The organism is Caballeronia sp. GACF4, from assembly GCF_023631025.1.
Classification (GTDB): Bacteria; Pseudomonadota; Gammaproteobacteria; order Burkholderiales; family Burkholderiaceae; genus Caballeronia.
On record NZ_JALQDW010000007.1, the window covers coordinates 1 to 114361 of the forward strand.

Annotated in this window: 108 protein-coding genes and 2 tRNA genes (1 of these 110 cut by a window edge); 38 read left to right on the forward strand and 72 right to left on the reverse strand. The window is 61.3% G+C overall.

The window, feature by feature from the left end; translation table 11 throughout:
* Window positions 1-518 precede the first annotated feature (518 nt).
* From NCR40_RS08180 to NCR40_RS08195, 4 genes are all read left to right on the forward strand, one after another.
* Window positions 519-1733, forward strand: coding sequence for a DUF2863 family protein (locus NCR40_RS08180; RefSeq protein WP_250509187.1), 1215 nt, complete (start codon window positions 519-521; stop codon window positions 1731-1733).
* A 194-nt stretch (window positions 1734-1927) separates the two neighbouring features.
* The gene (locus NCR40_RS08185) at window positions 1928-2740 is read left to right on the forward strand and encodes a LuxR family transcriptional regulator (protein WP_250492514.1); all 813 of its coding nucleotides are present in this window, start codon (window positions 1928-1930) and stop codon (window positions 2738-2740) included.
* Window positions 2741-2808: 68 nt separating this feature from the next.
* Window positions 2809-3483, forward strand: a complete 675-nt coding sequence (locus NCR40_RS08190; protein ID WP_250465107.1) for an energy-coupling factor ABC transporter permease — start codon at window positions 2809-2811, stop codon at window positions 3481-3483.
* Window positions 3484-3599: 116 nt separating this feature from the next.
* Window positions 3600-4178: a BspC domain-containing protein gene (locus tag NCR40_RS08195; RefSeq protein WP_250465109.1), complete on the forward strand. Its 579-nt coding sequence runs from the start codon at window positions 3600-3602 to the stop codon at window positions 4176-4178.
* A 90-nt stretch (window positions 4179-4268) separates the two neighbouring features.
* Here NCR40_RS08195 and NCR40_RS08200 read toward each other — a convergent pair whose 3' ends face one another.
* Window positions 4269-5429, reverse strand: coding sequence for a M14 family metallopeptidase (locus NCR40_RS08200; RefSeq protein WP_250509188.1), 1161 nt, complete (start codon window positions 5427-5429; stop codon window positions 4269-4271).
* A gap of 24 nt (window positions 5430-5453) precedes the next feature.
* Window positions 5454-6233: a peroxide stress protein YaaA gene (yaaA, locus tag NCR40_RS08205; protein ID WP_250509189.1), complete on the reverse strand. Its 780-nt coding sequence runs from the start codon at window positions 6231-6233 to the stop codon at window positions 5454-5456.
* 56 nt (window positions 6234-6289) lie between these two features.
* Between yaaA and NCR40_RS08210 the strand changes: the two genes are divergently transcribed.
* From NCR40_RS08210 to NCR40_RS08240, 7 genes are read left to right on the forward strand one after another with little or no spacing between them, the layout of a single operon-like run.
* On the forward strand, window positions 6290-6820 hold the full coding sequence (locus NCR40_RS08210) for a putative toxin-antitoxin system toxin component, PIN family (RefSeq protein ID WP_250509190.1): 531 nt from the start codon (window positions 6290-6292) through the stop codon (window positions 6818-6820).
* A 35-nt stretch (window positions 6821-6855) separates the two neighbouring features.
* Window positions 6856-8037, forward strand: a complete 1182-nt coding sequence (locus NCR40_RS08215) for a pyridoxal phosphate-dependent aminotransferase (RefSeq protein ID WP_244825453.1) — start codon at window positions 6856-6858, stop codon at window positions 8035-8037.
* 44 nt (window positions 8038-8081) lie between these two features.
* Window positions 8082-9614: a 3-hydroxyacyl-CoA dehydrogenase gene (locus tag NCR40_RS08220; RefSeq protein ID WP_250509191.1), complete on the forward strand. Its 1533-nt coding sequence runs from the start codon at window positions 8082-8084 to the stop codon at window positions 9612-9614.
* Window positions 9611-10399 (forward strand): oxepin-CoA hydrolase, alternative type, encoded by a 789-nt coding sequence (locus NCR40_RS08225; RefSeq protein WP_244825456.1) that lies wholly within the window; start codon window positions 9611-9613, stop codon window positions 10397-10399. Before NCR40_RS08220 ends, NCR40_RS08225 begins: the two co-directional genes overlap by 4 nt.
* Window position 10400: 1 nt before the next feature.
* Entirely contained in the window at window positions 10401-11126 is a 726-nt protein-coding gene (locus NCR40_RS08230; protein ID WP_250509192.1) for a histidine phosphatase family protein, read from the forward strand.
* Window positions 11127-11168: 42 nt separating this feature from the next.
* Entirely contained in the window at window positions 11169-12251 is a 1083-nt protein-coding gene (locus NCR40_RS08235) for a phosphotransferase (RefSeq protein ID WP_250509193.1), read from the forward strand.
* Window positions 12252-12274: 23 nt separating this feature from the next.
* A complete protein-coding gene (locus NCR40_RS08240) occupies window positions 12275-13501 on the forward strand; it encodes an acyl-CoA dehydrogenase family protein (protein ID WP_250509194.1) in 1227 nt (408 codons plus the stop codon).
* 27 nt (window positions 13502-13528) lie between these two features.
* Here NCR40_RS08240 and NCR40_RS08245 read toward each other — a convergent pair whose 3' ends face one another.
* The 27 genes from NCR40_RS08245 to NCR40_RS08375 form a co-directional block, all read right to left on the reverse strand.
* On the reverse strand, window positions 13529-13990 hold the full coding sequence (locus NCR40_RS08245) for a MaoC family dehydratase (RefSeq protein WP_244825464.1): 462 nt from the start codon (window positions 13988-13990) through the stop codon (window positions 13529-13531).
* Window positions 13991-15106, reverse strand: a complete 1116-nt coding sequence (locus NCR40_RS08250; RefSeq protein WP_250509195.1) for an acyl-CoA dehydrogenase family protein — start codon at window positions 15104-15106, stop codon at window positions 13991-13993.
* A 9-nt stretch (window positions 15107-15115) separates the two neighbouring features.
* The gene (locus NCR40_RS08255; RefSeq protein ID WP_250465129.1) at window positions 15116-16312 is read right to left on the reverse strand and encodes an acyl-CoA dehydrogenase family protein; all 1197 of its coding nucleotides are present in this window, start codon (window positions 16310-16312) and stop codon (window positions 15116-15118) included.
* 44 nt (window positions 16313-16356) lie between these two features.
* Window positions 16357-16797, reverse strand: a complete 441-nt coding sequence (locus NCR40_RS08260; RefSeq protein WP_244825468.1) for a DUF1178 family protein — start codon at window positions 16795-16797, stop codon at window positions 16357-16359.
* A 238-nt stretch (window positions 16798-17035) separates the two neighbouring features.
* Window positions 17036-17644 (reverse strand): NUDIX domain-containing protein, encoded by a 609-nt coding sequence (locus tag NCR40_RS08265; RefSeq protein ID WP_244825469.1) that lies wholly within the window; start codon window positions 17642-17644, stop codon window positions 17036-17038.
* Window positions 17645-17692: 48 nt separating this feature from the next.
* The gene (locus NCR40_RS08270; RefSeq protein WP_250465130.1) at window positions 17693-18010 is read right to left on the reverse strand and encodes a DUF2818 family protein; all 318 of its coding nucleotides are present in this window, start codon (window positions 18008-18010) and stop codon (window positions 17693-17695) included.
* Window positions 18010-19482, reverse strand: a complete 1473-nt coding sequence (gene nuoN / locus NCR40_RS08275) for an NADH-quinone oxidoreductase subunit NuoN (protein ID WP_250465131.1) — start codon at window positions 19480-19482, stop codon at window positions 18010-18012. Before nuoN ends, NCR40_RS08270 begins: the two co-directional genes overlap by 1 nt.
* 25 nt (window positions 19483-19507) lie before the next feature.
* A complete protein-coding gene (locus NCR40_RS08280; protein WP_244825472.1) occupies window positions 19508-20998 on the reverse strand; it encodes an NADH-quinone oxidoreductase subunit M in 1491 nt (496 codons plus the stop codon).
* Between the two features lie 13 nt (window positions 20999-21011).
* On the reverse strand, window positions 21012-23099 hold the full coding sequence (nuoL, locus tag NCR40_RS08285) for an NADH-quinone oxidoreductase subunit L (protein WP_244825474.1): 2088 nt from the start codon (window positions 23097-23099) through the stop codon (window positions 21012-21014).
* 17 nt (window positions 23100-23116) lie between these two features.
* Window positions 23117-23422, reverse strand: a complete 306-nt coding sequence (nuoK, locus tag NCR40_RS08290; protein WP_031360677.1) for an NADH-quinone oxidoreductase subunit NuoK — start codon at window positions 23420-23422, stop codon at window positions 23117-23119.
* A gap of 20 nt (window positions 23423-23442) precedes the next feature.
* A complete protein-coding gene (locus tag NCR40_RS08295) occupies window positions 23443-24120 on the reverse strand; it encodes an NADH-quinone oxidoreductase subunit J (protein ID WP_244825476.1) in 678 nt (225 codons plus the stop codon).
* Window positions 24121-24353: 233 nt separating this feature from the next.
* Window positions 24354-24842: an NADH-quinone oxidoreductase subunit NuoI gene (nuoI, locus tag NCR40_RS08300; protein WP_244825478.1), complete on the reverse strand. Its 489-nt coding sequence runs from the start codon at window positions 24840-24842 to the stop codon at window positions 24354-24356.
* Window positions 24843-24875: 33 nt separating this feature from the next.
* Complete coding sequence (gene nuoH, locus NCR40_RS08305; protein WP_244825480.1) at window positions 24876-25940, reverse strand: NADH-quinone oxidoreductase subunit NuoH; 1065 nt, start codon at window positions 25938-25940, stop codon at window positions 24876-24878.
* The gene (nuoG, locus tag NCR40_RS08310) at window positions 25941-28277 is read right to left on the reverse strand and encodes an NADH-quinone oxidoreductase subunit NuoG (protein ID WP_250465135.1); all 2337 of its coding nucleotides are present in this window, start codon (window positions 28275-28277) and stop codon (window positions 25941-25943) included.
* Between the two features lie 49 nt (window positions 28278-28326).
* Window positions 28327-29649, reverse strand: coding sequence for an NADH-quinone oxidoreductase subunit NuoF (nuoF, locus tag NCR40_RS08315; RefSeq protein ID WP_244825483.1), 1323 nt, complete (start codon window positions 29647-29649; stop codon window positions 28327-28329).
* Complete coding sequence (gene nuoE / locus NCR40_RS08320) at window positions 29646-30131, reverse strand: NADH-quinone oxidoreductase subunit NuoE (RefSeq protein ID WP_244825485.1); 486 nt, start codon at window positions 30129-30131, stop codon at window positions 29646-29648. Before nuoE ends, nuoF begins: the two co-directional genes overlap by 4 nt.
* Before the next feature lie 144 nt (window positions 30132-30275).
* Window positions 30276-31529: an NADH-quinone oxidoreductase subunit D gene (locus NCR40_RS08325; protein WP_250465136.1), complete on the reverse strand. Its 1254-nt coding sequence runs from the start codon at window positions 31527-31529 to the stop codon at window positions 30276-30278.
* Window positions 31530-31538: 9 nt separating this feature from the next.
* A complete protein-coding gene (locus NCR40_RS08330) occupies window positions 31539-32138 on the reverse strand; it encodes an NADH-quinone oxidoreductase subunit C (protein ID WP_244825489.1) in 600 nt (199 codons plus the stop codon).
* 20 nt (window positions 32139-32158) lie between these two features.
* Window positions 32159-32638, reverse strand: a complete 480-nt coding sequence (locus NCR40_RS08335) for a NuoB/complex I 20 kDa subunit family protein (protein WP_006052903.1) — start codon at window positions 32636-32638, stop codon at window positions 32159-32161.
* A 61-nt stretch (window positions 32639-32699) separates the two neighbouring features.
* Window positions 32700-33059, reverse strand: a complete 360-nt coding sequence (locus NCR40_RS08340) for an NADH-quinone oxidoreductase subunit A (protein WP_244825491.1) — start codon at window positions 33057-33059, stop codon at window positions 32700-32702.
* Window positions 33060-33268: 209 nt separating this feature from the next.
* Window positions 33269-33353, reverse strand: a tRNA-Leu gene (locus tag NCR40_RS08345).
* Window positions 33354-33514: 161 nt separating this feature from the next.
* A complete protein-coding gene (secG, locus tag NCR40_RS08350) occupies window positions 33515-33910 on the reverse strand; it encodes a preprotein translocase subunit SecG (RefSeq protein WP_250509196.1) in 396 nt (131 codons plus the stop codon).
* A gap of 81 nt (window positions 33911-33991) precedes the next feature.
* Complete coding sequence (gene tpiA / locus NCR40_RS08355; RefSeq protein WP_250509197.1) at window positions 33992-34765, reverse strand: triose-phosphate isomerase; 774 nt, start codon at window positions 34763-34765, stop codon at window positions 33992-33994.
* A gap of 253 nt (window positions 34766-35018) precedes the next feature.
* Window positions 35019-36035: an NAD(P)H-quinone oxidoreductase gene (locus tag NCR40_RS08360; RefSeq protein ID WP_250465138.1), complete on the reverse strand. Its 1017-nt coding sequence runs from the start codon at window positions 36033-36035 to the stop codon at window positions 35019-35021.
* A 194-nt stretch (window positions 36036-36229) separates the two neighbouring features.
* Entirely contained in the window at window positions 36230-38368 is a 2139-nt protein-coding gene (gene pnp, locus NCR40_RS08365) for a polyribonucleotide nucleotidyltransferase (RefSeq protein WP_250509198.1), read from the reverse strand.
* A gap of 387 nt (window positions 38369-38755) precedes the next feature.
* The gene (rpsO, locus tag NCR40_RS08370) at window positions 38756-39025 is read right to left on the reverse strand and encodes a 30S ribosomal protein S15 (RefSeq protein WP_244825500.1); all 270 of its coding nucleotides are present in this window, start codon (window positions 39023-39025) and stop codon (window positions 38756-38758) included.
* Between the two features lie 174 nt (window positions 39026-39199).
* A complete protein-coding gene (locus NCR40_RS08375) occupies window positions 39200-40432 on the reverse strand; it encodes a branched-chain amino acid ABC transporter substrate-binding protein (RefSeq protein WP_244828062.1) in 1233 nt (410 codons plus the stop codon).
* A gap of 328 nt (window positions 40433-40760) precedes the next feature.
* Between NCR40_RS08375 and NCR40_RS08380 the strand changes: the two genes are divergently transcribed.
* Window positions 40761-41276, forward strand: coding sequence for a hypothetical protein (locus NCR40_RS08380; protein WP_250509199.1), 516 nt, complete (start codon window positions 40761-40763; stop codon window positions 41274-41276).
* 67 nt (window positions 41277-41343) lie between these two features.
* On the opposite strand, the gene NCR40_RS08385 is transcribed toward NCR40_RS08380, so the two are convergent.
* The 6 genes from NCR40_RS08385 to NCR40_RS08410 form a co-directional block, all read right to left on the reverse strand.
* On the reverse strand, window positions 41344-42888 hold the full coding sequence (locus NCR40_RS08385) for a 2-isopropylmalate synthase (RefSeq protein ID WP_244825503.1): 1545 nt from the start codon (window positions 42886-42888) through the stop codon (window positions 41344-41346).
* A gap of 385 nt (window positions 42889-43273) precedes the next feature.
* Window positions 43274-43948 carry a C40 family peptidase gene (locus tag NCR40_RS08390; protein WP_250509200.1) on the reverse strand — a complete coding sequence of 225 codons (675 nt, stop codon included), beginning with the start codon at window positions 43946-43948 and terminating at the stop codon, window positions 43274-43276.
* Window positions 43949-44095: 147 nt separating this feature from the next.
* Window positions 44096-45694: an ABC transporter ATP-binding protein gene (locus tag NCR40_RS08395; RefSeq protein ID WP_250509201.1), complete on the reverse strand. Its 1599-nt coding sequence runs from the start codon at window positions 45692-45694 to the stop codon at window positions 44096-44098.
* Window positions 45695-45702: 8 nt separating this feature from the next.
* On the reverse strand, window positions 45703-46815 hold the full coding sequence (locus NCR40_RS08400; protein WP_250465141.1) for an ABC transporter permease: 1113 nt from the start codon (window positions 46813-46815) through the stop codon (window positions 45703-45705).
* A complete protein-coding gene (locus NCR40_RS08405; protein WP_250509202.1) occupies window positions 46815-47855 on the reverse strand; it encodes a microcin C ABC transporter permease YejB in 1041 nt (346 codons plus the stop codon). The genes NCR40_RS08400 and NCR40_RS08405 overlap by 1 nt, the downstream gene beginning before the upstream one ends.
* A gap of 14 nt (window positions 47856-47869) precedes the next feature.
* Entirely contained in the window at window positions 47870-49693 is a 1824-nt protein-coding gene (locus tag NCR40_RS08410) for an extracellular solute-binding protein (RefSeq protein WP_250509336.1), read from the reverse strand.
* A gap of 236 nt (window positions 49694-49929) precedes the next feature.
* Between NCR40_RS08410 and fabI the strand changes: the two genes are divergently transcribed.
* Window positions 49930-50721, forward strand: coding sequence for an enoyl-ACP reductase FabI (gene fabI, locus NCR40_RS08415; RefSeq protein ID WP_244825511.1), 792 nt, complete (start codon window positions 49930-49932; stop codon window positions 50719-50721).
* 243 nt (window positions 50722-50964) lie between these two features.
* Here fabI and NCR40_RS08420 read toward each other — a convergent pair whose 3' ends face one another.
* From NCR40_RS08420 to NCR40_RS08430, 3 genes are all read right to left on the reverse strand, one after another.
* Window positions 50965-51360 (reverse strand): hypothetical protein, encoded by a 396-nt coding sequence (locus NCR40_RS08420; protein ID WP_244825513.1) that lies wholly within the window; start codon window positions 51358-51360, stop codon window positions 50965-50967.
* Between the two features lie 200 nt (window positions 51361-51560).
* On the reverse strand, window positions 51561-51911 hold the full coding sequence (locus NCR40_RS08425; RefSeq protein ID WP_370652022.1) for a hypothetical protein: 351 nt from the start codon (window positions 51909-51911) through the stop codon (window positions 51561-51563).
* Between the two features lie 200 nt (window positions 51912-52111).
* The gene (locus tag NCR40_RS08430) at window positions 52112-53428 is read right to left on the reverse strand and encodes an MFS transporter (protein WP_250509203.1); all 1317 of its coding nucleotides are present in this window, start codon (window positions 53426-53428) and stop codon (window positions 52112-52114) included.
* A gap of 156 nt (window positions 53429-53584) precedes the next feature.
* Between NCR40_RS08430 and NCR40_RS08435 the strand changes: the two genes are divergently transcribed.
* The 9 genes from NCR40_RS08435 (at window position 53585) to loiP (ending at window position 61866) form a co-directional block, all read left to right on the forward strand.
* Window positions 53585-54379: a GntR family transcriptional regulator gene (locus NCR40_RS08435; protein ID WP_244825517.1), complete on the forward strand. Its 795-nt coding sequence runs from the start codon at window positions 53585-53587 to the stop codon at window positions 54377-54379.
* On the forward strand, window positions 54376-56070 hold the full coding sequence (gene mdcA / locus NCR40_RS08440) for a malonate decarboxylase subunit alpha (RefSeq protein ID WP_250465146.1): 1695 nt from the start codon (window positions 54376-54378) through the stop codon (window positions 56068-56070). Before NCR40_RS08435 ends, mdcA begins: the two co-directional genes overlap by 4 nt.
* Window positions 56071-56270: 200 nt before the next feature.
* Window positions 56271-57146 (forward strand): triphosphoribosyl-dephospho-CoA synthase, encoded by an 876-nt coding sequence (locus NCR40_RS08445; RefSeq protein WP_250509337.1) that lies wholly within the window; start codon window positions 56271-56273, stop codon window positions 57144-57146.
* Between the two features lie 31 nt (window positions 57147-57177).
* The gene (locus NCR40_RS08450) at window positions 57178-57477 is read left to right on the forward strand and encodes a malonate decarboxylase subunit delta (RefSeq protein ID WP_244828068.1); all 300 of its coding nucleotides are present in this window, start codon (window positions 57178-57180) and stop codon (window positions 57475-57477) included.
* The gene (locus NCR40_RS08455) at window positions 57474-58319 is read left to right on the forward strand and encodes a biotin-independent malonate decarboxylase subunit beta (RefSeq protein WP_250509204.1); all 846 of its coding nucleotides are present in this window, start codon (window positions 57474-57476) and stop codon (window positions 58317-58319) included. The genes NCR40_RS08450 and NCR40_RS08455 overlap by 4 nt, the downstream gene beginning before the upstream one ends.
* Window positions 58316-59137 (forward strand): biotin-independent malonate decarboxylase subunit gamma, encoded by an 822-nt coding sequence (mdcE, locus tag NCR40_RS08460; RefSeq protein WP_250465148.1) that lies wholly within the window; start codon window positions 58316-58318, stop codon window positions 59135-59137. The genes NCR40_RS08455 and mdcE overlap by 4 nt, the downstream gene beginning before the upstream one ends.
* A 197-nt stretch (window positions 59138-59334) precedes the next feature.
* A complete protein-coding gene (locus NCR40_RS08465) occupies window positions 59335-60015 on the forward strand; it encodes a malonate decarboxylase holo-ACP synthase (RefSeq protein ID WP_250509205.1) in 681 nt (226 codons plus the stop codon).
* Window positions 60012-60947: a malonate decarboxylase subunit epsilon gene (mdcH, locus tag NCR40_RS08470; protein WP_250509206.1), complete on the forward strand. Its 936-nt coding sequence runs from the start codon at window positions 60012-60014 to the stop codon at window positions 60945-60947. Before NCR40_RS08465 ends, mdcH begins: the two co-directional genes overlap by 4 nt.
* A 160-nt stretch (window positions 60948-61107) precedes the next feature.
* A complete protein-coding gene (gene loiP, locus NCR40_RS08475) occupies window positions 61108-61866 on the forward strand; it encodes a metalloprotease LoiP (RefSeq protein WP_244825525.1) in 759 nt (252 codons plus the stop codon).
* Between the two features lie 62 nt (window positions 61867-61928).
* Here the strand turns inward: loiP and NCR40_RS08480 are convergent, their stop codons facing one another.
* Entirely contained in the window at window positions 61929-62429 is a 501-nt protein-coding gene (locus NCR40_RS08480; protein ID WP_250509207.1) for a porin family protein, read from the reverse strand.
* Between the two features lie 1008 nt (window positions 62430-63437).
* Between NCR40_RS08480 and NCR40_RS08485 the strand changes: the two genes are divergently transcribed.
* Entirely contained in the window at window positions 63438-64640 is a 1203-nt protein-coding gene (locus NCR40_RS08485) for a glycosyltransferase family 4 protein (RefSeq protein ID WP_250509208.1), read from the forward strand.
* 6 nt (window positions 64641-64646) lie between these two features.
* Here NCR40_RS08485 and NCR40_RS08490 read toward each other — a convergent pair whose 3' ends face one another.
* The 18 genes from NCR40_RS08490 to cysS all read right to left on the reverse strand — a co-directional run bounded on the left by NCR40_RS08490 (window position 64647) and on the right by cysS (window position 87100).
* On the reverse strand, window positions 64647-65720 hold the full coding sequence (locus tag NCR40_RS08490; protein ID WP_250509209.1) for an EpsG family protein: 1074 nt from the start codon (window positions 65718-65720) through the stop codon (window positions 64647-64649).
* A 78-nt stretch (window positions 65721-65798) separates the two neighbouring features.
* On the reverse strand, window positions 65799-66830 hold the full coding sequence (locus tag NCR40_RS08495) for a right-handed parallel beta-helix repeat-containing protein (protein WP_250509210.1): 1032 nt from the start codon (window positions 66828-66830) through the stop codon (window positions 65799-65801).
* Window positions 66827-67966 (reverse strand): glycosyltransferase family 4 protein, encoded by a 1140-nt coding sequence (locus NCR40_RS08500; protein ID WP_250509211.1) that lies wholly within the window; start codon window positions 67964-67966, stop codon window positions 66827-66829. The genes NCR40_RS08495 and NCR40_RS08500 overlap by 4 nt, the downstream gene beginning before the upstream one ends.
* A 3-nt stretch (window positions 67967-67969) precedes the next feature.
* Window positions 67970-68869, reverse strand: coding sequence for a glycosyltransferase family 2 protein (locus tag NCR40_RS08505; protein WP_250509212.1), 900 nt, complete (start codon window positions 68867-68869; stop codon window positions 67970-67972).
* An 81-nt stretch (window positions 68870-68950) separates the two neighbouring features.
* Window positions 68951-70321 (reverse strand): murein biosynthesis integral membrane protein MurJ, encoded by a 1371-nt coding sequence (murJ, locus tag NCR40_RS08510; protein ID WP_250509213.1) that lies wholly within the window; start codon window positions 70319-70321, stop codon window positions 68951-68953.
* Complete coding sequence (locus tag NCR40_RS08515; protein ID WP_250509214.1) at window positions 70318-71493, reverse strand: glycosyltransferase family 4 protein; 1176 nt, start codon at window positions 71491-71493, stop codon at window positions 70318-70320. The genes murJ and NCR40_RS08515 overlap by 4 nt, the downstream gene beginning before the upstream one ends.
* Window positions 71490-72566: an SDR family oxidoreductase gene (locus NCR40_RS08520; protein ID WP_250509215.1), complete on the reverse strand. Its 1077-nt coding sequence runs from the start codon at window positions 72564-72566 to the stop codon at window positions 71490-71492. The genes NCR40_RS08515 and NCR40_RS08520 overlap by 4 nt, the downstream gene beginning before the upstream one ends.
* Before the next feature lie 11 nt (window positions 72567-72577).
* Complete coding sequence (gene tviB / locus NCR40_RS08525) at window positions 72578-73846, reverse strand: Vi polysaccharide biosynthesis UDP-N-acetylglucosamine C-6 dehydrogenase TviB (RefSeq protein WP_250509216.1); 1269 nt, start codon at window positions 73844-73846, stop codon at window positions 72578-72580.
* Between the two features lie 89 nt (window positions 73847-73935).
* Complete coding sequence (locus NCR40_RS08530) at window positions 73936-76173, reverse strand: polysaccharide biosynthesis tyrosine autokinase (RefSeq protein ID WP_250509217.1); 2238 nt, start codon at window positions 76171-76173, stop codon at window positions 73936-73938.
* A gap of 5 nt (window positions 76174-76178) precedes the next feature.
* Complete coding sequence (locus tag NCR40_RS08535; RefSeq protein ID WP_250509218.1) at window positions 76179-76616, reverse strand: low molecular weight protein-tyrosine-phosphatase; 438 nt, start codon at window positions 76614-76616, stop codon at window positions 76179-76181.
* A 49-nt stretch (window positions 76617-76665) separates the two neighbouring features.
* Window positions 76666-77772 carry a polysaccharide biosynthesis/export family protein gene (locus tag NCR40_RS08540; protein WP_250509219.1) on the reverse strand — a complete coding sequence of 369 codons (1107 nt, stop codon included), beginning with the start codon at window positions 77770-77772 and terminating at the stop codon, window positions 76666-76668.
* Window positions 77773-77934: 162 nt separating this feature from the next.
* Complete coding sequence (locus NCR40_RS08545) at window positions 77935-79077, reverse strand: MraY family glycosyltransferase (RefSeq protein WP_250509338.1); 1143 nt, start codon at window positions 79075-79077, stop codon at window positions 77935-77937.
* Between the two features lie 998 nt (window positions 79078-80075).
* Window positions 80076-80168 (reverse strand) — tRNA-Ser (locus tag NCR40_RS08550).
* Window positions 80169-80367: 199 nt separating this feature from the next.
* Window positions 80368-81618 (reverse strand): aspartate kinase, encoded by a 1251-nt coding sequence (locus tag NCR40_RS08555; RefSeq protein ID WP_244825543.1) that lies wholly within the window; start codon window positions 81616-81618, stop codon window positions 80368-80370.
* A 446-nt stretch (window positions 81619-82064) separates the two neighbouring features.
* Window positions 82065-83489: a tRNA lysidine(34) synthetase TilS gene (tilS, locus tag NCR40_RS08560; RefSeq protein ID WP_250465164.1), complete on the reverse strand. Its 1425-nt coding sequence runs from the start codon at window positions 83487-83489 to the stop codon at window positions 82065-82067.
* 12 nt (window positions 83490-83501) lie between these two features.
* Window positions 83502-84473: an acetyl-CoA carboxylase carboxyltransferase subunit alpha gene (locus NCR40_RS08565; RefSeq protein ID WP_244825547.1), complete on the reverse strand. Its 972-nt coding sequence runs from the start codon at window positions 84471-84473 to the stop codon at window positions 83502-83504.
* A gap of 117 nt (window positions 84474-84590) precedes the next feature.
* Window positions 84591-85655 carry a DNA-3-methyladenine glycosylase family protein gene (locus NCR40_RS08570; protein ID WP_250509220.1) on the reverse strand — a complete coding sequence of 355 codons (1065 nt, stop codon included), beginning with the start codon at window positions 85653-85655 and terminating at the stop codon, window positions 84591-84593.
* Between the two features lie 47 nt (window positions 85656-85702).
* Complete coding sequence (gene cysS / locus NCR40_RS08575; protein WP_250509221.1) at window positions 85703-87100, reverse strand: cysteine--tRNA ligase; 1398 nt, start codon at window positions 87098-87100, stop codon at window positions 85703-85705.
* Between the two features lie 544 nt (window positions 87101-87644).
* Here cysS and NCR40_RS08580 point away from each other — a divergent pair.
* The 4 genes from NCR40_RS08580 to NCR40_RS08595 all read left to right on the forward strand — a co-directional run bounded on the left by NCR40_RS08580 (window position 87645) and on the right by NCR40_RS08595 (window position 90554).
* The gene (locus tag NCR40_RS08580) at window positions 87645-88445 is read left to right on the forward strand and encodes a tetratricopeptide repeat protein (protein ID WP_502799735.1); all 801 of its coding nucleotides are present in this window, start codon (window positions 87645-87647) and stop codon (window positions 88443-88445) included.
* A gap of 136 nt (window positions 88446-88581) precedes the next feature.
* On the forward strand, window positions 88582-89169 hold the full coding sequence (locus tag NCR40_RS08585; RefSeq protein ID WP_244825554.1) for a peptidylprolyl isomerase: 588 nt from the start codon (window positions 88582-88584) through the stop codon (window positions 89167-89169).
* A gap of 72 nt (window positions 89170-89241) precedes the next feature.
* Entirely contained in the window at window positions 89242-89733 is a 492-nt protein-coding gene (locus tag NCR40_RS08590; RefSeq protein ID WP_250509222.1) for a peptidylprolyl isomerase, read from the forward strand.
* Between the two features lie 11 nt (window positions 89734-89744).
* The gene (locus NCR40_RS08595) at window positions 89745-90554 is read left to right on the forward strand and encodes a UDP-2,3-diacylglucosamine diphosphatase (protein ID WP_250465168.1); all 810 of its coding nucleotides are present in this window, start codon (window positions 89745-89747) and stop codon (window positions 90552-90554) included.
* Between the two features lie 100 nt (window positions 90555-90654).
* Here NCR40_RS08595 and cysE read toward each other — a convergent pair whose 3' ends face one another.
* Both cysE and NCR40_RS08605 read right to left on the reverse strand, forming a co-directional pair.
* Window positions 90655-91440, reverse strand: coding sequence for a serine O-acetyltransferase (cysE, locus tag NCR40_RS08600; protein ID WP_250509223.1), 786 nt, complete (start codon window positions 91438-91440; stop codon window positions 90655-90657).
* A gap of 143 nt (window positions 91441-91583) precedes the next feature.
* Window positions 91584-92360 (reverse strand): RNA methyltransferase, encoded by a 777-nt coding sequence (locus NCR40_RS08605; RefSeq protein WP_250509224.1) that lies wholly within the window; start codon window positions 92358-92360, stop codon window positions 91584-91586.
* Between the two features lie 317 nt (window positions 92361-92677).
* Here NCR40_RS08605 and NCR40_RS08610 point away from each other — a divergent pair, with 317 nt between their 5' ends.
* From NCR40_RS08610 to NCR40_RS08630, 5 genes are all read left to right on the forward strand, one after another.
* Window positions 92678-93481 carry an inositol monophosphatase family protein gene (locus NCR40_RS08610; RefSeq protein WP_244825561.1) on the forward strand — a complete coding sequence of 268 codons (804 nt, stop codon included), beginning with the start codon at window positions 92678-92680 and terminating at the stop codon, window positions 93479-93481.
* Window positions 93482-93708: 227 nt separating this feature from the next.
* Window positions 93709-95007, forward strand: coding sequence for a lysophospholipid transporter LplT (lplT, locus tag NCR40_RS08615; RefSeq protein ID WP_250509225.1), 1299 nt, complete (start codon window positions 93709-93711; stop codon window positions 95005-95007).
* Window positions 95008-95184: 177 nt separating this feature from the next.
* A complete protein-coding gene (locus NCR40_RS08620; RefSeq protein WP_244825565.1) occupies window positions 95185-95553 on the forward strand; it encodes an ElaB/YgaM/YqjD family protein in 369 nt (122 codons plus the stop codon).
* Between the two features lie 212 nt (window positions 95554-95765).
* Entirely contained in the window at window positions 95766-98468 is a 2703-nt protein-coding gene (mutS, locus tag NCR40_RS08625; protein ID WP_250509226.1) for a DNA mismatch repair protein MutS, read from the forward strand.
* Window positions 98455-99789 (forward strand): hypothetical protein, encoded by a 1335-nt coding sequence (locus NCR40_RS08630; protein ID WP_250509227.1) that lies wholly within the window; start codon window positions 98455-98457, stop codon window positions 99787-99789. The genes mutS and NCR40_RS08630 overlap by 14 nt, the downstream gene beginning before the upstream one ends.
* A gap of 49 nt (window positions 99790-99838) precedes the next feature.
* Here the strand turns inward: NCR40_RS08630 and NCR40_RS08635 are convergent, their stop codons facing one another.
* Window positions 99839-100384: an FKBP-type peptidyl-prolyl cis-trans isomerase gene (locus NCR40_RS08635; protein ID WP_244825571.1), complete on the reverse strand. Its 546-nt coding sequence runs from the start codon at window positions 100382-100384 to the stop codon at window positions 99839-99841.
* 33 nt (window positions 100385-100417) lie between these two features.
* On the opposite strand from NCR40_RS08635, the gene NCR40_RS08640 reads away from it, so the two are divergent.
* Together NCR40_RS08640 and NCR40_RS08645 are read left to right on the forward strand one after the other, a co-directional pair.
* Entirely contained in the window at window positions 100418-101665 is a 1248-nt protein-coding gene (locus NCR40_RS08640; RefSeq protein ID WP_250509228.1) for a cupin domain-containing protein, read from the forward strand.
* Window positions 101666-101934: 269 nt separating this feature from the next.
* The gene (locus NCR40_RS08645) at window positions 101935-102189 is read left to right on the forward strand and encodes a hypothetical protein (protein WP_244825575.1); all 255 of its coding nucleotides are present in this window, start codon (window positions 101935-101937) and stop codon (window positions 102187-102189) included.
* A 111-nt stretch (window positions 102190-102300) separates the two neighbouring features.
* Here NCR40_RS08645 and NCR40_RS08650 read toward each other — a convergent pair whose 3' ends face one another.
* Both NCR40_RS08650 and bamC read right to left on the reverse strand, forming a co-directional pair.
* On the reverse strand, window positions 102301-103074 hold the full coding sequence (locus NCR40_RS08650) for an MBL fold metallo-hydrolase (RefSeq protein ID WP_250509229.1): 774 nt from the start codon (window positions 103072-103074) through the stop codon (window positions 102301-102303).
* A 27-nt stretch (window positions 103075-103101) separates the two neighbouring features.
* Entirely contained in the window at window positions 103102-104244 is a 1143-nt protein-coding gene (gene bamC / locus NCR40_RS08655) for an NlpB/DapX family lipoprotein (RefSeq protein WP_250509230.1), read from the reverse strand.
* Between bamC and NCR40_RS08660 the strand changes: the two genes are divergently transcribed.
* Window positions 104243-104416, forward strand: coding sequence for a hypothetical protein (locus tag NCR40_RS08660; RefSeq protein WP_250509231.1), 174 nt, complete (start codon window positions 104243-104245; stop codon window positions 104414-104416). The genes bamC and NCR40_RS08660 overlap by 2 nt on opposite strands.
* On the opposite strand, the gene dapA is transcribed toward NCR40_RS08660, so the two are convergent.
* From dapA to NCR40_RS08700, 8 genes are all read right to left on the reverse strand, one after another.
* Window positions 104417-105322, reverse strand: a complete 906-nt coding sequence (gene dapA / locus NCR40_RS08665) for a 4-hydroxy-tetrahydrodipicolinate synthase (protein ID WP_250509232.1) — start codon at window positions 105320-105322, stop codon at window positions 104417-104419. It lies immediately after the preceding gene.
* 63 nt (window positions 105323-105385) lie between these two features.
* Entirely contained in the window at window positions 105386-105982 is a 597-nt protein-coding gene (locus tag NCR40_RS08670) for a class I SAM-dependent methyltransferase (protein WP_250509233.1), read from the reverse strand.
* Window positions 105982-107184 (reverse strand): tryptophan--tRNA ligase, encoded by a 1203-nt coding sequence (locus NCR40_RS08675; protein ID WP_244825581.1) that lies wholly within the window; start codon window positions 107182-107184, stop codon window positions 105982-105984. Before NCR40_RS08675 ends, NCR40_RS08670 begins: the two co-directional genes overlap by 1 nt.
* Window positions 107185-107188: 4 nt before the next feature.
* Window positions 107189-107854, reverse strand: a complete 666-nt coding sequence (locus tag NCR40_RS08680) for a site-2 protease family protein (RefSeq protein WP_250509234.1) — start codon at window positions 107852-107854, stop codon at window positions 107189-107191.
* A 105-nt stretch (window positions 107855-107959) separates the two neighbouring features.
* Window positions 107960-108589 carry an L-threonylcarbamoyladenylate synthase gene (locus NCR40_RS08685; protein WP_244825584.1) on the reverse strand — a complete coding sequence of 210 codons (630 nt, stop codon included), beginning with the start codon at window positions 108587-108589 and terminating at the stop codon, window positions 107960-107962.
* Window positions 108590-108697: 108 nt separating this feature from the next.
* The gene (locus NCR40_RS08690; protein ID WP_244825586.1) at window positions 108698-109540 is read right to left on the reverse strand and encodes a 3',5'-nucleoside bisphosphate phosphatase; all 843 of its coding nucleotides are present in this window, start codon (window positions 109538-109540) and stop codon (window positions 108698-108700) included.
* A 76-nt stretch (window positions 109541-109616) separates the two neighbouring features.
* Window positions 109617-110501, reverse strand: a complete 885-nt coding sequence (locus tag NCR40_RS08695; protein WP_250509235.1) for an alpha/beta fold hydrolase — start codon at window positions 110499-110501, stop codon at window positions 109617-109619.
* Between the two features lie 35 nt (window positions 110502-110536).
* Window positions 110537-111382, reverse strand: a complete 846-nt coding sequence (locus tag NCR40_RS08700; RefSeq protein WP_250509236.1) for a ferritin-like domain-containing protein — start codon at window positions 111380-111382, stop codon at window positions 110537-110539.
* 244 nt (window positions 111383-111626) lie between these two features.
* On the opposite strand from NCR40_RS08700, the gene NCR40_RS08705 reads away from it, so the two are divergent.
* The 3 genes from NCR40_RS08705 (at window position 111627) to NCR40_RS08715 (ending at window position 113663) form a co-directional block, all read left to right on the forward strand.
* On the forward strand, window positions 111627-112151 hold the full coding sequence (locus NCR40_RS08705) for a gamma carbonic anhydrase family protein (protein ID WP_244825592.1): 525 nt from the start codon (window positions 111627-111629) through the stop codon (window positions 112149-112151).
* Between the two features lie 57 nt (window positions 112152-112208).
* Window positions 112209-113162 (forward strand): Hsp33 family molecular chaperone HslO, encoded by a 954-nt coding sequence (gene hslO / locus NCR40_RS08710; RefSeq protein WP_244825594.1) that lies wholly within the window; start codon window positions 112209-112211, stop codon window positions 113160-113162.
* Window positions 113163-113306: 144 nt separating this feature from the next.
* Window positions 113307-113663 (forward strand): hypothetical protein, encoded by a 357-nt coding sequence (locus NCR40_RS08715; protein WP_250509237.1) that lies wholly within the window; start codon window positions 113307-113309, stop codon window positions 113661-113663.
* 97 nt (window positions 113664-113760) lie between these two features.
* On the opposite strand, the gene ftsB is transcribed toward NCR40_RS08715, so the two are convergent.
* Together ftsB and eno are read right to left on the reverse strand one after the other, a co-directional pair.
* Entirely contained in the window at window positions 113761-114225 is a 465-nt protein-coding gene (gene ftsB / locus NCR40_RS08720; protein ID WP_250509238.1) for a cell division protein FtsB, read from the reverse strand.
* A gap of 108 nt (window positions 114226-114333) precedes the next feature.
* Window positions 114334-114361: the final stretch of a phosphopyruvate hydratase gene (gene eno, locus NCR40_RS08725; protein ID WP_244825600.1), read on the reverse strand. The gene runs 1256 nt beyond the window's last position; only the last 28 of its 1284 coding nucleotides appear in the window; its start codon lies beyond the right edge, outside the window; its stop codon occupies window positions 114334-114336.

The window sequence follows — 114361 nt, forward strand, 5'->3', positions numbered from 1 at the left end:
CGTCCCAACCCCGAAAGGTCAGAACCGCTCGCGCCATCAAGTGCCCACACTTATCGGCTGTTAGTTTTTAAAGAGCACATTCGCTAAGACTTCCTGCCAAGCGCACCAAGCATTTTGCTCAGCACCGCTTCGTCTTGCGTCGCTGCATCTGCAGCAGAGAAACGAGATTATGTACGTCGTTTCAGTTACTGTCAACAAGAATTTGAAGCTTTCTTTTCTTGCCCACCGCGCTTCGGAGCGAATACCACCTTTGTCCGCCTCGCCTACTGAAACCACCTCCCGCTTCCTTCGCGTTCATCGAATCGCGAAGGAACGGAATTCTAGTTGCGCGGCGTGCAATCCGCAAGTAGCCGAAACGAAAAAATTGACGGGCGAAGATCCACCGCCCAAACGATCCACTTCAAAGCCCGTGTTCAACGTTTCGAACGTCACTCTAGCTACCATTCAGATGAGCAGTAACGGCGCCACCTAAGCGACTACAATTAAAGGTTTTCTGCCCCAACTAAACTCGTATCCCTATGCGCTCGCGAATTGCAAAACGTATTCCTCCGGACGCTGACAAGCTCGTCAGTCTCTCGCTCGCGCTGTTCGCGTCGGGCAGCCGCGTCGAAGACCGCTTCTGGGAAGCGCGTCTCGATGCCCTTATCGCCAAACTCGTGCGTAACGGCAATCAAACAACGCTCGACGCTGCCTTGGATCATCTCCAACAGAATCATCCCGATGCCTACGGTGCGCTTGCCGATATGGCCGAGACGCATAGCGAGTCTTTTGCCATCGACATTGACGGCGTCGCGCACGAAGCGCTCCTGATTGCCGCGCCGGTGCTTGCCTGGACGCGCTATTCCATCCCGTCGGGTACGCTCAAGTCCGAGACGATCGACGCCATGCGTACGCAGCTGCAGGCGCACGTGCTCGCGGCGGGTGCGCGCGTCGCATTTGCGCCGTATCTGTACAGCATCGATCAATTGCCGCGTCATCACGTGGATACGGCTCGGCTAGCCCAGCAATTGACGCAGACCGCCTTGGGCGCGGCGGCAGTCCGGCTCAATCTAGCTGATCTGCCGGAGACCTCGCCAATTCTCGCCGACCCGCGCTTCCTGTTGGCCATCGCGATTGTTCCAGCAGGCGCGGCTTTCTTCCGCTGGCAAGAAGACGAAACGGGCGGTCGTACTGAACGCGGTCAGTGCCTGGAGCAATGGATGGCGCAAGGTGGGCCAAACTTCGCTGCCATCCTGCCGGGTTGTGAGATCGAATGCCTGCTTCCAGACGCCTATTACTCAGCCTGCCGCGATGCAGACGAGCAAGTCCGCCCTCACACGGTGCGCACGGCGGTGCGTTATCTGTTCGATACGCTCGGCACCGCGCCGCAGGAATTGCGCGCAGTCATCGCGGGCTTTGGCGAGCGCCGAATCGACGAGTATCGAGTCGGCTTCACGCGTCGCGGCAGTAACGATGTGATCTACGGTGTCGTATGGCCGTTATACGGCCGCGAGAACGGCGAGCTGGACATGGAAGAGGACATCGTCGAACTGGAAGGCGCAAATGGTCCGGTCGAAGAAATCGTCGAGCTATTGAAGAAAGCTGGAGTGTCCGACGTGCGCCGCCACGCAGGCCGCTTCGAACCCGAATTTTGCGACGACTGCGGCGTGCCGCTTTACGCAGATCCGCTCGGTGAGATCGTACATGCCGAGATGCCTGAAGACGCCGAGCCTGCGCAACCTCACTTTCATTGACTGGCGTCATAAGACTAAGTGCCTAAGGCAATTAAAAAACCCCGCTTTTGCGGGGTTTTTTGTGCAATTCTGCCTATGCCGTTTGGCTAGGGGGAAAAATCGGCCGAAGTTTGTCAATATGGACCCGTGCCGACGCGCTTGTCGGCAGCAAGTCCCGACGCGCAGGCGTCGGCGTATTGATTCGAGGTATAAGCATGAAAATTACGATCATGGGTGCTGACGGCGAACGTCGTGCAGGCCTTAAAACATTGCTGCGCCGTATCGCGCGTCACGCGCAGTTCAACGAAGTAATCGACTGGCGACAGGCCGGGGTGGCCTTGAGACAAGCCAGATCCAGCCTGATTGTCGTCGACTGGGAGCCTCATCTGCGAGCGGGCGATCTACAGACGCTGCTCGAAGAGGCACGAGGCATCCCCACCGCCGTAGTAGTCGACCGACCCACGGTCGCTCAGGTTTATATGCTGATGGGCATCGGCGCGATGGGCGTCATTCCACGCACGCTCGATCCCGTTCTCATCGTCAGGGCGCTCGACATGGTGCTCATCGGCGGTCATTACGTGCCGCCCGATGTGATCGATCCGGCGCTGAGTCAGGAGTCGCTCATCATTCGTACGCCGCTCAGCGCGGCCATTCGGCGGCGGCTGCGTCATCTGCCTGCCCTGTCGCCGCGGCAGCAGCAGATCATGCGTTGCGTGCACATGGGCAGCACCAACAAGATGATCGCGAAGACGCTGGGTATCAGCGAAGGCACTGTCAAGATCCACCTTGCGAGCATCTTTCAGCAGCTAGGCGCCACGAACCGTGCCGCTGCCGTTGCCATCTATAACGGCGTGCAAACCGCGCATCTCGAGATTCTTCGCAGCAGCGAATGCGAAGCGCCGGAGCGCGCAGTGCCGGGACAAGCGAACGTGGTGCCATTGCGCCGAAGACGCGCGCTGTATCCGTCACTCACGGAAAGCGACGCGTCGTCGCTGCCAATGGCCGCCCAGCCCGAGGCGACGTTCTAGCAACAAAGGACGCGTTTGGGTTCGTCGTTTGCACGCACGAATCACGCGCAACGAGTAATATGCAAGGCATGGGGTTCTTTTACACACCGCTCCCGCTTTGGCTTACCGTCGGCGGCTGGATAGTCGCCGCGGGATTGCTCGCGCTCGTACTGTTGCAGCGTCCTTTCAGCAGATTGCAGGACGCCACGCTACAGCACGTGTGGCTTGGCATCATCGTCGCGGTGACGGTGTTGTGGGCGTGCAATGCATGGTTCGACGACGGACCCGTCATCCACTTGCTGGGCGCGACCTTGATGGTCACCTTGTTCGACTGGCGGCTGGCGCTCATCGGCACGGCTGCCACCACCGGTCTCGCGGCCGTCGTGCTCGACGCATCCTGGCTCTCGGTCGCGGTCACCTATATGTTGTTCGGCGCGCTGCCTGTTGCGGTATCAACGTTCCTGCAACGGCTATCCAATGCGTGGCTGCCGCGCAATCTGTTTACGTTCATCATCGGGCACGGCTTCGTGAGTTCCGCGGCAGCGGTTGCCGCGGCATGCGGTGCGACGGTGCTCTTCGAGATGGCGCTCATCGGCGGACCGGTCACCGTGCCCGCTGCATTCATGCGCGGCTCGCTATTGCTGGTTGTTGGCGAAGCGCTCTTTACCGGCCTGCTCACCATTTTGATCTCGGTGTATAAGCCAGCCTGGATCACCACTTACGACGTGCGCCGCTATCGCCTTGATCGCGGACCTCGCGTCTGAGGCACACCGCAAGCCGAATTGCACGCGAGCAAAAACGCAATCAAAGTGCGATAAGATGGAACTCCTTCCCCGCACGCGGCATCTTACTTGCCCGTGTCTTCTTAGCACCAGACTTGATGGAAAGTAACCACGCACCGCGCCGGCTTTTGCGGCTCGTCGGCCGGTTGGCGGTATGCGCATCGATTGCATGCGCGGCAGTATCCGCCTTAGCCGACTCGCTCGACGAGCGCAACGAATTGATTCACCACTTCGTCACCGACTTCCACGCCAATCCGCTCGTCGCGGATTGCGCGGCACACGGCAACTTCATCGCCAGCACTTCGGCGGCGTTCGATCACGTAGAGTTTCCGCCTGCTGTCTTCGACCCATCGCGCTCGACCATCGAACCGTGGAACGATTCGTTCGACGAGAAGAAGCAGCGTATCAAGGTGGACAACGTCGTGACAGTCGAGGGCGAAGGCGTCTCGAAGAGCGGTGAGAGCGATGTCACGCCGCTCAAGTTTCGTTGTGGCTACGTAGGCAGTCAAATGCTCGCCTTCGGCTGGAACGATCCGGTTCCGCCACTACGCCCCCGCGCCGAACCGTCGTCCGCACGCGGCACGAAGGGCAAGCATGGCGCGAAAACAAAAGGTGCGTCTGCGGGCAAAAGCAAGAGCTCGGGCAAGTCGACGAAGAAGTCGGCCAAGAAGCACTAGCTAGCCAGCCAGGAAGCACGGCAAACAAAAAAGGCGCGGCACCTGAAGGTGTCGCGCCTTTTTGCGTCATCGGAAAGGCTGTCGGATAGATCAGGCCGGATACGTCTGCAACTGCCAAAGAATCGCCTGCAACATCGCCGCACCAAGCGCCGAACTCCGCTCGCCACTCCAGCCCACCCGCTCATCCGGCAAATTCGCGTTGTCCTTGAACGGCATCTCCAGCGTCAGCGAGAGACACTTGTACTCGTTGCCGATGTACTTCGACGCGAGCTTGAGCGCATCCGTCTGATACTTGCTCGACTCGTAGCCGTGCACGTCCTGAAAGTCCGGGCTTGCCTGCTTGAAGAACTCGATGAACGCCTTCTGTTCTTCCGCCTGCTTGCCGGTGAAGCCCGGAAGCATCTCCGAGCCCGCGACGAACACGTAAGGAATGGCTTCGTCGCCATGGATGTCGAAGAACATGTCGCAGCCGATATCGCGGATGGCATCACGCACCACGAGCACCTCGGGACTGCGCGCGGCATCCGGCTCCATCCATTCGCGGTTCAGGTTCGCGCCGGCCGCGTTGGTGCGCAAATTGCCGAGCACGCTGCCATCCGGATTCATGTTCGGGACGATATGAAACACCGCGCGATCCAGTACCGCGCGCGCGGTCGGGTCACCCGCCCAGTCGCCCCAGCCCGCGAGCCGCTTGACGAGGCCCTCGACGAACCATTCCGCCATCGTTTCGCCCGGATGCTGGCGCGCGATGATCCACACGTTCTTCTTGGGCTTGGCACTCATGCCATCGGCGAGACCGAGCGAAAGCAAGGACATTGGTCGGCCTTGCACCGTGCTGCCAAGTTCGGTCAACGTGGCGTGCGGCATCTGCTGCACGGCGCCAAGGAATTCCGCGTGACGCTCGTCGCTATACGGCTCGAAATACGCGTAATGGATGCGATCGAAATCGGGCGTATGGTCGATCTTCAACACGCCGCCCACGTATTCCGTCTCCACGCGAAACCAGTTCACGCGATCGTAGCTCGCCACCGCCTGATAGTCGCGCCAGCCTTCCGGAAACGCGCATTGCGCCGCATTCTCGAAGCTCATCACGAGACGCTCGCCACGCGCACCCGAGACGCGGAAATAAAACCACTGCGCGAAATCGGCGTGAGAATCCGGACGCACGCGCAAACGAATATCGGACGGGTTGGTGGCGTCGACGACTTCGATTGCGCCCGCATCGAAATGACTTGAAATTGAAATGCTCATGATGAATTCCTTGATGCAGACACTTTAATCCGCGACGCGGCGGCGAAAAACATAAGTCGTATCGTTCGATGCCTTCGCGTCGAACGCATACCCGTCACTGTCGAAGTCCTTGAGCCCTTCCGGCTCGTCGATGCGGTTCTTCACCGCATAGCGCGCCATCAAACCGCGCGCGCGTTTCGCATGAAAACTGATGATCTTGTAGCGTCCGCCCTTCCAGTCCTCGAACACGGGCGCGACCACCGGCACGTCAAGAAGCCGCGGCTTCACCGACTTGAAATATTCTCCCGACGCACAATTCACGAGCACGCGCGCGCCGCGCTGCTTCCTGAATTGCTCGTTGAGCGCGGCCGTGATGCGCTCGCCCCAGAACGCGTAAAGATCTTTGCCGCGTGCGTTCGGAAACTTGGTGCCCATTTCAAGGCGATAAGGCTGCAATAGGTCGAGTGGTCGCAAGAGCCCATAAAGCCCGGACAAAACACGCACATGATTCTGCGCGTAGTCGAGATCGGCCGAAGACAGCGTCTTCGCGGCGAAGCCTTCGTAGACGTCGCCATTGAAGGCGAGCACGGCCTGCTTCGAATTGGTCTCGTCGAAACGCTTCGACCATTCGGCATAACGCTGGAAGTTGAGCGACGCGAGTTGGTCCGAGATGCCCATCATTCCGCCGATCTGTTGCGGCGAAAGATGACGCAGACCCTTGATGAGCTCGGCGGCGTCATCGACGAACTCGGGCAGCGTGTGCTTGCGGATATGTGGCGGCGTCTCGTAGTCGAGCGATTTGGCAGGCGATAGAACGATTATCATGGAGGCTCGCCGTCAAACGAGCGGCGATCATAGGCATAAACCCCCAATTGTATCGAATGGAAAATTCCGCCGCGCTGCCCGTGCAAGCGCCCACGCCCGCCTCCGCCTTACGCGTGGTGCTCGATTCCAACGTGTGGATCGACATCCTCGTATTCGACGATCCCGCCACGCGCCCGATTCGCACCGCGCTCGAAGCAGGCACGCTCGAAGCGCTGATCGATCCGCGGTGTCTCACCGAACTCACGCGTGTGCTCGACTATCCGCAGTTCTTGCGCTTGAACGTCGACAGGGAAGCGGCGCTTGCCATCGTCGCGCGGCTTTCGACCTTGATCGCGCCGCGCACGCAGGAAGGCGAACGGCCGCTGCCCAAGTGCCGCGACCGCGACGACCAGAAATTCCTCGAACTCGCGCAGGCTTCTCGCGCGGACTGGCTCGTCTCGAAGGATCGCGCGGTGCTGAAGCTCGCGAAGCGCATCGCGCGGGATTTTGCGTTTCGTATCGGCGAACCCAAACCTTTCGTCACCGCATTCGAGGCACGATCCGAGGCACCGCAGGCCACGTCCGCGCACATTGCAAGCGCTGTTTAGAATAGCAACCCTACCCGTCAGCACACGTCCACGCCATGAACGCCACGCACGAACTGCCACAGACCCCGCCCGAGCTGTCCTTTCCGTCGCGTCTGCCCAATGTCGGCACGACCATCTTCACCGTGATGAGCGCGCTCGCCGCACAGAAGGGCGCGGTGAATCTCGGTCAGGGTTTCCCCGATTTCAACTGCGACCCGCGCGTCGTGGATGCCGTCGCCAACGCCATGCGCGACGGCCACAACCAATATCCGCCGATGGCGGGCGCCGCGCCCTTGCGTCAGGCCATCGCGCGCAAGATCGACGCGCTCTACGGCCGTGCCTACGACGCCGACCGCGAGATCACCGTGACCGCCGGCGCGACGCAGGCCCTGCTCACGGCGGTGCTGTGCTGCGTGCATCCGGGCGATGAAGTCATCGTCATCGAGCCGACGTACGACAGCTACGTGCCGTCCATCGAGCTCGCGGGCGGCAAGCCCGTGTTCGTCGCGCTCGAAGCGCCCGACTACGCGCTGCCCTTCGACAAGATCGCCGCCGCGATCACGCCGAAGACGCGCCTTCTGATGATCAACACGCCGCACAATCCGACCGGGCGCGTCTGGCGCGCGGCGGACATGAAAAAGCTCGAAGAGATCGTGCGCGATACCAACGTGCTGATCCTCTCCGACGAAGTCTACGAACACATGGTCTACGACGGCGCGCCGCACGAAAGCGTCTCGCGCTATCCGGAACTGGCCAAGCGCAGCTTCGTCGTGTCGAGCTTCGGCAAGACCTTCCATGTGACAGGCTGGAAAGTGGGCTACGTCGCCGCGCCCGCCGCGCTGACCGCCGAATTCCGCAAGGTGCATCAGTTCAACGTGTTCACGGTGAACACACCCATGCAGGTCGGCCTCGCGCATTATCTCGAAGACCCGAAGCCGTATCTCGAACTGCCCGCGTTCTATCAGAAGAAGCGCGACTTTTTCCGCGCGGGTCTCGCCGATACCCGCTTCAAGCTCCTGCCTTGCGACGGCACCTATTTTCAGTGCGTCGATTATTCGGCGATCAGCGACATGCCCGAAGCCGACTTCTCGCAATGGCTCACGAGCGAGATCGGCGTCGCGGCCATTCCGGTGTCGGCGTTTTATCACGAGAGTCACGAATCCGGCGTCGTGCGGTTCTGCTTCGCCAAGAAGGAAGAAACGCTGGCGCTCGCCTTGCAAAGGCTCTCGAAACTCTGAGCGGGGCGCGGCGAATTCAATCACGTAGAGGAGACATCCGCATCATGAGTTCGCAGGAATACGCAATCGGAACGCTTGGAATCGTCGGCAGCGGCGCGATGGGTCGCGGTATCGCGCAGATCGCGGCGCTCGCCGGACTCACCGTGCGTCTCTTCGATGCCAATCCCGTCGCGCTTGCCGCCGCGCGCGAGTATCTGTCCGAAACGCTATCGAAGCTCGCCGCCAAGGGCAAGATCAGAGAAGCCGATGCGCACGCCGCGCTCGCCAACGTGCACGACGCACAGGACGCGAGCGAACTCGCGGATTGCGACGTCATCGTGGAAGCGATCGTCGAAAATCTCGACATCAAGCGCGAACTGTTCCGTGAACTCGAAGCCGTGGTGAGCGCGCGCTGCATTCTCGCGTCGAACACTTCGTCACTGTCGATCACCGCAATCGCGGCGGGCTGCTCGAAACCGGAACGCGTCGCGGGCTTCCACTTTTTCAATCCCGTGCCGTTGATGCGCGTGGTCGAAGTCATCGACGGACTGCGTGGCGATCCGCGCGCGGGCGATTCACTCATGGAACTCGCGCGCCGCATGGGTCACACGCCGGTGCGCGCGAAGGACATGCCGGGCTTCATCGTGAATCACGCGGGACGCGGCATGAACACCGAAGGCCTGCGCGTGGCGAGCGAAGGCGTGGCGAGTTTCGCGGACATCGACCGCATCATGCGCGAGCAGGCGGGCTTTCGCCTCGGGCCGTTCGAATTGCTCGATCTCACCGCGCTGGATGTCTCGCATCCGGTGATGGAGTCGATCTATCACCAGTTCTATGAAGAGCCGCGCTTCAGGCCTTCGCCGATCACGGGCACGCGGCTCGCGGGCGGGCTGATCGGGCGCAAGACGGGCGAAGGTTTCTATCGATATGCCGATGGCAAACACATCGCGCCGCCCGAAGCCGAAGCGCCTACCCGCTTGCCCAAGCGCGTGTGGGTGAGTCGGGCGTCGCAAAGCGCTTATGAAGCGGTGCGCGCGTTGCTTCCCGCATCGGTCGAACTCGATACCGACGCAACGCCCGCTTCGGATTCCTTGATCGTGGTCACGCCGCTCGGCTTCGATGCGACCACCGCCGCCGTCGCCGAAAAGCTCGACGCCACGCGCGTCGTCGCCATCGACACACTCTTTCCCTTCGATACCGCCGCGCGCCGCACCATCATGACGACGCCCGCGACCACGCCCGCCATGCGCGACGCGGCGCACGCGCTCTTCGCCGCCGATGGCGTGCCCGTCAGCGTGATCCGCGACTCGACCGGCTTCGTCGCGCAACGCGTGGTGGCAACCATCGTGAACATTGGCTGCGATATCGCGCAGCAAGGCATTGCGACGCCGTCCGACATCGATCTCGCCGTCATGCTCGGCCTCGGCTATCCGCGCGGACCGCTCGCACTCGGCGACGCGCTCGGCGCCGCGACCATCCTCACGATCTTGCAGAACATCCACGGCGTGCTCGGCGACCCACGCTACCGGCCTTCGCCCTGGCTCGCACGCCGCGCGAGGCTCGGACTTTCTCTTACCCATATCGAGGAGCTCAGATGAGCGCCGAACTGCTGACCTACCGCCCTGCCGGGAGCGACACCACGCTCGTGCTCAAGCTGTCGAATCCGGGCGCGCGCAACGCCCTGCATCCGGATATGTATGCGGCCGGCATCGAGGCGCTCAGCACGGCCGAGCGCGACACGTCGGTGCGCACCATCGTGCTGACGGGCGCGGACAACTTCTTCTGCTCGGGCGGCAACCTGAACAGGCTGCTCGAAAATCGCGCGAAGGATGAATCGGTGCAGGCCGAGAGCATCGACTTGCTGGGCGAATGGATCAGCGCGTTGCGGGCATCGACCAAGCCGATCATCGCGGCCGTGGAGGGTGCCGCGGCCGGCGCGGGATTTTCGCTTGCGCTCGCGTGCGATCTGATCGTCTCCGCCGACGACGCGCGCTTCGTCATGTCGTATGCGCGCGTCGGCCTCACGCCCGATGGCGGCGCTTCGTGGTTCCTCGCGCGCGCCTTGCCGCGCACGCTCGCCAGCGAAGTCCTGCTCGAAGCGAAGCCGATCGGCGCGGCGCGTCTGTATGAAGTGGGCGTGGTCAACCGGCTGACGAAGAAAGGCATTGCGCTCGATGCCGCCATCGCCTGGGCCGACGATCTCGGCAGCGTGTCGCCGAAAGCGCTCGCACGCATCAAGTCGCTCATCAACGCGGCGGACGTGCAGCCGCTCGCCGCGCATCTCGACATGGAACGCGACAGTTTCGTCGACGCCCTGCATCACGGTGACGCGCTCGAAGGCATTACCGCGTTCCTCGAAAAGCGTCAGCCGACTTACCGCTGAGATGGCTCAATACCAGTTGCCCAAACGCCGCCGCATCTATCTGATGCGCCATGGCGACGTCACGTATTTCGACGACAGCGGCCGCGCAATCGACCCGGAAAGCGTGCCGCTCAACGAACGCGGCCGCAAGGAAGCAAGCGCGGCTGGACGCGTGTTTGCCGCGCAGAACATTCGCTTTGACCGCGTGATCGTGAGCGGCTTGCCGCGCACGCGCGAAACGGCGCAGCGCGTGCTCGCCGAAACGGATCAGCCAATCGAGCCGGAAGTTTGGCCGGAGTGGCAGGAGATACGCGGCGGGCGGCTCGCGAGTCTCACGACGCAAGATATCGAGCGCGCGTTTCTTTCCGTGTTCGATGGCGTGGTGCCCGAAGAGACGCGCTTTCTGGGCGGCGAAAGCATTGGCGAGCTGCTCGATCGCGCGCTGCCCGCCATGACGAAGCTGCGCGGCGATGCCTCATGGGACACGGTGCTGCTCGTGCTGCACGGCGGCGTGAATCGCGCGTTGCTGTCGCATGCGATCACGGCCGGCGGGCGCGCGTTCTTCGGACATCTGTCGCAGGCGACGGGCTGCATCAACGCGCTCGATGTCGGCGACAAACCCGGCGACTGGGTCGTGCATGCAATCAATCATTCGCCGCCCTCGCCGCTTCATGCCGACGTGCGTCACACGACGATGGAACTGCTGTACGCGCAGTTTCTGCGCTTCAAGGCCGACGAGATGGACTGAAGCGCGACGTCCTGGCGCACCACAAAAATATGGGAGGAGACGATGCCAGACAACGAAACCGATTTCGCAGCGTTCGAAGGAACGCGTCCGGTGCACGAGAGCCAGCGCTTCGATAGCGACGCGCTCGCCGCGTGGCTTGCCGCGCACGTCGAAGGATTCAGCGGCCCGCTCAAGCTGGAGCAGTTCGCGGGCGGCCAGTCGAACCCGACCTTCAAACTCGTCACGCCCACGCGCGCTTATGTCATGCGCTCGAAGCCCGGGCCGGCCGCGAAGCTCTTGCCATCGGCGCATGCAATCGAGCGTGAATATCGCGTGATGCACGCACTCGCCGCCACGGATGTCCCCGTCGCGCGCATGCTCGCGCTGTGCGAGGACGAGAGCGTGATCGGCCGCGCGTTCTATGTCATGGATTTTGTGGAAGGCCGCGTCTTGTGGGACCCGTCGCTGCCCGGCATGTCGGCCGACGAACGCGCCGCGATTTATGGCGAAACCAATCGCGTGATCGCCGCGCTTCATACCGTCGATGTAGCAGCGGTCGGACTCGCCACCTACGGCAAGCCTGGCAACTACTTCGAGCGGCAAATCGGACGCTGGAGCAAGCAGTACGTCGCGTCGCAAACCGAATCCATCGACGCAATGGACCGCCTGATCGAATGGTTGCCGCGGCATATCCCGCAAGTCGAGGCGCGCGTCAGCATCGTGCATGGCGACTTCCGGCTCGACAACCTGATCTTTCATCCGAACGAGCCGCGCGTGCTTGCCGTGCTCGACTGGGAACTCTCCACGCTCGGCGATCCGCTCGCCGACTTCGCGTATCACTGCATGGCTTGGCATGTCGATCCATCGCAGTTTCGCGGTATCGCGGGACTCGACTGGACCGCGCTCGGCATTCCCGACGAAGCCGCCTACGTCGCACGCTATTGCGAACGCACGGGCTTTGCGATCGAAGGCGACTGGAACTTTTACCTTGCCTACAACATGTTCCGCATCGCCGCGATTCTGCAAGGCATCATGAAGCGTGTGGTCGATGGCACCGCCGCGAGCGCACAAGCCGCCGATGCGGGCCGGCGCGCGCGGCCGATGGCCGAACTTGCCTGGCACTACGCCCAGAAAGTCGGCCACTGAAGACGGAAAAGAGGAGACGAGCGATGAATTTCGACTACACAGAGAAGGTGCACGCGCTGCGTGAGAAGCTGCTCGCCTTCTTCGACGCGCATATCTATCCGAACGAACACGCCTTCGCCGAGGAGATCGCGGCCAATCGCGCAGCGGGCAACGCATGGGTGCCGACGCGGCTGATCGAAAGCCTCAAGGACCACGCACGGCGCGAAGGACTGTGGAATCTGTTTCTGCCGGCATCGGCGCGTGGCGCGGGTCTCACGAATCTCGAATACGCGCCGCTCTGCGAAATCATGGGCCGCGTACCGTGGGCGCCCGAAGTCTTCAACTGCAATGCGCCCGATACCGGCAACATGGAGACCATCGAACGCTATGGCACCGACGCGCAAAAGGCGCAGTGGCTCGAACCGCTTCTGCGCGGCGAGATTCGTTCGGCGTTTCTGATGACCGAGCCGGAAGTGGCGTCGTCGGATGCGACGAACATCCGTTGCAGCATCATGCGCAATGGCGACGATTACGTCGTCGATGGCCACAAGTGGTGGTCATCCGGTGCGGGCGATCCGCGCTGCAAGGTGTATATCGTGATGGGCAAGACCGATCCCGATGCGCCACGCCACGCGCAACAATCGATGATCCTCGTGCCTGCCGATGCAGCGGGCATCACGGTGCGTCGGCCGCTCAATGTTTTCGGCTACGACGACGCGCCGCACGGCCACATGGAAATTACGCTCGAGCAAGTGCGCGTGCCGGCCGCCAACTTATTGCTCGGCGCCGGACGCGGCTTCGAGATCGCGCAAGGGCGGCTCGGGCCGGGGCGCATTCATCATTGCATGCGGCTCATCGGTCTCGCCGAACGCGCGCTCGAACTGATGACGAAGCGCACGCTGTCGCGCGTGGCGTTCGGCAAGCCGATTGCGCGGCAAGGCGTGACGCAAGAGCGCATCGCCGAGGCGCGCATCATGATCGAACAGGCGCGTCTGCTCACGCTCAAAGCTGCCTACATGATGGACACCGTCGGCAACAAGGGCGCGCGCGGCGAGATCGCGATGATCAAGGTCGTGGCGCCGAACATCGCGTGTCAGGTCATCGACTGGGCGATACAGGCGCACGGCGCGGCCGGCATCTGCGACGACTTTCCGCTCGCTTATGCGTATGCTTCGGCGCGCACGCTGCGGCTCGCGGATGGGCCGGACGAAGTGCATCGCAATGCCATCGCGAAGCTCGAGTTCGGGCGGTATTCGGAAGCGCGCGATTGAGCGAGGAAGACGGCCTCGCCGCGCCCTTTAGCTCGCTTGCGAACCCGCGTCGCGCAACCCGAACAGCGCCGCCGAATCCACCGTCAGCACCAGTTCGCCATCCTGGTTATGCGCTTCCCAGCGCGTGGCGACGATACCGCGATCCGGCTTGCTCTTCGACACGCGCTTGTCCAGCACGCGCACCGTAAGCCGCACCGAATCGTCGACGCGCACCGGCTTGATCCAGCGGATATTGTCGAGACCGGGCGAACCCATCGAGGTCGAATCGGCGAGCATGTCGCGCACGAGAATGCCCATCATCGCGGAACAGGTGTTCCAGCCGCTCGCAACGAGACCGCCGAAATGCGACGCCTTGCCCGCTTCCTCCGACAGATGGAACGGCTGCGGATCGTAACGCTTCGCGAACTCGATGATCTCATCGCGCGTGAACGTGTGGGCGGAGAGCGTCACCGCATCACCGACTTCGAAATCTTCATAGGCGTAGGTCATTCAAGCTCCTTCCAGGTCATGAAACGCGGGTTGAGACGCAAAACGCGCGAGGTGGTAGTCCACGTCGCCGAGCGTCGTCTCGATGATCGACAGCCGTTTGAACCAGTGCGCGGCGGGCATCTCGTTGGTCACGCCCATGCCGCCGTGCAACTGCACCGCCTGTTGCCCGACAAAGCGCGCCGCCTGACCGACACGCGCCTTCGCAGCGGAAATGGCCTGCGTGCGCGTGGCCGCGTCGTCGCTGGCGTAACGCGCAGCGGCAAGATACGTGATGGAGCGTGCCTGCTCGGTGTGAATCAGCATGTCCACCATGCGATGCTGCAGCACTTGAAACCGCGCGATGGGCGCACCGAACTGCTTGCGCTCCTTCGTGTAGTCGACGGTCGCGCGATCGAGCGCATCGAGCGCGCCGAGGGCTTCGGCGCAAAGCAAAAGCGTGGCGTAATCGGCGATCTTCGCGAACGTGGCCGCACCACCGTTCAAACGCGTGGCTTGCGTGTTCCTGAAGACGAGCGTCGCGGCGCGCTGACCGTCGATCGTGCGGTAGTCGGTGACATCGACGTTGGCGGCATCGCGCGGCACCAGAAAGAGCGCGACTTCATCGCCGAGACGCGCGGGCACGATCCAGTAATCGGCCTGCGCGCCGTGCTGCACGACCGATTTCCTGCCGTCGAGCGTATGGCGTTCACCTTGCTTGCTCGCCGTAGTGCGAAGATCGAAGAGATCGTAGCGCGCGTGCGGCTCGTTGAACGCCACCGCCATCCTGAGTTCGCCACGTCCGGCGCGCTCGAGCAATTCGCCCTGTTCCGCCGATGCCGCGAGCCGCAACGCTTCGATGCCGACCGCCGTCGCCCAATAAGGCTCGACGACGAGCGCGCGCCCGAGCTCTTGCATCACGACGAGCATATCGACGGGCCCACCATCGAAACCGCCTTGCGCTTCGGGAACGGGCAGCGCCAGCAAGCCGAGTTCGGCGAACGCGTTCCAGTGCCGTGCATCGACACCCGCTTGCGACATGACGATCTTCTGCCGCGCGTCGAACGAATATTCGCGGTCGAGATAGCGGCGCAGTGCATCGCGAAACTGCTGCTGTTCATCGGTTAAATCGAAGTCCATGCGCGCTCCTCAAAGGCCCAGAATCATCTGCGCGATGATGTTCTTTTGAATCTCGTTCGAGCCGCCATAGATCGACGTCTTGCGAAAGTTGAAGTAGTACGCGGCAAGCGGCGCGGCATCGTCGTCGCCGGTCTGGCTCGCGTCGCGCTCGCCTTCGAGGTACGCGGGATCGAAGCCGGCCGCTTGCGGTCCGGCCGCTTCGAACATGAGTTCGGTCAGCGCCTGCTGCACTTCCGTGCCTTTGATCTTCAGCATCGATGCTTCGGGCCCCGGACCTTTTGCATCCGACTCGCTTGCGATCACGCGCTGCACCGTCGCTTCGAGGGCCATCAGTTCTATCTCGAGCGCGGCGACTTTCGCGGCGAACAAGGGATCGTGCAAAAGCGGCTGGCCGCGGCTCGTGCGTTCGAGTGCAAGCCGCTTGAGAAAGCGCAGTTCACGCTTCGATTGCCCCACGCGCGCAATGCCCGTTCGCTCGTGCCCCAGCAAATACTTCGCATACGTCCAGCCGCGATTCTCCTCGCCGACGAGATTGGCGGCCGGCACCTTCACGTCGTCGAAAAAGACTTCGTTGACTTCGTGATCTTCGTCGAGCGTGATGATCGGCCGCACGGTGATGCCCGGCGTTTTCATATCGATCAGAAGGAACGAAATGCCCTCTTGCTTCTTGGCCTCGGGATCGGTACGCACGAGGCAGAACATCATGTCGGCATGTTGCGCGAGCGTGGTCCACGTTTTCTGACCACTGACGATGTAGTGATCGCCCTGTCGCTCGGCGCGCGTGCGCAACGAAGCGAGATCCGAACCGGAGCCGGGCTCGGAATAGCCCTGACACCACCAGTCGGAGCCATCGAGAATGCGCGGCAGATAGCGAGCCTTTTGCGCGTCGCTGCCATATTTCATGAGCACGGGCGCGACCATCGATACGCCGAATGGCAGGACCATCGGTGCGCCCGCGCGCGCGGATTCTTCGTCCCAGATATGACGCTGCGTGGCGTTCCAGCCGGGACCGCCATACTGCTTCGGCCACGCGACCGCCGACCAGCCGCGCTCGCCGAGCAGCTTGTGCCAGTTCACGAAGTCTTCGCGAGTCAGACGCTTGTGATTGAGAACCTTGTCGCGCAATGCGCGCGGCAGACTGGCTTCGAGCCAGTTACGGATGTCGGCGCGAAAGGCTTCGTCCGCAGGGGAATGATCGAGATTCATGCGCTGTGTCTCCTGTGTAGCCGACCACACGAGACACCGCTGATTTACTGCAGCGGCTCTTTCAGTGCGGCCGGAACGGGCAACGGCAATACGTCGATCCCTTCTTCCAGCAAGGCATGCGTTTCTTCGGGCGTCGTCACGCCGCGGATATTGCGCGCGGGCGCTTCATCGTAATGAATGCGCCGTGCTTCCTCGGCAAAACGATCGCCCACGTTCTCGGTCTTCTCGATCAACTCGCGCATGAACTGAAGCGCGCGCGCCTGAACGCCCGCCGCATCCGGCGATGCTTCCGCCGGTACCGCGCGGTCGTTGCGCGCCGTCGAAAGATTCAGACGCGGCGCCGATGGCATGCGGCTCACATCGGTCTCCGAACAGACCGGACATGCAACAAGCTTGCGCGACAGTTGCGATTCGAACTCTTCGGCAGAAGCGAACCAGCCTTCAAACCGATGTTCATGCGAGCACTTTAAATCGAGGACCTTCATGCTGATGGGGACTTCCGGGAAGTTTATCTCAAAACTATCGATTGTGAACGGTCGTTCGTAAAGACTGATCTTTTGATTGCTCGACCGGTGATCGATTCTAGCGGTTCGAGGGTACGGGCGCTTGGCTCACCCATAACGCGAAATGTGGCAGTCTGGCGCTGCGCCGAAAATGAACAAGCCCCAAGATCGAATGATCTTGGGGCAAGCGATACGTCTTCAGCGGTTCAACGGATGACGACTACGCCTTCGATTCTCCCAACTCCCACTCTCCCGAGCGCACCTTTTCCAGCCAGAACGCGCCGATGATCGTCTTAACATCGCTGATCGTGCCGTCCTTCACCCACTGCATGAGTTGCGCAGGTTCCGCGATAAACGTCTCGAGAAACTCGCCTTCATCGAGCCGGGCATTGCCAGCGGTGAGCCCGCGCGCGAGATAGAGATCGATGAACTCGGTCGAATAGGAGATCACCGGGTGGATACGCGTCAGAAAAATCCATTCGCTCGCGGTATAGCCCGTCTCTTCCAGCAGTTCACGCTTTGCGCATGTCAGCTCGTCTTCGTTGGGATCGAGCTTGCCGGCGGGAAATTCGAGCAGCACCTTTCCCACCGGATACCGATACTGCCGTTCCAGCAAGACGCGACCATCGTCGAATTCCGGCAGGATCATCACCGCGCCCGGATGCTCGACGAATTCGCGCGTGGCGTGCTTGCCGTCGGGCAATTCCACGGTATCGCGCTTGAGCGTCAGAAATTTGCCTTCGTGAAGCGTGACGCTTTCGACCTTCTTCTCGATTAGGCCGTCGTCGTTACCGAAGTTCGCGGTGGAAGAAGCGTTATGATCTGCCATCTTGAGCCCTATGCCAAATGGCCAAAAGCCGCCGACAGCAACCAGCCGTCAGCGGCGTTTGACAAGGTACTGATACGTGAAGCCCGGAAACGCGAACACCACGAAGAGACTGAAGGTAATGGCATAAAACTGCCATTCCTGATCGAAGCGGTTGCCGGCGCGCGCTTCGAGCATGAAGCCGAGCGCGCCAACCGCGAAGTAAAGAACGAGCAACTCGCCGATCCGAATCCAGACGCCCTTCTTCGCCGTCTTACTCCCATCCGCATGAAGCTTGAGCGGCATGACGGCAAAAAGGCGCTGATTCAGGAACGGCAAGTTGGCGCCGACGAGCGCCAACAGCACGATAAACCATCCCGCTGCCGACATTACAGCGGCAGCGTATGCGTGATCGCTTGCAGGCAAGCCGTCATCAGCGGGCCGGGCACGAGACCGAGCACGAGCACGGCCAGACCGTTGAACGCCAGCAAGGAGCGATTGAGGCTGCCGGCAACGATCGGCGACGCATCTTGCGGCGCGTCGAAATACATCAGCTTCACGATACGCAGGTAGTAGAACGCACCGACCAGCGATGTCAGGACGGCCAGCACGGCGAGCCACGTCAGACCGGCGTTCATCGTCGCTTCGAGCACGGCGAGCTTCGCATAGAAACCGACGGTCGGCGGAATGCCCGCAAGCGAGAACATCATGATCATCATGACGAACGCGAACACCGGGCTGCGCTGATTCAAACCCTTGAAGTCGTCGATCATCTCGGCTTCGAAGTCGCGGCGCGCAAGCAGCATGACCACGCCGAAGGTGCCAAGCGTCGTGACGAGGTAGATGATGCTGTAGAACATTGCCGAACTGTAGGCGCCCGCCGCGCCCGTTACCTTGCCGTCCACCACGCCAGCCAGCAGGCCGAGAAGCACGAAGCCCATGTTGGAGATGGCCGAGTACGCGAGCATCCGCTTGATGTTCTTCTGCACGATACCGGTGACGTTGCCGACGATCAGCGACAGCGCGGCGAGAATCACGAGCATCTCTTGCCAGTCGACCGCGAAAGGCAGCAGACCCATCACCAAGAAGCGCAAGCCCCACGCAAAGGCCGCGACCTTCGGGCCGCCGCCGGTGAGCAAGGTCATTGCGGTCGGTGCGCCTTGATAGACGTCCGGCACCCACATATGGAACGGCACCGCGCCCATCTTGAACGCCACGCCCGCCACGACGAAGATGATGCCGAACAGCAGCACCGCGTCGTTGATGCGGCCCGAAGCCACCGCCTTGAAGACTTCACCCAGTTCCAGCGAGCCGGTCGCGCCATAAAGCATGGAAATGCCGTAGAGCAGGAAGCCGGAAGCGAGCGCGCCGAGGACGTAATACTTCATCGCCGATTCGTTCGCCTGCGGCGAATCCTTGCGCAGCGCGATGACCGCATACAGCGACAGCGACATCAGTTCGAGGCCGAGGTACAGCGTGAGGAAGTTGTTGCCCGAAATCATCACGCACTGGCCGAGCAGCGAAAAGAGGCCAAGCAGGAAGAAGTCGCCGCGAAACAGACCGCGGTCTTCCAGATAGCGCCGCGAATAGATGACCGACACCGCGTAGCCCAGACACACCACCGCTTTCATGGCGCTCGCGAACGGATCGACGACATACATGCGCGTGAAGAAGTAATGCGGCGTCGGGTCGAGTGCCGTGACCGCGAACCACACGCCGACCACGAGGGTCGACACGAGCGCGATCAGATACGTGACACGACGGCTTGGCACGCCGAAGATCGTGTCGTTCAACCAGGCGATGACGACTGCGGCCATCAGGACCGCGTCGGGCAACAGCACACTCATAGGGGCGTTTTGCATGATCTTTTAATTCCTCCGCACGGCGTTACTGATCCAGCGGCAGCTTGGACTGCGCGACGTGGGAGAGCAGGTTTGCCACCGATTCGTGCATGACGTCGGTGAAGGGCTTCGGATGCAGGCCCATGTACAGCGTGAACGCTGCGAGCACCACCAGCATGAACATTTCGCGCTTGTTGATGTCCTTCAGCTTCGCGACATGGTCGTTCGCCACGGCGCCGAAGTACACGCGCTTGTACATCCACAGCGTATAGGCCGCGCCGAGAATCAGCGTGAACGTGGCCAGGAAACCGATCCAGAAGTTGAACTTCACGGCGGCCAGAATCACCATGAACTCGCCGACGAAACCCGAGGTGCCCGGCAGGCCGCAGTTGGCCATGGCGAACAACATGGAGAACGCCGCGAACTTCGGCATGGTATTGACGACACCGCCGTAATCCGCGATCTGGCGCGAGTGGACGCGGTCGTACAGCACGCCGATGGAAAGGAACATCGCGCCCGAGACGAAGCCGTGCGAGATCATCTGGATGATCGCGCCTTCCACGCCAAGCTGGCTGAAGATGAAGAAGCCAAGCGTGACGAAGCCCATGTGCGCAATCGACGAATACGCCACCAGCTTCTTCATGTCCGCCTGAACGAGCGCGACAAGACCGATGTAGATCACCGCGATCAGCGACAGCGTGATGACCACGGGCGCGAGAAAGTGGCTTGCGTCCGGCGCGATGGGCAGCGAAAAGCGCAGGAAACCGTACGCGCCGAGCTTCAGCATGATCGCGGCAAGCACGACCGAGCCGCCCGTCGGTGCTTCCACGTGCGCGTCCGGCAGCCAGGTGTGGACGGGCCACATCGGCACCTTGACGGCGAACGCGAGGAAGAACGCTATGAACAGCAGCACCTGCGGCGTCATGCCGATCTTCGCGGCTTGCCACGTGGCGAGGTCGAACGTGTGCGTCTGCGTGTACAGGTACAGCAGCGCGATCAGCATCAGAAGCGAGCCGGCCAGCGTGTACAGGAAGAACTTGAACGCCGCATACACACGGTTCGGACCGCCCCACACGCCGATGATGATGTACATCGGGATGAGCGTGGCTTCGAAGAACACGTAGAACAACAGGCCGTCGGCGGTCGAGAACACGCCGATCATGATGCCCGAGAGAATCAGGAACGCGGCCAGGTACTGCGAGACGCGCTCGGTGATCACTTCCCATGCGGCGATCACCACGATCACCGTGATGAGCGCGGTCAGCACGACAAACCACATCGAGATGCCGTCCACGCCCAGGTGATACGTGATGTTGAAGCGTTCGATCCAGCTCGCCTGCTCGACGAACTGCAACGCGGCCGTCGACGTATCGAAGCCGGTGATGAGGGGGATCGTGACGATCAGCCCGAGCACCGAGCCGATCAATGCAACCCAGCGCGCGGGCGCCGGGTTGTGGTCGTTACCTATAGCCAGGACCAGGACGCCGAATACGATCGGCAGCCAGATCGCGACACTGAGAATCGGAAAAGAGTGCATAGGGTCCCTCGCCTTATTTGCCGCCGAGCGTTACAAACAGGGTCAAGAGCCCCAACATGCCGATAATCATGGCGAACGCGTAGTGATAGATGTAACCGGATTGAAGGAAGCGGATCACACCGGCGAACCAGCCGACGAACCGCGCACTGCCGTTGACGATGCCGTCGATGACGACCACATCGCCCTCTTTCCACAGCCCCCGGCCAATGGCGACCGCGCCCTTGGCGAAGACCACTTCGTTGATCTTGTCGAAGTAGTACTTGTTGTCGAGGAGCGTATAGATCGGGCCGGACGCCTTCTTGATGACAGCGGGCAGATCCGGACGCTTGATATACAGGAACCACGCGACGATCACGCCGAAAGCCGCGATCCACACCGGTCCCGGCGTGATAATGCCGTGCAGCGCCATGGCCATCCAGCCGTGGAACTCCGTGGCCATTTCCTTCAGGCCTTCGTGGTTTTCGGCGATGTAGATCACCTTGTCGAAGATCACGCCGTGCGAGAAGAAGTCGCCGTAGACCATCGGACCGATACCGATCGCGCCGATGATGATCGACGGAATAGCCAGCAGCACGAGCGGCAGCCACACCACCCACGGGGTTTCGTGCGGCACGTGCGCGTGGCCGTGGTCATCATGGCCGTGCCCGTGGTCGTCGTGACCATGGCCGTGCGAATCGTGACCGTGGCCATGTGCTTCAGCTTGACCCATCGGCGAATCGGGATGCTTCGGACCGCGGAAACGCTCCGGACCGTGGAACACCATGAAGTACATGCGAAACGAGTACAGCGACGTGACGAACACGCTTGCGACCACCGCGAAGTACGCAAAGCCGGAGCCCGCCAAGTGCGAGGCCTTGGCCGCTTCGATGATCGAATCTTTCGAGTAGAAGCCGGAGAAGAACGGCGTGCCGATCAGCGCGAGCGAACCGATCAGCGACGTGATCCAGGTGATCGGCATGTACTTGCGCAGACCGCCCATGTTGCGCATGTCCTGGTCGTGGTGCATGCCGATGATGACCGAACCCGCGCCGAGGAACAGCAACGCCTTGAAGAACGCATGCGTGGCAAGGTGGAACACGGCGACCGGATAAGCCGACACGCCGAGCGCGACCGTCATGTAACCGAGCTGCGATAGCGTGGAGTAAGCCACCACGCGCTTGATGTCGTTCTGCACGACGCCGAGAAAGCCCATGAACAACGCGGTGATCGCACCGATGACCGTGACGAACGACAGCGCCGCATCCGAATGCTCGAAGAGCGGCGACATGCGCGTCACCATGAAGATACCGGCCGTTACCATGGTTGCCGCGTGGATCAGCGCGGAGATCGGCGTCGGGCCTTCCATCGAGTCGGGCAGCCACACGTGCAGCGGAAACTGCGCGGACTTACCCATCGCGCCGATGAAGAGGCAAATGCACGATACCGTCAGCAAGCCCCATTGCGTGCCGGGGAAGGTCATGGTCGCGAGCTTGTCGCTTTGCGCGAACACGTCGCCGTAGTTCAACGAGCCGCCGAACGCCAGCAACAGGCCGATGCCCAGCAGAAAACCGAAGTCGCCCACGCGGTTCACGATAAACGCCTTCATGTTGGCGTAGATCGCGGTTTCACGCGTGAAGTAGAAGCCGATCAGCAAGTACGACACGAGACCCACGGCTTCCCAGCCGAAGAACAGCTGCAGGAAGTTGTTCGCCATGACGAGCATCAGCATGGAAAACGTGAAGAGCGAGATGTATGAGAAGAACCGCTCGTAACCGACTTCTTCATCCGCCATGTAGCCGATGGTGTAGATGTGCACCATCAGCGAGACGAAGGTCACGATGACCATCATCATCGCGGTGAGCGAGTCGACCAGGAAGCCGACTTCCATCTTGAGCGAACCGACCGTCATCCATTCGTAGACGGTGGCGTTGTAGCTCGCGCCGTTCAGCACGTCGAAGAAGACCATCGCGGACAGCACGAAGGAGATCGCGACGCCGAGAATCGTCACGCTGTGCGCGCCCTTGCGCCCTATCGTCTTTCCCAGCAGCCCCGCGATCAGCGAACCGGCAAGCGGCGCCAGCGGAACCGCAAGCAGGACGTTTTCATTGAGTGTCATGGACATAACAGCCTAGCCTGAAATTAACCTTTGAGCTGATCGAGGTCCTCGACGTTGATCGTGTCGAGGCTGCGGAACAGGGTCACGAGAATCGCGAGACCGATTGCCGCTTCAGCAGCAGCCACGGTCAGCACGAAGAACACGAAGATCTGGCCGTGTATGTCGCCCAGATAATGCGAGAACGCGACGAAATTGGTGTTCACCGCGAGCAGCATCAGCTCGATGGCCATCAAGATGATGATGACGTTGCGGCGGTTCAGGAAGATGCCGACGATGCTGATCGCAAAGAGGATCGCACCGAGCACGAGGTAATGGGCAAGACTCAACATTTCGATATTCTCCTTCGCGCTCAGCCCTTGTTGTCGACCGTTCCCGCACCGATGTTGCCGGTCACGGGCGGTTCCGTCGCGGCGTCGGGCGCCTCTGTCTCGGACTTCATCTTGACGATACGCACGCGGTCCTGGGCGCGCACCTTGACCTGCTGGCTGACGGTCTGCGTCTTCTTGTCCTTCTTGTCGCGAATGGTGAGCGAGATCGCCGCGATGATGGCGACCAGCAGCACGAGACCGGCGATTTCGAACGCGAAGATGTAGTCCGTGTAGATGATCTTGCCGATGAGCTGCGTGTTCGGCATCACCGCCGCGCCGCTGACAGCCGCGCCGACCACCGGCGTGGTCGTCGCGCCGAAACCGTGCCACAGGATCAGCGCCGTTTCCACCACGATGATCGCGCCCACGATGCTCGCGAGCGGCACGAAGCGTCTGAAGTCGCGTCGCAGTACGTCGATGTTGATGTCGAGCATCATCACGACGAAGAGGAACAGCACCATCACGGCGCCCACGTAGACGAGAACCAGCAGGATCGCGAGGAATTCGGCCTGCAGCAGCATCCAGATCGCGGCCGCGTTGAAGAACGCGAGCACGAGGAAGAGCGCGGATGACACCGGGTTGCGCGAAGTGATCACCTTCAGCGCCGACACGGTCAGGAGCAGCGCGAAGATATAGAACAGTACGGTTGTGAATTCCATGATTACCGGTTCATCGTTAGGCCATCAAGAGGCATGGTGTATCGGCGCTTCGGCTCGCTCTCTCCGTGCGACGGACAAAGCGCGGCCGGGGAAGATCAGCCACGAAGCACGGTCACTAAGCGCGCCGCATTGTGCCAGACAGCAACAACAAAAACGCAACGACATGTCGAGGACCGGAGCGCGCGAACGTGGTTTCTGTTTCTCTCGCGCGGCGCTCCAGGCTCGGCTTCGCATCAACGATAAGGCGCGTCTGCCGCCTTCGATGCGGCGATTTCCGTCTCGTAACGGTCGCCCACCGCAAGCAGCATGTCCTTCGTGAAGTACAGGTCGCCGCGCTTCTCGCCGTGATATTCGAGGATGTGCGTCTCGACGATCGAGTCGACCGGGCAGCTTTCTTCGCAGAAGCCGCAGAAGATGCACTTGGTCAGGTCGATGTCGTAGCGCGTCGTGCGGCGCGTATTGTCAGCACGCGTTTCCGATTCGATCGTAATGGCGAGCGCCGGGCACACTGCCTCGCACAGCTTGCAGGCAATGCAGCGCTCTTCACCGTTTTCATAGCGGCGCAGTGCATGCAGGCCACGAAAACGCGGAGAAATAGGCGTCTTCTCTTCCGGGAACTGCACCGTGATCTTGCGCTGGAACGTGTAGCGTCCCGTCAGCGCCAGACCCTTGAGCAGCTCGGTCAGGAAGAAGGTCTTAAAAAAGCTCTGTATTGCGTTCATGATATTTGTCCGCTCTTGTCTCTTTGCGCGCCGTTACTTCCAGATGTTGAGCGGCGACATGATCCAGAAGCCGACCACGACGACCCACACCACCGACACCGGCAGGAACACTTTCCAGCCAAGACGCATGATCTGGTCGTAGCGGTAACGCGGGAAAGTCGCGCGCGCCCAGATGAAGACCGACAGCAGGAGGAAGACCTTGAAAACGAACCAGAACACGCCCGGGATGAACGACAGGAAGCCGAACGGTGCGTCCCAGCCGCCGAGGAACAGCGTCGTGGCGATCGCCGAGATCACGATCATGTTGATGTACTCGGCGAGGAAGAACAGCGCGAACGCCATGCCGGAGTAATCGATCATGTGACCGGCGACGATTTCCGATTCGCCTTCCACCACGTCGAACGGATGGCGGTTCGTTTCGGCGATGCCCGAGATGAAATACACGACGAACATTGGCAGAAGCGGCAGCCAGTTCCACGACAGGAAGTTGACGCCGAAGCCCGCGAAAATGCCGCGCTGCTGCGACGTGACGATATCCGACATGTTCAGCGTGCCCGCGACCATCAGGACGACGACCAGCGCGAAGCCCATCGAGATTTCGTAGGACACCATCTGCGCCGCCGCGCGCATGGCGCCGAGGAACGCGTACTTCGAGTTCGACGCCCAGCCCGCGAGAATCACGCCGTACACGCCGATGGACGAGATCGCCATGACATACAGCAGACCGGCGTTGATGTCGCCGAGCACAGCCTTGGCCTGGAACGGAATGACCGCCCACACGGCGAACGCCGGGACCACCGTCATGATCGGCGCGATCACGTAGATCCACTTGCTTGCTTGCGTCGGCTGAATGACTTCCTTGAGCAACAGCTTCAGCACGTCCGCAATTGGCTGCAAGAGACCTGCCGGGCCGACGCGGTTCGGGCCGAGACGCACGTGCATCCAGCCGATGAGCTTGCGTTCCCAGAGAATCAGGTACGCGACGCACAGCAGGATCACTACCGCGACCACGACAATGCGCACCAGCGCCCACACCGTTGGCCATGCGACGCCCAGAATTTGCGTGCCGCCCGCGTTGATCGTATCGAACAAGCCCATTTACGCCTTCTCCACTACCAGTTCGCCGAACAGGCCGCCAAGCGCGGCGCCGGCTGACGTGCCCGCCGATACGCGGACCACCGATTCCGCCAGATTCGCATCGCGAACCGCGGGCAGCACCACCGACAGATTGCCTTGCTTGACGCGCACTGCTTCGCCGTCTTTCAGGCCGAGCTGGTCGAAAAGCGCGGTCGGCAGACCCGCCATGTTCGCGTCGCGGGCCGCGGCCGTCAGATGCAGCGACGGGGCGCGGCGCACCAGTGCGTCGGCGTGATAGATCGGCACGTCGGCAAGACGCTGGAAGCCGCCGTTCGCCGTGACATTCGACGCCGCGCGCTTGGCCGCGACCGTCGTCTCGTTCGACAAACGCGCGCTCAACTCACCCGTGCCGAGTGCGGCGATACGCACTTCTTCGGCCGTGTCGTAATCGAAGCCCGACAGACCGAGCAACGTGCCGAGCACCCGCAGAACCTTCCAGCCCGGACGCGTGTCGCCCAGCGCGCGCACGACGCCGTTGAACGACTGAGCCGTGCCTTCCGCGTTGACGAAGGTGCCCGACGTTTCCGTGAACGGCGCGATGGGCAGCAACACGTCCGCGTAGTCGAGGCCGTGCTTGAACGACGACATCACCACGACCATTTCCGCCTGCTTCAATGCGGCGATGGCTTGTGCGGGGTTGGCCGTATCGAATTCCGGTTCTGCATTGAGCAGCACGTAGCCCTTGCGCGGCTGTTCGAACACTTCGCGCGCGTTGAGACCGCCTTCGCCCGGCAGGACGTCGACCAGATGCGCGCCCACTGAATTCGCGCCTTCGGTCAGGAAGCCAAGCGTGGCGCCCGTGCTGTTCGCGATCCATTGCGCCGCCGCGTGAATCTGCGCGAAATCGGGATGCTGAACCGCGAGGTTGCCGAGCAGCACGACGCGCTTGTCGCCCGCCGAGAGCGATGCCGCGACATCTTTCGCCGCCGCCGATACTTCGCGTCCGGCAAACGCTTCAGGCAGTTCCGAGCCACGCGCTTCGGCCACCGCGGCTGCGATGCCCGCGAGCTGGTCGAGCCAAGCCGACGGCGCCGCCACCAGGCGATGCGCGGTCGGGATCAGCGAGTCGTCGTTGCTTGCGTTGAGAAGCGTGAGCATGGCGCCATTCTTCGCCGCCTGACGCAGACGCGCGGCCAGCAACGGATGATCGCGACGCAAGAACGAACCGATGATGAACGCGGTATCGACATTCGACAGATCCGCGATAGGCACGCCGAGCCAGGGTGCGCCGACGCCCAGGGGCGCCGAGAAGTCGTTCTGACGCAGACGGAAATCGACGTTGGGCGTACCCACGCCTTCCGCGAATTGCTTCAGCAGGAAAAGTTCTTCGACCGTTGCATGCGGCGTGGCCAGCGCAGCGATGGCGTTCGCGCCGTGGTCCGCCTTGATACCCTTGATGCCCTTCGCCACGTATTCGAGCGCGGTCTGCCAGTCGGTTTCGATCCAGTTGCCGCCTTGCTTGAGCATGGGCGTGCTCAGGCGCTCGTCGCCGTTCAGGCCTTCGTAGGAGAAGCGATCCTTGTCCGAGATCCAGCATTCGTTGATGGCTTCGTTTTCCATCGGCAGAACGCGCATGACGCGATTGTTCTTCACCTGGACGACGAGGTTCGCGCCAACGGAATCGTGCGGGCTCACCGACTTGCGGCGCGACAGTTCCCACGTACGCGCGCTATAGCGGAACGGCTTGCTCGTGAGCGCGCCGACCGGGCACAGATCGATCATGTTGCCGGACAGTTCGGAGTCGACCGTCTTGCCGACGAACGAGGTGATTTCCGAATGCTCGCCACGGCCCAGCATGCCGAGTTCCATCACACCGGCCACTTCCTGGCCAAAGCGCACGCAGCGTGTGCAGTGGATGCAGCGCGTCATCTCTTCCATGGAGATGAGCGGGCCGACGTTCTTGTGGAACACCACGCGCTTTTCTTCGCTATAGCGCGATTGCGACTTGCCGTAACCGACGGCCAGATCCTGCAACTGGCACTCGCCGCCCTGATCGCAAATAGGGCAATCCAGCGGGTGGTTGATCAGCAGGAACTCCATCACCGACTGCTGCGCCTTCACGGCCTTGTCGGAAGTGGTACGCACGATCATGCCGTTGGATACGGGCGTGGCGCACGCGGGAACGGCCTTCGGCATCTTTTCGACTTCGACGAGGCACATCCGGCAGTTCGCCGCGATCGACAGCTTCTTGTGATAGCAGAAGTGAGGAATGTACGTATCGACCTTATGCGCAGCCTGGATCACCATGCTGCCTTCAGGAACCTCGACCGTCTTGCCGTCAATTTCTAGTTCAACCATGATGGATAAAGATCCTCAACCTCTGTCGCGCATCTGATTGCGCGTCTGATTACGCGGTAAGCGCTTCGGACGCCGCATGATGCGCGTGCCCGCCGACGAGACAATGCTTGTGCTCGACGTGATATTCGAATTCGTTCCAGAAGTGCTTGAGCATGCCGCGCACGGGCATGGCCGCCGCATCGCCGAGCGCGCAAATCGTGCGTCCCATGATGTTTTCGGCAACCGAGTTCAAGAGATCCAGATCTTCCTTGCGGCCAAGCCCGTGCTCGATACGATGCACCACGCGATACAGCCAGCCCGTGCCTTCGCGGCAAGGCGTGCACTGACCGCACGACTCTTCGTAATAGAAGTACGACAGACGCAGCAGCGAACGCACCATGCAACGCGTTTCGTTCATGACGATGACCGCGCCCGAGCCGAGCATGGAGCCCGCCTTGGCGATGGAATCGTAGTCCATGTCCGTTGCGAGCATCATCTCGCCTGGCACGACCGGCGCGGACGAACCGCCTGGAATGACCGCCTTGATCGACTCGCCGCGTACACCGCCGGCCAGTTCCATCAGCGTGGCGAACGGCGTGCCGAGCGGCACTTCATAGTTGCCAGGACGATTCACGTCACCCGACACTGAGAAGATCTTCGTGCCGCCGTTATTCGGCTTGCCGATCTCGAGGTAATTCTGCGGGCCGATTTCCAACAGGAACGGCACGGCCGCGAACGTCTCGGTGTTGTTGATGGTGGTCGGCTTGCCGTACACGCCGAAGCTCGCCGGGAACGGCGGCTTGAAGCGCGGCTGGCCTTTCTTGCCTTCCAGCGATTCCAGCAGCGCGGTTTCTTCACCGCAGATATACGCGCCATAGCCATGATGCGCGTACAACTCGAACGAAAAGCCCGTGCCCAGGATGTTCGCGCCGAGATAACCGGCCGCGCGCGCCTCTTCGAGCGCCGCTTCGAACACGCGATAGACCTCGAAGATCTCGCCGTGAATGTAGTTGTAGCCCACGGTGATGCCCATTGCGTACGCGCCGATGGCCATGCCTTCGATTAGCGAATGCGGGTTCCAGCGCAGGATGTCGCGATCCTTGAACGTGCCCGGTTCGCCTTCGTCCGAATTGCAGACGAGATACTTTTGCCCCGGGAACTGACGCGGCATGAAGCTCCACTTGAGGCCGGTCGGAAAACCCGCGCCGCCGCGGCCGCGCAGACCCGACGCCTTGACGTCGGCGATCACTTGCTCGGGCGGAATCTTTTCTTCGAGAATGCGCCGCAACTGCTTGTAACCGCCGCGCGCAACGTAATCTTCGAGATGCCAGTTCTCGCCGTTGAGGCCAGCGAGGATCAGCGGCTTGATGTGACGATCGTGGAGTGACGTCATTTCGAAAGTTCCTCGATCAACTGGTCGATTTTCTCGTGGCTCAGGAAGCTGCACATGCGGTGATTGTTCACCAGCACGACAGGTGCGTCGCCGCACGCGCCGAAGCATTCGCCTTCTTTCAGCGTGAACTTGCCGTCCGGCGTGGTTTCGCCGAAGTCGATGCCAAGCTTCTGCTTGAGATACTGAGCAGCACTATCCGAGCCACCGTCCGGGCCGAGCTGGCAAGGCAGGTTCGTGCAAAGCGTGATCTTGTGCTTGCCGACCGGCGCGAGGTTATACATGGTGTAGAACGTCGCGACTTCCTGCACGGCGACCGGCGGCATGCTGAGATAGCTCGCCACGAACTGCATGAGTTCCGGCGAGAGCCACCCGTGCTCTTCCTGAGCGACAGCCAGCGCTGCCATCACCGCGGATTGCTTTTGCTCCGCGGGATATTTCGCGACCGCGCGATCGATTTCTTTCAGGCCTTCAGCTGAGATCATTTTCAGACACGACTCTTTCAATTCCTACCGAACGAAAACCTGCCGCGCCCTTCTTGTTGCGGCAGACCTGGCGTCCTGCGGTTTGCTGTTATTGCTGCTGCGCTGTTCGCTTGGGCGTCGAGCGAGAACCAATACGAACGGCTATCAGCGATCGATTTCGCCGAACACGATGTCTTGCGTGCCGATGATCGTCACGGCATCCGCGATCATGTGGCCGCGCGCCATTTCGTCGAGCGACGCGAGATGCGCGTAGCCCGGAGCGCGAATCTTGAGGCGATAAGGCTTGTTCGCGCCGTCCGAAATCAGATAGATGCCGAACTCGCCCTTCGGATGCTCGACGGCGGCATACGTCTCGCCTTCGGGCACGTGGAAGCCTTCGGTGAAGAGCTTGAAGTGGTGAATCAGCTCTTCCATGTTGCTCTTCATGCCGACGCGCGAAGGCGGCGCAACCTTGTGATTATCGACCATCACCGGGCCCGGATTCTTGCGCAGCCAGGCAATGCACTGTTTGGCGATACGCACGGACTGACGCATTTCCTCGACGCGCACCAGATAGCGGTCGTAGCAGTCGCCGTTCACGCCAACCGGAATGTCGAAGTCGAGTTGGTCATAGACTTCGTACGGCTGCTTCTTGCGCAGATCCCATTCGATGCCCGAGCCACGCAGCATTGCACCGGAAAGACCCATCTGCAACGCGCGCTCAGGACTCACCACGCCGATGCCGACAAGCCGCTGCTTCCAGATACGGTTGTCGGTGAGCAGCGTTTCGTACTCGTCGACACAGTGCGGGAAGCGATTGAAGAAGTCTTCGATGAAGTCGAGCAGCGAACCTTGACGGTTCTCGTTCATCCGGTCGAGCGCCTTCGCATTGCGAATTTTGGACGCCTTGTATTGCGGCATTGCGTCAGGCAGATCGCGATAAACGCCACCCGGACGATAGTAAGCCGCGTGCATGCGCGCGCCCGACACCGCCTCGTAGACGTCCATCAGATCTTCGCGCTCGCGAAACGCATAGAGGAACACCGCCATGGCGCCGACGTCGAGCGCGTGCGATCCGATCCACATCAGGTGGTTCAGCACGCGCGTGATTTCGTCGAACAGCACGCGGATGTACTTCGCGCGGATCGGCACGTCGATACCGAGCAGCTTTTCGATGGCGAGCACATAGCCGTGCTCGTTGACCATCATCGACACGTAGTCCAGGCGGTCCATGTACGGAACCGACTGAATGAAGGTCTTGGTTTCCGCCAACTTTTCGGTCGCGCGATGCAAGAGGCCGATGTGCGGATCTGCGCGCTGGATGACTTCGCCGTCGAGTTCCAGCACGAGACGCAGCACACCGTGCGCTGCAGGGTGTTGCGGGCCGAAGTTCAGCGTGTAGTTCTTGATCTCTGCCATGGCGTTCTCTTAATGTTTCAGACCGCCGTAGCGATCTTCGCGAATCACGCGCGGCGTGATCTCGCGCGGTTCGATCGTCACAGGCTGATACACGACGCGCTTCTCTTCCGGGTCGTAGCGCATTTCCACGTAGCCGGAGATCGGGAAGTCCTTGCGGAACGGATGGCCGATGAAGCCATAGTCCGTGAGAATGCGGCGCAGGTCGGGATGGCCTTCGAACACGATGCCGTACAGGTCGAACGCTTCGCGCTCGTACCAATTTGTCGACGACCAGATGTCGACCACCGACGGCACGATGGGCACTTCGTCGTCCGGTGCGAACACGCGCACGCGCACGCGCCAGTTGTTCGCGATGGACAGAAGATGCAGCACAGCGGCAAAACGCGGGCCGTCGTAGACGCCGTCGCCGAAGGTCGAATAGTCGACGCCGCACAGGTCCATGCACTGCTCGAAGCCGAGCGAGCGATCGTCACGCAGCCGGGTCGCGACTTCGATGTAGTCGGCCGCTTTCACGACCACCGTTACCTGACCCAGCGACTCGGTGACTTGGAGACGGTCGCCAAACGCCGCCTCGAGGTTCGCTTTGAGGGTCTCGAGTTTGCTTGCCATAATTGGGGAGGCTTAGGCCTTTATTGACGCGCGATGGTGTTGGTCCGGCGAATCTTCGCCTGCAACTGGATCACGCCGTAGACCAGCGCTTCGGCGGTCGGAGGACAGCCGGGCACGTAGACGTCGACCGGAACGATACGGTCGCAGCCGCGCACGACGGAATACGAATAGTGATAGTACCCGCCGCCGTTCGCGCACGAACCCATGGAGATGACCCAGCGCGGCTCGGCCATCTGGTCGTACACCTTACGAAGCGCGGGCGCCATCTTGTTGCACAGCGTGCCTGCCACGATCATGACGTCGGACTGACGCGGGCTCGGGCGAAACACCACGCCGAAGCGATCCAGGTCGTAGCGCGCCGCGCCCGCATGCATCATCTCGACCGCACAGCAGGCGAGACCGAACGTCATCGGCCAAAGAGAGCCGGTGCGCGTCCAGTTGATCAGCTTGTCAGCCGTGGTGGTGACAAAGCCTTCCTTCAAGACCCCTTCGATACTCATTTGTTTTCCACTCCAGATGAGCTGCCAGCCATAGCCGCCCATGAATCCGGTGATCTAACTTTCATTCCCAGTCGAGTCCGCCCTTTCTCCAGATGTAGGCGAAGCCGAGCAAAAATTCGAGCAGAAAAATCATCATGGCCATGAAGCCCGGCCACCCGATATCGCGCAGGGCAACACCCCACGGAAACAGGAACGCCGTCTCAAGGTCGAAGATGATGAAAAGAATCGCGACGAGATAGTAACGCACATCGAACTTCATACGCGCGTCTTCGAAGGCTTCGAAGCCGCATTCGTACGGTGCGTTCTTTTCGGTGTCGGGTCTGTTGGGACCGAGAACTTTGCCGATGCTGACCAACGCTATACCCAGACCGAGGCCGACTACGATAAACAAGAAGACGGGGTAATAGGGTGCGAGGTTCAAGGCTATCCTCAGATCGGTAGATGTGGTCTGTGACTGTCTGGGTGCTGCTGCCGGCGCAAATGCACGGCGGAGAATTCACTTCGGACCGCTTGGTAACTCTTCGGCACCATGCTTATCACAACGATAAGTCAATGTGAAACCGTAAGGGTACTCCAGAAGTGACAATGCCAGCCGAAGCGATGCATGCGGCTGGCATTTGGATAACTTTTTGGTGCCGACGGCGAGACTCGAACTCGCACAGCTTTCGCCACTACCCCCTCAAGATAGCGTGTCTACCAATTTCACCACGTCGGCACTGTACTGCAATCCGGGAAAACAACTTCTTAATTGCCGCGAATCGCTACAAGACTTGAATTATAACTAGGTCTCACGAATTGTTCAACGCACAAAACACGAATAACGCGAAAATTTGTTCTGGGCGTTTCTTGGACAACCCGGCCGAGGAGTTCGGCGATTTACTTCGGCACGTCGGAACCCGGCGCGCTCGACGCAGGCGCGGCGGATGCTGGCGTAGTCGCAGCGGCAGGCGCCGAACCCGACTTTGCCGCAGCAGGCGCGGGAGCCGTGGACGCAGGCATTGCACCGCCTAGAACGCCCGCGGAAACCTGCGGCTTGTAGCTGCCAATGTAGGTCAGCGCAAGCGTCGTCACGAAGAAGACTGCGGCAAGCACGGCGGTCGTGCGTGATAGGAAGTTAGCGGAACCGGTCGCGCCAAACAGACTGCCCGATGCCCCACTTCCAAACGCCGCACCCATGTCCGCGCCCTTGCCATGCTGCAACAGCACAAGCCCGATCACGCCAAGCGCCGACAACAACTGGACGACGATAATCAAAGTCTTCAAATACAGCATTTCAACTCACCTGGATCTTGATGTTTCCGTGACACTCATGTGCCGCGATTTGCTTCTACGTCTGCCTGACGCTTCGGCCGCTTACTGAATCTCGGCCAACGCCGCCTGGCAAATCGCAAGAAAATCTTCCGACTTCAAGGACGCGCCGCCAATCAGCCCTCCGTCGATGTCCTGTTGCCCGAACAATTCCTGCGCGTTCTCGGGCTTCACGCTGCCGCCATACAACAGCGGCACGTTCGCCACCGACGCACCCTTCTCCGCCAGCTTCGCACGCACGAACGCGTGAACATCCTGCGCTTGCTGCGCCGTGGCGCTCTTGCCCGTGCCGATGGCCCACACCGGCTCGTACGCCACCACGATGCTCGCTGCCTGTTCCTCGGTCAACGCGAGCAACACGGCTTCGAGCTGCGTGCCGACGACTTCTTCAGTCGAGCCTGCTTCGCGCTGTTCGAGCGTCTCGCCGACGCACACAATGGGCGTCAGGCCTGCGTCGATTGCACGCAGCGCCTTGGCCGCCACGAGTTCCGGACTTTCGCGATGATACGCGCGCCGCTCGGAATGCCCGACGATCGCATATGTCACACCGAAATCGGCGGCCATTTCCGCCGCGACTTCTCCGGTGAACGCGCCTTTCTCATGCGCGGACACATCCTGAACGCCCCAGCGCACGACCGAGCCGCTCAAAAGCGCCTGCGATTGCGCGAGGTACGGACATGGAACGCATACGCCCACACCCACGCTCTTCTGCAAGGCCGACGCCCCAACGGCGACCTCGCTCAGCAAAGCCGCGTTCTCTTTGATGCGGCCATGCATCTTCCAGTTGCCCACCACCAGTTTCGCTCGTTGTCTGGACATTGTCTCGTCACTCGACGGCGGTGGAATGACACCGCCATGCGTGGCGGCCTTTGAAGATCACCGGGGCGAACCCGATCGTTCATCAATCGTTCACCCGGAGGTTCAAAGACCACTCTGTTATAGGAATGTTTGAACCCTCTGCGCGTATTTCGAAAAAGCGAACTGCCAACTGCTTGCAAAACAGGCGATTTTACTGTGATACGGCGAAACCGGTCAAACCGCCAGAACCGCAACGCGCAACAATCAAGGGCAATCAGGCGTCCTCGCGCCAGTCGAGCATGATTTTGCCGACGTGCGTGCTGCTTTCCATCAACGTGTGTGCGGCTGCGGCTTCGCTTGCCGGGAACACCTGATGAATCACCGGCTTGATACGCCCCGCCTCGATCTCCGGCCAGACTTGCTCTTTCAGCTTAGCGGCAATCTTCGCCTTGAACGCCACCGGACGCGGCCGCAGGGTCGATCCGGTGATGACCAGCCGACGCCGCAGCACGTCATTGAGATTGATCTCCGCTTTTGCGCCGCCAAGCAGCGCGATCACGCAGATACGCCCGCCATCCGCAAGCGACTTCAGTTCGCGCGGGAGATAATCGCCCGCGACCATGTCGAGAATGACGTCGACTCCACGATCGTTCGTGAGCGAACGCACCACTTCGACGAAATCTTCCGTCTTGTAGTTGATCGCGCGCTCCGCGCCGAGTGCTTCGCAGGCGCGGCACTTTTCGTCGCTGCCGGCCGTGGCGAACACGCGAAAGCCGAGCGCCTTCGCAATCTGTATGGCCGTCACGCCGATACCGCTCGATCCGCCCTGCACGAGCAGCGTCTCCTCGTCGCCGTTTTCGCCCGAACCGAGATGCGCGCGCTCGAAGACATTGCTCCACACGGTGAAGAACGTTTCCGGCAGCGAAGCCGCTTCGATGTCCGTCAATCCAGCCGGAGCCGGCAAACATTGTTCGAGCGGCGCAACCGCGTATTCCGCGTAACCGCCGCCCGCGAGCAGCGCGCAGACGCGATCGCCCTTCTTGAGGCCGAACGGATTATGTTTAGGATCGAAGTCGCCATCGACGATCTCGCCCGCCACTTCGAGCCCCGGCAAATCCGACGCGCCCGGCGGCGGCGCATACGCGCCCTTGCGCTGAAATACATCGGGCCGGTTGACGCCCGAAGCGCTCACCTTGATGAGCACTTCGCACTTGCCCGGCTCGGGCTTCGGGCGCTCGCCCAGCTTCAGCACTTCGGGTGCACCAAACTCAGTGATTTCGATGGCCTTCATTGCTTCTCCCAGACAGTCAGTCGTGTGGCAAGCGCGTTGACTTGGCGAACCAGATGGCACTGTGCCGCGCGGGCAACACGCGCTCCACAGTGCCATCGGGTCCGGCGATGCATCGGACAAAGCGTCGCCCGCTGCACCTCATACAAGAAAACGGCCGGCTCGCAGAAGCGGCCGGCCGTCGACACATTACCGCATTACTGCTGCGGCTGCGTCGGTTCGGCTTGTTGCGCGGCTTCGTTCAGAAGCGCCTTGGCCGACAGACGCACGCGACCCTTCTCGTCCGTCTGGATGACCTTGACCTTCACGATCTGGCCTTCCTTCAGGTAGTCGTTGATGTCCTTCACACGCTCGTTGACGATTTCCGAGATGTGCAGGAGACCATCCTTGCCCGGCAGGATATTCACGATCGCGCCGAAGTCCAGCAGCTTGAGCACCGGACCTTCGTACACTTGGCCCACTTCCACTTCGGCCGTGATGTTCTCGATACGCTTCTTCGCCTCGGCCATGCCTTCCGAGCTCGTGCTCGCAATCGTCACGACGCCGTCGTCGGAAATGTCGATGGTCGTGCCGGTCTCTTCCGTCAGCGCGCGGATCACCGAACCGCCCTTGCCGATCACGTCGCGAATCTTCTCCGGATTGATCTTGATGGTGATCATGCGCGGCGCGTAGTCCGACAGCTCCGTGTTCGTGGTCGGCACCGCGGCGGTCATCTTGCCGAGGATATGCATGCGGCCTTCCTTCGCCTGCGCGAGCGCGACCTGCATGATTTCCTTGGTGATGCCCTGAATCTTGATGTCCATTTGCAGCGCCGTCACGCCTTGCGCGGTGCCGGCCACCTTGAAGTCCATGTCGCCGAGGTGATCTTCGTCGCCGAGAATGTCGGTCAGAACCGCGAACTTGTTGTCTTCGAGGATCAAGCCCATGGCGATGCCGGCCACGTGCGCCTTCATCGGCACGCCGGCGTCCATCAGCGCGAGGCAACCGCCGCAGACCGAAGCCATCGACGAAGAGCCGTTCGATTCCGTGATTTCCGACACGACGCGGATGGAATAGCCGAATTCGTCGGCGTTCGGCAGGCACGCGACCAGCGCGCGCTTGGCGAGACGGCCGTGACCGATTTCACGGCGCTTCGGCGAACCGACGCGGCCCGTTTCGCCCGTCGCGAACGGCGGCATGTTGTAGTGAAGCATGAAGCGCTCGCGGTATTCGCCTTCGAGCGCGTCGATGTTCTGCTCGTCGCCCTTCGTGCCGAGCGTGGCGACGACCAGCGCCTGCGTCTCGCCGCGCGTGAAGAGCGCCGAGCCGTGGGTGCGCGGCAGAACGCCGGTGCGGATTTCGATCGGACGCACGGTGCGCGTGTCGCGACCGTCGATACGCGGTTCGCCGTTCAAAATCTGCGAACGGACGATCTTCGCTTCGATGTCGAACAACACGTTGCCGATGGTCGCCGCATCCGCCCCTGCCGTGCCCGAAGCAGCCGCGTCCGCTGCGAGCTTCGCCGAGGTCGCCGCGAAAACTTCCTTCAGCTTGGCCGAACGCGCTTGCTTGTTGCGCAGTTGATAAGCCGCTTCCAGTTCCGGCTTCGCGATTTCCGTGACGCGCGAGATGAGCGCTTCGTTCTTCGGGGCCGGCTGCCAGTCCCATTCCGGCTTGCCGCCGTCGCGCACCAATTCATGGATTGCGTCGATGGCGATTTGCATCTGCTCGTGGCCGAACACGACCGCGCCGAGCATGACTTCCTCGGACAACTGCTGCGCTTCCGATTCCACCATCAGCACCGCGCGTTCCGTACCGGCGACCACGAGGTCGAGCGCCGATTCCTTCATTTGCGGACGCGTCGGGTTCAGCACGTATTCGTTGTTGATGTAGGCGACGCGCGCGGCGCCGACCGGGCCGTTGAACGGCAGACCGGACACGGCGAGCGCTGCCGACGCGCCGATCAGCGCGGGAATGTCGGCGGGAACGTCCGGGTTCAGCGACAGGACGTGGATCACGACCTGCACTTCGTTATAGAAGCCTTCCGGGAAGAGCGGGCGCAGCGGACGGTCGATCAGGCGCGAGATGAGCGTCTCGCCTTCGGACGGACGGCCTTCGCGGCGGAAGAAGCCACCCGGGATCTTGCCGGCGGCGTAGGTTTTTTCGAGGTAATCGACGGTCAGCGGGAAGAAATCCTGACCCGGCTTGGCGGTCTTTGCGCCGACGACAGTGGCGAGCACGACGGTATCTTCGACATCGACGATCACCGCGCCGCTTGCCTGACGAGCGATTTCACCCGTTTCCAGGCGGACGTTATGCTGTCCCCACTTGAATTCCTTGACGATCTTATTGAACATTGCGACTCCTTCTACGTTGCGCCACGCCGGATCGGTGGACGTTGCCCACCGGACGGCGCTGGCTAGGCGGTACCGAGCCGCGCTTGAGAGGTGTGTTATGCCATTCCAGCGCGACGCGCGCATTGAGTGTTCGTACCGCGCTGGAATGACACAAAGCTCCGCCGCGAGGCTGCACCGAGTGTCTGTCCGGATGAAGCATCCGGGGTAAAGCATGTGAACTACTTGCCGATTATCAGCATTCGACGAACCCAATGATGAGAGATCGACCGAGCGCTGACCGGGCAAATGATCAGGCGAGCGGATCGCGCAAAAACAAAATGCCTGTATCAGCGAACTGACACAGGCACTTCGTTAGAACGCTGGCCGCAAAGCCACGTTTGGGCGCAATTACTTACGCAGACCCAGTTTTTCGATCAGCGAGCGGTAACGGTCCGCGTCCTTGCCCTTCAGGTAGTCGAGCAGCTTGCGGCGACGGCTCACCATGCGCAGCAGACCGCGGCGGCTGTGGTGGTCCTTCGTGTGGGCCTTGAAGTGGACGGTCAGTTCGTTGATGCGGCTCGTGAGCAGAGCGACTTGCACTTCGGGGGAGCCAGTGTCGTTGGCGCCGCGCGCGTATTCGGCGACGACGTCGGACTTCTTGATTTCTGCTGCGGACATTTGCTTTTCCTTTAAAACAGACAGGCGGTCACGGAAGAAAGGCCGTGCCGTGGTTTGTTCACGATAAATTCGCTTCTTCCAGACTCTTGGTTTTAGACTGTTTTCGACAGCCGGATCGAGTCAAAAAAGCGAAGCGCAGAGTATAGCATAGGGCGAAGTCCGAAAGACGGGCGACTAGCGCGCCGGACGCGCCATCTGGCACGTCGACGGCTGAACGGTCTTTTCCGCCGGCACCGCGAGCAACGTCCGAAAGCCATAGTCCGAGCCTTCGTTATCGAACCGGATGCCCGCCGTGCCCGCCTTGTCCATCTCCATGACATACAGGGGCTGGATCAATTGATGATCTTCCGCGCGCATGGTCGATGCGTGGAATCCTTCGCCATCGAACTTCATGCCTTCGAGCGCGCGGGCCACGGCGTAAGGGTCCGCGCTGCCGGCGCGCGTCATCGCGGCGGCGAGCATCTCGATCATCAGCGGCATGCGCAGCACGAGGTAATCGTCCGATGCCGCCGGATAGCGCGCGCGGAAATCGCGGTAATACGCGTCCGATAACGCGCCGCCCGCATTCGGATGCCAGTCGGCGACCGCGATCACGCGCTTTACGCCGGCGTCACCCAGCGCGGCCGGTGCGCCGAGACTGTTGCCGTAGAACGTATAGAACTTCGTGTCGAGCCCCTGCTCGCGCGCCGCCTTGACGAGCAGCGTGAGATCGTTGCCCCAATTTCCGGTGATGACCGCGTCGGCCCCGCTCGCGCGAATCTTCGCGATATACGGCGCGAAATCCTTCACGCGGCCGATCGGATGAAACTCGTCGCCCGCAATCGCGATATCCGGCCTGCGTTCCTTCAGCGCACGCTGCGCTTCACGGCTGACGTCGTGGCCGAAGCTGTAATCCTGATTCAGCAGATAGACCTTTTTGACCGCGCGATCGTTCTTCAGCGCGTCCGCGAGCGCGTCCATGCGCATGCCGGCGTGGGCATCGAAGCGAAAATGCCAGAAACTACACGCGGCGTTGGTCAGGGCGGGATCGTCGGCGGAGTAGTTGAGGAACACCACGCGATGCTCGGGCTCGCGCCCGTTCTGCTTGTCGATGGCCGTCACCAGCGCGGCCGCCACCGCCGAACTGTTGCCCTGCATGACGAAGCCGATCCTGTCGTCGATCGCCGCGCGCAACTGTACGAGGCTCGCCTCGCTGCTGCCTTTGCCATCGAGCACGACGAGCCGCAGCGGGTGCATGCCGTCTGCGAGCTTCACGCCGCCCTTCGCATTCACGCGCTCCACGCCGAAGCGCAAGTTGCGCTCGACCGCCGCGCCTGCGTTGGCGAAAGGTCCGGACATGCCCTCGATCATCGCGAGCTCGATGGGCGGCAAATCGGCGGCGCTTACGTGCGCCATGAAAGACGACATCGCGCAGGCCAGCGCGGCCCGTTGCAGCCATCGCGCGGCTCGTTTGCTTGCGGATTCGCTCACCGTCAGCCCTTCCAGTCGAAGAAAGGGCGGATCATAGGACGGCTACGGCTCGCGGTGCAAGTGCGGCGATTCCGCGAGCGCCCTCTTCGCGCCGATGAGAGGCATCGCGCTTTTGTCCCGATGGCGTGTCAAAATCGAACGCGAACGATCCAGGCTTTGGCGACGATCGTCGAAACGATGAATGCGACAACGCGCGGCGCGCTGGAATCATCGAGGCGCCAAGAACGTTAACACTGTCGCGACACAAGAATGTGTGGAGGCCTTCATGCTGAACTCTTTGAACCGGCTGCGCGGCACGCTCGCTTGCGTGGGTGCCGCGCTCATGCTCACGGCTTGCGCGCAGCCCTGGCAAAACTTTCAGACGGGCGCGGATTCATCCACGCTCACCGCGCGCTTGGGCCCGCCACGCGAAGTCTACGATTTGCCCAACGGCGGCAAGCGCCTGATGTGGCCGACTCAACCGCTCGGTGAAGTCACGACCGCCGCCGATGTCGATGCCTCCGGCAAGATCGTCAGCGTGCGGCAAGTGCTCGACGAGAACGAGTTCTACAAGGCGCAGATCGGCACGTGGACCAAGACGGACGTGCTCGTGAATTTCGGCCGTCCGGTGGAGACGTCGTACTTCCCGCTGATGAAGCGCGAAGTCTGGACGTATCGCTACATGGAGGCGAACGTCTGGTACATGATGTACAACTTCTATTTCGATGAACAGGGCATCGTGCGTCTCACGCAAAAAACGCCAGACCCGCTGCACGATCCCGACCGCCGCAACGCCTTTTGAAGTACTCAAAATGACGAAGGCCTCGCTAATCGCGAGGCCTTTCGTTTCGAGCTACAACAAGCCGCGATTAAAGCTGCGGGTTGAGCTTTTCGACCTTCGAATGCAGCTTGTTCAACGCGGCGATATAAGCCTTCGCCGACGCCGCGATGATGTCCGGGTCCGTGCCCACGCCATTCACGATCCGCCCGCTCTTCGAAAGACGCACCGTGACTTCACCCTGTGCCTGCGTGCCGGTCGTGATTGCATTGACCGAATACAGCACCAGTTCCGCGCCGCTATCCACCTTCGATTCGATCGCGTGCAACGTCGCATCGACCGGACCGTTGCCGCGCGCTTCGCCCGTCACTTCCGCGCCTTCGACCGCGAACACCACTTGTGCTTGCGGTTGCTCGCCGGTTTCCGAATGCTGCTTCATCGACACGAAGCGGAAGTGTTCCTTCGCCTGCGCTTCCGCCGATTCCTCCGAGACGATCTGCATGATGTCTTCGTCGAAAATCTCGGCCTTGCGGTCGGCGAGTTCCTTGAAGCGCGCGAACGCGGCGTTCACGTCGGCCTCGGATTCGAGTTGCACGCCGAGTTCTTCCAGACGCTGCTTGAACGCGTTACGGCCTGACAACTTGCCGAGCACGATCTTGTTCGCCGCCCAGCCCACGTCTTCCGCGCGCATGATTTCGTACGTGTCGCGCGCCTTCAGGACGCCGTCCTGGTGGATGCCCGACGCGTGTGCAAACGCGTTTGCGCCGACCACTGCCTTGTTCGGCTGCACGACGAAGCCGGTGATCTGCGAAACGAGCTTCGACGTGGGCACGATCTGCGTCGTATCGATGCCGACGTCGAGCCCGAAGTAGTCCTTGCGCGTCTTGATCGCCATCACGATTTCTTCGAGCGACGTATTGCCCGCGCGTTCGCCGAGTCCGTTCATCGTGCACTCGACCTGACGCGCGCCGCCGATCTGCACGCCCGCCAGCGAATTGGCGACGGCCATGCCGAGGTCATCGTGACAATGCACGGAGAAGACCGCCTTGTCCGAATTCGGGATGCGCTCGCGCAGCGTCTTCACGAGATTGCCGTACAACTCGGGCACGCCGTAACCGACCGTATCCGCGATATTGATGGTGCGCGCGCCTTCGTCGATCACCGCTTCGAGCACGCGGCAAAGAAAGTCGATGTCCGAACGGCTGCCGTCTTCCGGCGAGAACTCGACGTCGTCCGTGAACTTGCGCGCGAAACGCACCGCAAGACGCGACTGCTCGTACACCTGTTCCGGCGTCATGCGCAGCTTCTTTTCCATATGCAGCGCGGACGTCGCGATGAACGTATGGATGCGAAACTGGCTCGCGGGTTTCAAGGCGTCAGCGGCGCGCTGAATGTCCTTGTCGTTCGCGCGGGCGAGCGAGCAGACCGTGCTGTCCTTGATCATCGAGGCGATCGTGTGGATGGCGTCGAAGTCTCCGTTCGAGCTGGCCGCGAAGCCCGCCTCGATCACGTCGACCTTCATGCGCTCCAGTTGCCGCGCGATACGGATTTTTTCTTCCTTCGTCATGGACGCACCGGGGGACTGCTCGCCATCGCGCAAGGTCGTATCGAAGATGATCAACTTGTCTGCTGCCATATTGGACTCCAGTGGGGAGAATTATCGACTGTTGGAATTATCGCGTTGAAGCGAAAGACAAAAGGGAATTCGGGTGTTCGCGCCACCGCTGGCGTCGAAAACCTTGAACGAGCAGACGGGAGGCGAGAAGAATCAGCGCGGTAGGCGCGCTAGTAGCGATAGTGCGCGTAGCGACGCACCAGCCGAATAAAGCGAGGGGGAGAACGAGAAAAAGTTCATTCGAAAACTATAACGGCTTTTAGGAACGCGTGCAATCGGGCTTTCCGATCGAACCGATTGACTTTTACCTGCCGCTAGTCATGCAAAACAGCGCGTAGGAAAACAAAAAGCCTGCATTCCGTTGGGAAGCAGGCTTTCGTAGATTCAGACGGCGTACAACTACGGCTTAGTAACCGCCGATACTCGCGCTCACGCGCTGACGCAATTCGCTACCGTCGGTGAACTGCACGTTGTCGATGCGGCGCGCGCCCTGGAAGCGCTGCTCCCAGTAACCGCTTTCCATGTCGTCAACGCGGATCGTGCTGCCGGTGGACGGCGAATGCACGAACTTGTTGTCGCCAATATAGATGCCGACATGCGAAAACGAACGGCGCATGGTGTTGAAGAACACGAGATCGCCTGGCTTGAGATCCGACACGCGGACCTTCTCGCCGACACGGCTCATTTCCTCGGCGCGGCGCGGCAAGGTCATGCCGAGCGTGTCCTGAAAGACGTATCGCACGAAGCCGCTGCAATCGAGGCCGGAATCCGGTGTATTGCCACCCCAGCGATAACGCACGCCAATCATATTGAGTGCGCCGACGACCACATCGCCCGCCTTGCTGGCAACGCCAGAAAGAAACGAGCGTGCGCCGCCAGGAGCGCTGGCGGTGTCTGCCGTGGCGGCGACTGGGCTGATCTGGGAGGAGTTCGAAGCGTTGCCGTTGCTGGCAACTTGGCTACTTTGGCTATTACTGCTGACTTCGTCGGCGAACGCGCCGGAAGTTGTTGTCATCAGAAGGCCGATCAACATGCCTGCGGCTGCCCGCGCGCATGTCTGAGTCAATGTCAATGGCTGCATCGGTCGGTAGGTTTTACAATTAAAGACTGAAAAATCAGGGAGATACGAGAAAGTTTGGAAGGATACTAGCCACAAATTATTTAACTGTCAAAAGAAATAGGAAAATACAATTGAGACGAGCACCCAATTGATGAAAAAGAAAGATTTTTAGGATTCGAGCGCTGCCCTCAGTAGCTTTCGTGTGTATTCCTCTGAAGGGTTCGAAAAAATCTTCTCTACTTCTCCCGCTTCCACGACAATTCCGTTTCTCATCACGGCCACGCGATGCGCCATTGCGCCGACCACTTCGAGGTCGTGGCTAATGAAAACATAACCGAGATTGTGCTTCTTCTGAATATCGGCGAGCAGCGTCAGAACTTGCTGCTGGATAGAAACGTCTAGTGCACTCGTCGGTTCGTCGAGAATCAGAATGCTGGGTTCGAGCACCAATGCCCGCGCAATTGCGATGCGTTGCCGTTGTCCGCCGGAAAACTCGTGCGGATAACGCGTAAGCGCCGTCCGATCCATCCCCACCTCACGCAGCACGGCAATGACCTTGTCGCGCCGCGCCGGCGCCTTCAGTTCCGGCCGATGCAACGCAAGCCCCTCCCCGACGATTCGTTCCACCGTCTGACGAGGCGAAAGCGAGCTGAACGGGTCCTGAAACACCACTTGCAGATTCGACCGCAGCACGGTTTTTTCGCGTCCGCGAAAATCGCCGAGCGCGCGCCCCTGGAACTGCACCGCGCCGTTCGAGACACGCTGCAAGCCGAGCAACGCCATGGCCAGCGTGGATTTTCCCGATCCCGATTCCCCGACGATGCCAAGCGTCTCGCCTTGCCGCACGGAAACGCTCACGTCGTCGACGGCTTTGAAGCGGCCGCGCCTGAACCAGCCGTTGATGCCTGGCAGTTTCGTCGCATAGTCGACCGAGAGGTTTTTCGCGTCGAGCAAGACCGGCGCGATGGGCAGCACGGGCAGGACGTGGCGCTTCGGTTTGCTTTCGAGCAATCGCTGCGTGTACGGGTGCTGCGGCGAGGTGAAAATCTGCTCCACCGGCCCGCTTTCCACCAGAAGACCCTTCTCCATCACCGCGACGCGCTCCGCGAAGCGCCGCACGAGATTCAGATCGTGGGTGATCAGCAGCACGGCCATGCCGCGCTTCTCGGCTTCGTCACGCTGCAGTTCCAGCAGGAGATCGACGATCTGCGCGCGGATGGTCACGTCGAGCGCGGTGGTCGGCTCATCCGCGAGCAGAAGGCGCGGCCGGCACGCGAGCGCCATCGCGATCATCACGCGCTGACGCTGCCCGCCCGACAACTGATGCGGATAGCTGTCCACACGCCGCTCGGGCTCGGTGATGCCGGTACGCGCCAGCAACGCGATGGCACGCTGACGCGCCTCGCGCGGCGTCGCGCCGTCGTGCAACTGAATGGTCTCGCCGATCTGGTCGCCGACCGTGTAGAGCGGATTGAGCGCGGTCATCGGCTCCTGAAAGATCATCGCGATGTCGGAGCCGCGCAGGCCGCGCATCGCGTGCTCGCTCTTCGACAGCAACTCCTCGCCGTTAAAGCGAATGTAGCCGCTGAGTTCGGCATCGCGCACGAGGCGCAGGATCGCCAGTGCGGTCACGCTCTTGCCCGATCCCGATTCGCCGACGAGCGCCACGCGTTCGCCCGCGCGAATGTCAAGGCTCACGCCGTCGACCGCGACGGTATCGCCGAAACGCACGCGCAGGTCGTCGATCGCCAATAACGGTTCGCTCATGCTCGCGCTCACTTCGCGCCTCCGGCCTTCACCGCATCCGCAATCCGCGTGTCGAGCGCGTTGCGCAAGGCGTCGCCCATGAAAGTCAGAAGCAACAGGGTCGCCACCAGCACGCCGAAGGTGGACAGCGAAATCCACCACGCATCGAGATTGGCCTTGCCTTGCGCGAGCAATTCACCGAGCGACGGCGTCGGCGACGGCACGCCCAGCCCAAGAAAATCGAGACTCGTGAGCGCGAGAATCGCTCCGCTCATGCGAAATGGCAGAAATGTGATGACGGGCGTCAGGCTATTGGGCAGCACATGCCGCCAGATGATCTGCCAGTTGGACAAACCCATCGCGCGCGCGGCGCGTACGTAGTCTTGCGTGCGGTTGCGCAGAAACTCCGCGCGCACGTAGTCCGACAGCCCGATCCATCCGAACAGCGACAGCAGGATGACCAGCAAGACGAGGCTTGGCTCGAAGATCGACGCGAAGATGATCAGCAGATAAAGCTCCGGCAACGCACTCCAGATTTCGATCAGCCGCTGCCCGGCGATGTCGGTCCGGCCGCCGAAGTAGCCCTGCACCGCGCCCGCCACCACGCCGAGCACCGTGCCGATGGCCGTCAGCACGAGCGCGAACAGCACCGATACGCGAAAGCCGTAGACGAGCCGTGCGAACACATCGCGCCCGCGGTCGTCGGTGCCGAGCCAGTTCTCGCGCGACGGCGGCGCGGGATTCGAGCCCTTCGAGAAGTAATTGAGCGTGTCGTAGTAATAGTGATTCGGCGGATAAACCGCGAAATTGCCCGGCGCGCTGAAGCGGTCGCGCACGAACGGGTCGAGATAATCGGCGGGCGTCGGATAGTCGCCGCCGAACGTCGTCTCCGCGTAGGTCTGCACGATCGGAAAATACAAGTGTCCCTGGTAGCGCACGACGAGCGGCTTGTCGTTCGACCAAAGCGGGCCGGCCAGGCTGATCGCGAACGCCACGACGAACACGATCAGACTCCAGTAGCCGAGCTTGTGCTGCCTGAAACGCATCCACACCCGCCGCGAAGGCGATGGCGAAACCGGCTCGCGCAAGGGCTGCGCATCGGCGGCGCCGCGTGAGGATCGTGAAGAAGCGGCTCGGTTCATCAGCGCTCCAGTTGCTCGAATTGAATGCGCGGATCGACCCAGACGTAGCAGAGATCGGAGATGAGCTTGGTCGCAAGCCCGATCAGCGTGAAGAGATAGAGCGTGCCTAGCACGACGGGATAGTCGCGCCGCACCACGGATTCGTACGAGAGCAGTCCGAGTCCGTCGAGCGAGAACAGCGTTTCGATCAGCAGACTGCCCGTGAAGAATGCGCCGATAAACGCTGCGGGAAAGCCGACGATCAGCGGCAGGAGCGCATTGCGGAACACGTGCTTCCAGAGCACGCGTCTTTCGGAAAGGCCCTTCGCGCGCGCGGTGAGCACGTATTGCTTGCGGATTTCGTCGAGAAACGCGTTCTTGGTCAGCATGGTGACGATGGCGAAGCTGCCGACCACCGACGCCACCACCGGCAAGGTGATGTGCCAAAGATAATCGACGATCTTGCCGCCGAGCGAGAGCGTGGCCCAGTTATCCGAAGTGAGATTGCGCAACGGGAAAAGCTGCCAGAACGAGCCGCCGCCGAACAGCACGAGCAGCAGCACGCCGAGCACGAAGCCGGGAATCGCGAAACCGATCAGCACGATGAGACTCGTCGCCACGTCGAAGCGCGAGCCGTTTCTCACCGCCTTCGCTATCCCGAGCGGCACCGATATCAGATAAGTGATGAAAAACGTCCATACGCCGATGCTGATCGACACCGGCAGTTTCGACACGATCAGCGTCCAGACGCTCTGATGCCGGAAGTAACTGTCGCCGAGATCGAAGCGCGCGAACTTGCCGAGCATCAGCCAGTAACGCTGCAAAGGCGGCTTGTCGAAGCCGTAGAGCGCCTTGAGTTGCGCGACCTGCTGGGCATCCACGCCAGTATGCGTGCGCAGCCCGAAGCCGCCGCCGCCTTCCGCGTTGCCGCGCCGCAGATCGTGCACCGCCTGCTCGACGGGCCCGCCCGGCACGAACTGAATCACGACGAAGGTCAGCGTGAGCACGCCGATGAGCGTCGGGATCATCAACAGAATGCGTTTGAGTATGTAACTCCACATGGCGCGCGGTCCTGTTATTTCGACGCGGCGGCTTTCGCCCACCACGCCGACACTACCCACTCTTCCGCCGTGTAGTAGAGCGGCAAGGTCGCGGGGTACTGAAGCGTATTGCGATACGCCACCCGATGCGTCGCCGAATACCAATGCGGCACCACGTAATAGCCATTCATCAGCACGCGATCGAGCGCGTGAGTGGCATCGACTAGCTGTTCGCGCGTCTGCGCGCCCACCACTTTTTGCAGAATCGCGTCGACCGCCTTCGACTTCACGCCGGCGAGATTGTCGGAGCCTTGCTCGTCCGCGGACTTGCTGCCGAAGCGCGAGACTTGCTCCGTGCCGGGAATCTGCACGTCGGGCATGCGCACGCTCGTGACGTCGAAATCGAACGCGTCGAGCCGTTTTTGGATCAGCGCGTAGTCGACAGTGCGAAAGTTCATCGTGATGCCGAGCTTTTGCAAATTGCGCCCGAACGCGGCGGCGACCGGTTCCATGGAGGCGCCGCCGCCCGTATCGTCGAGAATCTCGAACACGAAGGGCTCGCCCTTCGCATTGCGCAGCGCGCCATCGCGATACGTCCAGCCCGCCTCGGCGAGCAATCCGCGCGCCTTGATGAGGTTGGCGCGCAGCGATCCGGGCGGATCGGTGTCGGGCTGACGCGGCATCTCGCCGAACACGGACGCATCGAGGTCCTTTTTGAGCGGATCGAGAATGGCGAGTTCGCCGTCGCTCGGCTTGCCCTTCGCCTGCAAGTCCGTATTGACGAAGAAGCTGTCGATGCGCCTGTACTGATTGAAGAACAGTTGCCGGTTGAGCCACTCGAAGTCGAGCGCGAGATCGAGCGCCTGACGCACGCGCACGTCCTTGAAGAGCGGCCGGCGCGTGTTCATGAAAAAGCCCTGCATGCCGGTGCCGTTATGCTGCGGGAATTCGCGCTTGATGAGTTCGCCGCTGTCGAAGCGCTTGCCGATATCGCGCCGCACCCAGCTTCGCGCAACGTATTCGACGAGCACGTCGTACTCGCCCGCCTTGAAGGCTTCGAGCCGCGCGACCGGGTCCGAATACAGCTTGTAGTGAATCTGCGCGAAATTGAACAAGCCCATGCGCACCGGCAACGCCGCGCCCCAGTAGTTCGGGTTGCGCTTGTACGAGATGGTGCGGCCGTTGTCGTATTGGTCGATCAAATACGCGCCGCTGCCGATCGGCTTCTGAAACGCGAGTTGATCGAACGGAATACGCGTGCCGTCGGGCTTCACTCCCCATTTGCGCGAAAACACGGGAATGCCGCCCGCGAGCAACGGCATCTCGCGCGTCGCGGTCTTGAATTCGAAGCGAATGGTCGATGCATCCACCACGACCGCGCGCGCGATCTGCCCGAAGTACACGGAGAACTGCGGCGCGGCGAGCGGGCTTTTCAGCGTCTCGAACGAGAACTTGACGTCCTCGGCGGTAACGGGATCGCCATTCGAGAAATGCGCTTTCGGGTTGATGTGGAACGTGGTGGACAGGCCATCGGGCGCGACGGCGATGTCGTCGGCAAGCAAGCCATAACCGGTCGATACTTCATCGAGACTGCCGGTGGTCAGGCTTTCGAACATCAGCGAGAGCCCCGGCGCGGGATTACCGCGCAAGGTGAACGGATTGAATTTGTCGAAGCTCGTCAGGCGGTTCGGATTGGCGAGTACGAGCGTGCCGTCGCGCGGCGCGTCGGGATTGACGTAATCGAAGTGACTGAAGCCGGCCGGATATTTCGGCTCGCCGTACTGTGCGTAGGCGTGCGCCGCCTCGGCCTGGTTCGCGCCCGAGACGATCGATCCGGCCAGCGCGAGCGCAATGGCCATGCGCCATGCGCGGGTTGGGCGGATCGTCGTGCGAGTCGTCATAAGCTCCTTGGGCGCCGGGTATCGCGCAATCGACGTTCGGGTCGGGCAGGCCATTGCGATGTGAGAGAATTCTACCCAAATCAAAAGCCGTGCGACCGTGGGTCAATTGCGCCGCACGCGCTTGAGGCTCACGCGGCGCGGGCAGATGCGGCTCGTTCGCCACCGTGCGCGACATTGACTTCAAAGGAGCATTCATGGGCTTTCTCGCTGGAAAACGAATTCTGCTGACGGGCTTGCTGTCGAACCGTTCGATTGCCTACGGCATCGCACAGGCCTGCAAGCGCGAAGGCGCGGAGCTGGCGTTCACCTATGTCGGCGAGCGTTTCAAGGATCGCATCACCGAATTCGCAACCGAATTCGAAAGCGATCTGATCTTTCCGTGCGATGTCGCGAACGACGCCGACATCGACGCACTCTTCGCGTCGCTCAAGGAACGCTGGGATTCGCTCGACGGTCTCGTGCATTCCATCGGCTTCGCGCCGCGTGAAGCGATCGCGGGCGACTTCCTCGACGGCATGACGCGCGAAAACTTCCGTATCGCGCACGACATTTCGGCGTACAGCTTTCCGGCGCTCGCCAAGGCGGCCAAGTCGATGCTGTCGGACAGTTCGTCGCTGCTCACGTTGAGCTACCTCGGCGCCGAGCGCGCGATTCCCAACTACAACACGATGGGTCTTGCCAAGGCATCGCTCGAAGCAAGCGTGCGCTATCTCGCGGCTTCGATGGGCAACAACGGCGTGCGCGTGAACGGCATCTCGGCCGGTCCCATCAAGACGCTCGCGGCCAGCGGCATCAAGGGCTTCGGCAAGATTCTCGATTTCGTCGAAAACAACGCGCCGCTCAAGCGCAACGTGACGATCGAACAGGTGGGTAACGTGGCGGCGTTCTTGCTGTCGGATCTCGCGGCCGGCGTGAGCGCGGAAATCGTGCACGTCGATGCGGGATTCAATGCGGTGGTCGGCGGCATGGCGGGCGTGACCGAATAACGCCTGCGGCGCTCGATCATGTGCAGAGGGCTGCTCTCTTGCGAGAGCGGCCCTTTTGCTTTTGTGTTCGGGTTTTTGCAAGTGCTGGCGTCGTGACAGCCGCTTACACAGCGCCATGCATGCGGGCGTGATCTTCGTGAACCTCGCCTTCGGGAACGTTGGCTTTGTGAAGAACGCCTTTGGTAGCGTCGTCTAAAGGCCCGCTATATCTGCCGACTCGGCAGCCACACTGGACCAGCGCGTTCAATGCCTGCCATGCGGACCACCATGTCCGTTGCCATGACCATTGCCGTGTCCGTACCCGTTACCGTGTCCGTGTTGCGGCCCGCGATTGTAGCCATGCCCGTAACCGTGGCCGTGATAACGGTTCCAGTCGTTCCGATTCCAGTAACGGCGCCCATCCCAATACCGGTTTCCATACCAGCCGATGACCACGGGCGGACGCGCATAAACCGGAGCCGGCTGATAAATCACAGGCGGCGGAGGCGGCGCGTACACAGGCGCGGGTGCAACGTACACCGGCGCGGGGATGCCGACGTTCACGCCTACGTGTACATCGGCGTGCGCGGTGCCACTTATCGCTGACGCGGTCACGATCAACATGCCGCCCAGCACTCGCCCCATGACATTCACTTTCATCGCGTGGTCCTCGTTTTGTTTTGATTGGCTTGCGACAAAATATAACGGACGCCTTTCAGCGCAATATTTCAGCTTTGTAAGTTCTTCCCATGGCGTGGCTCTCGTCAGGAGAAACCTTACCTTTTGTTACACGCTGCCGCGCGGCGACAAATAAAAAGCCACCCTTCGACCGGGTGGTTTTCTCTTAGCGCGACGTTCGCTCAATGGTCGTGATGACCGTGATCGTGATGATCGTAGTCGCGGCCGCCGTATCCGTGACCGCCGTGACCGTGGTTCCACTCGTCGCGGTTCCAGTAGCGATGGCCATCCCAGTACTGGTCGCCATGCCATCCGATCACGATAGCCGGTTGCGCATAAACCGGCGGAGGCGGCGGCGCATAGACCACGGGCGGAGGCGGAGGCGCATAGACCGGCGCCGGCGCAACGTACACGGGCGCGGGCACGCCGAGATTGATGCCGACGGAAACGCCCGCCATGGCCGCGCCGGACAGCGTCATACCACCGATGACGAACGCTCCTGCGAGCGCGGATGTCCTCAATACCTTGTTCATGTGAAGCCCACCTCGATGGGATGTTTGTTGTGTTGAGTGGACTATATCGAACGAACGCCTTTGCTTGTGTGCCACTTGGTAACGTCCCATTACCAATGCCTACCAGGCAAATGATTACGGAGAGTAAGGATCATGCACGCCGCGCGCCAATGAGAAACGGCGGCTCGTGAAAGCCGCCGTCAGGGACCGTGCAACGGGCACTAATTGGGCAGTTCCTGTCCGCGCGTTTCAGGCGCGAGCGGAATCACCGCGAGGCCGATGAGAAACGCGATACCCGTGAGCGCGATCGGCACGCCGAGCGTCTTCATATGCAGCACCATCGCGCCAATGCCGAAGTTCACGATCGCGCCGAAGAAGCGTCCCACCGACGTGCAGAATGCGAACGCCGTCGCCCGGACGCGCGTTTCGAACTGTTCCGGCAGCCACAGGCTGAAGAGCGCGAAGTTGCCGCCGAAGAAGCCGAGCACGACGAGCAGCGCAATAAACGGCACGAGCCCGTTCGGCAGATAGAACGCCCAGCCGAACGACAGCGCAATGGAAGCCGCCATGCCGACGAAATACACCGCGAGCGTCTTGCGCCGGCCGATGCGCTCAGCCATCGGCGGCAAGGCGAGACAGCCGAAGATCGTGCCGATGGACAGCAAGCCCGTCGCGATCGACGCCATGCGCGCGGCTTCGGGCTTGCTCATGCCGGCCTTCGTCGCAAGCTGAATGACTGCCGACGGTTCATACACCGCGCCCGCCCACAGACCGATGATCGCCACGGTCAGCAGCACCGCCGCGACGATCGTGCGCTTGCGATACTGCGGCGAGAAGATCGTGCGCAACGAACCGTGCTGCTTGACGGCAGGCGCGCTCGTCGCTTCGGCGCGCTGCCACTTGTCGGTTTCCTTCACGCGCAAGAGCACGAGAATCGATACGACGACCGGGAACAGTCCAACCAGAAACATCGCGCGCCAGCCGAATGCCGCGCCGATCGTGTAGTTGAGCGCGGCCGCCAGAAAGAAGCCCGCGTAATAGCCGGTTTGCAGATAACCCGCACCCATCTTGCGACGATCTTCCGGCCATGCCTCGGCGACGTAGGTTCCGGCAAGCGCCCACTCCCCGCCTATGCCGACGCCCGCAAAGAAGCGATAAATGCCCAACTCCCAAACCGAATGCGATGTCGCGGCCAGCCCCGTGAAAATCGCGAACGTGAAAATGGTCGCGGCGAGCACCTTGGTGCGCCCGAAGCGATCGGCGAGCGGTCCCCAGATGAACGACAGTCCCCATCCGACCAGAAAGAGCGCGAAGAGTATGGAGCCTGCAAGACCGACGTTCGCGGGCGTGGCCGCGTAGCCCGAACGCGGCAGCAGTTCGGTGAGCGCGGGCGCAAGCACGAGCGCGTAGATGAACGAATCCATTCCGTCGAGCGTCCAGCCGGCCCACGCACCCCAGAAGCCGGTGATCTGCGAGCGGTTGAGCGGGGTTTTGATCGGGCGCGAGGCGCGTAACTCTCGGTCCACCGTGGTTGGCATGGCCATGTCTCCGGAAAAGAATCATCGATACACGCGCGCTCTCGATTCTTGTCAGCCGCTCCCAGCTTAGGGAAAGCACCTTCTGTGAAGTCGCGCATCGTTTTATATATAATATTTGAACATCGACACGCGGCAAGTCCGCACTTACACCTAGCCATGCCGACAGATCTCTCCACTTCCGACGCAGCGCAGCCACTTGCATCGTTTCGTCACGCACAGTTCGAACCGCGCCAGAGCACGTCGCGCTTCATCGCGGATGCGTTGCGCACGGCTATCGTCGAAGGTGCGTTGTTGCCGGGCGAACCGCTGCGCCAGGACGCCATCGCACGGCAGTTTTCGGTGAGCGCGATTCCGGTGCGCGAAGCGTTCCGGCAGCTCGAAAGCGAAGGCTGGGTGACCATCGAGCCGAATCGTGGCGCGGCCGTCAGCCTGCAATCGGCCGACGAGGCGCGCGAGATCTACGAGATACGCGCGTCGCTCGAAAGCTTGGCGATCGGCATCGCGCTCGAACATCACACGGCGCAAACGCTCGCCGAATCGCAACGTCTGCTCGAAGCGGCGGAAAGCGAGCCGGACCCGGCGCTCTACGTCGTGCGCAACGAGCAGTTCCATATGAGCCTTTACGCGCCCGCGGACCGGCCGCGTCTGATGGAGCTGATCGGCCAGATGCATCGGCGCGGCGAACGTTATTTGCGGCTGAAGCTCGGCTTGCCGATTCACAAGGATTCGTCGGATGCGGAGCATCGCGCGATTCTTGCCGCGCTCGTCGCCCGCGATATCGAACAGGCGCAAACGCTCGTCGCGCGTCATCTGCTTGCGACAGGCGATTTGATCCACCGCTTTCTCGCCGATGCGCAAGCGCTTGCCGCGGCGAGCCATGTCAAGAAGAAGCGCCGCCCGCGCGCCGCGCCCGCAACGGCTTCTGCAACCTCTTTGAAGGAGGATCGATGAACTCGTCCCCGACGCCTGCCACGTCGCCCGCGCGCGACACGAGCCCGCAAACCCGGCAGTGGAACACGCGCGCGCAGGAAAAAGCGCGCCGCCTCAAGCTGATCGAACCGTGGCTCGACGGCTCGGTGCTCGCGACCGACCGTATCGTCGATGCCTTGCACGCGCTGATCGTCACGGGCGACCGCGTGGCGCTCGAAGGCAACAACCAGAAACAGGCCGACTTCCTCTCGCGCGCCTTCGCCAGACTCGATCCCGAACGCGTGCACGACGTTCATCTGCTGATTTCGAGCATCAGCCGCCCGGACCATCTCGCGCTGTTCGAACAGGGCATCGCGCGCAAGGTCGATTTCGCGTTCGCCGGTCCGCAAAGTCTGCGCGTCGCGCAACTGCTCGAAGACGGACAACTCGAGATCGGCGCGATCTATACGTATATCGAACTGTATGCGCGCATGTTCATCGACCTCACGCCGCAGGTGGCGCTCGTGTGCGCGGTGCAGGCAGACCGGCACGGCAATCTCTACACGGGCGCGAACACCGAAGACACGCCTACCATCGTCGAGGCCACCGCGTTCAGACATGGCATCGTGATCGCGCAGGTCAACGAGATCGTCGATGAACTGCCGCGCGTCGATATCCCCGGTTCGTGGATCGATGTCGTCGTGAAGGCAGACCGCCCGTTCGCCGTCGAGCCGCTCTTCACGCGCGATCCGCGGCATATCGGCGAGTTGCAGATTCTCATGGCGATGATGACCATTCGCGGCATCTACGACCGCTACGGCGTGACGTCGCTGAATCACGGCATCGGTTTCGATACGGCGGCCATCGAACTTCTGCTGCCGACATATGGCGAATCGCTCGGGCTGAAGGGAAAGATCTGCACGCACTGGGCGCTCAATCCGCATCCGACCTTGATCCCCGCGATCGAAAGCGGCTGGGTGCAGAGCGTGCACTGCTTCGGCAGCGAGGTCGGCATGGAGGACTACATCACGGCGCGGCCGGACGTGTTCTTCACCGGCCGCGATGGCAGCCTGCGTTCTAACCGCGTGTTCTGCCAGTTGGCAGGGCAATACGGCGTCGATCTCTTCATCGGTTCGACCCTGCAGATGGACGCCGACGCCAACTCGTCCACCGTCACGCTCGGGCGGCTGGCGGGCTTCGGCGGCGCGCCCAACATGGGCCACGATCCACGCGGCCGCCGTCATTCGAGCGAGGCGTGGCTCAAGCTGCTGAAAAACGACGGCCCGAACCCGGCCATCGCGCGCGGTCACAAGCTCGTCGTGCAGACCGCCGAGACGTACAAGAAAGGCGGCGAGCCGACCATCGTCGATGCATTGGATGCCATCGCCGTCGGTGAAAAAAGCAACATGCCGATCGCACCCGTCATGATCTACGGCGACGATGTCACGCATGTCGTGACGGAAGAAGGCATCGCGTATCTGCATGCGGCCGAAGGCGTCGATGAGCGCCGCGCCGCGCTTGCCGCCGTGGCGGGCGTCACGCCCATCGGCATGCGCGCGGATGCGAAGAAGACGGCGGAGTTGAGAAGGCGCGGCATCGTCGCGTTGCCGGAAGACCTCGGCGTGCGGCGCGGCGAAGCGAAGCGTTCGCTGCTCGCGGCACGCAGTATCGACGACCTGGTGGCGTGGTCGGGCGGTCTTTATGCGCCGCCTGCGCGCTTCAGAAGCTGGTGAGCGCGATGGGTTCGTGTATGTCTGACCGTGAAGACAAAGCGTCGAGCCTTTGCGTGGTTGCCGACATTCCCGCTGGCGTGTGTTCGTGGAACGCAGAGGCGCGGCTCGATGACGCCACGCATGCGAACCCGTCGAATTCGCGTGCCGTCGCAACGCACGCCAATACCGGAGCCGCTGCCCGCCCGAGCATGGGCCATGCGATGCAAACGGCGCTAGCGTCGCGCGAAGCCACTCGGTTCGCCCACTTGCAGCCGATCGTGCCCGATGCCATCGCGACCCGCGCCGTGGCCGCGCTCATCGACGAAGCGTGTCTCACACCGAAACCCGCATTGGTGGACCGGCGCGGCAGCGGCGCGCATCGCGATTTGTCGCTCGACATCATGTTGCGCTCGGCAAAAGCGTTGCACCCCACGTTTGTCGCCATCGCTCGCGCGTCGGCCGATCTCGAACCGTCGCAGACGTTACGCGAACAGCTTGCACGCATTGGCCGCGAAGGCGAGATTGCGATGATGCGCGCGACCGCCGGCAGCAACGCGCATCGCGGTGCGATCTGGATCGTCGGCTTGCTGTGCGCCGGCGCGGCGATGCATGCGCCCGACGACAGCGCGGCGATCTGCGCAAGCGCGGCACGCATCGCGCGCTTCGAGGATCGTTACGCGCCCGCGTCGGCACAAACGAGTCACGGCGCGCGCGTGTCGGCGCGATACCGTGTGGCAGGCGCGCGCGGCGAAGCGTGCGATGGCTTTCCGCATGTGCTCGAAATCGGGCTGCCCGCGCTCGATGCAGCCCGTCGCCGCAATCTCGATGAAAACGACGCGCGCCTCGAAGCGCTCGTCGCGATCATGGCGTCGCTCGACGATACCTGTCTCCTGCATCGCGGCGGCATGACGGCGCTACGAGTCGCGCAACACGGCGCGCGTCGTGTGCTTGACGCAGGCGGCGTTGCATCGGCGAGCGGCAAGACAGCGCTTCACGAACTCGACCGCGAACTGCTCGCGCTCGATGCATCGCCTGGCGGCGCCGCCGACTTGCTTGCGGCGACGCTCTTTCTCGACAGTCTCAGGCGCTTGCATTGATTCGCAACGCGCGCATCGAAGAGGAACGATGATGGAAAACATCCGATACGAATACCCCGCCACCCGCCCTGTGCCGCGTCGCGCGCACGTCGGCGTGGTCGGCTCGGGCGATCTCGAAGTGCTGCTCTCGCCATCGGCGACAGCGAATGCGGAAGTGGTGATCCGCACGAGCGTCGACGGCTACGAGCATGTCTGGAAGAGTGTGCTCGACCGTTTTTTTCAGCGATACGACGGCGCCGCGAAACTCGAACTCAACGACTTCGGCGCGACGCCCGGCGTGGTCATGCTGCGCCTGAATGAAGCCGTCGAAGCCAGCGAGGGCACGCCATGAACGCTCACGACACCTTTCTCGCGCGTCACAGCTTCATCGAGATGACCGCGCGCGAACGCGCCCGCGCCCTGCTCGATGCCGGCACCTTTCGCGAACTGCTCGGCCCCTTCGACCGGCTCGAATCGCCGTGGCTTGCCATGCAGAACGTCGTCTGCCAGTCCGACGACGGCGCGGTGATCGCGCGCGGCATGCTCGATGGCGAACCCGCCGTGATCGCGGCGATCGAGCCCGCGTTTCAGGGCGGCAGCATCGGCGAAGTCTCGGGCGCGAAGATCGCGGCCGCGCTCGAAATGGCGCTCGGCGAATTCGAAGCGGGCCGCGCGATCCGTCCCGTCGTGCTGTTCGAAACGGGCGGCGTGCGTCTGCAGGAGGCGAACCTCGGGCTTGCGGCCATCGCCGAGATTCAGGCGGCGATCGTCGCGTTGCGGCGGCACGTGCCGGTCGTCGGCGTGATCGGCGGCATGGTCGGCTGCTTCGGCGGCATGTCGCTCGCGGCGGCGCTCTGCACCGAACTCGTGATGACGCGGCAGGCGCGCCTTGGCATGAACGGGCCGGAGGTGATCGAACAGGAAGCGGGCATCGAGGAGCTCGATTCGGGCGACCGGCGCCTCATCTGGTCGATGATTGGCGGAGAAGAACGCGCGGCGGTCGGCCTCGTCGATGCGCTCGTCGAAGACGATACCGCGCAAGTACGCGACGCCGTGCTGGCGGCGTTCGCGCGCGGCGTGCCGACGCGTCATCGCACCGAGGATGTGGACGGTTTCATCGAGCGTCTGGCGCGCGTGAACCCGGACGCCATCGATCCCGAAACGCTGCGCACGCTCTGGAGTGCATCACGATGAACACGACAACTCTCTCGCGCGGCGAACGCTGGATCGACGCGCTGACTTCGCCTGCGTCCGGCGCGCAAGCCGGTCCGATTCGCGCGCGTGGCGGGCTTTTGAACGGCGAGCACGCGCATTTTCTCGCCGTCGTGCCCGATCCGGACAACCGCTTTCCACGCGCTCGCGACAACGTCGTCGGCCTCGAACAGGGATGGCTGTTGGCGCGCGCGGTGCGCGAGGTTATCGACGCGGATCGCGAGCGTGACGTGAAGCGTCCGATCGTCGCCGTCGTCGATGTCAAAAGTCAGGCTTATGGCCGGCGCGAGGAACTGCTCGGCGTGCATCTTGCCTGCGCCGCTGCCGTCGATGCTTATGCGAGCGCGCGTCTTGCGGGTCATCCGGTGATTGCGTTGATCGTCGGGCCGGCCATGTCGGGCGCGTATTTGGCGCACGGGTATCAGGCGAACCGGATCGTCGCGCTCGATTCACCCGGCACCGCCGTGCACGCAATGGGTCGCGAAGCAGCCGCGCGCGTCACGCGGCGCAGCGTGGAAAGTCTGGATGCGCTCGGCGACACCGTCTTGCCGATGTCGTACAAGATGAGCGCTTATGCAAAGCTCGGATTGCTGCATGAACTGATCGAAGGCGTCGATGCGGATGCGCCCTCGGCGGCCGAGATCGAGCGCGTGAAGGCATCGCTTGCGGCGGCCGTGAACGATGCGCGCGGTGCTTTGCGTGATCTGTCGAGCCGGCTTGGTTCTGCCGATGCGAAGCGCACGCGGGCTGCGTCGGTGGAGGTGCGCAAGCGAATGCGTGAGCAATGGGATGAAGCTTGAGTCGGGGCGGTGCTCCATGCGGCTTGGCGCATCGAGAATGGCTTGTCACGCACCAATGAAGCAGCTGTCACCGACGATAAGCTCCGCTTCGACGCAACATGCAAGAGGCCTTTGTGCGGCCCGTTTGCCGCGCATCGTTCGACACGGTCGCGCGATTCGTGACTGCGCGTGCCCAGCAAGCGTCACCGATGAGAACAATGATGAACGCAAGGCAGTATGAGATACGGCCACATGACCTGCTGAAGATCGACACGCTGTCGTCATCGGCCGGAGGCGGCGCGGACGTCGCGGTCTCGCTTCTCTTCGCGCCCGGCGTGCCGTCCTGGGTCGCCACCTCGCTCGCGCGCTCACCTTTCGTCGTCGTCCGCCGTGCGCCGCGCCTGGGCGACGCAATTCCCATCGGCGTACGCGGTTCGACGCGCGGCGAGCGCTTCGGCGCGTGGATCGATCAACGGTCGATCGCGTCTGCGTTGTCTCCCGAAGCCTTGCTCGAACGCACGCCCGATTCGGACCGCGCACACTTGCCCGCGTTCGCGCTTCTGCGGGCAATCTCGTCTTCGATCCAGGCAACGGGACTCGCCTGGGGCCCCGCCGGCAGCACAGGCTTCGAACTCGCGAGCGGTACACCCACGGTCACACCCGAAAGCGATCTCGACATCGTGATTCGCGCGCCCTCGCCGCTTTCGCGCGATGCAGCCGCCGCGCTTCTCGACACACTGTCGCGAACCGCGCGGGAGATCGGCACGCGCATCGACGTGCAGATCGAAACGCCGGAAGCCGCCTTCTCGCTCGCGGAATTCGCGCGCGCGAATCTACGCGTGATGCTGCGTCACGCCGACGGGCCGCGACTCGTCGCCGATCCGTGGGCAGCCGCATGATCGCGTATCTCTTTCCGGGACAGGGTGCGCAGACGCCAGGCTTTTTGCATCGGCTGGGCGGCGAGCAACCGCATCCGGTCATCGGGCAGACGCTCGCCGAAGCATCCGACATCCTCGGCGAAAACATCCTGCAACTCGATGACGCCACCGCGCTTGAGTCGACCGTCGCGGTGCAAGTCACGTTGCTGGCGGCAGCCGTGGCGGCGGCGCGCGCGCTCGCGGCCGAAGGTATCGAGCCGGAAGCCGTCGCGGGTTTGTCGGTCGGCGCGTATGGCGCGGCGGTGGCGAGCGGCGCCGTTGCGTTCGACGATGCCCTGCGCCTCGTTCGCCTGCGCGCGACGCTCATGCAGAACGCGTATCCGCACGGCTACGGCATGCTGGCGGTGCTCGGCCTGAACGAACGAGAGATTGCACGCGTGATCGCCGACGGTCACGCCGATGCCTATGTCGGCAATCTGAACGCGCCGCGTCAAATCGTCGTATCCGGCAGCGATGATGCGCTCGAAGCCGTGAGCCGCCTCGCGCTCGAACGCGGCGCGCGCAAGGCCGAACGGTTAGCGGTGAGCGTGCCTTCGCATTGCGTGCTGCTCGAAGACGCGGCCACCCAATTGATCGAAGCTGCCGCGAAAGTCCGCTTCGATGCGCCACGCGTTCCATATGTCGGCAATCGCGGCGCACGCGTGCTGCGTCGCGCCGATGCCGTGCGCGAAGACCTCGCGACCAACTTGCGCTATCCGGTGCGCTGGCACGAATCGACCATCGCGCTGTTCGAACTCGGCGCAAATGTCTTCGTCGAAATGCCGCCCGGCCACACGCTGACGCAACTCGCAAGCGACGCCCTGCCCGATGCGCAGGCGCTATCCATGGACGCCGCGTCCACTCATCCGACCGCCGCTCGCGTACGCGCGGCAAACCAGCGCGCCGCAGATTGATCCGCTTTTTCCGCACTTTTCCGACAGCGAATTGTCAACGTCCGTAAGCAAAATCAGAATGTTCCGCTAGCTTTTTGTTCGACGGACATCGACGATGCCGCTCCGTGCGCGAAGCATCGCGTCACGGACGCCCCAAAAACAATTCTAGGAAGACCGAAACATGAAATTCATCCGCTTGGCGCTCGCGGCGCCTGCTCTGTGCGCGCTCATCTCCTGCAGCAGCATGAATGCACTCAATCCCGACACGCTGTTGCAGTCTGGCCAGCTCGCATCGCAAGCCTTCACGCTGAGTGACGCCGATGTGCGCACGCTCTCCGACAAATCGTGCGCGGACCTGGACAAGGAAAACAAGATTGCGCCGGCGTCGAGTCAATACACGCAGCGTCTGAACCGCATCTCGAAGCAACTGGGCGACAACATCAATGGCGTGCCGGTCAACTACAAGGTCTACGTCACGAAGGATGTCAACGCCTGGGCGATGGCCAACGGTTGCGTGCGCGTGTACAGCGGCCTCATGGACGCAATGAACGACGACGAAGTGCGCGGCGTGGTGGGCCACGAAATGGGTCACGTGGCGCTCGGCCACACCAAGAAGGCGATGCAGCTCGCTTATGCGACCTCGGCCGTGCGCTCGGCGGCGGCATCGACGGGCGGCGCGGTGGCGAATCTGTCGGCATCGCAACTGGGCGACTTGTCCGAGAAGTTCGTCCAGGCGCAATTCTCGCAATCGCAAGAAAGCGCCGCCGACGATTACTCGTTCGACATGCAGAAAAAGAAGGGATACAGCCCGGCCGGCCTCGTGACGGCGTTCCAGAAGCTCGCGACGATCGACGGCGGCAAGTCGAGCATGATGGATTCGCACCCGTCGTCGCCTTCGCGCGCGAAGCACATTCAGGATCGGATTGCGTCGGGCAAGTAAGGACGGGGCAAAAAAAAGCGCGAGCAGCGGTTGCTCGCGCTTTCCATTCCGATTCGTGACGATCAGAAGTAGTAATGCACGCCGACGGTCAGACTGTCGTTACGACGATGGCCGCCGTCGCAGTGTGTCGTGTCGGCCGTGTATTCGCCAGCGACACTCCATTGCTTCGCGAACTTATACTCGACGCCCGCGCCGTAGTGCAAGCGCGTGTCCGGCCAGGTGCCAGTGAAGCCCACGCGCGCGTAGGGCATGATGTTGCCGTCGATAGGCATGCCGATTTTTACGTCGATGCCGCCGTCCTTCTTGGTCGTGGAACCAGCGTGAAGATCAGCGAATCCTTCGACGCCGACCACGAACTGGTTGACATCGACGTTATAGCCTGCCGTCAGGCCCGGAAAGAACGTCGTGTGCGTCGATTCCTCGAAATCGTGTCCGGTTGCATCGGAGAAATTCAAGCCGAGCTTCGCGCCGACGAAGGGGCCGGAGAATTCGCTAGCGTGCGCGCTAGCGATACCGAGCAGCGAGACGAAAAGCGGCGCCGCTACCTTTTTGATACTTACCATGAGTGAGCCAACCGTGAGAAAGGCGTCGCCAGAACACGCAAATCGAATTCAGGCAAGAAAATAATCGAGACAGCGCAGGCTGTCTTGCAATTGACTGCTTCCAAACAATCAACGCGCAAGATTAGTTTCCGATTGTTAACTCGGATAGCGGACTTGTCTTAAAGGTTGGGCTCGGCGGCGTAGGGCGTGACATGCGTCACGTGTTGCCTGGCCGATGACGCCGATGAGACCGGCACGCCTCATGGGAAAGTGGCGGCGATTGATGGTAGTACCGGCGGATGAGTGAACTTGCCGCCTACTTCCCGCGCAGAATGTCCCAAATTGCGATACTTCCCAAAAGCAAAACGACGATCAGCGCCGCCGTTCCAAGCACGTTAAAAATCACATTCACGATCAACTTCGTCGCCTCCATACACTGCCTGTTTTTTTGAATGGTTCGAGTAAGTATTCGCTATTTTTGCACGCCAGCCGTTTGAACGATCGAAGATGGGAACTGACTCTCATACATGATCGTGCGTCGCTCGTTCTTTATTGCGTGTGGAAGACCTCGTCCGGGCGGAGAGTTTCTCCTGAACCATCCTGATATTGCAATCTGCCATTCGGTCGGTGTGTGACGCGTGGCACGTCCGAGACTTGGCTGGCGTGCTCCGCAAAGTTTCTAAGCTTGGACCCTGAGCACGCCATCTCCACAAAGTTGCATTCCAAAAGACATCGATAGACTCGCTCCGATGATAAGATCGTTAGTCTTCTTTAGCTTTCGATCGCGTCGTTTTCGTCAGAGCCGATTTTCTTCACCTTGGCTCGCTCGTGTCGTTCATCGTGCGAAACCATCCGCCATTACGCGAACGCGATTACATAGCCCACAAGCGTGACTTCAGACTGCATACCTATGCCATCGTCTTGATGTCCCGTGGTCAAACTCGCAGCGTCCTCAAAGACTCGTAACTTCTCTGATCGTCAACAGTGCGACATCCCCTCGTTAGCTCATCCAATTGGAGCATCACTTAAATGAAAATCACGCTATTGGTGAGTTCCATGGGAAGCGGCGGCGCGGAAAGGGTCGCGGCCACGCTCGTGAATGCCTGGAGTGAGCGCGGTGACGATGTCACGCTGGTCGCTACATATAGCGGTAAGGGTGATTGCTTCTACAAGATTTCCGAGAACGTTCGCTTCATCTATCTGACTGACCGTGCAGGGAGTCAAGGCGGCAAGTTATCGAGCTTCGTTCAGCGGCAGCGGGCTTTGCGCTCGCTCATCCGGGAGAACCGTCCCGACGTTGTGATTTCCTTTTTAACCAATGTCAACGTAGCCGCAATTCTTGCAACATTAGGCTTGGGCATTCCGGTTATCGCTTGCGAACATAACGATCCATCTCGCGACGGCCGATCCGCGTTATGGAAACTGCTTACTCGTCTGACTTACCCGCATGCCAGCGCGATAACGGTGCTCACCGAAAATGTCGTCGCGCCGTTCAAGACAACGGTGCCCGGCATGCGACATATTGCTGTCGTCCCAAATCCGCTGCCTGACGAGTTGTTCCGGCAGTCGGCGCCGTCTATCGAAACCGGCGCGCGCATGCGCCTCGTTTCGCTCGGACGATTGCATCCGCAAAAGAACTATCGCCTTTTGATCGACGCATTCTCGTCCATTGCGAATGCATGCCCGAAATGGGATCTGTGGATATGGGGTGAAGGCGCCGAACGCGCATCGCTCGAAGCGGAGATCGAAAGGCGAGGTATGACCCAGCGCATCTTTCTTCCGGGTGTCACCGAAAATCCATGGACGGAGATTCTGCGCTCGCAGGCATTCGTCATGTCATCCCGCTTCGAAGGATTCGGCCTCGCGCTCGCCGAGAGTATGGCTTTAGGCGTTCCCGCCATAGCTGTCGATTGTCTCAGTGGTCCGCGCTACATCACGCGCGACGGGCAGGACGCGCTGCTTGTGCCAGTCGCCAATCCGCAAGCGTTAGCCGCTGCAATTCAAAGGATGCTCACCGATGACACGCTGCGTGCCGAACTGAGTCGCAAAGGTGCAAAGTCCGTTCGCGAGCGATATTCAACGAATACGATTCTTCGCGTGTGGGACGAGTTGTTCACGCGCGTTGGCGTGGACACCGACGATGCCGCCGCGCGCCGACCCATCCATGAAAACGACATGACAGATTACGACTCACACGAATCGCACGGCGCCTACGACTCGACGCGCCGTTGATATCGCCTAATGAAGAAAATAGCTGTAGACATCAGCCTGATAATTCTTGAGGGCATCTGCCGACAGGGCTAGAAGAATCAGCGCAGTCCACCATATCACGAACGCGTTCCTGAATCGAATTTGCGAAATCACGTACGGCAGCAGTAACGCTATGCAATACCACACGCGTCCCTTCCCAAACGGAAACAGCACATACGCAAAGACCAAATAAGCCATGAGCGCAACGTGCATCGTGCATAGCTCCGTCCATACCTTGTCCTTCGCTGTGCCCTTCTCTTTCCATTGCGTATAAAGCACAATGACAGAAGCCGTTGCATAGACGATCAACAGGATGAGCAGCCGGATAGTGAAATCGTCCTGGTAGTCCGCATATTCCTCGACTCGCCTGCCGCCGAAATTATTGAAAAGATAGCCCGCCGCGGCGGCGAGTACGAACGCCGTCAAACTCGAAACGATCAACGCTCGCCATTTTCGATCTCCGCACGCTCGAATGGAGAGCAATAGCAACGCGGGTATCGCGAAGGTCGTATGAACGAAGCTCGCGAGCACCCATCCGAGGACGGGCCGCTGATAGCGCAGCGTGATAAGCATCGCTATGCCGAATGCCAAACCTTGACGGATTTGAAACAGTCCGACCGTAGCCAAGGCTACCGGAACGACCGCCCAAAGAAGCAGCCCTAGTAGCGGTCGCCGGACTTCTAAAAGCGCCGCAATGACAAGTGCGTTCGCCAATACGACGGTCAGTCTTACACCAATATCGGGTGTTACGCCGAACGCATTCAATACGATCAACCAGGTACGCCAGCCGAATTCCTCCGTCACCGTGCTGATGACAAAACTGAGCGTTGAAGTGCGTGTCTGATAAAGATTGACGAACCACTCCCACGTTGTCTGGCTGAAGTACTCCAGGTAATTGTCCTGATCTAGCAGCATCGTACGATCACCTACCGCAACCACCACCAGCAACAGAATCGCTATGAGGATGAATAGCCAGCCGCCAGGAGTAGTCAGGTAGGCGCGCGCCTGAGTTTTGCGACGGGGAACTGCTGGACTCGGCGCTTGAGTCATTCTGGCTTTCATCGAAATTCTTTTAGGTCGGATAATGCGCTCGGCGCCGGCTTGCTGCCTTGCGAGGTTGTCGTCGGCAAAGTGCGCCGGTTATCGAATAGTCTTCAAGTTTGTTACTACGATCTGCGGTCCGCGCTTGTCGTAATCGTGGCTTTCGACGGAAAGAAGCTTTGGCTTGATCCAGGTCGCCGATCGATTGACGATTCGTCCTTTCACAATTGAACCTTTGGTATCGAGACCTGAAACGCTAAAGGCGGCGATCTTCGCGGATTCATCGCGCTGACCGCTGATATCGATCTGCACGTCCTTGGACTCGACACCGGCAATCTTCAAGAGATAGACGAGGATGCCGATCTTGCAGTTTCGCGTGACAGGGTTGACGATCCTGATGTTTTCCAGCACGTCACGATTCGAATTGGGCTCGATATCCAGACCCGCCGACGGCGCCGTTCCACCGATGTTCTCCCACAGACCGCCTTCAATGAAAACGTTCCTTCCGCTAATGATGGAGATTCCCTGTCGACGACAGTTATTCGCGTGATGGTCAATCACGTGAATATACTGAGGCGGCATGCTGGTCGGCTGATAACTGTTCGCCAGGTATATACCGTCGCCCCAGCAACCCACCGTGGTTGCCGATTTGATCGTGATTTTTGAACTACCTGCTATCGAAATGCCCATGCCGTAGCCTTCCGAATGCGTTTTGGGCTGCGCCGAGTTCAACTCACGACTGCCGTCTAGCGTCGCGTTCTCCAGCACAACGTCGCTCACGTCCCACATGCGCAACATTTGATACGAAGGCGTGTCATGCGCAAGCAACTTGATCGAGGCGCCCGGTTCGAAGCGAACGCGCGAGCCGCTTCGCAGACTCAGTCCTTGCGTGTCGATGCGGCATTGTCCGCCAATGAGTAACGTCTTGCCAACTGAGCGATCGATCGCATCCTGAAGACGCGACGTGTCATTGCTCACGCCATCGCTCACGACGCCGAAGACACTCGCATGCACGACGTCGTCTTCATTCGATATCTTAGCCGCCGCCGACTGACACGCAAGCCCATGCGCCAGAGGCATCGACGCTATGACTTTGAGCGCAACTCTTCTGCTTATCATGATCGGTCTCAAGCGTTCTGCGTTGTTCCATACACCGCAACGGTCCGCTCGATCACGATCCTTTCGTCGAACTCTGCGAGCGCGCGAACGCGCGCATGGGCACCGATCGTTTCGCGCAACACCGGGTCGTCATGCAGACGCGCGATTGCATCTGTCAGCGCGACGCCGTCCTTCACCGAAACGCGCAAGCCATCGACGCCATCTTGACTCACGACCTCGCGACAACCCGGCGCGTCCGTCGTCACCAGCGCGATGCCGCATGCTGCGGCTTCGATCATCGCCTTTGGCAATCCTTCTCTATAACTGGGCAACACCATGATGTCGATGTCGCGTAGCAACGCCGGCATGTCACCGACATGACCGAGCCAAGTCAGCGTGCCCTCCTCGACCCAGGCCTCAACCGTTTTTGTCGGCACCGAAGCAGGATTGCCCTCGTCGGGATCGCCGGCGAGCAGGAATTCGAACGAGCGCTGGCTGTTTCGCAGCGCGCGCGCCGCTTCCACGTATTCCGCGATGCCTTTGTCCCACAGCAGGCGCGCAGCCAGCAAAACGCGAATCGGTCGTGGCGTGCCGCTCGTGTCCTTCGCGCGTTGGGCGAACTTCTGTACGTTCACGCCCGATCCGGGAATGAGGTGGATGCAAGACTTGTCGACGATCCCGGCGTTGATGAACATCGCGACATCGTCCGGATTCTGGAGAATCAGCGATGCGCCGCGGCCATTCAACGTCGCGCGCATCAATATTTTGACCAGCGGTCGTAAGACGCGCGCCTTCAACGAATCGTTCGTAAACACGAAGCCGAGACCTGCCACAGCGTTGACGCGCTGCCTGACGCGCGCGAGACGCGCCGCAAGCGAACCGTACACCGCGCATTTAATGGTGAACCCATGCACGACATCTGGCCGCTCTTTGCGAAACAGGCGGCATAGGTGCAAGACCAGCAAGAGTTCCCGCAAGGGGTTCAGACTGCGTCGTTGCATCGGCACGGGAAGCCAGCGGAATCCGGCGTCCTCTAACCCCGCGACATAAGGCCCCGGCGGCGACATGAGCAACACCGACCAGCCATTGTCCCGAAGATACTTCGCGAGCGACAAACGAAAATTGAAAAGGTACCAATCCGTATTGGCAAAGAGAACGACTTTTTTCATGACCTACCGACCTAACTCACGTCGAAACTTGAACCGCCAGTACAAATAAAGCGCTGATCCGAATGGCAGATTCAACAGCACCTGCAAGCGATGCCCGGACGCCATCGCGATCTGGTACACAGAACGTCGCGCCAAAAACTCGTAAGCAATGAGCCGCCACGTCATCACGAGCCGCGTGCGCATGTTGACCGGCGGCGCGATTGCCCAGCGAATGCCGTGTGCGGACCCGACCGGGCACAGGACCGTCAGCGCCGCGCCGCCTCGCGTCAGACCATCGGACAGATACTCGCAAACATAGAAGCCGATGTTCACGTGCAGCATCCGATACCGCCGCCCGATCATTCCCCATACGGCGGACTCCATCATGAAGCGCTCGCCTTCGACTTCCGGAAAAGGAAACTGCTTCAAGATGTCTGCGCGCCAGACTTCGGCCTTGTCGCCACGCACGCCGCGATTGATGCGCATATCGATGTATGTCGCCAACTCGCGGTCCGGCTCGAAACGGTCACCGATCACGCGTCCATCCGCGCGCAGTCTCAGAAAGCTCATGCCGCATACGTCGGGAATGGTTCGACACGACGACCAGTTTTCGCGAATCGTCGCGATGGCATCGAGCGTGAGCGTGTCATCGCTATCGACCGTGATGATCAATTCGCCCTTCGCAAGTGCGAAGCCCCGATTCAGCGCGGTATGCTTCCCGCCGTTCGGTTTCTGAATGTAGCGCAGCGGCCAATCGACCTGGTCAGCCCAGCGCTCGCAAAGCGCGCGCGTGTTGTCGACGCTGCCATCATCGACGACTATCCATTCGAAATCTCTGTCGCTTTGTTTTTCGAGGCTGGCGAACAAGCTTGGCAACTGAGCCGCACGGTTATAGCTGGCGGTAATAACAGAGATGAACGTCATCGAGAAAACTTGACAATGCGTGGCATGCGGGTGAGGCGATTCCAAGTCGGCGATCGCGTCAGACAAGGCATCGGCGAGAAATCAGGCTCCATGCTCTTGCTCCATGTCCTCTTCCTCGTTCTCGTGGATGGAGAAAAGATAGAGAACGAACACGACGCCGGCCATGACAGCAGTGCCTACAGGAAGCGCGGCCAAACCGAGCATTGGTGTGAAGGCGAAGTTGGCCGCGACCTTGGCGACGAAGCCTGCGCATGTGATGAACGCGATCGACCGATAGCGCCCTTCGCTGGCAGCCATCTGCATCAACACTAATGTGGCAAATGCTGGCGCTAATTGCAGCGTGAACCAGCGAAGCAAGACCGCGACATGTTCAGTATCGACCGCCGTGAAGGCGCCTCGTTGAAACAGCACACGCACGATCAAAGGCGCGGCGAACGAAGCGACACATGCCGCCACGGCGCCGATTCCGAACATGACGTAGGCCCATTTGATCGCCATGGATCGAGCGCGCTCGCGTTCGCCATTACGGATAGTCTGCGTCAACACGGGCAACGTCGCCCTTCCGATTGCCGATGCACCGAGACCCATCAGCAACGCAATCAGCCGATTGGCATAACCAAGCGTGGCGACCGCTCCAGCGCCTTCACGGGTCGCCATGTATTGATCGATAGGCACGATACAAGCAAGGATGGCCTGACTGATGAGCATGACGCCGATCGAATGCGCCATGGCCCGCCACTGCGGCGAACTGAATCCGAAGCGAATGGGAGCGCGGACCTTATCCGCACGCCTTGCGAACATCGACAACAAATAGACTTGCAGCGCGAGTCCGAGCGTAACCGCCATGTAAAGCGGCTTGATCGACGAACCGGTACTGAGGATCACCACCAAAAAGAGCACTGCAGCCGGCACGGCTTCGAGCAACGTGTTGATATGCCGCTCGCGTGCCTGCAAGCGCGCGGCATCGATACACATGAGCAAGGTAAGCGGCACGAGCGGCGACATGCCGACGATAAATTGCATCGCGAGCGATCTCGTATGCTCCGGCAGCGGTCCACCCACATAGGCGATCACCACGGGCGATGCGAAAACGAGCACGTTGGCGATGGCAAGACCGACGAGCCACGCCAAGCCACGCAATTCGCCGATGAAGTTGGCGAGCGTGTCCGTGTCGTCGTTGCGCATGCGCACGAGCACGGGAATCAGCACGGTACTGAGCACCGTGACGAGCATGGAAGGTATCCATGTGGCGAGCGTGAAGGACAACTGGTAGGCATCGACGATACCGCTCACGCCATAGCGATACGCGATCGCCATTTCCTTGAAGGCGCCGGCACTCTTGCCCATCAGCACGAAGAGTGACACCCATGCGGCGCCCTTCGCTATCCTGCGATGATCCGGATGCGCGTTCGCAAGCTTGGCCCGAAGCTTGGAGGCCAGTCCGAAGCTCATGTCCGCTTCTCTCTGCGATGCCGCGGAACGACCTTGCCCGCGCGCGCGGCGACTTCGCGCCAGATTGACTCATACGCTTTCTGCATCCGCTCGAGACCGAAGTTACTCACAATGCGAGTGCGCGCACGTTCCCTGCGCGCTTTACCTTCAGTCGTGCGGATCATTGCAATTGCTGCACCAAGCGCCTTTGAAAGCGCGACTGAATGACCAGGCGGGACGACCCATCCTTCGCTACCGACTATCGTGGCAACGTCGTCTACATCGGTATTCACGCTCAACGTGCCGCAAGCCATCGCCTCGGCGACCACGTTCGGGAACGCTTCCCCAGCGCTCGGCAGCACGTGGATATCGAGCGCGTTCATGACGCCTGGGATATCGTCCGACGGTCCCGCCAGAAGCACGCGTTCGCGCAAACCGACAGCATCGAGCGATGCGAGAAGATCGGCGTTCGCGGATGTCATGTCGGCGCCGACGAGCACCAGTTTGAAAGCGACGCCATTATCGGCGAGCATCGCCGCGGCGCGAAACAGGTTCGGATGGTCTTTCTGAGGATTCCAACGCGCCACGCATCCGATAAGCGGCATATCGTCCGAGACTTGCCAGAGCTGTCGTTGCGCGGCCCTCACATGAGGATCCGGCGAGAAGCGTTCGATGTCGTAGCCGTTCGGGATCCACGAGAACTTGCTGCCGTCATAGCCGATCTGTTGATGCGCGGCCTGGCCTCGTTTCGAGCAGCACACGATGCGGTCCGGCACGAAGCGCGAGAGCAATCCGCACATCTTCGCAATCCGGACCGTCATGCGTGTGTTCTTGTCGGAATCGAGATTCGCGTGGTGAACCGCCCAGCAAATCGGCTTGAAGCGCGTCAGATAGGCAAGCACGCCGCCGATGAGATCAGCGTGATACATCCAGGTCTGCACGACGTCCGGGCCGAATGCGCGCATGACCGACCAGAGACGAAGCAACGCGCGCGGCGTGATTCGGCCTTTCGAACAATTCAGCGCTTCGACTTCGATGCCTTGTTCGAGCAACTTCGCCGTGTAGTACCCTTCTCCGCGCATACAGACCACGCGATGCTCGATGCCGCTCGTGCGCCCGTGCGACACAACCTGGAACAACACCGCCTCTGCGCCACCGCGATCGAGGCTGCTGATGACATGCAGAACCTTCATCGTGATGTATTACCGTTGCTCGCATCGGAAGATTGGACGTGGTTTCGCTGCGTCTTCGTCGACGCGATATACCACGGCACGGCGGTCCGAATGCCTTCGTCGAGCCGCACGCCGTCGGCATATTCAAGCATCGACTTCGCCTTCTCGATACTGGCCTGCGAATGACGTACGTCCCCTGCGCGAAACGCGCGGTATGTCGGCGGCCGATCGTATCGAATGCCGTATTCTCCAAGCGTGTCACGCACCAAGCCGAACAACTCGTTCAACGTCGTGCGATCTCCGAGTGCGACGTTGAAGACCTGTCCGCGCACATCATCGCTCGCCGTTGCTGCGAGCAGATTGACCTGTACCGCGTTATCGACGAAGCAGAAGTCGCGGCTCGTCTCGCCGTCGCCATTGATCTGCACGTCTTCGCCGCTCATCATCGTGGCGATCCAGCGCGGAATGACCGCCGCATACGCGCCGTTCGGGTCCTGGCGTTTGCCAAAGACGTTGAAGTAGCGCAAGCCCGTCGCCTTGAAGCCGTAGCAGCGCGCGAAGACTTCTGCATAGAGCTCATTCACATACTTCGTGACGGCGTAAGGCGAAAGCGGACGTCCGATATTCGCTTCCTCTTTGGGAAGCGCCGGATGATCGCCGTATGTCGAACTGGACGCCGCGTAGGTGAAGCTGGATACGCCTGCATCGCGCGCGGCGACCAGCATGTTGAGGAAGCCACCGATGTTCACCTGATCGGTCGCGACCGGATCGTTCAGCGAACGCGGCACCGATCCCAAGGCGGCCTGATGCAGCACATGCTTCACGCCAGCGACAGCGGTCTCGCAATCTCGCGCATTGCGGATATCGCCTTCTATCAGCGTGAAGCGTGACCATTGCTCCGGCAACACCGAGGTCGCCACTTCGTCGAGATTGCGCCGATGACCGGTCGCGAAGTTATCGAGCCCGACGACTTCCTGATTCAGCCTGAGCAGCGTCTCGACGAGATTCGAACCGATGAATCCCGCCGCGCCCGTGACCAGCCATCGCACTGGATTCGCTCGCAACGCTTCGCAGATAACCTGATAGCGATTCATCGTGAGTATCCTTACAGGCGCAGATCCGAACCATCGGCCGGCAAGACATATTTGAGGTCGTAGAGAAGGTGCTCCTTCTTGCCGAAATCGCGCATGCCCTTTCCGAGCGTGACGAACTGCTCGTGAGCGACCGCGATAACGATCGCGTCATAAGCACCCGCCTCAGGCGACTCGACGAGATCGATGCCGTATTCGTCCTTGACCTCGTGCACAAGCGCCCACGGATCGCAGACATCGACATGCGCCTGATACTCTGCAAGCTCGCTGACGATGTCGATGACACGCGTGTTGCGAATATCCGGGCAGTTTTCCTTGAACGTGAGACCGAGAATGAGCACGCGCGCATCGGCGATAGCAATGCGCTTCTGCGCCAGCGCCTTGACGAGTTGCGCGACGACATACTGCCCCATGTTGTCGTTGAGGCGACGACCCGCGAGAATGATCTCCGGGTGATATCCGATCTCTTCGGCCTTATGCGTCAGATAGTAAGGATCGACTCCGATGCAGTGACCACCAACCAGACCCGGCTTGAACGGCAGGAAGTTCCACTTTGTACCCGCCGCGCGCAGCACGGACTCGGTATCGATATTCATGCGATTGAAGATGATCGCGAGTTCGTTGATCAACGCGATATTCACGTCACGCTGCGTGTTCTCGATGACCTTCGCGGCTTCGGCCACGCGGATGCTCTCCGCCATGTGCGTTCCCGCCGTGATGATCTCGCGATAAACGGCATCGACCTTGCGCGCGGTTTGCGGCGTCGAACCGGACGTCACCTTGCGAATGTCCACTACGCGATGCGTTTTGTCGCCGGGATTGATGCGCTCGGGACTGTAGCCGACGAAGAAGTCGACGTTCATCTTGAGACCAGAGACGCGCTCGAGCACGGGTACGCAGACTTCTTCGGTGGCGCCCGGATAGACCGTCGATTCGAACACGACAATGTCGTTTTTCTTCAGCACCTTGCCGACGGTCTGGCTTGCCGAAATGAGCGCGCCGAGGTCGGGCCGGTTGTACGCGTCGATTGGCGTCGGCACCGTGACGATGAAGAAGTTGCACTTGGCAAGATCCGCCGCATCGGCGCTGAAACTAAGCTGACTTGCGCGCGCGAGTTCCTCGGTACTTACTTCGAGCGTCGAATCGATACCCTGCTTCAGCGCATCGATACGCGTCGTGTTGATATCGAAGCCGACTACGGGACGCCCGCGACCGAACTCGACGGCAAGAGGCAAACCTACATAGCCCAGACCGATGATTGCAATACGGAGATTTTCTAACATTTCGTTTAACCAACCTTCAGTGTTTCTCGATGCTTCGCTTGAAACATCGACGCCGAATTCGTCACGGCGTGCTTTAGCGAGTGCTGCGATCAGGAGCGGTCCTGGTAGTAACCGTCTCCGGTATAGCGATAGCTTTGATACCGGCCGCCGTAGCCATAGATCCTTCCGCGCGGCTTGATTGCGTTGAACAGCAAGCCGGTGACTTGCGTGCCGGTCTGCGTCAGACGCTTGATGGATTCGCTGACCTCTCCGCCGCGCGTCACGCCAGAGCGCGTGACGAGGAAGACGCTGCCCGCCGAGCCAACGATGGTTTCCGCGTCGGAAACGACGAGTACTGGCGGCGCGTCGACGATGACGACGTCATAGGCACGGGATGCCGCCGAGATGAAATCGCCCCAGTTTTTATGCGAGAGCACTTCCGCAGGGTTCTGCGGATAATTGCCCGACGAGACGAAATCGAGATTGGGAAGAACGTCCCGATGCACGACAGAATCGACCGACCTGGCTTCGGATATCGCGTCGGACAGCCCGGCATCGCGCCCCAGACCGAAGTACCGGTTGAGATAACCTTTGCGCATGTCCGCATCGATGAGCAACACGCGGGCGCCGCTCGACGCCAGCACCGTCGCGAAGTTGACGGACACGAACGACTTGCCGATTCCCGGTGTCGGACCCGCGATCAACACGACGTTATTTTTTCCGCCCGATGCGACGAACTTGAACGCGGTCCGAAGACTGCGCAGGCTCTCCACGGCTGGATCGTTCGGATACAGATTCGCGAGCACCAGCGGGCGCGAACCGTCGCTTCGCAGGTTACGGATGAGTTCGGCCTGCTTGTCGCTAACGGGAATCGTGGCGTAGACGCTGAGACCGGTGTGCTCTTCCAGCGAGATCGGATCGGTGACGCCCGTGAACAAGCGGTCCTTCACGAGAGCGAGTAAGGTTCCGAGGAACAGACCGGCGATCGCCGCTGCGGCCATGACGATCAGCTTGCGCGGCTTGACCGGGCGCTCGGGGATATCGGCGGTATCGACGATCCGTACATTGCCGATCTTGCCCGCCTTCACCAGACGCAACTGCTCGACGTTGCTGCGCATGGCGACATACAGGTCCGTCGAAACACGCACATCCCGCTGAAGCTTGAGCATGTCCTGCTCGGTCAGCGGCATCTGGCGAATCTGCGCGGCGATGCTATCGATCTGCTTCTGGTTCGTCGCAATTTGTTCGTCGATAGCGAGCAACGACGGATGCATCGGACCGAAACGCGTCGCCAAGTCCTGGCGCTTTTGCTTCATCGCGATGAGGCGTGTCTCCGCGTCGGCCGATTGCTGCAAGCTGACCTTGCCGGCCTCGGACAAGTCCACGATCGTGTGACTGTTTTGATATTCGCTCAACTTCGCTTCAGCGTCTTCGAGTTGCTGCTTCATGACGGGAAGCTGAGCGTCGAGGAACGAGATGGAATGTTCCGCTTGAGCCGCTTTGCGGTCGGCATTCTGCTTGACGTATTGGCGGCCGAGTTCATTCAGCGTGTCGCTCAGAAGCACGGGGTCCGTGCTTTCGAGCGTCGCGGAAATCACGCCCGAGTGCTTGCCCTGCTCGATGATCTGCAGCGACTTGATGAGGTCATCGGTCGTGAGTTGGCTCGAACGGGATTTCAGGACGAAGCTGGCGCCCGGTCTTCCGGACAGCTTGGTGACCTTCAGGGTGAGCGCGCCGAAGCTCGAGTTGAACTTCTCTTCGGTGCCGATAGAACCCGTCACTGGAGATTCCAGTCCGTAACCGCTCAGGCTGTACCGGTTGTCCTTTAGCACTGTCAGGTCGTAGCTACGTCCCTGAAGCTTGCGGGGAACCTCGAAGGCGGCAAGCTCGATCGATTCGCTGCCCCAATCGAAACCGCCCCAACCGAATACCCCAGGATTCGACAGTCCGTCGTTGTGAGATGCCATCCATTTACCGAACACGGGAAAATAGCGTGGCTTCGCTTCGACATTAAGTTTCAGCGCGTCGACCGTTCCGGACGCGACGAGCCGCGAACCAAGAATCTGGATTTCGCCATCCGCTGACGATTTGACATCGAACATGGCGGAAACATCGCTAAGTAGGTTCTTAGCGCTGGCCGCATCGGAAGAATCTTCGACGGCTACCAGAATGCGCGAGCTATAAACCGGCGTCGCGAGAAACGCATACATTGCGCCGACGATCACGAATAGCGCAGCGACGATGGCAATCAGCTTTCTGTGATCCAACAGGGCGTCCAGCAACTCGACGATACTTAGTTGATCGCTGCTCTCGCCATGCAACATAACCGGTAGATTCTCTTGTTTCATAACTTTCAACGCGTTGATTCAATTCGCCCGACCCAGTCCGAAAGTCCTCTTTCGATCAAGTCAAAACAGTCTTCGAAAACATTCCGTTCTTTTCGGTACGGGTCCGGTACTTCAAAGTTACTGAATTGACCTAGCCTGAAGACGCGACCTTTTACAAACGGATATCGCTTCTCCAGATAGCGCTTTTGCTGTTCCTGCATTACGAGGATCAACTCGGCGCGCTTGCAGTCGAAGCCGCTCAACTGCGCGCCACGATGAGATGAGATGTCGATGCCGTGATCCTTCATCACGCCTTGTGCGTATGGATCGGCCGGCTGTCCGGCAAGCGCGCTGATTCCGGCGGACCAGACTTCCAGCGACGGCACTTTCGACTGCAACCAACCCGCTGCCATCGGACTGCGGCAGATATTTCCCTCGCACACGAGGAGAACCGAGTCGATCATCCCGAGACTCCTGTGCGATCGTTCATGCGAGTCGTGCGTGAGGACATGATCAATAGCCCGCGACCTGGCGCCCGATGTTCGCGCCTTGCGCGCTCGGCAAAAGCAGATTGACAATGCGGTTCCAGCGAGCAAGACCGGTGGCGTCCACATAGACGACATCCTTTGGCTGCAGCTCGAAATGCTCCGCGAGTGCCAGTGCCACCGGCGACGTGCTGTCGAGATGAAAGACCTGCGGCGCGGCCGGGTCTTCGGTCGGACGTACGACATAAACTCCTGCCGCTTCGGCCGTCGAAGGATTCACGCCGGCAGCCGAGGCCAGTGCGTCATTCAAGGTGAGCCGACCGTCGTGCATCGACAGCGTCATCGGGCGCATTACTTCGCCGGTGACGAACACCTGGTTATAGGTCTGCGGCAAGACACGAACGACATCGCGGTCTTTCAGGAAGATCATCGATGCATCGAGTTTCTGTTCCGCGAGTTGCGGCAAGCTAATCTGGAAGGTCCGGCCGTTACGCAAGATCTGAATCCGGCTCGTGTCGCCCACGCCGGCGGTGACGCCATTGGCCTCGCTGAGCGCTTCCGACAGGGACATCGGGACATTCGTGATCGGCTTGATGCCAGGCTGATTGACTTGGCCCTCCACGAACACGCGCTGACTGCGATAGGCGACTACGCTTACCGTCAGTTGCGGATTTCTCAGATAAGGCGTGAGAAGGCGCTTCAACGTCGCTTGCAATTGAGCGACGGTTCCGCCAGAAGCCTTCACTTTTCCAATATAGGGAAACTGAATGTCGCCGTTATCCCCGACGACGAAGCCGGGGACCGTCTGTGTGCTGAGACCCGGCCCATTGGGCAGCGTGCCGGCTGTATCGCCGATGCTGTAGGTCAGATTTGGAACGACCAGTTCGGGGTGATCCCATACGATGATGGAAAGCACATCGGCCGGCCCGATGACGTAATGACTGGGATAGCCGATAAGCTGGCGATAATCGCCTTGGGACGTAGCATCGCGCTCAGCCTTTTGCTGCCTGACCAGTTGCGGCGTGATGGTCGCGATGTCAGGTGTTGAGGCTGGGTCGGAAGAGTCGACTGGTGCTTTGGGATCGAGTCGCATGCCAGGGGCAAGCGCGCATGCGCCAAGCAGGGCGGGCAGCATTGCGATAGCGAGAGCCAACTTGAGACGGCCGGAAAATTTCAAATCAACCATTGCTTGCGGGTGTTCAATTCAATTCGGTTAAACACTGGCTTGACGCTGAATTGGCGTCGGCCTTAGTCCGTGTTCTCAATCAAAATTTCAGGGTTAAAAACAGAGACGGTTTTATTGTTCAGCGTGCACGACAATAGGTTGCTCCTTGACAGGCGCTGGCCGAAGCCAAGCCGGCACGTGAAATCTCACGATGGCGGCATACAACCAGACATAGGTGGCAATAAAGAGGACTGCCGACGCGCCGAGAAGAACTGGAGATTCTGAAAACAAGGTTGCCGGAACGACCGCGCAAAGCGTCAGCGTCCACAAATAAGGAGATGCCCGGGAATTTCTGAGACTTAAGGCGCGTGAATCGCATCGATTCAATTCTCCGCCAAGCACGCGACGATAAACCAGTGTATGCAAATGAACCGCATCAGGCGCACCGGCAGGCAAACCACGCACGAGTTTTCTTCGGTAGATCGAGAAGACGGTTTCGAAGACTGGATAGATCGTTACCAGAATTGCGTAAAGCGGCGAAATGCTGGGATTGCGCATGGTGAGCAAGATCAGCAACTCGGCGATTAGAAAACCGATGAAATACGCGCCGCCGTCTCCGAGAAAGACTCGGGAGATCGGAAAATTCCAGGCAAGAAAACCGGTAATCGCACCAATCAGCGTCAACGAGACAATAACAATTGTCGAGTCGCCCACATGAAACGCCACTAGGCCGATCGACGCTAAAATGATGATCGCAACAACGGATGCAAGCCCATTCAAACCGTCGATGATGTTAATTGCATGCACCACGCCAGATACTGAAAATACTGTCAGAGTAATCGCGATCGGCGAGAAAACAAGCACTGCATCGACATAAGAAAAGTTCACCCGTGTAACCACCGCCCGCAGCGCGAAGCAAGCAAGCAGTGCCGCAATCATGGACGCGATCAAACGCGTTCTCGGGCTGATTCTCTTGGTCAGATCCTCGGCGAAACCTGACAAGAACGCGGGCAAGGAACAGCCAAGCAAAATTAGAGCTTCGCTACTGTTACGCGAAGGATTCAGAAAGGCATTCAAGAGTAACGAAGCAGCGACTGCGACGATGACGCCCGCACCACCGATTCGTGGCACCGCAACCGCATGGACTTTTTGAATCCCATCCAGATCGCGGTCCATTGAGAAGGAACCATGCCAGCGCTCGAAGCGAACAATGAACAGTACCGAAACAAAGGAAACCAGAAGCGCGATCAACACAACCAACATCGAAATCACCACCAAGTCCTCAACCTAAAAATCGAAAGCCTTTCTGCGCAAGATCAAAATAAGCGTGAATATTGGCTTCTTCTTTCCTGCCAAACATGCGAGATAGTCCGCTTGTTTATGCTTTTCATTATCACCGCTTTCAGGCCCTAATGACCTATCAACTTCTAAAGCACTTTGTTTCACGCTGACCTTTCAAGGCGCTCCGCCATTTCCAGTAACGGCCTTTGAATCTATATCAACGGACGAGCCGCAAGCGTTATTGGGAAATGTCTTAAGAGGATGAACCATAGGGTGGCGGCTGCCAAATCGCCGTTACTAAAATTCACGGGCTTTGATGTAAATGCTAACAACGAGCAAGTGTACTAGCAGTTGTAAAAAGTCTGGCAGCGATCAGGACATAAACTGTGCAATTTCATCGCATTCTTAGGCTTAATCGACGTACGCGTAAGCTCTTTTACAGACATGTCTTAGTCTTCCAAGAAATTCCGAGACAAAATGTGTAAACCGTTAGGATAATTCCGTTTGTATCGAGGGATAACCATCGATTTTCGGAGAGACGTGCGAAAGAAAGCGAGACGGCTCGATCCGGATGAGAGGTCCGGCTTCACGCGTTTTAGAGGTTAGATTTCTGCGCGGCGGACGTTTCGCGCGCTTACTGTTCGTGCGCGGCGGCTAAGGGTTCCGACAGCGCCGCCGGAGCATACTGCGATCAACGTGTGGATCGAATGGAGCGTGTGCGTGTGCGCGTTTTCGATGTTTGACTACGCGATCCCATCATGCCAGACGCGCGATTGCTCGAATTCAAGACGCAGACAACCCCGCGCTTGAAAAAGAGGGAGACAGTTCCGCGCAAGCACTGCTCTGGCAAGCGACACAGCGAATCGCCATGCATGGCTGCTAGAAGTTGTCCACGCCAGCTAAGCTTGAATCTCACGCGACCGGGCCCGATCACCGCCCAAAAACAAAAAGCCCCGCAAGTTTTTAACCTTGCGGGGCTTTTCTACTACTACTGGCGGAGACGGAGGGATTCGAACCCTCGATCCAGTTTTTAGCCAGATGCTCCCTTAGCAGGGGAGTGCCTTCGACCACTCGGCCACGTCTCCCAAACTGTTCGCCGCACCGGGAGTGCAGTGCAACGAGATCGAGATAATAGCGTGTTCGCCCGCGTCGGTCAAATTCGCATAACGATTTTTTCCAATCGATTACGCATCGGCTCATGGCTTACGCGAACCGCAACAGTGCATGAGCCCTCGAACCCGTCGCAACGCTCAACGCCACACTCAAACAAGACTCACGCAACACTCAAGCGCGATCGAGCTCGAACGCCTTATGCAGCGCGCGCACCGCGAGTTCGGTGTACTTCTCGTCGATCAGCACGGAGATCTTGATTTCGGAAGTCGAGATCATCTGAATGTTGATGCCCTCTTCCGACAACGTGCGGAACATGGTGCTCGCGATACCCACGTGCGAACGCATGCCGACACCCACCACCGACACCTTCGACACCTTCGGGTCGCCCAGCACGGTCTCGGCCTGCACGTGGCCCTTCACCTGGCCATTCAGGATCTCGAGCGCGCGCTGATAGTCGCCGCGGCCCACCGTGAACGTGAAGTCGGTCTTGCCGTTCACGCTCTGGTTCTGAATGATCATGTCGATGTCGATGTTTGCATCGGCGACAGGTCCGAGAATTTGATACGCGACGCCCGGCTTGTCCGGCACGCCCATCACGGCGATGCGCGCTTCGTCGCGCTGAAACGCGATGCCAGAAATCACTGCTTTTTCCATGTTCTCGTCTTCTTCAAAAGTAATCAGGGTGCCCGAGTGCATTTCCTTTTCGAGCGGCATAAGCGGGTCGGTCAGGCTCGAAAGCACACGCGTCTTCACCTGATACTTGCCAGCAAATTCCACCGAACGGATCTGCAGCACCTTCGAGCCCAGGCTCGCCATCTCCAGCATCTCTTCGAAGGTCACGCGGTCGAGCCGGCGCGCTTCTTCGACGACGCGCGGATCGGTCGTATAGACGCCGTCGACATCGGTATAGATCAGGCACTCGTCGGCCTTGAGCGCCGCGGCGATCGCGACCGCCGAGGTGTCCGAGCCGCCGCGCCCGAGCGTGGCAATGTGACCTTCCGGATCGACGCCCTGAAAGCCCGTGATGACCACGACCTTGCCCGCATCGAGATCCTTGAGCACGCGCTCGCCGTCGATTTCGCTGATGCGCGCCTTGGTGAACGCGCTGTCCGTCTTGATCGGCACTTGCCAGCCGGCGTAGCTCACGGCTTCGAGGCCTTCGGCGTGCAGCGCGATGGCGAGCAAGCCCACGCTGACCTGTTCGCCGGTGGAGGCGATCATGTCGAGTTCGCGCGGGTCCGGATTGGGCGTGATGTCTTTCGCGAGGCCGAGCAGGCGGTTGGTTTCGCCGGACATCGCCGAGGGCACGACGACCAGCTTGTGGCCTGCCTTGTGCCATTTGGCGACGCGCTTGGCGACGTTCTTGATGCGCTCGACCGAGCCCATCGAAGTGCCGCCGTATTTGTGTACGATGAGTGCCATTGTCGTTTTGAACTGGAAGGAAAACCGCGCTTCATGCGCTCGTTGCAATGCGCTTTAAGCGTTGTGGCCGATCACTTCGGGGATGATTTGAAGCTGGCGACGCGACGCGTTGGCGCATATGCCGCCGCGTGCTTGGGGTACCGGATTGCAATACCAGGCAGCAGTTGCGTTAGCCAATCGCGCATGAAAGTCGCGCAGTTGGTACGCAGCGAATTCGCGCGATGGCTGGCGATTTAACGTTGAATATCACGTCTTTTGGACGGAGATGACGAGCAAAACGCCAAGCGGACAAACGAGCTACGGTACCGGATCGAAGCCGAAATTACAAGATGAAGCGGCTGGGCATCTATTTTAACGGGTTTGCGGCGGACCATCCCGAAAAGAGGTGTGCGCAAGTTGCTGCACTCCCGTACTGGAAACTCGCTGCCAGCTGGACACCGCACCCCTCAGGCGATCAACAAATCCGGCCGCCAGATCAACCGCCGCCACGGCCCCTTCGCGTTTTCGACTTCGCGATTCACGCCGACGAGCGGCACGAACATCAGCAACGCGCCGATGAAGATGAGCGGCACATCGCGCTTCCACGCTGGCACGCCGCGCTCCTGGAAGAGATTCTTGAGCGTGCGGCTAGGTGCATCGGATGCAACGCGCAAACGCTCGCCGCCCGCGCGTGAACGCGCGCTCAACGGCGCGGCGCGCAACACGCTTTCGGCGATGACGTCATCGCCCGGTTCGGCGGCAGGCTCGAACACCAGCGACCCGCGCCACTGCGGCAAACGCCAGACTTCCTCGCCCTGCCAGCGCAGTTCGACCAACGCTCTCGCTTGACTCGGACCGTCGTCGAGATCGGGTGCATCGGCGCTGTCGGCCTTCTCCCAGAACAACGCATTGCGATAAACCCGCAGCGCGTGTCCCACATGATCGATACGAAGCGCGTGCCCGTCGCGCGCGTCGGCGGCTGCGTGCAGTTGACGCAGAATGTCCGCGACACGCGCGGTGGATGGCGCCTGCAAGCCGCGATCTCGCATCCAATAACGCAGCAGATTGGTCGCGCGTTCGTCGTCGAGTGCGAGCAGCGCATCGAGCGCGAGCGCGCCTTCTTCCGCGTGCCGCGCCTTTTCCATGTCGATGCCCGCCAGCTCGTCGAGCAAGCGTTGCGCCGAAGCGGCATGCGACGCCGTGCGCGCGAGCGCATCGCGAAAGCCGGGGAAATGCACGGCGAGCACCGGCAGCACGTCATGCCGCAGCGCGTTGCGCGCATAACGCGTATCGGCGTTGGATTCGTCCTCGATCCAGCTCAGGTCGCGCTCATGCGCGTATTGCTCGAGTTGCGCGCGCAGCAGCCGCAACAACGGACGCAGACGCAGCACCTCGCTTGCGTGAAGACGCTGCGGCGCCATCGCCGCGAGGCCCGCGACGCCCGCGCCGCGCAGCAATTGCAGCAGCACGGTTTCGGCCTGATCGTCGGCGTGATGCGCGATCAGAAGCGCCGCCGCGCCTTGCTCGTCGCAGAGATCGTCGAGCGCGCGATAACGCGCATCGCGCGCGGCCGCTTCGAGACTCTCGCCGCCCATGCGGACGACATCGACATGACGCGACGCATATCGCACATCGAGCGAGGCAGCCAGCGCCTCGCAATGCGATACCCACGCATCCGCGTTAGGGCTCAGGCCGTGATGGATATGCAGCGCGATCACGCGCGATGCGCCGAAGCAGCGCACGGCGGCATCGAGAAGAACCGTGGAGTCGAGACCGCCGCTGAGCGCGACGGCCAGTAGCGAGTCGGCGGGCAGCGCCGCCTCCGACAAAGCGCCGCGCAACGCCTCGATAACGAGGCGGCCGGCCGGGGTTTCAGTGTCGAAGTTCGCCATGAGGAACGCGGATCACGCGCCCGGCAGCGTTTCCTTGAACTTGCCGTACGCCATCAGCTTGTCGAAGCGGCGCTCGCGCAGATCCTGCACGCTCATGCCCTGGAACTGGCGCAGGGAATCGGCAAGCGCGCGACGCAAAAGCGCCGCCATGCCCTTGGGGTCGCGATGCGCGCCGCCGAGCGGTTCGTTCACGATCTTGTCGATGAGACCCAGCGCCTTCAACCGATGCGCCGTGAGCCCGAGCGCTTCCGCGGCTTCCGGCGCCTTGGCCGCGCTCTTCCACAAGATCGACGCGCAGCCTTCCGGCGAGATGACCGAGTACGTGGAGAATTGCAGCATCATGACGGTGTCGGCCACGGCGATGGCAAGCGCGCCGCCCGAACCGCCCTCGCCGATGATCGTCGTGATGATCGGCGTCTTCAACTCCGCCATGACGTAGAGATTGCGCCCGATGGCTTCCGACTGCCCGCGTTCCTCCGCGCCGATGCCGGGATACGCGCCGGGTGTATCGACGAAAGTGAAGATGGGCAGATTGAACTTCTCGGCGAGACGCATGAGGCGCTCGGCCTTGCGATACCCTTCCGGGCGCGGCATGCCGAAGTTGCGCAATGCGCGCTCCTTGGTGTCGCGACCCTTCTGATGGCCGATCACCATGCACGGCTGGCCATTGAAACGCGCAAAACCGCCGACGATGGCGAGATCGTCCGCATAGGAACGATCGCCATGCAGTTCATGGAAGTCCGTGAACAGCTCGTTCACGTAGTCGAGCGTGTACGGACGCTGCGGGTGCCGCGCGATTTGCGATACCTGCCACGGCGACAGATTCGCGTACAGATCTTTTGTGAGCTGCTGGCTCTTTTTCGACAGCCGCTCGATTTCTTCCGAAATATCGACAGCGGAATCGTCCTGAACGAAGCGGAGTTCTTCGATCTTCGCTTCGAGTTCAGCGATCGGCTGCTCGAAATCCAGAAACGTGGTCTTCATGTGTTCGAGTCCTAGAACATCGGGCAGGGCGTATTTTAACCGCGTCCGTCCCTGATAAATGCGCGCGGGAACTATCGATTATAAATCAACGATAGTTCGCCAATCTTTTAGTCGGTTCTAATGGTCCGCGGGAATCGGATTGAGACTGCGCCACATGTACCACGTTGCAACCGTGCGCCACGGCTCCCAGTTAGCAGCCACTTCGCGCGCTTCACTGCGCGTGACAGGTTCGCCGCTGAAGTAGTTGACGCTGATCGCCTGAATAAGACCGAGGTCGTCGAGCGGCAAAACGTCCGGGCGCGCCAGGTTGAAGATGAGGAACATCTCCGCCGTCCACCGGCCGATACCGCGAATCTGCGTGAGTTCGGCGATCACGGCTTCGTCGTCCATCGACGCCCAGGTATCCACGTGCAACGCGCCCGATACGAAGTGCTGCGCGAGATCGAGAATGTACTCCGTCTTGCGTTTGGACAAGCCGCACGCCTGAAGCTTCTCCGGGCCGAGCTTGATGAAACGCGCCGGCACGACATCCGGACAAGCGCCCTTCACGCGCTCCCAAATGGCTTGCGCGGCCTTCACCGAGATCTGCTGGCCAGCAACCGAACGCGCGAGCGTCGAGAAGGGATCGCCCAGATTCACGAGATGCATCTGGCCGAACTTCGGAATGAGTTTCTTGAGGATGCGGTCGCGCTTCATCAGGTCGGCGCACGCTTTGTCCCAGTAATCGGGACGCACGACTTCGCGCGTGAGTCCGCCGATCTGCACGGGCACCTCGGCATCCGCCGTGACGACGCGCGACTTGCGCACGACTTCACCGCGCTCCTTGTCGGCGACGAGCGCTTGCGCGTTCGTGGCATCGCCGGCATGCGCGCGTCCGTTCGCCTTGACGGGCGACGCTTCCGCTTCCTCGCTGCGCGCTTTTGTCACGCGAGCGGCTGCGCGGATCGCTTTCGTGTCCGTCTTTGCATCCGCTTTTACGTCCTCACGGCTTACGCCGTTCAGACGCGTGCCGTCGCTACGTCTGAGTGCCGCGCGCTTGACTGCCTTCTGAGCCGAAGCTCTTGCACCATCACTCTTGAGCGTGCTTGTCGTCGCTTGCTCGCCGCGCGTTCGCTTCGTCGCGGGCGATGCATTCCTGACAGACGCGGGTCGCTTGACCGGCGTCTTCCTGGCCGTTGCCATCGTGCCTCCTGCCTGGTGAGTCGATCAGAGGGTATGAAGGGCTGCGTTCACACGCGGCGCCATTCGGTCGACCCACCCGGTTTGTCTTCAAGCGCAATACCGGCTTCGAGCAATTCGGCCCGAATACGGTCTGCTTCGGCATAGTTCCTTGCCTGCTTCGCGGCAACGCGTTCGGCGATCTTCGCTTCGATCTCTTGCGGCGCGAGGCCTTCGGTCGAAGCCGCGCCGCCTGCTTGCTGCAGGAAAGCGCGCGGCTCACGGCCGAGCAGACCCAGCACGCCGGCGAGACCCTTGAGCTGGCGCGCGAGAGAAGTGTCGCGTGTGCGGTTCACTTCGCTCGCGAGATCGAACAGCACCGAGACCGCCACGGGCGTGTTGAAGTCGTCGTTCATCGCAGACTGGAAACGCTGCGCGTTCGCCTCGTTCCAGTCAAGTTGCCGATTGTCCGGCTCGACATCTTTCAACGCCGTATAGAGGCGAGTCAATGCGTTCTTGGCATCGTCGATATGCACGTCGCTGTAGTTCAGCGGCGACCGATAGTGTGCCCGTGCAATAAAGAAACGCACAACTTCGGCATCAAATTTTTCAAGGACTTCGCGAATGGTGAAGAAGTTGCCAAGCGACTTCGACATCTTCTCGTTGTCGATCTGCACATAGCCGTTGTGCATCCAGTAGTTCACGAACGTCTGCCCGGTCGCGCCTTCGCTCTGCGCGATCTCGTTCTCGTGGTGCGGGAACTGCAAGTCCTGGCCGCCGCCATGAATGTCGAACCGGTCGCCAAGCAAGCTGCAGCCCATGGCCGAACATTCGATGTGCCAGCCCGGACGCCCGCGTCCCCACTTCGAGTCCCAGCCCGAGTCCCGCGGCTCGCCGGCCTTCGCCTGCTTCCACAACACGAAGTCGAGCGGATCTTCCTTCGCGTCGTTGGCGGCGACGCGCTCGCCCGCGCGCAAGTCTTCGATGGACTTGCCCGACAGCTTGCCGTAGTCAGCGAACTTGCGCACGGCGTAGTTCACGTCGCCGTCTTTCGCGTGATAGGCATAGCCGTTCGCCTGCAATGCATCGATCATGCCGAGCATCTGCGGAATGAAGTCGGTTGCGCGCGGCTCGAGGTCCGGACGCGCGACGCCGAGCGCATCGGCATCTTCGTGCATGGCCGCGATAAAGCGCGTGGTGAGCGCCTTGATGGGCTCGCCGTTGTCCACCGCGCGACGAATGATCTTGTCGTCGATGTCCGTGATGTTGCGCACGTACGTGACTTTATAGCCGAGCGTGCGCAGCCAGCGCTGCACGATGTCGAACACCACCATCACGCGCGCATGGCCGATGTGACAATAGTCATACACCGTCATTCCGCAGACGTACATGCGTACCTCGCCAGCGCGAAGCGGCGTGAAGGATTGCTTGTCACGCGCGAGCGTGTTGTAGATGCGCAGCGAATTCATAGAGAGACAGTGCGTGAACCCGGAACATTCGTGCATGGCATTGCATGCGGCGTGTCGATGCGGGCTTTACGGCCAAGGCGCACTCGCGAAAGCGACACGACGGTCATGCGACCAGAACGAAGACGGCCACGAGTGGCTGAAAAGGAAAGTCCAACAAGAAAGTCCAACGAGTCCGATGCCTCGCAACGCTGCTTCGATACACCGGGCAATACATGCACTTGCAAAGGATAGCTGCAAGCAGCCGGCGCGTGCGCGAAACGTACGGACCTTTTGTTAGAATGGGTCGGAGTATAACACCGGGGCCTGTGCCCATGAAGTGCCCGGCGTGCCGCGCGACGGACTTCGCGCGTGACGCTCGAACCAAGCCCGCGGCCTTTTGCGGCGGGCTTGTCGGCCAAGTTGCCGCATGCTTCGCTGACTTGCTTCGACACCTGGTTGTCCGCTTGCCGGCCGCTTGCCGGCCGCTCATCCATCAAGCCCGGTTATGATCCCTTCGCTGCTTCATTCCTTGAATCGATTCCAAGTGACTCACGCTCGCGCGCGCATGCCTTCGCACCTCTTCTCTCTTTCCCGCAACATCGCGAGGAACACGCTCATGCGTGCCGGCGCGATCGCGGTCATCGGCATGGCGGCTTCGGTCGGCATCTCGACCACGGCGTTCGCGCAGCTCGCGAAATCCACCACCGACGGCACGCCGCAGATCGACTCGACCATCGCCGGACAAGACTGGAACGCCGCGCTCAAGCAACTCGATGCGCGCATCGCCACCAATCCGACCGACGTGCAGGCGAAGTTCAAGCGCGGCACCGTGCTTGCGCGCCTGAATCGCGACGACGACGCCATCGTGGCCTTCACCGAACTCACGCAGGCGTATCCCGAACTGCCCGAGCCGTATAACAACCTCGCCGCGCTCTACGCCAAGAAAGGCCGCTACGAAGAAGCGCGCGCCGCGCTCGAAACGGCGGTCAAGGCGAACCCGGGCTACGCGCTCGCATACGACAATCTCGGCGATCTTTATCTGCGGCTCGCGAGCGAATCGTACAAACGCGCGCAATCGCTCGGCTCGACGAGTCCGCTCACGCGTCAGCGCGTGACGGCCATTCAGAACATCATCACGCCGCCGCCGGTTCGTCGCGGCGTTGCGGCGAATGGAGCCTCGGGCACGCGCGCCACGGCGGCGCCGCAATCGCCATCGGGTGAATGGGCGCCCGCGCAAGGCTCGGGCAGCACCGACAGCGGCACCGGCCTGTCGACCATGCCCTCACCCGATTCGTACTCGCCGTACGGCGGCGCAACCGGGCCGTTCCCGACCGCGCCTTACGTCGCGCCGCAGACGCAGCCTTGAGACACGCGACCACGGCGCGGCGTCGGACAAGGCTAATTGGCGCACTCGCGCGTGCAGGCGGTAAGCTGTCGGTCGGCCGCGATTGCGGCTGCTTATCTGCATTCGTTTGCATTCATCACCCGAGGACCGATCCTTCATGAAATTGCTGATGCTGGGGCTTACCAGCGCTGCCCTGATCGCTACCGCGCCCGCCTACGCACAGGCGGCGCAATCCGCCACGGGCGCGCATCCGACCGTGCTGTTCCATACCTCGCAAGGTGACTTCAAGGTCGAGCTGTATCCGGAGAAGGCGCCGAAGACGGTCGCGAACTTCCTGGACTATGTGAAGTCCGGTCAATACTCGGGCACGATCTTTCATCGCGTGATTCCGGGTTTCATGATCCAGGGCGGCGGCTATAGCACGAGTTTCGCCGAGAAGCCCACGCGCGCGCCCATCGCGCTCGAAAGCAAGAACGGCCTGAAGAACACGACGGGCACGCTCGCCATGGCGCGCACCAGCGACCCGAATTCCGCCACGGCGCAGTTCTTCATCAATACGGTCGATAATGCAGGACTCGACTTCCCGAATCCCGACGGCAACGGTTATGCCGTCTTCGGCAAGATCGTCTCGGGCATGGATGTCGTGAAGAAGATCGAAGCGAGCCCGACCACCACGCGCGGCCCAATGCAGGACGTGCCGCAAAAGCCGACCGTGATCGAGTCGGCTACCGTGGTCTCGCAATAAACGCACAACCCGGCAGCGTTCGTTCGGTGAACGCCGCTCATCGTCAATCATCAACATACCGGAGAAATCATCATGGTCGAACTGCATACGAACCACGGCGTCATCAAGATCGAACTGGACGCTGAAAAGGCGCCGAAGTCGGTTGAGAACTTCCTCAACTACGTGAAGAAGGGTCATTACGACAACACCGTGTTCCACCGTGTAATCGACGGCTTCATGATTCAGGGCGGCGGCTTCGAGCCGGGCATGAAGCAAAAGCCGACCGATGCCCCCATCGACAACGAAGCCAACAACGGCCTCACGAACGACAACGGCACGGTTGCCATGGCGCGCACGAACCACCCGCATTCGGCAACCGCGCAGTTCTTCATCAACGTGAAGGACAACGACTTCCTGAACCATTCGTCGCCGACGCCGCAGGGCTGGGGCTACACCGTGTTCGGCCGCGTGGTCGAAGGTCTCGACGTGGTGGAGAAGATCAAGAGGGTCAAGACCGGCTCGAAGGGCTTTCATCAGGACGTGCCGGTGGACGACGTCGTGATCGAAAAGGCCGTGGTGGTCTGAACACGGCACGCATGATCGACACGAAGTCTTTCAGGCAAGAGGTCGCGCAAAAAGCAGCGGGCGCAGCGCACAACGCGCGCCCGCTGTTTTTCATTTCCGACCTGCACTTGAGCGAGGCGATTCCGAAGACGGTCGCCGCGTTCGAGCATTTCATCGAAGTCACGGCGAGCGGCGCGGACTCGGTTTTCATCCTCGGCGACTTGTTCGAATTTTGGGTCGGCGACGATATCCTGGATGACGCCGTCGCCGACGAGCGCGCCCGCTTCGCGCGCCGCATGACGAAGCTTTTGCATACGCTCACCGAGCGCGGCATCGCGTTATATGTCATGCATGGCAATCGCGATTTTCTGCTCGGCAAGCGCTTCATGAAGGAAGCCGGCGCACTTCCGTTGCCCGATCCGTTCACCATGACCGCGTTCGGCACGCGTATCGTCCTCGCGCATGGCGACGCGCTCTGCACCGCCGATCCCGGTTATCAGCGCTTTCGGCGCTTTGCGCGCAATCCGTTCGCACAGCGCGCGTTTCTCGCGTTGCCGCTGAAGACGCGGCTCGGCATCGGGCAGCGCATGCGCACGAACAGCGAGGGCGCGCGCATGCAGGGCGAATCGCCGAAATACGACGTGACGCGCAAGGCGGTGTCGGAGCTTTTCATCCGCAGCCGCACGCATACGATGATCCACGGACATACGCATCGTCCGGCGATGCACCGGGAAGTGGAAGGCGCGCGCTGGGTGTTGCCGGATTGGGAACTGGATATGGATGAACCGCGCGGCGGGTATCTGCGGATCGACGAGGAAGGAATTCGCGCGCTGCCGTTGTAGTTCTGGTGCATGACTCTTGGGTTCGCCACGCAGCCGTTGCCGTGCGAGCGCGAAATTCGAACTGCACTCACGCTCTCACGCGCCGCAGCGGCACAAAAAATTACCGCTGCGCGAGTTCGCTTTCCACCTTCCCTTCCATCGACGCGCACAAGCGCTTCAAGTCCACGAGCCCCGCTCCGCCGGCACCATTGAGCGCTTCCACGCGCGCGCCCAGACGTTCGAGCGCGGCGACGATTTCATCGACACGCTGCGTTTGCGTCGATGCGTGATCGATCAAACCGTGAATGGCCAGCGACACCGGATCGTCCGCGTTCGGCGTGATGCCGTAAGCGCAAAAGCCTTCACGCGCGGTTTCCTTTGGCCGCTGCACCGCCGGCATCACGATGCGCGCCGGATTGCCCACCGCCGTGCCGCCCGCCGGAACCGGCTTCACGACGACCGCGTTCGAACCGATCTTCGCTCCCGCGCCGACCGTAAAGCCGCCGAGCACCTTCGCGCCCGCGCCGACGATCACGCCGCGCCCCAGCGTGGGATGCCGTTTCGCGCCGCGCGTGAGCGACGTACCGCCAAGCGTCACGCCCTGATAGATCGTGCAGTCGTCGCCAATCTCGGCCGTCTCGCCGATCACCACGCCCATGCCGTGATCGATGAACACGCGCCTGCCGAGCGTCGCGCCCGGATGAATCTCGATGCCAGTGAGAAAGCGCGCCATCTGCGAGATGAAACGCGCGAGCCAGCGCCACTGCGCGCGCCAGCAAGCATGCGCGAAACGATGCAGCACGATGGCATGTAGGCCGGGATAGCACGTCACGACTTCAACGGCGCTGCGAGCGGCGGGGTCGCGCTCGCGGATGGCGGCGATATCTTCGCGAAGTCGTTGGAACATGTCGTGATCTCGATGGGGTCAGGCGCGAAGCCCAAATGACCGCGCGCGCAAAGCTTATATTTTTGGCGATTGTAGAGTCACTCGGACGAACTCTGCACGATTGTCCCCGCTGCAAGCACGGTTGCTTGCAGCCACCGTCGCGTTCAGGGTTTTTTGACGCGCGCGAGAATATGTTTGGCGATGCCGCGCAGGATATTCACTTCCTCGTGCTCGAGTCCCGAGCGCGCGAAGAGCCGCCGCACGCGCGACATCAGCTTCTTCGGATTGGCGGGATCCAGAAAGTTGAGCGCGACGAGCGCTTCTTCGAAATGCGCGTACATGCCTTCGATCTCATCGCTCGATGCACCCGCGACGTGCGCGGCCGGCTCGACGAGCGTGAGTTCGGACGCGGGCTCCTGAAACGCGACGCGCAATTCGTAGGCGAGGACCTGCACCGCCTGCGCCAGATTGAGCGAGCTATACGCCGGATTCGCCGGGATATGGGCAAGCGCGCTGCAACGCTCGACATCCGCGTTGGACAAGCCCGTGCGCTCGTTGCCGAACACGAGCGCGATGTCGCCATGCCGCACGAGTTCGTGCGCGCGTTCGGCGAGTGCGCGTGGCGGCATCTGCGGCGGACCGTACTCGCGCATGCGCGCCGTGAGCGCGACGGACCAGCGCACGCCGACGAGCGCATCGGCGAGCGTATCGACGACATGGGCGCTCGCGAGCACGTCGTCGGCGCCGCTTGCCATCGCGATCGCTTCGGGTTCGTTCTTGACGTCGGCCACGCGCGGCGCGACCAGCACGAGGCGCGCGAAGCCCATGGTCTTGAGCGCGCGCGCCGCCGCGCCGACATTGCCAGGATGACTCGGCTCGACGAGGATGAAACGGGTCGACGTGAAGCCGCCCGCGGGCGCGATGAATTGGTTGGTGTCCAAGGATGAAGGTGCTTTGCGTGTTGCTAAATGGTTCGTGCGCGTCGGTATTGCGTCTCGTCGCGCATCAATGGCGAACGGGTACACACAGCCCGCTATGTTAGCGATTGTCGGCGATGTTGGCGGCTTTTTGGTTCGCGCGCGCGGCCAAAAGGCGCGTTTCGGGTAAAATAGCGCGCTTGCGTTTCGCCTTTTCAACTTTGCCTGGCGCCGCGCCCCGCTCTTATCCAATTCGTCTTTCGTCGACAAAGTCGTTGTCGCTCATTTAATTCGCCTGCTCGCGGTTCTTGCCCGTGCACGGCGGTCAAAGGATTTCGCTCATGCATCCGATGCTCAATATCGCTGTCAAGGCCGCGCGCCGCGCCGGACAGATCATCAACCGCGCATCGCTGGACCTGGACCGTATCCAGATCAGCAAGAAGCAGCACAACGACTTCGTGACGGAAGTCGACAAGGCGTCCGAAGCCGCCATCATCGAGACGCTGCACACCGCTTATCCCGATCACTCCATTCTTGCCGAAGAATCCGGCAAGGACGATCGCGACTCCGAGTTCCAGTGGATCATCGACCCGCTCGACGGCACCACGAACTTCATCCACGGTTTCCAGTATTACTGCGTGTCGATCGCGCTCGTGCACAAGGGCATCGTGACGCAGTCCGTGATCTACGACCCGACGCGTAACGACCTCTTTACGGCATCGCGCGGCCGTGGCGCGTATCTGAACGAGCGTCGCATTCGAGTTGGCAAGCTGGATCGTCTTTCGGATGCGCTCATCGGCACGGGCTTTCCGTTCCGTGACGGCCAGGGCCTGAACGGCTACATGCGCCTTTTCAGCGAAATGACCTTGTCGTGCGCGGGCCTGCGTCGTCCGGGCGCGGCGGCGCTCGATCTCGCCAATGTCGCGGCGGGCCGTCTCGACGGCTTCTTCGAGCAAGGCATTCATCCGTGGGACGTGGCTGCGGGCAGTCTGCTCGTCACGGAGGCGGGCGGTCTCGTCGGCAACTACACGGGCGAATCGGATTTCCTGTTCCAGAACGAGATCGTCGCGGCCAATCCGAAGGTGTACGCGCAGATGATCAAGGTGCTCGATCCGCATTCGCGCACGAGGTTGACGGGAGAGTAAGGGGCGTTTGGGTCGGCGGGCACGCGCGAGCGTGCCCGCCTAGCGTTTTCCTCGTTCTTCGATCGCCACGCTGCATCACTTCCTGCATCGAATCCGCCGCTCCGATACAGTGCAATCTTTCGCGCACGCGGCAAGGTTCAAGCGCCACAGCACGCTCCTTGGCTGTCCGTTTCCCCCGAACACACCCCGGCGCGCCCCCCACGACGCGCGCCAACTCTCGTTTTGCCATGAAAAAAGGCTTCTACACGATCATTGCCGCGCAGTTCGTCTCGTCGCTTGCGGACAACGCGCTTTTGATCGCCGCGATCGCCATGCTTGCCGTCGTGCAATCGGCGCCGTGGGTCACGCCGCTGCTTCAAATCTTCTTCACGGTGTCGTACGTGGTGCTCGCGCCTTTCGTCGGTGCATTCGCCGATGCCCTGCAAAAGCGCCACGTGATGTTCATCTCCAATGCGCTCAAAGCCGCGGGCTGCGCGCTGATGATCGCGGGCGTGCATCCGATGATTGCATACGGCGTGGTCGGCCTCGGCGCGGCCGCTTATTCGCCCGCGAAGTACGGCATCCTGACCGAACTGCTGCCGCCGCAAAAGCTCATCGCGGCGAACGCGTGGCTCGAATCGGCGACGGTCGGATCGACCATCCTCGGCACGGTGATCGGCGGCGCGCTCGTGAGCCAAGTCGTGGCGCGCTGGGTCGAGAACGCGCACGTGCCGTTGATGCACACTGCCGCGCACGCCGCGATGTTCACGGTCATGCTGATCTACGCGTCGGCGGCCGCGATCAACGCGTTCATTCCCGATACCGGCGCGCGCTACCCGAATCTGCTGAACCAGCCGACGCGTCTCGTCGGCGACTTCTCGCACAGTTTCAAGGTGCTCTGGACCGACAAGCTCGCGCAGATCGCGCTCTGGGTCACGACGCTCCTGTGGGGCGCGGCCGTTACGCTGCAACTGCTCGTGCTCAAGTGGGCCGACGCCAATCTCGGCCTCTCGCTTTCCAAAGCGGCCGTGTTGCAGGGCGTGACGGGTGTGGGCATTGCGCTCGGCGCGGCGGCGGCATCGGCATGGATCGTCTTGCGGCAGTCGCTCAAGGTTCTGCCGGTGGGCGTGCTGATCGGCGCGGTATCGGTGGCCATGGCCTTCTACAACAAGGACATGTTCCCCGCCAATGCAGGCGTGCATATCGGGCCGCTCTTCGCGCCCGCTTATATTCTGATGGCGTATCCGCTGATGATCGCGCTCGGCGGCCTCGCGGGCTTTTTCATCGTGCCGATGAACGCGATTCTTCAGCACCGGGGCGCCACGCTTTTGTCCGCCGGCGCGTCCATCGCCGTGCAGAACTTCAATCAGAACATCGCCGTGCTAGCCATGCTCGGCTCCTACGCGCTGCTCCTCACGATCAAGGTTCCGGTGCAATGGATCATCGTGATATTCGGCGTGTTCGTCGGCGTGATGATGGCGCTCGCCATGCGCCGCCATTCGCAAAACGAACGCGATGTGGATCTCGGCGCGCTCGTCGAGGAATGAAGCTTGCTACCGAGTGTATCCTGGGTTCGTACCAGGCCGCGAAGCCCAGTGGCCTGTGCAATCGGTCGCGGGCAACCGCGAAAAACCTGGTAGACAGAGCATCAGACGCGGCACGCTGCAATACATGCGGGTTCGCGTCGTGCGACTCTTTTCGGCACGTCAATAAGGAGCAAGGAAATGGGATTGTTCACACGTTCGACGCTCGACAGCAAAATCAATGGCGCAGCCAACGTGGGCCAGCGCGCCGTGCGCGGTGCGAGCGATGCGGTCGATTCGGCCAGCAGCCAGTTGCGCAGTTTGCTCGATGACCTCGAAAGCTCGATCCAGAGCGGCAAGGATATCGACGGCGACAAGTTGCGCCGTGACTTGCAATCGAAGCTCAAGACCGCTCGTTCGCAAATCGACGGCGCGAGTACGGCACTGACAGGCAAGCTCGGCGATGCCGCAGGCTACGCCGACGAATTCGTGCACGACAAGCCGTGGCATACGCTGGGCGCGGTGGCAGGTCTCGCGCTGCTGGTCGGATTTCTGGCCGGACGCGCATGAGGATCAGCGCTTTTAGCGTTGCGTGGTTCTGACGAAGGCGCCGGCGAGTCCGGCGCCTTCGTTCTTTCATCGTTACTGGAGCACGTTCTCGACCCTAGCCCGTTCGGCCGACTCCTCTCGCACGTGCCCGACAGGTTAAACTCATGCCCTATCAGTTGGCGCGCGGCTGAACGCACGCTGCGCCCGGCGTCTTTGCACTTACCGCACGCAAGATGGGCAATCAAACGGCAACTCCCGAACCTTCTTCCAATGCAGCGGCCGCGCTTCCGGCGGATATCGCGCAGCACACTCCCATGATGCAGCAGTACTTGCGCATCAAGTCGGAGTATCCCGGCACGCTCGTCTTTTATCGTATGGGCGACTTCTACGAGCTCTTTTTCGACGATGCCGAGAAAGCCGCGCGCCTGCTCGACCTCACGCTCACGCAACGCGGCACGTCGAACGGCAATCCAATCCGCATGGCGGGCGTGCCGCATCACGCATGCGAGCAATATCTCGCCAAGTTGGTGAAGCTCGGCGAATCGGTGGCGATCTGCGAGCAGATCGGCGACCCGGCGACATCGAAAGGACCAGTCGAACGCAAGGTCATGCGCGTGGTCACGCCCGGCACGCTGACCGACGCGGCGCTCCTCGCCGATAAAAGCGACGTCTATCTGCTTGCGCTCTGCCCCATGCACAACCGGCGCGGCGTGGTGACGAGCGTCGGCCTCGCGTGGCTCAATCTCGCGAGCGGCGCGCTGCGGCTCGCGGAAGTCGCGCCCGAGCAAGTGAGCACGGCGCTCGAACGCATCCGTCCGGCGGAAACGCTTATCGCGGATACCGTCACCGACACGCGCGCTTCCTTCGGCGTGACGAATCTCACGGCGACCACGCGCGTGCCCGCATGGCATTTCGACGTTAGCTCCGGCACCAAGCGTCTCGGCGAACAACTGGATGTAGCGAGCCTCGACGGCTTCGGCGCGCAGACCCTCACCTGCGCGTGCGGCGCGGCGGGTGCGCTGCTCATCTACGCGGCCGCCACGCAAGGCCAGCAGTTGCGCCACGTGCGCAGCCTGAAGGTGGAATACGAGTCGGAGTACATCGGGCTCGATCCTTCCACGCGCCGCAATCTCGAACTCACCGAGACGTTGCGCGGCACGGAATCGCCCACACTGTTCTCGCTTCTCGATACCTGCTGCACGACCATGGGCAGCCGTCTGTTGCGTCATTGGCTGCATCATCCGCCGCGCGATACGTCGATTGCGCAGGCGCGTCAGCATGCCATCGGCGCATTGCTCGATGCGCCCGCCGCGAGCGGTCTCGACGCGCTGCGAAGCACGTTGCGCAAGATCTCGGACATCGAACGCATCACGGGGCGTCTTGCGCTGTTGTCGGCGCGTCCGCGCGATCTGTCGAGCCTGCGCGATACCTTCGCCGCCCTGCCCGATCTGCGCGCCTTGGTGGCAGCCGTGCCCGCGCAGACGGCGGCGCTCGTGCGCATTGGCGGAGCGCTCGAACCGCCGCGCGAGTGTCTCGATTTGCTCACGGCCGCCATCGCGCCCGAGCCTGCCGCGCTGATCCGGGACGGCGGCGTGATCGCGCGCGGCTACGACACGGACCTCGACGAGTTGCGCGACATTTCGGAGAACTGCGATCAGTTCCTGATCGATCTCGAAACCCGCGAACGCGCGCGTACGGGCATCACCAATTTGCGCGTCGAGTTCAACAAGGTGCATGGCTTCTATATTGAAGTCACGCGCGGACAGACTGACAAGGTGCCCGACGACTACCGGCGCCGGCAGACGCTCAAGAACGCCGAGCGCTACATCACGCCCGAACTCAAGACTTTCGAGGACAAAGCGCTTTCGGCGCAAGAGCGGGCGCTCACGCGTGAACGCTTGCTTTACGACGCGCTCTTGCAAAATCTGCTGCCATTTATTGCAGATTGTCAGCGCGTCGCGGCAGCGCTCGCCGAACTGGATCTGCTCGGCGCTTTCGCCGAACGCGCGCATGCGCTCGACTGGGTCGCGCCCGAGTTCGCCGCGGGTGCGGGCATCGATATCGAACAAGGGCGGCACCCCGTGGTCGAGGCGCAGGTCGAGCAATTCATCGCCAACGACTGTTGCCTGTCGCAAGAGCGCAAGCTCTTGCTCATCACCGGTCCGAACATGGGCGGCAAGTCCACCTTCATGCGGCAAACGGCGTTGATCGCGCTCATGGCTCACGTCGGCAGCTACGTGCCGGCGAAGCGCGCACGCTTCGGCGCGCTGGACCGCATCTTCACGCGAATCGGTGCGGCGGACGATCTCGCGGGCGGGCGCTCGACGTTCATGGTCGAGATGACCGAAGCAGCCGCCATTCTCAACGACGCGAGCGCATCCAGCCTCGTGCTGATGGATGAAATCGGGCGCGGCACGTCCACGTTCGATGGCCTCGCGCTGGCATGGGCCATCGCGCGCCATCTGCTCACGCATAACGGCTGCTACACGCTCTTCGCCACGCACTACTTCGAGCTCACGCAACTGCCCACGGAGTTTACGCAGGCGGCCAACGTGCATCTTTTGGCCGTCGAGCACGATCATGGCATCGTGTTCCTGCATTCGGTCAATGAAGGTCCGGCCAATCAGAGTTATGGTCTGCAAGTCGCGCAACTGGCTGGCGTGCCGTCCGCGGTGATCCGCGCGGCGCGCAAGCATCTCGCGCATCTGGAGCAGCAGTCCATCGGCCAGCCGACACCGCAATACGATCTCTTCGCGAGCCCGGCTTACCATTATGAAGACGAGCCGGAAGCATCGCCGGTTCACGCGCCGCCCGAGCATCCCGCACTCGATAAGCTGCGTTCACTCGATCCGAACGAGTTGCGTCCGCGCGATGCGCTCGAACTGCTGTTCGAATTGCACGACATGGCGAAGTCCGCGGCGGATGACGCGCGTTGAGCGCCTCTCGGCGGGCGGTCTGATGCGCGCGTTCTGCGCGGCGGCACTGCTTGGTGCCGCGCTCACGCACGCCCATGCTCAAGGCGAAGACAACGGGCCGCTTACCTTCGCCGTCATTGCCGATTCTCTTTCGCGTCCCGCCGACGAAGCGCCCGTGCGGCAAATGCTCGATGCCATCGGCCGCGATCGGAATCTGGCGTTCATCGTCTATGACGGAAATCTGAAGGGACCGGCCGAAGCATGCCGCGACAGCGTGTATCAGTCGCGCCACGATCTTCTCGATGCATCGCGCACGCCGCTCATCATGCTGCTCGGCGAACACGACTGGGCCGATTGCGGCTCGGCGCGCTCAGGCGCATATGATCCGGTCGAACGGCTCGATTTCGTCCGTCAGCAATTTTTCGGCGATGCAGGCTCACTTGGACAGAACCCGCTCACGCTCGCACGCGAAAGCGATGTCGCGCGCTTTCGCTCATTCCGCGAGATCGTGCGTTGGCAAGCGAACGGCGTCGCGTTCATCGGACTCAATGCGCCGAGCCCGAACAATCACTACCTGACGGCCGGCGGGCGCAACGGCGAGTTCGAGGATCGCGCGGTGGCGACCACGTTCTGGCTCGAACATGCGGCGGAATCGGCGCGACGTTCGGGCATGCGCGCGCTCGTCGTGCTCATGCAGGGCGATCCGGATTTCGCGCGCTATGAAAAGCGCGATCGTTTTGCATGGCTGCGCTTTTCGCGCACGAACCCGGTACGCGACGGCTTTCTCGAACTGAAGCGCAGCCTCGTGAAAGCGGCGGAGACGTTTCGCGGACCGGTGATCGTCATTCATGGCGGCGACGCCAGCGAGCCGAGCGGCTTTCATATCGATCAGCCCTTGCACAACGACAAGGGATTGGTGGTGACGAATCTCACGCGGGTTGCGATCGCGTTGAAGAAACCGCAGACGCAGTGGCTCGAAGTTCAGAGCGATGCTTCTTGGCATCCGCCATTCCGGCTGCGCGTGCGCAACGTGAGCGATGTCCGTAAGCGCGACAGCAGCGATCAGCAAAACGAAGCACCTGCGCAATCGAGCGGTTCGTCTGCACCACTGGGTGCGTCTTCTTATGCGGCGCCCATCGTGCCGCCAACCACGCCGCCCGCCTTGCCGCGCGATGACCTCCCCGCTCCGTTGCCCGCGCCACCTTCCTTACCGCAGCCGCCTGCATCGGACCTGCCACCGGTCTTTACGCCGCAATCCATGCCGCCATTGTTTCCATTGCCGGCATCGGGCGTACAGAACGGTGCAGCGCCTCAAGGCTCGAACGAAAGCAATCGATATTAAAAAAAGCGCAGCAAGCGCTGCGCTTTTCGGACTGCATCAAACAAGATGATCAGTGCAGCGTGGGGCCCGCGTCTTTCGGCGGCTCTTCATCATCATCTTCGTCGTCGGCCACTTGAAGGCCGTCCGCGCCATGCGCGTGCTGATGCACGATTTCGTCTTCCGTGGCCGTGCGCACTTCCTGCACCGACAATGCGAAGCGCAGCGCCATGCCTGCGAGCGGATGATTGCCGTCGAGCACGACCTTGTCTTCGGCAACGTCGGTCACCGTATAAATGAGCGAGTCGAGTTCGTCGTCGGCGTCTTCGGGCGTGCCTTCGAACTGCATGCCCACTTCGAGCGGTTCGGGGAAACGGCTGCGTTCCTCGATCTTCACGAGTTCAGGGTCGTACTCGCCGAATGCATCTTGCGGCTCCAGTTGAATGGACGTTTCATAGCCAGGTTCGCGACCATCGAGCGCTTCCTCGATCTTGGGGAACGTGCCATCATAGCCGCCGTGCAGATAGACCATCGGCTCGTCGCTTTCTTCGATCAGATTGCCTTGTGCATCCGATAGCTTGTAAGCGACCAGAACGACAGTGTCTTTCGCAATTTTCATTGGATCCTCCAAGATACAAGCCTCGATTATACGATGCCCAAGCGGCCACCTGAAGCAACACCCATCCCCGATTCCAGCCTGCGTCCCAACATGCACAAGCCTGGCGCACCGTTACCCGACGAGCCTACGCCTCTGTTGGGCAACCGCACGCCGCAACAGTTCATGCGGCGTTACTGGCAGAAGAAGCCGCTCCTGATTCGCCAGGCGTTCCCCGGCATGAAGGCGCCGCTGTCGCGCGACGAACTCTTCGAACTCGCCGATCTCGACGACGTCGAATCGCGCCTCATCACGCATTTTCGCAATACGTGGAACATGGAGCACGGACCGTTCGCATCCGACGAACTGCCGGCCGTCAAGAAGCGCGAATGGACGCTGCTCGTGCAAGGCGTGAACCTGCATGACGATCGCGCCGCCGCGTTGATGAACTGCTTTCGCTTCATCCCCGATGCGCGCCTGGACGATCTCATGATCTCCTATGCAACCGATGGCGGCGGCGTCGGCCCGCACTTCGACTCTTACGATGTGTTCCTGCTTCAAGTGCATGGCAAGCGCCGCTGGCGCTTCGGCGCACAGCGCGATCTCTCGCTAAAACCCGACATGCCGTTGAAAGTTTTACAGCACTTCGAGCCCGAGGAAGAATGGGTGCTGGAGCCGGGAGACATGCTGTATCTGCCGCCTCATATCGCGCATGACGGGATCGCCGAAGGCGAGTGCATGACTTGCTCTATCGGCTTTCGCGCGCCTTCCACGCGAGAACTCACGGCGCAGTTCCTCTATCACCTAGCCGAACGCATGGGCGATACACCGGCGAACGCAAAGGCGCAGGCGCGCTATCGCGATCCGCAACAGGAGCCGGTTACGAAACCCGCGCTTTTGCCGCAGCTTCTGCTCGACCGGGTTGGCTCGATCCTTGCGGATATCAAATGGACCGAAAAGGATATCGCGGCGTTTTTAGGCAGTTATTTGAGTGAGCCGAAAGCGAATGTCGTTTTTGATCCGCCGGAGCGTGCGCTTAATCAGCAAAAGTTTGTTGAGCGCGCGAAGAAGGCAGGTATAACGCTCGACCGTAAGACTATTCTGCTCTATGACAAGACGTCTTATTTTGTTAATGGCGAGGTTGAAGCGTTAACTGCAAGGGCTAAAAAGTGGCTTCCCGAACTGGCCGATGCACGTTGCCTTGAAGGGAAACGCTTTGTAACACTTACAGATGATTCTTCAATGACATCGCTGCTGCACGAATGGTATTGTGCGGGCTGGATTAAGCTGGACTCTTTGATCTGAATTGCTTGACAGCCAATGTGCCGCCAAGTATTTGCGGAACTAATTGTTTTGCTGTCCCGCAATATGAAAATTTGTATGAGAAAGACAACGTATCGGCCCCCGATTTATCGACGGTCGCGTCGAAAGTGCCTATAATTTCCGGCCAAGCCGTAGGATGTCTCACAACAAAAAAATATTGTGGGGCTCCACAGCGGCCCAGGTCGGTGTTGGAGCACACATTACCGGTACTTTGCGCTGTTGCTTACCTTTAACCATAAAAGGACGTGATCATGAAGAAATCCCTCCTCGTAGCATCCCTGTTGGCTGCTGTTGCTCTTGCTGCATGCAACAAGTCTAGCGATTCGGCTGCTCCGAGCGCTGCAAGCGATACGTCGGCTGCTTCGGCACCGGCGGCTGCTGCTTCGGACGCAAACGCTGCAGCATCGAGCGCTTCGGCCGCTGCAAGCGACGCAGCTTCGGCTGCTGGCGCAGCATCGGACGCTGCCGCTTCGTCGGCTGCCCCGGCTTCGGGCGCAAGCCAGTAAGGTTGAGTCCTTACTTAGTGCGGGCTGCTTCATCGCAGCTTGCATACAAAAAAACCGGCTTTTGGGCCGGTTTTTTTGTGCCTGCGTTTTCTATGCGAGTTGCTTAGATGATCAAAGCGCGAGCCAATCGAACCCTTCGGTCTGCGTTGCAACGACGACATCCACCGCCGACGCACCCACTACGCTAGCGAGCGCCGCTTGCGCCAGATGCGGCAGATTGTTTTGCTGACTGAGATGCGCGGCAACCAAATGACGCAACTTTGAACGGTCAAGCGCCGCGAGAATCGCAGCGGCGGCGTAATTATTCAGGTGTCCGTGCGTTCCGCCGATGCGCGCCTTCAACGAAGCCGGATAGCGGCTTCCCGCGAGCATGTCGATATCGTGATTGGACTCGAGCACAAGCGCATCGCACCCGCTCAACACGTTCAGAATGTGCGGCGTCGACACACCCACGTCGGTTAGCACGCCGAGACGGCTTGCGCCGTCCGAAAACACGTACTGCAAGGGCTCTCGTGCGTCGTGCGGCACCGTGTAAGGCAAGAGGCTGATATCGCCGATGGCGACGCTCTCATCGCCCCACAACACGTTAAGCTGAACGTTCGCTTCGTCGGCGCCGCATGCGCGCGCCGTGCCCCAACTCATATGCAATGGAATGGACCACTTGCGCGCAAGCGTCAGCGCGCTGCCGATATGATCCGTGTGTTCATGCGTGATGACGATGGCATCGAGCTCGTCCGCGCGGCAGCCGAGCCGCGCGAGCCGGCGCTCGGCTTCCTTCGCGGAGAACCCGCAGTCGAGCAGCACGCGCGTGGTGGTCGTGCCGCTCGTCGCCTCGACGAGCAATGCATTGCCTTCGCTACCGCTGCCGAGGCTCGCAAATCTCACAATGTGTCCATGTCGATACGCGAATATTCAGTTTAACTGCGCGTGCAGCAAGGACACGATACGCTGCGCATCCGACGAATTGTCCGGCTGGCCGTTGGCGTCGACCACGGCGATCTGCGTAAGCGCATCCGCCTTCGGCTTCACGTTGACGAAGAACTGGCGTGTAGGCATGGGCGTGTTGCTCGAAAACAGCTTGCCGAAGAAACCTTCCTTCTTCAGCTCCGCCATGGAGTCCGAATAATGCACGTAGTAGAGACCCTTCGCGCGGTCGCGATTGTCCACCGTGAAGTTGGTGCGATCGAGCGCGAGGCCCACGCGCAGCCACGCGCGATCGAACGGCTCTGCCAGATCGAGCGTCGAGCCGCCCGCGGCTGAATTGACCGCGACTTTCGCGCCCGCCGGACGCGCCTGCGTCACGAGCTTCTTGCCCTGGTCTTCGGTCAGGCCGAACTTCTGCATGATCTTCACGAGAATCGCGGCTTCGAGCGCCGGATTGCGCGGACGCGTTTCCCAGCGCGACGAAGTCTTGTCCTGACCCGTCAGCACTTCTTCCATCGCGCTATGCGTGACGTTGATGTCGGTCGAGCCGTCCGCCGCGCGATCCACTTGCGTGCGGAACATGTCGCGCGTACCCGACGAATATGCGAAGTCGATCAGCTTGCCGACGCTCTTTCTGAACCAGTCGTCCGGAATGTTCGCGCGATTCTCGGCCCAGTCGGTCGACATGATGCCGGTCTGCGGCGAGTCGGTCTTGAGCGTAAAGCCGTTCTCCGTCCAGAACTCCTGCAGTTGCGGCCAGACTTGGTCGGGCACACGGCCGTCGACGACGAGCCAGCGGCGGTCGCCATCGCTTTCCACGTGCATGCCGTACGGATCTTGCGCTGTCGGCACGCCGAGCGTGGTGTTGCCGGCCGGCGTGACCGAACGCGCGGCGGTGCCGCCGAGCGTGTTTTCCTTGGGCGGCGCGGCGTAACGCTGGCTGATGTCGGCGGTGGAAAGATCGGACGGCACGGCCAACGCGGGCGCGGTCTCAGCAGCCTTGTAGTTGACGCGGTCCGGCGCGAGCCAGTCGTTGAGCGTATCGCAGCCGGCAAGCGCGAAGACGGCGCTGACGCCGAGTGACAACACGCTCAGGCGTTTGGCTTGAGTAAGAAGAGCGGAACGGTTCATGAGGTCCTTCTTTGCTGCTGATGACGCATTGCCTCGCGTCGTTCCCGCGTTATTCGTGCGGGCCGACGGGGCCAATGAACGGCGGTTGATGACTGATGAAGTGGCTCATTTCGATCACTTGCGGCGGTGCTGGCGTCTCGATGATTTCGATAAGGTCGCCCGCCGCGCCTGATCAGGCGAGCAGCCCGGTTTCGCGCAACGCGTCGCGCACCACGTCGTGGTAGCGCTCGTCGAGCGGCGTGAGCGGCAGACGAATGCCGCCTTCCATGCGGCCGAGCGCTTGCAGCGCCCACTTGGCCGGAATCGGATTCGCTTCGCAGAAGAGTTGCTTGTGCAGCGACAGCAAGCCGAGATGGATACGGCGTGCGGTGATGGCGTCGCCTTCGAGCGCGGCGCGGCACAACTGGCTCATGGCCTTCGGCGCGACGTTGGCCGTCACCGAGATGTTACCGTGGCCGCCGAGCAGCATGAGCGCGATGGCGGTGGGATCGTCGCCGCTATAGATCGAGAAATGCGCCGGCGCGTGCTTGATGAGATGCGCCGCACGATCGATATTGCCGGTGGCTTCCTTCACGCCGATGATGCCCGGCACTTCGGCAAGACGCAGGATGGTCTCGTTGCTCATGTCGGCCACGGTGCGGCCCGGCACGTTGTAGAGAATCACCGGCAGGTCGACGGCTTCCGCAATCGCGCGGAAGTGGCGGTACATGCCCTCTTGCGTCGGCTTGTTGTAATACGGAACGACTTGTAGCGTGGCATCGGCGCCGACCTTTCTGGCCTGCTTCGACAGCTCGATGGCCTCTGCCGTCGAATTGCCGCCCGCGCCCGCGATGATCGGGAAGCGCTTGGCCGTATGCTCGACGGCCGTCTGCACCATCAGCACGTGTTCTTCCACCGACAAGGTGGCGGACTCGCCGCTCGTTCCGACTACGACCAGTCCATTCGAGCCTTCCGCGACGTGCCAGTCGATCAGCTTTCGAAACGCCGGCAAATCGAGACTACCGTCCTCGTGCATCGGTGTGACGATGGCAGGAATGCTGCCGCGGATCTGGATGCCGCCAAGTGTTCCGTTTGTCATGAAACTCTATGAATTTAATCGAAAATTTAGTCGCAAAAAGCGCGATACCGCGATTGTAGCGGATTAGCCGGTCAATTCGTAACGTGGCCAACCCGAGGGTGTGTTACCGGTTGTGTCCTCAATCGCGCCGGCTTTTGCGGGCTCTGGAACGAGTACAGCGCAGATTCGTTGCACGAAGGCAGGATGCGGAGCATCGACGAAACCGTCTTCATACGCGATCACGCGCAGACGGCCGCGCACGGCTTCGAGCAACTCGCCAGGTTCGAGCAGAAACGCAGGATTGGACGGTTTACCGACGGTTTGGTTGCCGGCCGCGAAGGTTTCGTAGATAAGCGCGCCGCCCGGCGCGAGCGCATGAATCAGATGCGTGAAAAGCGGACGATGCAGGTAGCGCGTAACGACGACCGCCCCGAACGTCCGGCCGCCAGCCAGCGGCCACGGCGCGCCTTCGAGATCGGCGCACAACGTCGCGATGTCGGGAAGCGCGGACATGGAGGCGAGTGCATCGGCGTCACGGTCGACGGCCAGTACCGCGTGCCCGCGCGCCGCGAGCCAGCCCGCGTGGCGGCCGCTTCCGGATGCGACATCGAGCACCGAAGCGCCGGGCGCAATGAGATGCGCCCAGCGCGTGACCCAACCGCTCGGCGTGCCAGCGTCCATCAGTTGTAGGACAGGCCCATTGCCTCGCGTACGTCGCGCATGGTTTCGACGGCGAACTTGCGTGCCTTGTCGCAACCGTCCGCGACGATGGCGCGCAACAGCGAAGGATCGTCCATGTACTTCTGCGCGCGTTCGAGCATGGGCTGCTGCTCGCGCAAGATGCCTTCGATCACCGGTTGCTTGCAGTCGAGGCAACCGATTCCCGCGCTGCGGCAGCCCTTTTGCACCCACTCGTGCGTGGCTTCGTCGGTATAGACCTGATGCAGTTGCCAGACCGGGCACTTGTCCGGATCGCCCGGATCGGTGCGTCGCACGCGAGCCGGATCGGTCGGCATGGTGCGCACTTTCTTCGCGATGGTCTCGGCGTCCTCCCGCAAGCCGATGGTGTTGCCATACGACTTCGACATCTTCTGGCCGTCGAGACCCGGCATGCGCGACGCTTCCGTCAACATCACTTGCGGCTCGACGAGAATCAGCTTGCGCGCGCCTTCCAGATAGCCGAACAGGCGCTCGCGATCGCTCATCGACAGGCTCTGCGATTCCTGCAGCATCGCGCGGGCTTGTTCGAGCGCTTCGTCATCGCCTTCCTGTTGATACGCCACGCGCAATTCGTGATACAGCTTCGCGCGCTTGCCGCCCAGCTTCTTCGCGGCTTCGAGCGCCTTCTCCTCGAAATCCGGTTCCTTGCCGTACAGGTAGTTGAAGCGGCGCGCGATCTCGCGCGTCATCTCCACGTGCGGCACCTGATCTTCGCCGACCGGCACGAGCGAGGCGCGATACAGCAGAATGTCCGCCGCCATCAGCACCGGATAGCCGAGAAAGCCGTAAGTGGAGAGATCTTTCTCGCGCAGCTTTTCGATCTGTTCCTTGTAGGTCGGCACGCGTTCCAGCCAGCCGAGCGGCGTGCCCATGCCGAGCAGGAGCGACAGTTCCGCATGCTCCGGCACGCGGCTCTGAATGAAGAGCGTGGCCTGCGCCGGGTCGATACCCGACGCGAGCCAGTCGATCAGCACTTCCCAGACGTTTTTCTCGATGACCTCGGGCGTCTCGTAGTGCGTCGTGAGCGCGTGCCAGTCGACCACGGCGAAGAAGCACGGGTATTCGGACTGCAGCCGCACCCAGTTTTTCAGCACGCCGTGATAGTGGCCGAGATGCAGCGAGCCGGTCGGCCGCATGCCGGAGAAGATACGGTCAGGGAACATGGTTTTATGGGAATAGTGAAGCGAAGGGATTCAGTATGGCCGATACCGCCGCGTAACCGACGCCGACGAGCGGACTCAGCCAGTAGCGTGTGAGCACGCCCGTCACGACCAGCGCCATCACGATGAAGAAACCGTAAGGTTCGAGCTTCGAAAACGCGATCGACGCGCGTACCGGCAATAGCGCCATGAGCACGCGGCCGCCATCGAGCGGCGGCAGCGGAAAGAGATTGAGCACGCCGAGCACGAGATTCACGCCGACGCCAGCGGCCGCCATGCGCGTGAAGAACGGTTCGTCGAGATTGAAAGCCGCGAGCAGCACCGCGATCACGCCCCACAGGAGCGCCTGCACGAAGTTGCTACCGGGACCCGCCGCTGCGACCCAGAGGCTGCCCCAGCGCGGATTGCGCAGATTGCCGAAGGCCACCGGCACCGGTTTCGCGTAGCCGAACATGAACGCGCCGCTCGTCACGAAATACAGCACGATGGGAATCACGATAGTGCCGATGGGATCGATATGCCGCATCGGATTCATCGAGACACGGCCGAGCACGTAGGCCGTGTTGTCGCCGAGCAGACGCGCGGCGTAGCCATGCGCGGCCTCGTGCAGGGTGATCGCGAAGATCACCGGGAGCGCGTAGACCGCGATGGTTTGTATCAGGGAAGCATCCATAGGGCGGTATTGTATCAAGCAGGCAGGCGAGAGCAGACGAAGGCGGCGCGATGCCAAGCGCCGCGCCGGCGGTTTGTGCAGGATTTAAGCGCGTGGACGAAAAACTTACGCGGCGAGACCGAACGGTTCCAGACTACCGCGTCCCGCGCGCACGAGCACGGGTTCGCCGCCGGAAAGATCGATGACCGTCGAGGGTTCGGCCGGGCAAGCGCCTGCATCGATCACGAGTTCGATCTGCTTTTCGAGCCGTTCGCGGATCTCCTCCGCGTCGTTGAGCGGTTCCGTGTCGGGCGGCAGGATCAGCGTGGAGCCGAGTAACGGCTGCCCCAACGCTTCGAGCAGCGCCAGCGTGATGGCGTGATCCGGCACGCGCAGCCCGATTGTCTTGCGCGACGGATGCGACAGCCTGCGCGGCACTTCCTTGGTCGCCTGCAGCACGAACACATAAGGGCCCGGCGTCACGGACTTGATGAGCCGGTACTGCGTGTTGTCGACCATCGCGAAATTCGACAGCTCCGAGAGATCGCGCACGAGCAGCGACAGCAACTGCTTGTCGTCGATCCCACGAATCCGGCGCAGACGCTCGACCGCCGTCTTGTCGTCGAGATGGCAGGCAAGCGCGTAGCTCGAATCGGTCGGCAGCGCGACAATCCCGCCATCGCGAATGATCTGCACGGCCTGATTGATGAGCCGCGGCTGCGGATTGTCGGGGTGAATCCGAAAGAATTGAGACATGACGATGCCTTCTTGTTCGCTCGTACCCGCAACGCCACGCGAGCGCCCAGGCGTGCCGCGCGTGCGGAAAATTCAGATGACGCAGGGAGCACGGGCCGTGCGGACGCCTTACAGCCAACGCTCCCAAACCGGCGTGAGATCGTCCGGCAACGGCGGCAACTGACCGAGATCGACGCGCCCTTCCCCCGCGCCGTGGAAGTCGGAACCGCGCGAGGCTTCGAAGCCGTAACGACGCGCGACATCCGCATATTCGCGATACTGATCCGGCGTGTGGCTGCCGGTGACAACCTCGATGGCGCGGCCGCCGAGCTGGATGAATTCGTCGAAGAGCGCGGCGAATTCGAGCGGGCTGTAATCGTAACGCCCCGGATGCGCGATGATCGGCTCGCCGCCCGCGTTGCGAATCCATTTCACCGTGTCGGCGAGTTTCGCCCAGCAGTGGCCGACGTAACCCGGCTTGCCCTCGCCGAGATAGCGCGCGAACACGTCGGACGTGGTCTTGGCGTAGCCTTCTTCCACCAGGAAGCGCGCGAAATGTACGCGCGAAATCATGTCGGGGTCCTCGGCATGGCGCAGCGCGCCTTCGTGCGCGTTCGGAATACCGACTGCCGCCAACGCTTCGCCGATAGCCACGCCGCGCGCCGCGCGGCCGTTACGCGTGGCTTCGAGCCCACGCTGCAGTTCCGCGTTTTCCGGATCGACATTCATGCCGACGATGTGAACCGTGCGCCCCGCCCACGTCACCGAAATCTCGACGCCCGGCAAATAGCCCATGCCGAGCGCCTCGGCCGTCTCGCGCGCTTCGCGCTGGCCGCCGAGCTGATCGTGATCGGTGAGCGACCATAATCCGACGCCGCCGGCGTGCGCGCGCGCCGCGACCTGCGCAGGCGCGTACTGGCCGTCGGAGACGGTGGAATGGCAGTGCAAATCGGCGTTGATCGTCGGCTTCATGATTTTTAACATTTTACTGTAACGGCATGACGTGCTGGTGATGCCGTTGCGCCCGGCCGCGCGTCAGCGTGCACATTCACGCGCAGAACGCTTCGATGAGCGCGGCGACTCGCTCGGGTTGATCGTGATGAACCATATGCCCCGCTTCATCGATGATTTCCTCGCGCCAGTCGGCAAACGCCTCGAAGCGCGTCTTGAACTCGGCAACCGGCATTTTTCCGGCAAAACCCGCAAGTGTGGGCGAATCCTTCGCCTCGACGTGCAGCACGGGCGCCTGAACACGCTTCCAGACCGCCGACACCTCATCGAGCCGATACAACGTAGGACCACGCAGCTTGTGTGCCGGGTCGGCGAGCAAATGAAATTGCCCGTCGGCTTCCTGCCGTGACCAGTGCTGCGCGAGAAAGCGCGCGCGTGCAGGCGCCAAGCGCGGATTGGTGCGGATCAGCCGATCGGCGACTTCATCGAGCGTCGCATAGCTGCGCAGTTGTGGCGGCGCGCGCAGGTCGTCGAGCCATGTAGCGATACGTCCGGGCGCCTGCGCCGGATGCGCCGCGGGCAGCCCAAAGCCTTCGAGATCGACGACGCGGCGTACCCGCTCCGGCCGCACGCCCGCATAGAGCAGCGCGAAGTTCGCGCCCATGCTGTGGCCGATCAGGTTCACTTTGCCGACGGGATCGAAATGGTCGATGAGCGCTTCGAGGTCCGCGAGATAGTCCGGAAAATAGTAATGGCCGCCGCCCTTCTCGGCCACCGGCCAGTCCGACAGCCCGAAGCCGCGTGCGTCGGGCGCGAGCACTTGCCAGTGGCCCTTGAGCGCATCGACGACGAACTGGAACGATGCCGCGACGTCCATCCAGCCGTGCAGCATGAAAAGCATGGGCGCGTCGGGCGAGCCCCAGCGGCGCACGTGCAGACGCACGCCGCGCGCATCGACGAATTCGGAGCGCGATTCTTTCATGGTCGGTGTCGCATTCGAAAAAGATGATCGTTCGATTATAGCGACGGGTTCTCGTCCAGCCCGGCGAGCGCGCGCAGTTCGGCCTCGTCGAAGCCCGCGTCGCGACGCGCCTCGAAGTTGAACGGGCCACGCAATTTCGGCGCGTGATACTGCTTCGCAAGACGCTCGTAAGTGGGATGCGGTTCGAGACTCGCCGCGTCGCAGAGAAAACGGAACCAGTGGTTGCCAATCAGCACATGACCGATTTCATCGCGCAGGATTACATCGAGAATCGCTGCCGACGCTTCGTCGCCCGCCTGCGCGAGACGCTTGCGAATGGGCGGCGAGGCATCGAGACCGCGCGCTTCGAGCGTGCGCGGCACGAGCGCCATGCGCGCCAGCACGTCGGCGCGGGTGCGCTCGGCCATTTCCCACAAGCCGTCGTGAGCGGGAAAATCGCCGTAGACGTGGCCGAATTGCGCCAAACGCGCGGTTAGCAGCGAGAAGTGATGCGCCTCCTCCGCCGCGACCTTCAGCCAGTCGATGTAGAACGCCGTGGGCATCGAAGGAAAGCGCCACACGGCATCGAGCGCCAGATTGATCGCGTTGAATTCGATGTGCGCAAGTGCGTGCAGCAGCACCGCGCGCCCCGCGTCGGATTGCATGCTGCGGCGCTTGAGCGATGACGGCTCGACGAGTTCCGGCGCCTTGGGACGGCCGGGCAAGTCGTCCGGTTCGTCGAGCGCGACTTCCGGGTCGATGCGCGCCGCACCGCTCAGCACGCGCTCGTACAGCGTGCGGGCGTCGCGCGCTTTCGTCACCGGATCGCGCTCGCGGAGAATGGCGAGCGCCGCGCGGCGCATGCAGGCATCGTCGGTGAAGGAAGTCGGAACGTTTTGCATGATGCTCGGTTAAGCGAAAGACGCCAGGAAGCGAATGCGGCCGGCGCGAAGGACGTTTCGGCGCAACCGGCTAAAATGGTAATCCCGGCGCACGCACGACACGCCGAAAGCAATAATCCGCGCGGCCAACCAATTGGACAAGGCGCGGAACGACATACGACAAAGGCGCGCATTGTAGCCCTCGCGCGGCCCGACACGGCAACGAGCGCATCCCACCCTTCGAAGACAACGCCCAGGAGACACAGTGGCCATCTACAAACTCGGCGACGACGCCCCCACCATCCACGAAAGCGTCTTTCTCGCGGACACCGCGACGATCATCGGTCAGGTGACGCTCGAGGAAAATGCCAGCGTGTGGTTCGGCGCGACGCTGCGCGGCGACAACGAACCGATCGTCGTCGGTCACGGCAGCAACGTGCAGGAAGGCGCGGTGCTGCACGCGGACCCGGGCTTTCCTCTGACGATCGAAAACGACGTGACCGTCGGACATCAGGCCATGCTGCACGGTTGCACCGTAAAGGAAGGCTCGCTGATCGGAATTCAGGCGGTGGTCTTGAATGGTGCGGTAATCGGCCGCAACTGTCTGGTTGGCGCGGGCGCCATCGTCACCGAAGGCAAGGTTTTTCCGGATAACACGCTGATTCTCGGCGCACCCGCCAAAGCGGTGCGGGAAATCGGCGAAGCGGATATCGCCCGCATGCGCGGAGCCACGGCGAGCTACGCGGACCGGCGCGAATTCTACAAGGCGCAGCTCGTGCGCATCGGTTGAGCGGCTCATCCGCTTATCGAAGACGGCGCGTCTCGCCTTATCACCCAAGGAAGAGTTGTGAACGACCAGTTGCAAAAATTCATGTTCAATGCGGCGCCCGTGCGCGGCGAGATCGTCTCGCTGCGCAATACGTGGCAAGAAGTGCTTGCGCGCCGTTCTTATCCGCAGGCTGTGCGCAATGTGCTCGGCGAGATGATGGCCGCGTGCGCGCTTCTGTCGGCGAACCTCAAGTTCGACGGCACGCTCATCATGCAGATATATGGCGACGGCCCCGTGAAAATGCTGGTCGTGCAGTGCAATTCGAATCTGTCGCTGCGCGCCACGGCCAAGCTTTCCGATGACGCGAACGAACAGCAGCTCGACGGCGACATGTCGCTTGCCGATTTGCTCAACCGCAATGGCCAGGGGCGCTGCGTCATCACGCTCGACCCGAACGACAAGAGGCCAGGACAGCAGCCGTATCAGGGCATCGTGCCGTTGTCGGGCGAGCACGGGCCGCTCACGTCGATGTCGGAAGTGCTCGAACACTACATGCATCACTCCGAGCAGCTGGACACGCGTATCTGGCTCGCGGCCAACACCGACCGCGCCGTCGGCGTGCTGCTGCAGAAGCTGCCGGGCGATGGCGGAATCGTGCCGCATCCGGGCGAACACGACGCCGATACTTGGCAGCGCGTGTGTCATCTCGGCAGCACGCTTTCCGCCGAGGAATTGCTGAAGGAAGAGCCCGAGACGGTGTTCCGGCGACTTTTCTGGCAAGAGAACGTGCAGCACTTCGAGCCTGCGCCCGCGCGCTTCCAGTGCAGCTGCTCGCGCGAAAAGGTCGGCGGCATGCTGAAGATGCTCGGCCGCGAAGAGGTGGACAGCGTCATCAAGGAGCGCGGCAGCGTCGAGGTTCACTGCGAGTTCTGCAATCAACGCTACGAGTTCGACCCGGTGGACGTTGCGCAACTTTTTGTCGCAAAAGAGCTCTCACAAGGGGTGAGCCCGGCGCCCGGTCAGCGGCACTGAGCCTTGCGGCGCCTGGGTTTGCGCGGGATTGGCGAGGGCATCTGCCAATCCGGCGCGGCTTTTGCATCGGTTGATGCATCAAGCTTGCCGCACGGTATGATTTTCACCCCGCAGAACTCAGTACCGGCCCGCTGGAGGTCGCAAATGAAAACCGCAACGCTCAACTGGAAACTTTCGTCGTGCCTCTTGGGCTTGGCGCTCGTCGCTGGCTGCACGATGGACCCGCCCGGCCCTTCGCCAATCTACAGCCGCTTGCCCAACACGCCGCTGCCCCCGCAAGAGACGCTCACGCCCGAGCAGCGGATGGCGCGCTATAACGCCATCGACAAACAGGCGCTGAACGAATCGCAGAAGGCTGCGAGCATCGGCAACGACGCCAAGATGATGTCCAATTACTACACGCCGCCCGTCACGGTCTACGGCGGCTATTCCAGCGGCGGCTGGGGTGGCGGTCCTTACTGGGGCTCGGGAATAGGCATCGGCACCGGCTATTCCTGGTAACGGCGAATCCCGCGCAAACCAGGCGCACATGAAAAATGGCGCGGTCGAAATATCGACTGCGCCATTTTTTATTTTGCCGAGAAAAACGAAAAGCCGCTCAGTTAGCCGCGCCCTGCTTCTTCTTCGCTTCGGCGGCCTTTTCCTTCTGCAATTTCTTGTCCGCGTCGCGCATTTCCTGCTTCGAGCGCGAAACCGGATTCGGCACCACGCGCAACGGCGCTGCCGAAACTTGCCCACGCGTCGAACCGTTCATGCCGGGCACGTTTGCCGAGTTGACAGGCGCGTTGGAGTTCGGCGCGACGAATTGCACGAACACCTCGCTGTCCTTCACCATGCCCATCTCATAGCGCGCGCGCTCTTCGACAGCCGCGGTGCCGCTTTGCAGATCCTGCACTTCACCCTGAACGCGCTCGTTGCGCAGCTTCAGATTCGTGTTCTTGTCGCTTTGCTGCGCGAGCTGCTGCTGCAATTCATGCACGCGAAGCCAGCCGCCGTGTCCCCACCACAACGGGTATTGGATCAGCGCCAGTAACAAGACCAGAACGACAGTTACGAGCCGCATTCGAGTAGCCGAAATAAGCGCCGCCCGGCAACCTCTATTGACGTCGAGGCCGTGGGCGGCGGGCTGAAAATAAGACTAACGTTCTTATCGACTAAAGCGGCAAAAGCTTTAGCGGAGGTTATAGAACGCCGACTTG

Excerpts from the sequence above, each read along its gene's own strand:
- NCR40_RS08180 (WP_250509187.1), top strand. The coding sequence starts at position 519 with ATGCGCTCGCGAATTGCAAAACGTATTCCTCCGGACGCTGACAAGCTC.
- NCR40_RS08185 (WP_250492514.1), top strand. The coding sequence starts at position 1,928 with ATGAAAATTACGATCATGGGTGCTGACGGCGAACGTCGTGCAGGCCTT.
- NCR40_RS08190 (WP_250465107.1), top strand. The coding sequence starts at position 2,809 with ATGGGGTTCTTTTACACACCGCTCCCGCTTTGGCTTACCGTCGGCGGC.
- NCR40_RS08195 (WP_250465109.1), top strand. The coding sequence starts at position 3,600 with ATGGAAAGTAACCACGCACCGCGCCGGCTTTTGCGGCTCGTCGGCCGG.
- NCR40_RS08200 (WP_250509188.1), bottom strand. The coding sequence starts at position 5,429 with ATGAGCATTTCAATTTCAAGTCATTTCGATGCGGGCGCAATCGAAGTC.
- yaaA (WP_250509189.1), bottom strand. The coding sequence starts at position 6,233 with ATGATAATCGTTCTATCGCCTGCCAAATCGCTCGACTACGAGACGCCG.
- NCR40_RS08210 (WP_250509190.1), top strand. The coding sequence starts at position 6,290 with ATGGAAAATTCCGCCGCGCTGCCCGTGCAAGCGCCCACGCCCGCCTCC.
- NCR40_RS08215 (WP_244825453.1), top strand. The coding sequence starts at position 6,856 with ATGAACGCCACGCACGAACTGCCACAGACCCCGCCCGAGCTGTCCTTT.
- NCR40_RS08220 (WP_250509191.1), top strand. The coding sequence starts at position 8,082 with ATGAGTTCGCAGGAATACGCAATCGGAACGCTTGGAATCGTCGGCAGC.
- NCR40_RS08225 (WP_244825456.1), top strand. The coding sequence starts at position 9,611 with ATGAGCGCCGAACTGCTGACCTACCGCCCTGCCGGGAGCGACACCACG.
- NCR40_RS08230 (WP_250509192.1), top strand. The coding sequence starts at position 10,401 with ATGGCTCAATACCAGTTGCCCAAACGCCGCCGCATCTATCTGATGCGC.
- NCR40_RS08235 (WP_250509193.1), top strand. The coding sequence starts at position 11,169 with ATGCCAGACAACGAAACCGATTTCGCAGCGTTCGAAGGAACGCGTCCG.
- NCR40_RS08240 (WP_250509194.1), top strand. The coding sequence starts at position 12,275 with ATGAATTTCGACTACACAGAGAAGGTGCACGCGCTGCGTGAGAAGCTG.
- NCR40_RS08245 (WP_244825464.1), bottom strand. The coding sequence starts at position 13,990 with ATGACCTACGCCTATGAAGATTTCGAAGTCGGTGATGCGGTGACGCTC.
- NCR40_RS08250 (WP_250509195.1), bottom strand. The coding sequence starts at position 15,106 with ATGGACTTCGATTTAACCGATGAACAGCAGCAGTTTCGCGATGCACTG.
- NCR40_RS08255 (WP_250465129.1), bottom strand. The coding sequence starts at position 16,312 with ATGAATCTCGATCATTCCCCTGCGGACGAAGCCTTTCGCGCCGACATC.
- NCR40_RS08260 (WP_244825468.1), bottom strand. The coding sequence starts at position 16,797 with ATGAAGGTCCTCGATTTAAAGTGCTCGCATGAACATCGGTTTGAAGGC.
- NCR40_RS08265 (WP_244825469.1), bottom strand. The coding sequence starts at position 17,644 with ATGGCAGATCATAACGCTTCTTCCACCGCGAACTTCGGTAACGACGAC.
- NCR40_RS08270 (WP_250465130.1), bottom strand. The coding sequence starts at position 18,010 with ATGTCGGCAGCGGGATGGTTTATCGTGCTGTTGGCGCTCGTCGGCGCC.
- nuoN (WP_250465131.1), bottom strand. The coding sequence starts at position 19,482 with ATGCAAAACGCCCCTATGAGTGTGCTGTTGCCCGACGCGGTCCTGATG.
- NCR40_RS08280 (WP_244825472.1), bottom strand. The coding sequence starts at position 20,998 with ATGCACTCTTTTCCGATTCTCAGTGTCGCGATCTGGCTGCCGATCGTA.
- nuoL (WP_244825474.1), bottom strand. The coding sequence starts at position 23,099 with ATGTCCATGACACTCAATGAAAACGTCCTGCTTGCGGTTCCGCTGGCG.
- nuoK (WP_031360677.1), bottom strand. The coding sequence starts at position 23,422 with ATGTTGAGTCTTGCCCATTACCTCGTGCTCGGTGCGATCCTCTTTGCG.
- NCR40_RS08295 (WP_244825476.1), bottom strand. The coding sequence starts at position 24,120 with ATGGAATTCACAACCGTACTGTTCTATATCTTCGCGCTGCTCCTGACC.
- nuoI (WP_244825478.1), bottom strand. The coding sequence starts at position 24,842 with ATGAACGCAATACAGAGCTTTTTTAAGACCTTCTTCCTGACCGAGCTG.
- nuoH (WP_244825480.1), bottom strand. The coding sequence starts at position 25,940 with ATGGGCTTGTTCGATACGATCAACGCGGGCGGCACGCAAATTCTGGGC.
- nuoG (WP_250465135.1), bottom strand. The coding sequence starts at position 28,277 with ATGGTTGAACTAGAAATTGACGGCAAGACGGTCGAGGTTCCTGAAGGC.
- nuoF (WP_244825483.1), bottom strand. The coding sequence starts at position 29,649 with ATGACGTCACTCCACGATCGTCACATCAAGCCGCTGATCCTCGCTGGC.
- nuoE (WP_244825485.1), bottom strand. The coding sequence starts at position 30,131 with ATGATCTCAGCTGAAGGCCTGAAAGAAATCGATCGCGCGGTCGCGAAA.
- NCR40_RS08325 (WP_250465136.1), bottom strand. The coding sequence starts at position 31,529 with ATGGCAGAGATCAAGAACTACACGCTGAACTTCGGCCCGCAACACCCT.
- NCR40_RS08330 (WP_244825489.1), bottom strand. The coding sequence starts at position 32,138 with ATGGCAAGCAAACTCGAGACCCTCAAAGCGAACCTCGAGGCGGCGTTT.
- NCR40_RS08335 (WP_006052903.1), bottom strand. The coding sequence starts at position 32,638 with ATGAGTATCGAAGGGGTCTTGAAGGAAGGCTTTGTCACCACCACGGCT.
- secG (WP_250509196.1), bottom strand. The coding sequence starts at position 33,910 with ATGCTGTATTTGAAGACTTTGATTATCGTCGTCCAGTTGTTGTCGGCG.
- tpiA (WP_250509197.1), bottom strand. The coding sequence starts at position 34,765 with ATGTCCAGACAACGAGCGAAACTGGTGGTGGGCAACTGGAAGATGCAT.
- NCR40_RS08360 (WP_250465138.1), bottom strand. The coding sequence starts at position 36,035 with ATGAAGGCCATCGAAATCACTGAGTTTGGTGCACCCGAAGTGCTGAAG.
- pnp (WP_250509198.1), bottom strand. The coding sequence starts at position 38,368 with ATGTTCAATAAGATCGTCAAGGAATTCAAGTGGGGACAGCATAACGTC.
- rpsO (WP_244825500.1), bottom strand. The coding sequence starts at position 39,025 with ATGTCCGCAGCAGAAATCAAGAAGTCCGACGTCGTCGCCGAATACGCG.
- NCR40_RS08375 (WP_244828062.1), bottom strand. The coding sequence starts at position 40,432 with ATGTCGTCTTTCATGGCGCACGTAAGCGCCGCCGATTTGCCGCCCATC.
- NCR40_RS08380 (WP_250509199.1), top strand. The coding sequence starts at position 40,761 with ATGCTGAACTCTTTGAACCGGCTGCGCGGCACGCTCGCTTGCGTGGGT.
- NCR40_RS08385 (WP_244825503.1), bottom strand. The coding sequence starts at position 42,888 with ATGGCAGCAGACAAGTTGATCATCTTCGATACGACCTTGCGCGATGGC.
- NCR40_RS08390 (WP_250509200.1), bottom strand. The coding sequence starts at position 43,948 with ATGCAGCCATTGACATTGACTCAGACATGCGCGCGGGCAGCCGCAGGC.
- NCR40_RS08395 (WP_250509201.1), bottom strand. The coding sequence starts at position 45,694 with ATGAGCGAACCGTTATTGGCGATCGACGACCTGCGCGTGCGTTTCGGC.
- NCR40_RS08400 (WP_250465141.1), bottom strand. The coding sequence starts at position 46,815 with ATGAACCGAGCCGCTTCTTCACGATCCTCACGCGGCGCCGCCGATGCG.
- NCR40_RS08405 (WP_250509202.1), bottom strand. The coding sequence starts at position 47,855 with ATGTGGAGTTACATACTCAAACGCATTCTGTTGATGATCCCGACGCTC.
- NCR40_RS08410 (WP_250509336.1), bottom strand. The coding sequence starts at position 49,693 with ATGGCCATTGCGCTCGCGCTGGCCGGATCGATCGTCTCGGGCGCGAAC.
- fabI (WP_244825511.1), top strand. The coding sequence starts at position 49,930 with ATGGGCTTTCTCGCTGGAAAACGAATTCTGCTGACGGGCTTGCTGTCG.
- NCR40_RS08420 (WP_244825513.1), bottom strand. The coding sequence starts at position 51,360 with ATGAAAGTGAATGTCATGGGGCGAGTGCTGGGCGGCATGTTGATCGTG.
- NCR40_RS08425 (WP_370652022.1), bottom strand. The coding sequence starts at position 51,911 with ATGAACAAGGTATTGAGGACATCCGCGCTCGCAGGAGCGTTCGTCATC.
- NCR40_RS08430 (WP_250509203.1), bottom strand. The coding sequence starts at position 53,428 with ATGCCAACCACGGTGGACCGAGAGTTACGCGCCTCGCGCCCGATCAAA.
- NCR40_RS08435 (WP_244825517.1), top strand. The coding sequence starts at position 53,585 with ATGCCGACAGATCTCTCCACTTCCGACGCAGCGCAGCCACTTGCATCG.
- mdcA (WP_250465146.1), top strand. The coding sequence starts at position 54,376 with ATGAACTCGTCCCCGACGCCTGCCACGTCGCCCGCGCGCGACACGAGC.
- NCR40_RS08445 (WP_250509337.1), top strand. The coding sequence starts at position 56,271 with ATGCAAACGGCGCTAGCGTCGCGCGAAGCCACTCGGTTCGCCCACTTG.
- NCR40_RS08450 (WP_244828068.1), top strand. The coding sequence starts at position 57,178 with ATGGAAAACATCCGATACGAATACCCCGCCACCCGCCCTGTGCCGCGT.
- NCR40_RS08455 (WP_250509204.1), top strand. The coding sequence starts at position 57,474 with ATGAACGCTCACGACACCTTTCTCGCGCGTCACAGCTTCATCGAGATG.
- mdcE (WP_250465148.1), top strand. The coding sequence starts at position 58,316 with ATGAACACGACAACTCTCTCGCGCGGCGAACGCTGGATCGACGCGCTG.
- NCR40_RS08465 (WP_250509205.1), top strand. The coding sequence starts at position 59,335 with ATGATGAACGCAAGGCAGTATGAGATACGGCCACATGACCTGCTGAAG.
- mdcH (WP_250509206.1), top strand. The coding sequence starts at position 60,012 with ATGATCGCGTATCTCTTTCCGGGACAGGGTGCGCAGACGCCAGGCTTT.
- loiP (WP_244825525.1), top strand. The coding sequence starts at position 61,108 with ATGAAATTCATCCGCTTGGCGCTCGCGGCGCCTGCTCTGTGCGCGCTC.
- NCR40_RS08480 (WP_250509207.1), bottom strand. The coding sequence starts at position 62,429 with ATGGTAAGTATCAAAAAGGTAGCGGCGCCGCTTTTCGTCTCGCTGCTC.
- NCR40_RS08485 (WP_250509208.1), top strand. The coding sequence starts at position 63,438 with ATGAAAATCACGCTATTGGTGAGTTCCATGGGAAGCGGCGGCGCGGAA.
- NCR40_RS08490 (WP_250509209.1), bottom strand. The coding sequence starts at position 65,720 with ATGAAAGCCAGAATGACTCAAGCGCCGAGTCCAGCAGTTCCCCGTCGC.
- NCR40_RS08500 (WP_250509211.1), bottom strand. The coding sequence starts at position 67,966 with ATGAAAAAAGTCGTTCTCTTTGCCAATACGGATTGGTACCTTTTCAAT.
- NCR40_RS08505 (WP_250509212.1), bottom strand. The coding sequence starts at position 68,869 with ATGACGTTCATCTCTGTTATTACCGCCAGCTATAACCGTGCGGCTCAG.
- murJ (WP_250509213.1), bottom strand. The coding sequence starts at position 70,321 with ATGAGCTTCGGACTGGCCTCCAAGCTTCGGGCCAAGCTTGCGAACGCG.
- NCR40_RS08515 (WP_250509214.1), bottom strand. The coding sequence starts at position 71,493 with ATGAAGGTTCTGCATGTCATCAGCAGCCTCGATCGCGGTGGCGCAGAG.
- NCR40_RS08520 (WP_250509215.1), bottom strand. The coding sequence starts at position 72,566 with ATGAATCGCTATCAGGTTATCTGCGAAGCGTTGCGAGCGAATCCAGTG.
- tviB (WP_250509216.1), bottom strand. The coding sequence starts at position 73,846 with ATGTTAGAAAATCTCCGTATTGCAATCATCGGTCTGGGCTATGTAGGT.
- NCR40_RS08530 (WP_250509217.1), bottom strand. The coding sequence starts at position 76,173 with ATGAAACAAGAGAATCTACCGGTTATGTTGCATGGCGAGAGCAGCGAT.
- NCR40_RS08535 (WP_250509218.1), bottom strand. The coding sequence starts at position 76,616 with ATGATCGACTCGGTTCTCCTCGTGTGCGAGGGAAATATCTGCCGCAGT.
- NCR40_RS08540 (WP_250509219.1), bottom strand. The coding sequence starts at position 77,772 with ATGCTGCCCGCCCTGCTTGGCGCATGCGCGCTTGCCCCTGGCATGCGA.
- NCR40_RS08555 (WP_244825543.1), bottom strand. The coding sequence starts at position 81,618 with ATGGCACTCATCGTACACAAATACGGCGGCACTTCGATGGGCTCGGTC.
- tilS (WP_250465164.1), bottom strand. The coding sequence starts at position 83,489 with ATGGCGAACTTCGACACTGAAACCCCGGCCGGCCGCCTCGTTATCGAG.
- NCR40_RS08565 (WP_244825547.1), bottom strand. The coding sequence starts at position 84,473 with ATGAAGACCACGTTTCTGGATTTCGAGCAGCCGATCGCTGAACTCGAA.
- NCR40_RS08570 (WP_250509220.1), bottom strand. The coding sequence starts at position 85,655 with ATGGCAACGGCCAGGAAGACGCCGGTCAAGCGACCCGCGTCTGTCAGG.
- cysS (WP_250509221.1), bottom strand. The coding sequence starts at position 87,100 with ATGAATTCGCTGCGCATCTACAACACGCTCGCGCGTGACAAGCAATCC.
- NCR40_RS08580 (WP_502799735.1), top strand. The coding sequence starts at position 87,645 with ATGCCTTCGCACCTCTTCTCTCTTTCCCGCAACATCGCGAGGAACACG.
- NCR40_RS08585 (WP_244825554.1), top strand. The coding sequence starts at position 88,582 with ATGAAATTGCTGATGCTGGGGCTTACCAGCGCTGCCCTGATCGCTACC.
- NCR40_RS08590 (WP_250509222.1), top strand. The coding sequence starts at position 89,242 with ATGGTCGAACTGCATACGAACCACGGCGTCATCAAGATCGAACTGGAC.
- NCR40_RS08595 (WP_250465168.1), top strand. The coding sequence starts at position 89,745 with ATGATCGACACGAAGTCTTTCAGGCAAGAGGTCGCGCAAAAAGCAGCG.
- cysE (WP_250509223.1), bottom strand. The coding sequence starts at position 91,440 with ATGTTCCAACGACTTCGCGAAGATATCGCCGCCATCCGCGAGCGCGAC.
- NCR40_RS08610 (WP_244825561.1), top strand. The coding sequence starts at position 92,678 with ATGCATCCGATGCTCAATATCGCTGTCAAGGCCGCGCGCCGCGCCGGA.
- lplT (WP_250509225.1), top strand. The coding sequence starts at position 93,709 with ATGAAAAAAGGCTTCTACACGATCATTGCCGCGCAGTTCGTCTCGTCG.
- NCR40_RS08620 (WP_244825565.1), top strand. The coding sequence starts at position 95,185 with ATGGGATTGTTCACACGTTCGACGCTCGACAGCAAAATCAATGGCGCA.
- mutS (WP_250509226.1), top strand. The coding sequence starts at position 95,766 with ATGGGCAATCAAACGGCAACTCCCGAACCTTCTTCCAATGCAGCGGCC.
- NCR40_RS08630 (WP_250509227.1), top strand. The coding sequence starts at position 98,455 with ATGACGCGCGTTGAGCGCCTCTCGGCGGGCGGTCTGATGCGCGCGTTC.
- NCR40_RS08635 (WP_244825571.1), bottom strand. The coding sequence starts at position 100,384 with ATGAAAATTGCGAAAGACACTGTCGTTCTGGTCGCTTACAAGCTATCG.
- NCR40_RS08640 (WP_250509228.1), top strand. The coding sequence starts at position 100,418 with ATGCCCAAGCGGCCACCTGAAGCAACACCCATCCCCGATTCCAGCCTG.
- NCR40_RS08645 (WP_244825575.1), top strand. The coding sequence starts at position 101,935 with ATGAAGAAATCCCTCCTCGTAGCATCCCTGTTGGCTGCTGTTGCTCTT.
- NCR40_RS08660 (WP_250509231.1), top strand. The coding sequence starts at position 104,243 with ATGAGGTCCTTCTTTGCTGCTGATGACGCATTGCCTCGCGTCGTTCCC.
- bamC (WP_250509230.1), bottom strand. The coding sequence starts at position 104,244 with ATGAACCGTTCCGCTCTTCTTACTCAAGCCAAACGCCTGAGCGTGTTG.
- dapA (WP_250509232.1), bottom strand. The coding sequence starts at position 105,322 with ATGACAAACGGAACACTTGGCGGCATCCAGATCCGCGGCAGCATTCCT.
- NCR40_RS08670 (WP_250509233.1), bottom strand. The coding sequence starts at position 105,982 with ATGGACGCTGGCACGCCGAGCGGTTGGGTCACGCGCTGGGCGCATCTC.
- NCR40_RS08675 (WP_244825581.1), bottom strand. The coding sequence starts at position 107,184 with ATGTTCCCTGACCGTATCTTCTCCGGCATGCGGCCGACCGGCTCGCTG.
- NCR40_RS08680 (WP_250509234.1), bottom strand. The coding sequence starts at position 107,854 with ATGGATGCTTCCCTGATACAAACCATCGCGGTCTACGCGCTCCCGGTG.
- NCR40_RS08685 (WP_244825584.1), bottom strand. The coding sequence starts at position 108,589 with ATGTCTCAATTCTTTCGGATTCACCCCGACAATCCGCAGCCGCGGCTC.
- NCR40_RS08690 (WP_244825586.1), bottom strand. The coding sequence starts at position 109,540 with ATGAAGCCGACGATCAACGCCGATTTGCACTGCCATTCCACCGTCTCC.
- NCR40_RS08695 (WP_250509235.1), bottom strand. The coding sequence starts at position 110,501 with ATGAAAGAATCGCGCTCCGAATTCGTCGATGCGCGCGGCGTGCGTCTG.
- NCR40_RS08700 (WP_250509236.1), bottom strand. The coding sequence starts at position 111,382 with ATGCAAAACGTTCCGACTTCCTTCACCGACGATGCCTGCATGCGCCGC.
- NCR40_RS08715 (WP_250509237.1), top strand. The coding sequence starts at position 113,307 with ATGAAAACCGCAACGCTCAACTGGAAACTTTCGTCGTGCCTCTTGGGC.
- ftsB (WP_250509238.1), bottom strand. The coding sequence starts at position 114,225 with ATGCGGCTCGTAACTGTCGTTCTGGTCTTGTTACTGGCGCTGATCCAA.